Below are 93,351 nucleotides of genomic sequence, written 5' to 3'. Positions count from 1 at the left end.
ACTGTAAATCCGCTCCTTCGGGTTCGGCAGTTCGAATCTGCCCCCCTCCACCATTTACATAGGGGCATAGTTTAAAGGTAGAACTGAGGTCTCCAAAACCTCCAGTGTGGGTTCGATTCCTACTGCCCCTGCCAAATATATATACACAACATGGCGGTTGTGGCGAAGTGGTTAACGCACCGGATTGTGGCTCCGGCATTCGTGGGTTCGATTCCCATCAGTCGCCCCATTTTTATTTTAAAAATTACAAATAATCTAATTGATACTTACATATAATTAAGTAAGAGATCGATGGGCTATAGCCAAGCGGTAAGGCAACGGACTTTGACTCCGTCATGCGCTGGTTCGAATCCAGCTAGCCCAGCCATTTTTGCGGAAGTAGTTCAGTGGTAGAATACAACCTTGCCAAGGTTGGGGTCGCGGGTTCGAATCCCGTCTTCCGCTCCATTTTAACTTCATATGGCGGCATAGCCAAGTGGTAAGGCAGAGGTCTGCAAAACCTTTACCACCGGTTCAAATCCGGTTGCCGCCTTTCTTATTGTGCCGATGTGGCGGAATTGGCAGACGCGCACGACTCAAAATCGTGTTCCTTCGGGAGTGTCGGTTCGACCCCGACCATCGGTATCACGAACGGCGTAACATCAAGACTCTATACTAATTGTATAGAGTCTTTTTGTGTTTTCATTACACGACAAAATAAGCACTAATGGTGCGTAGGAGGTAGTGTGCGGTGAGTAAGCGACGAACTTTAGATACAGTTGGAAGAAACTATGAAGTACTAAAAGGATAAAACTGAACGTTCGGTTTTATCCTTTTATAGAATTTCAGTAGAATATTACATATACAAGAATTTTTTCCAGCACTCTAGAGAGAATTTCTCCACCCAGGTGACATGAAGTTAAATCCGACACCACCAGTAGATATTAGTACATTATCAACGGTTAAGTTTGTAATTTCTAAAAACCTCTTTTCAAACTCTTCTCTGTTGTACTTGTACATAGTTGAGTGGCACGCCCACATTTGCGTTGAAGTACTCAACCAGTCCCCTAATTCCTTTAATTCAGGAAACAACTCAAATCGAATTGGTTCATCTAATTTCATGAATCTCACTTGATAGATAGTTGGGTTTAGCTTCTCTCCTATTCCTTTAAGACCATGTGCTTTTTTCTCATTTGAATGTGTCATAATTCTCCCCCATCTTTTCTTCAAATTTTTTCCTATTTTAATTATACAACAATAGAAAGTAATTATGGGAATCGGTATCGGCGATGTAAAAAACTCTAACAGAAATGTTAGAGTTTTTTTGTTAAATTATGCTATGTGATTCTAAAATTCGTAATAAACTTAGGAATTCATGTATAATATAACTTGTCGAAAGAACAAAATGATAGTGATTTATATTATGTCTGTAATATGAATCAAAAATGAACTTTTTATATTTCTTTTAAAAATGTGTTGAATACACATTATATTTTATATTAATATTTTTATGTAGATTTAAAACGGGAAAGAGAGTGGAAAGTATGGGCCGTAAATGGAACAATATTAAAGATAAAAAAGCATCAAAGGATGCGAATACAAGCCGTATATACGCGAAGTTTGGACGTGAAATTTATGTGGCAGCAAAACAAGGCGAGCCAGATCCAGAATCAAATCAAACACTAAGAGTCGTATTAGAGCGTGCGAAAACATACAACGTGCCAAGAACAATTATTGATCGTGCGATTGAAAAGGCAAAAGGTGGTTCAGAAGAAAATTATGACGAGCTTCGTTACGAAGGCTTTGGACCAAATGGATCTATGGTTATTGTAGATACACTTACAAATAACGTAAACCGTACTGCAGCAGATGTACGAGCTGCATTTAGCAAAAATAGTGGTAACATGGGCGTAAACGGTTCTGTAGCTTATATGTTTGACGCGACAGCTGTTATTGGTCTTGAAGGTAAAACATCAGATGAAGTTCTTGAAATTTTAATGGAAGCAGATGTAGATGCACGTGACATTCTAGAAGAAGAAGAGTCTGTTATCGTTTATGCTGAACCTGATCAATTCCATTCCGTACAATCTGCACTTAAAGATGCTGGTGTTGCAGAATTTACAGTTGCAGAATTAACAATGCTTGCACAAAATGATGTAGAACTTCCTGAAGATGCTCAAGCACAATTTGAAAAAATGGTTGATGCATTAGAAGATTTAGAAGATGTACAGCAAGTTTACCACAACGTAGACTTAGGAGAATAATAAGACAGAAGATCCTTTCGTTTAACGAATAGGGTCTTTTTTTGTGAAGTTAATTAAGATGATGAATTATTAAAGGTGTTTTGTTGTAGGTAGGGAATATGGTTATAGATTGTACATGAATTAATTGTATTTCTAGGAGGCATTTTTATGGAGCATAAAACACCGAAACATATTGTTGCCGTATCAGGTTATTTAGCAAATGAAAAGAATGAAGTACTTTTAACAAAAGTGCACTGGCGAGCGGATACGTGGGAAATGCCTGGAGGACAGGTAGAAGAAGGAGAAGCCCTCGATCAAGCTGTTTGTAGAGAGATAATGGAGGAAACGGGCTTAACGGTGAAGCCAATTGGAATTACAGGAGTGTATTATAACGCTTCTATGCATATTTTAGCTGTTGTCTTTAAAGTAGCATATGTTAGTGGCGAAATAAAAATTCAACCTGAAGAAATAAAAGAAGCCAAATTTGTTGCTATAAACGAAGAGAACATTGATGAGTATATAACGCGTCCGCATATGAAATCAAGGACACTTGATGCGATGAAGGCAACGCAGTTCATTCCATACGAAACATGGGAAGTGCAGCCATATAATCTTATAGGAAGGTTGTAACGTTTAGGTTAGTTATTTGAGGACACCTCAAATCGCTAACCTTTTCTTTATGTATACTGTTTCAGAAAAAGGTCACAATAATAAAGCGTAGGCTATTAATGAGTGGGAGAAGTTTTACTGTCAGCCAATAGTGAGATAGTATGAAAGCTAGTATTGATTTAAAGAACGTTTGTTCTGCATAATAGTGATATATCGTATATACTTAGATTGCTAGATGTTTAAAAGTATAAATTTATAAATGATATAATAAAAGAATAAAGTTAAATTAAGCTTTTTTTATGGAGATAGTTATGGTGGTCTTAATTCTTTTTCTGTTACTAATTATTAAGGGGAGTCCTACTGCCTGCCTATAAACAATGTATATTCAACATTTCATATGAATAGTAGATAAAAAAGGACTGTGATACAATACATTTTTACACCTTACAATGTTGTAAGGTACGTGTAAGAGAAATCGATGGGATATTCTTTTACAACAATGTATTCTTAAGTTAAGAGTTATATATGCTGTGTGGAAAAGAGGTGTTCGAGATGAAAGAACGAGTATTATCTAGAGTGAACTATCATCAAAAAGTTGCATTAAATCCATTAACTAAATTTCTTTATAAAGCCATTATATTATTATTATTGTTAAGTTTTGCATTATTATTCGTTGGAAATGTAATGATTGAGCGAAGTGATATTAGTAAATTACATGTACCTGCTAATTTAGAGGTGCCAGAATCATTAACACACGCATTTATTGCGACGGAAGATAAAAGATTTTATCATCATAACGGTTTAGACTATATAGCGATTATCAGGGCGTCTATTGAGAATATAAAAGCTGGTGGTGTTGTGCAAGGAGGAAGCACGATTACACAGCAGTTATCTAAAAATGCTTTCCTATCTAATGAACGTACGTTTTCCCGTAAGTGGAAAGAAATTTTTTATACGAAAAAGATTGAACGTACATTCACAAAGGATGAGATATTAAAATTGTATGTAAGTAATATTTACTACGGAGAAGGCGCATGGGGGATTGAAAAAGCAGCAAACCTTTACTTCGGTAAAAAAGTGGATCAATTAACACTGGCTGAAAGTGCAATGATGGCTGCTGTAGTAAAAGCACCGGCTTATTACTCACCTGCACAAAATTATGATAAAGCAGTTGAGAGACGGAATGTAGTTTTAAGGTTAATGGAGAAAGAAGGCTATATAAATCATGATGAATATGTGCAAGCAGTTAGCGAGAAACTAGTAATTCGTCATGATATAAAAACAGAGCAATCCATGTTAAAAAATGCCCGTGAAAAAGCAGTAAGTTAAAAGAAGTTCCTATATAGGAGCTTCTTTTTTTGAATAATTTGTGACAAAAGACGACACAATATTGTCACAAATGTTGTATTTTTGTAATTTATGTGAGCGTGTTCATTGCGTGACCGATATAAGTGTTGATATTATGTGTATTGTGTACAATGCTGTATACAGAATATGAATTTAAAGAGGAATGTATATGAAATCAAATAAACTCATGGTTCTTGGTGTAGTTTTTTCTATCGCAGTATTGATTGTAATCGGAACAATTGCGTATAGCATCATAAATGACAAAAAAGATAAAGGGAATGAGATGTTTGCTTATTCTACGCAACAATCTTTAGGGAAAGATGATGCTCCAGTTAAGGTAGTTGAATTTGGAGACTTCAAATGTCCTGCTTGTCGTACTTGGGATGTAACAGTATTACCACGATTAAAAGAAGAATATATTGATAAAGGTAAAGTGCAGTTATATTTTATTAACTTCCCATTTATCGGAAAAGACTCTGATTTAGGTGCAGCTGCTGGTGAAGCGATTTATAAACAAGATCAAGATTCATTCTGGATTTTCTATGATGAGATTTATCAAAATCAAAAGAAAGATACGGAAGAATGGATTACAGAAGAATTACTTCTTAATATTGTGAAAGAAAAGCTTCCGAAAATTAATGTAGAACAGTTTAAAAAAGATTTACACAGTAAAGAAATGAAAGACAAAGTACGTAAAGATTCAGATCGTGCTCAAAAATTAAAAGTTCAAGGTGCTCCTTCAGTATATATAAATGGAAATCTTGCAAATCCTGATTTCGATAGTATGAAGAAGGCAATTGATAAAGAATTGAAAAAGTGATGAGTTATCTCATCACTTTTTCGACTTTTTTCGATAAAATTCTTGCTTCGTATTTTTTTACATGCTATACTACTTTACATAAGTTATTTTAATATCTTATATTTATTTCATATTTGCGGGTGTAGTTTAGTGGTAAAACAAGAGCCTTCCAAGCTCTGGTCGAGAGTTCGATTCTCTTCACCCGCTCCAAATTTTATTTAATGTTTTTCTAATAAATTGTGATCAACGCAGTGTTTCGTTTCTAAGATAAACGAGGCATTGCGTTTTTTAATGTTTGAAAAGCGTAATTGTATGCGAAAATAGAAGTAAAGAATAGTATTCCAAAAGTGAATTACTAACCAATATAGTCGTTACATAAGGGATAGATTCATCGGAGGAGGCGATAAAGAATGGATTTTGAACAATTAAAGCAAGAAGTAATTGCGTATAGTAAAACGATTGGTATAGATAAAATAGGGTTTGCTAGTGCATCACCATTTGAGGAATTAAAGCAACGATTAATCCAGCAGCAACAATTAAATTATCAGTCTGGATTCGAAGAGCCTGATATAGAGAAGAGAACGAATCCACAGCTTTTACTACCTGGTGCAAAATCAATCATTGCGATTGCTTTAGCGTACCCTTCAAAATTAAAAAATGCACCATTAAGTAAGCGTGGAGAACGCCGCGGGATTTTTTGTCGTGCTTCGTGGGGACAAGATTATCATCTCGTTTTACGAGATCGTTTGCAAAAATTAGAGGCATATTTAATCGAGAAACTTCCGGATATAGAAGTGAAATCAATGGTCGATACAGGTGAACTAAGTGATCGAGCTGTATCAGAACGTGCCGGTATTGGATGGAGTGGTAAGAACTGCGCTATTATTACGCCGGAATTTGGTTCGTATGTATACTTAGGAGAAATGATTACGAACGTCCCATTCCCTCCGGATCAGCCAATAGAAGATCAATGTGGAAGTTGTACGAAGTGTATTGATATTTGTCCTACAGGTGCTTTAGTACAGGGTGGACAGTTAGACTCGAAGAAATGTATCGCATTTTTAACACAGACAAAAGGGTTTCTGCCTGAAGAATATCGCGATAAAATAGGAAACCGTATATATGGATGTGATACGTGTCAGACTGTTTGTCCAAAAAATAAAGGAATGGATTTCCACAACCATCCTGAGATGGAGCCTGACCCTGAGTTAGTTAAACCGTTATTAACACCACTTTTAACAATTAGTAATCGTGATTTTAAAGAGAAGTATGGAATTATGTCTGGTTCATGGAGAGGTAAAAAACCATTGCAACGAAATGCTATTTTAGCACTTGCGCATTTTAAAGAAACAGCAGCAATTCCTGATTTAATCGCTGTTATGAAAGATGACCCAAGGCCAGTACTTCGCGGAACAGCAGCATGGGCACTTGGGAAAATTGGCGGAGATGGAATAGGCGAAGCAATTGAAAAAGCGATGGAACGTGAGAAAGATGAAGAGGTTCTTCATGAAATGAATCGTGGACTTGAATTGTTAGCACAGAAAAAAGAGTAGATAATATCTCCCTTTTTCATATTGTAATATGGGAGGGAGACGAAATGGTTGTAAAAGCGAATATTGAAAAGCAAGTACAACAGTTTTTAGCATATATCACAGAGAAACGAACTGACGTGGATGGTATTGCTGAAGATTTATTACGACTGGTACAGAGAAAGAAACAATTGTTTCAAAAACGTAGTGCAGATATAGTGAAAGCAACTGCCGATATTTCTTTCATTAGACAATTAAATAGTAGTGAGCATCAAGAAATTGATTATCAAGTACACTTTAAATATTTAATTAAGCATAAAGAATTATTTTATATCGAAGAGGAACAATTAAAACGACGAGTTTGTCTGAAAAATAGTCGTGTAATAGATGATTATGCTCTTGAGGTGTCAGAAGAAATAGGGATAGGTGAAAAGTTAGAACGAGAAGTCACGAAAGAAAAATACGGTTCATATCAATATAATCGTTTAGAGGCAGTGAAATATGCAGAGCGTTGGTGGGATGATCGCAATCCTGTATATCGTAATTTCCCTGATAATTGTACAAATTTCATTTCACAATGTCTGCACACTGGAGAAGTGCCAATGAACGGACATCCTAATATTCGTAAAGGGTGGTGGCAAAGGGGAAACCAATGGAGTTGGAGCTGGGCTGTAGCACACTCTTTTTATTGGTATTTGTCAGGTGCTACAACAGGGCTTCGGGCAGAAGCGGTAGAAAAGCCAGAAGACCTAATCCTTGGCGATGTAATTGCGTATGATTTTGAGGATGATGGTAGGTGGAATCATACGACAATTGTAGTAGCAAAGGACGCAGATGGTATGCCGCTTGTAAATGCACATTCAGCGAATAGCCGTCGGCGTTATTGGAATTATGAAGACTCTAGTAAATATACACCGCAAATGAAATATAAATTCTTTCATATTATTAATGGGTAGAGATTTTTCGTTCAAGTGGTATAATACGTAGTAGACAAAAAATAGAGGTGAATATCGCGTGGGAGTACATGTTGTTTTATATCAACCAGAAATTCCAGCAAATACAGGAAATATTGCACGTACATGTGCAGCAACTGGAACAGAATTACATTTGATTAGACCGCTTGGATTTTCAACGGATGACAAAATGTTAAAGCGTGCAGGATTAGATTATTGGCAGCACGTAAAAGTTACGTATTATGATTCAATCGAAGAATTTTATGAGAAAAATAAAGATGGTGAATTCTTCTATTTAACAAAGTATGGCGAGAAAGCTCATACAGCATTTGATTATAGCAAACGTGAGAAGGATTACTATTTCGTGTTTGGAAGAGAAACAAATGGATTACCAGCTAATGTAATCGAAGAAAACTTCGATCATTGTTTACGTATTCCAATGACGGATAAAGTACGTTCATTAAATTTATCTAATACAGCAGCAATTTTAATTTATGAAGCGTTCCGTCAACAAAATTATCCAGGATTAGATTTAGAAATCGTTTATTAAAAGTCGCCATTTGGCGACTTTTTTATTTATTTTAGAAAATATGTAATCATACATTTTAAAAAAGGTACATATTCATATAGAATGAGGTATATGAATAAAAATAGATAAGACGGGTTGAGATAAATATGAAGGAACAATATAACAATCAAAATACCTATTTAAGTATGATAGATATGGATTTAGTAAAACAGGGACTGCTACATGCTATTCAAGATTTAGTTTTTATTGTGAAAGTTATTGATGATGAAACTTTTAAATATATTTATGTGAATAAAATAGGAATGGATTATGCCAGGCTAAGAACAGAATGTTATGGAAAAACTTTTGCAGAAGTATTACCAGAAGATACGGCAAGGGTATTACAAAGGCAATATGCAAAAGTAATGAGAGAAGCGAGAGCAAATACATTTTGTGATGTAATTAGTTTACCAACTGGTAATATACATTATGAATCTTTACTTAATCCAGTATGTGATGTAAATGGAATATGTCAGTTTATTATTTGTATTACTAGGGATATTACAGCACAGGTTAAGGAAAAAGTGGAAATAGAAGAAAAACAAATGTTATTTAAGTCATTACTAGAATATAATAATGACTCCATTGTATCTGTAAATTCTATTGGGAGAATTACATATGCAAATCCAGCAACATATGAAATATTTGGATATCGATATGAAGAACTAAGTAATCAATTTGTTTTTCAGTTTATAAATAAGGAATATGAACAGGCTTTTCAAACTATATTTAAGGGGGCTTTACAGGGAAGAGCACAACAAATTGTTGCAAAGAAATATATTCATAAAGAAGGATATGAACTTTATATTTCAGTTAGGACAATCCCCATTATTGTGAATAGTGAAATCGTCGGGGTGTACATAGTTACGAGGGATGTTACAAGGCAAGTATTAAATGAGATGAAAACAGAATATTTGGCTTACTTCGATCAGTTAACAGGGTTAATGAATAGAATATCATGTACAAATAAACTAAATGAATTTTTAGCTGAGAATAAAAAATTCGCATTGGTTTTTATAGATTTGGATGAATTTCACTTTATTAATGATACATTTGGTCATAAAGAAGGAGATCAAGTCTTAAAAAAAGTTACTGAATGCTTACGAGACGTAAAAATAGAAGATATGCATTTATTTAGAGAACATGATGATCAATTTGTTATGTTAATAGAAAATATAACGAGAGAATGCGTAGAGGAAGTTGCACAAACAATACTAAAAAAAATTAGTGGGCATTTTGTACTAGAAGAAGAGGATGTTTATTTGAGTGCATCAATTGGGATTGTAATGGCCCCAGAAGATGGAATGGATGAAAAAATACTTTTCCAAAGAGTCGACGCAGCTTTGGAAAAAGCCAAAGAAAAAGGAAAAGGGTATTATCATTTTTATTGTAGTGGATTAGATTGTGAACGTGAACAAAGGTTTATAATAGAAAATCAGTTACATCGTGCTATAGAAAAAGATGAATTTTTCCTATATTATCAACCTCAAATTAATATTGAAACGGGAAAGATAGCCAGTATGGAAGCTTTAATAAGGTGGGAGAATAAGGAGCTAGGATTGGTCTCGCCAAATCAATTTATCCCGCTTGCTGAAAGAACAGGATTTATTATTAAACTTGATGAATGGGTAGTACATCAAGTGTGTGAACAAATACGTGAATGGTTAAATAAAGGGTATGAAGTTGTACCAATTGCAGTTAATATTTCAGCTAGACATTTTCGTTCTATTACATTGATAGAGATGATTACACGCGCTTTAAACAAGTACAATGTCCCCCCTCATTTATTAGCAATAGAAGTTACAGAAGGGGCTCTTATACATAAAGATGTATCGAAAAGAGTGCTATTGCAGTTAAAAGAACAAAATTTAAAAATTCATTTAGATGACTTTGGAACGGGATATTCATCTTTAAGTTATTTAAAAACATATCCGATTGATACGTTAAAAATTGATCGTTCTTTTATGGAAGGTATATATATAGATGAAAGAGATACGAATATTACGGCTGCAATTATTCATTTAGCATATACTCTAGGATTAAATGTAATTGCAGAAGGAGTAGAAAAAGCGGAACAAATACAATTTTTAAAGGAAAAGAATGTGAAACTCGTACAAGGCTATTTTTATAATCGGCCTTTATCGATATACGATGTGGAAAATATTTATTTTAAATAGTTTATAAAAACAAGAAAAAAAGTGATGTGCTAAAAAGCACATCACTTTTTATGTGTACCTGGCTTATCGTTATAACCAGATGTGAAAATAGCTGTAAGAAATGTGAGTGATACACCTAAAATTAATAATAACTTCATACTAATTTCCTCCTTACTTTTTCGGTTTACGAATCTTATTTGTGAATCGAAATGTATGTAAGGTTCCTAGAAGAAAAGAATTTATTTACAATGAATAGTAGCGTGAAAACGTTAATACCCTTATTATACAGAATTTTCTTTGAATTTTGGAGAGAATTTTATAGAGCTATTATATATTTCGTTTTGATTTAAAGAATGTTTAAGGACATCCTAGCATACCTTTTATAATAATCCGATTGAACAAGGAGATGGGGGAGGAGCTATAATGGATATTCTAAAAAAGATTGAACAGCATCGAGCAGCAGAAGAACGTTTACAATGGGAAGGTACGTTTGCGGAGTATTTGGAGCTTGTGAAAGAAAGACCATGGGTGGCTCAAACAGCACACTCTCGCATTTACAATATGATAAAAGATGCCGGAATTGAAGAAGTTGATGGTAGAAGAAAATATAATTTCTTTAGTAATCAGCTGTTTGGATTAGAGGATGCGTTAGAACGCCTTGTAGAAGAATATTTTCATCCATCTGCAAAACGATTAGATGTTAGAAAACGTATTTTATTATTAATGGGTCCTGTTAGTGGTGGTAAATCAACTTTAGTTACGATGTTGAAACGAGGATTAGAAACATATTCACGTACAGATCGAGGAGCTATTTTCGCGATTAAAGGCTGCCCAATGCATGAAGATCCATTGCATTTAATTCCGCACCATTTACGTGATGACTTCTTTGATGAGTATGGAGTAAGAATTGAAGGGAATTTATCACCATTAAATGTGATGCGTTTAGAACAAGAATATGGATCAAGAATTGAGGATGTAGTTGTAGAGCGTATTTTCTTCTCTGAAGATCGCCGTACAGGGATTGGTACATTTAGTCCGTCTGATCCAAAATCACAAGATATTGCCGATTTAACAGGTAGTCTAGACTTTTCTACGATTGCAGAATATGGTTCAGAATCAGATCCTCGTGCGTACCGATTTGATGGAGAATTAAATAAGGCGAACCGAGGTATGATGGAGTTCCAGGAAATGTTAAAGTGTGATGAGAAGTTTTTATGGCACTTATTATCACTTACACAAGAGGGGAATTTCAAAGCAGGTAGATTTGCGCTTATTTCAGCAGATGAATTAATTGTAGCGCATACGAATGAAACAGAGTATCGCTCCTTTATAGCAAATAAGAAAAATGAAGCATTGCACTCAAGAATTATTGTAATGCCAGTTCCTTATAACTTACGAGTTAGTGAAGAAGAACATATTTATGAAAAAATGATTCGTGAAAGTGACGTGTCCAATGTTCACATTGCACCGCATACACTTCGAGTTGCAGCGATGTTTACCATTTTAACTCGTTTAAAAGATCCGAAGCGTCCGGATATTGATTTAATTAAAAAGATGCGTTTATATGATGGAGAAACGGTAGAAGGTTATAATGCGATTGATGTAGAAGAATTGCAACGTGAATATCAGGATGAAGGTATGAAAGGTATTGATCCTCGTTATGTTATTAACCGAATTTCTTCTACAATTATTCGAAAAGAGGTACCATCTATTAATGCACTAGATGTACTTAGATCGCTAAAAGACGGGTTGGATCAACATCCATCAATTAGTAATGAAGATCGAGAGCGTTATATGAATTTCATCTCATTAGCGAGAAAAGAATACGATGAAATTGCTAAGAAAGAAGTACAAAAAGCGTTTGTTTATTCATACGAAGAATCAGCTAAGACACTCATGGATAACTACTTAGATAACGTTGAAGCGTATTGTAATAAATCAAAATTACGTGATCCGTTAACGGGAGAAGAAATGAGCCCAGATGAAAAACTTATGCGTTCGATTGAAGAGCAAATTGGAATTTCAGAAAATGCTAAGAAAGCATTCCGTGAAGAAATTTTAATTCGAATTTCTGCTTATGCCCGTAAAGGAAAGCGCTTTGATTATAATTCACATGAACGTCTTCGTGAAGCGATTCAGAAAAAACTATTTGCTGATTTAAAAGATATAGTGAAAATTACAACATCAACGAAAACACCAGATGAAAATCAGCTTAAGAAAATCAATGATGTTGTTGCACGCTTAATTGATGAGCATGGATATAATTCTTCATCTGCGAATGAATTGTTACGTTATGTAGGTAGTTTGTTAAATCGATAGTTTGATAACAAAACGCTGTCTCTTGTTCTTGGGACGGCGTTTTGTTATCTATTGATACTTGTAAAAAGTGTCATAGCTTGTCCAAATATAATAAATTAAGATGCGATTTTATGAATTTATTGTCAATTATTTTTCCAATATGCATATGATAGAGTAACCAACCATTCATACGAAAAAAGCCAACACAATACAATATGTTGCAATACGAAAATGTGTGCAACAATGCATTGTGTTTCTTTCTTATCAACGGCTAAATGTTTCTTTCTATTATGTGAGTGGCAAAATTTTGTTTAGGATGCTCAGAGTATTGTATGAAAAACGCTATATATGTTTATGGGATGATTTTCAATGGGCAGTTACCTTTCAAATATTCTAGCTTGGCATATTACAGAACAAAATTTATAGATTGCTGTTCATAGAGGAAGACAATTACAGTAAGGAGGGAAAGGAATGGGCGAAGAAAACCAACCAAATTATACGATTTCACAAGAAAACTGGTCCCTCCATCGCAAAGGATATGACGACCAACAACGCCATCAAGAAAAAGTGCAGGAGGCAATCAAAAATAATTTACCAGACCTTGTAACAGAAGAAAGTATAGTTATGTCTAATGGCAAGGATGTTGTGAAAATACCGATTCGTTCTTTAGATGAATATAAGATTAGATACAATTATGATAAAAATAAACATGTTGGGCAAGGAAACGGTGACAGTAAAGTTGGTGATGTCGTTGCGAGGGATGGATCAGGTGGTCAAAAGCAAAAAGGACCAGGAAAAGGGCAAGGGGCAGGAGATTCAGCTGGGGAAGATTATTATGAAGCGGAAGTCTCAATTTTAGAATTAGAGCAAGCGTTTTTCAAAGAATTAGAGCTGCCGAATTTAAAGAGGAAAGAAATGGATGAAAACAGGATTGAGCACATTGAATTTAATGACATTAGAAAAACAGGATTATGGGGAAACATTGATAAGAAACGAACGATGATATCTGCATATAAACGAAATGCAATGGGCGGCAAAGCATCCTTCCACCCGATTCACCAAGAAGATTTAAAGTTCCGTACTTGGAATGAGGTGTTAAAGCCAGATTCGAAAGCCGTTGTATTAGCGATGATGGATACGAGTGGATCGATGGGAATATGGGAGAAGTATATGGCACGTAGCTTCTTCTTTTGGATGACAAGATTTTTGCGCACAAAGTATGAAACGGTAGATATTGAGTTTATTGCCCATCATACAGAGGCAAAAGTAGTTACAGAAGAAGAGTTCTTCTCAAAAGGAGAAAGTGGCGGAACGATCTGTTCTTCCGTATACAAAAAAGCACTTGAGCTAATCGATAATAAATATTCACCAGACCGCTATAATATTTATCCATTCCATTTTTCAGACGGTGATAATTTAACTTCGGATAATGCTAGATGTGTAAAGCTTGTTGAAGAGCTGATGAAAAAATGTAATATGTTTGGGTATGGGGAAGTGAATCAATACAACCGCCACAGTACGCTGATGTCAGCCTATAAAAATATTAAAGATGAGAATTTCAGATATTATATTTTAAAGCAAAAAGCAGATGTATTCCATGCGATGAAAAGCTTCTTTAAAGAAGAATCAGGTGAAAAGATGGCATAATCCCTTTTAAAGGGATTATTTTTTTGTAAACTTTTTATTTTTTTAGTTGATAATGATAATGAAAATCATTATCATTTATTCGAGAAATGATTATATTTGGATTTATAGATTTTGGAGGAGATGTAAAGTTGAAAAAAACTAAAAGAAAACATATCAATGCAATGCTAGTGGCGGCAGCCTTAGCGCTACCGTTTGCTGTGTATTCAACACCTGCTTTAGCAGCGGTAGCAATTGAGGCTAATAAAACGGGGTATGCTTTAGAAGATGGTACATATGATGCTGTTATTAAAGCGTATAAAGATAAAACGAATGAAGAGTCTATGGCAGCTGTCTATATAAAGGATCCTAAGTTAACGATTGAGAATGGAAAGAAAATTGTAACGGCAACGTTAAGTGATAGTGATTTCTTCAAATACTTGAAAACAGAAGATATTCATACTCCTGGTGTGTTTCATGATGTAAAAGTAATATCAGAAGATAAAAAGAAAAATGGAACGAAAGTGATTCAGTTTGAAGTAGGGGAATTAGGAAAGAGGTATAATATGCAAATGCATATTTATATTCCGACAATGGCCTATGATAATAAGTATCAAGTGCAATTTGAAGTAAATACATTGAATTTAGAAAACAATGTTCCAGAAGAACAAAAGGAAAATAAAGAGGATAAAGTGGATCAACAAGATGAAAGTGGAAATGTAATAGTAGATAAGCAATTACAAATGCATATTAATAAATATAACTTGAATAGAGAGAATCTAAATACGCCAATAACTAAGGAAGATTTATTAAAAGTTAAATCTTTAATAGTTGTTGAGGCAAAAAGTAAAGGGATAAAAGACGTAAGCGGTCTAGAATATATGACGAACTTAGAAAACTTAACGTTGGAAGAAGTTAAGTTAGACAATATGCAGTTTATCTCGAAGTTGAGACAGTTGAAATCAGTAAATATAACTTATAGTGAACTTCAAAATATTGAACCTTTGGCTGAGTTAGAGAATATTGAGAATTTAAGTTTAAGAAACAATAAAATTTCAGATGTAAGCCCATTGAGTCAAATGAAGAAGATTAAAATATTAGATTTAAATAGTAATGATATAAAAGATATAACACCATTGTTTACAGTAACTTCTTTAAGGACTCTAACTTTGGCAAATAATCAAATTAGTAATGCTAATCTTGCTGGGATTGAGCAATTGAAAAATGTGAAAAATTTATCTTTAAGTAACAATGGACTTACTAATATCGAGCATATTACCTCAATGAAAAAGTTAGTGGAGTTAGACCTTTCTAAAAATGAATTAAAAAACATCGAACCTTTATTAAGATTATCTACTGTACAATCACTTAATTTAGAGGAAAACTATATTTCAGATATAACGCCACTTAGCCAATTAACAGGTTTATATGATTTAAAGCTGGGTTCGAATGAAATTCGTGATGTTAGACCTGTTCAAGAATTAGGAAAAAGAATGTATATCGATATTCAAAGACAAAAAATCTTTTTAGATGAAGCAGGCGTGGATGAAGAAATAAAAATTCCAATATACAATCTTAAAGGAGAAACACTTCAAAATATTAATGTGAAAAGTGAAGAGGCTACTCTGAATAACGGGTTTATAAAATGGAATAGTCCTGGAGAAAAAATATATGAATTCAAACTAGATACGAATTCTGCTGAAAGTAAAATAAGATTTAATGGGACGGTTATACAAAGTATAGTTGAAAAACAAACAGAAAGTAAAAATGTAATTCTTGATGGAAATTTACAACAGCATATTAATAAAAAGAATTTTGGTAGAGAGAATCTAAATGCCCCTATAACAAAAGAAGATTTATTACAGATTAAAACTTTAGAGATACTTAAAGAAAAAGGAAAAGAGATAAAAGATCTAACTGGTTTAGAATACATGACGAACTTAGAAAACCTCACTTTAGAAGGAGTAGGGTTGAAAAATATTGAGTTCATTTCAAACTTGAAACAATTGAAAGAGGTGAATGTATCTCATAATAAAATTGAAGATATAACGCCGTTATCTTCACTGGAAAATTTACAGTGGTTAAACCTTGGGGATAATCATATTAAAGATGTATCAGTTCTTGGTTCAATGTTAGACCTACTCAGTTTAAAATTAGCTGGAAATGAGATTCGTGATGTAAGGCCGTTAATACAATTAGGTCAATGGTTTTCAATTGATGTTGGAAGACAAAAAATCATTTTAAATGAAGCAAAAGTAAATGAAGAAATTCAAGTTCCCGTATATGATTTAGAAGGAGAAACTATTGAGAATATTAAACTAACAAGTGAGGGTGGAACGTTTAATAACGGAGTAATGAAATGGAGTACTCCAGGTGAAAAGGTATATAAATTTGATTTAGATTCGGATGAAACTAGTATAAGTTTTAACGGAACAGTAATCCAGAATATAGTTGAAAAAGAAGAAGTGAAAGAACCGGAAAAAGAAGAAGTAAAAGAAGAAGTAAAAGAACCAACAACGGAAGTTGAAGAAGCAAAAGAAGAAGTGAAAGAAGAAGTGAAAGAAGAAGTGAAAGAACCGATAAAAGAAGTTGAAGGATCAAAAGAAGAAGTAAAAGAACCGACAACAGAAGTTGAAGGACCAAAAGAAGAAGTGAAAGAGCAAACAAAAGAAAATGAAGGACCAAAAGAAGAAGTAAAAGAACCGACAACAGAAGTTGAAGGACCAAAAGAAGAAGTGAAAGAGCAAACGAAAGAAGTTGAAGGTACAAAAGAAGAGGTAAAAGAATCAGCAATTGGATTGGATCAAGAGCCAAAAGGGGAGAATCAAGTTGGTCCAGTGAAAGTGGTAGGACAAGAGAGTGCGAAAGAAAAAGATTCAAATAAACAACATGCTAATAAGCAAGAGGAGGATCAGAAGTCTTTAGCAGCAACTGGTGGTCAAGCTAATACATCGACGTTACTTTCTGGATTAGCTCTTGTTCTTTCAGCATTAAGTATGTTTGTATTTAGAAAGAGATTATTTAAGAAATAAAAACGTTTTATCTATTTATTATAAAAAATAATTATAAAAGTTTTTGAGAAGACCTTATCATAGCAATTTCATGTTGAAATATGCTTATGATAAGGTCTTTTTGAATAGGAGAAGGATATTAATATGAGGATGTTTCGAGTGCTTAAATAATGGAGCAATTGTAGCAAAAATTGTAAGCCCTTTTCGTTCACTATATGTTCAAAATGCAGGAAGAAATAATATGAAATATTGCATTTTATATTGTTGTATCCAAATTTTATGTTAAATTCTTGAATGGAATATTTAATTAGGGGGACAATGGTATGAACAAAAAATCAAAGATTAATAAAGTTATGCTTAGTATTAGTACAATGGCTCTATCGTTAGGAGCACTTCAAACTCATGCATCAGCGGAAGAAAAAGTTCCGTATAATGTGTTGAAAACGAAACCGGTTGGAATTGAAAAACCAGTAGATGAAGTTGGGCATATTTCGAAAGTTGATGAAACATTATCGTTTCAAGAACGTTTAAAAGTAGGAGACTTTTCACAGCGACCAGCATCTATTATGAAGAGTTCAGAAGTAAAGCAAGTTAAAGAAAGCTATTCAATGGCTGATTTAAACAAAATGAATAATCAAGAATTAGTTGAAACGCTAGGAAGTATTAAATGGAATCAAATTGCAGACTTATTCCAGTTTAATAAAGATGCAAAGGCTTTTTATAAAGACAAAGGGAAAATGCAAGCAGTTATAGACGAATTAGCTCATAGAGGTAGTACATTTACAAAAGAGGATTCAAAAGGAATTCAAACGTTTACTGAAGTGTTACGTTCAGCTTTTTATATTGCATTTTACAATAGTGAATTAGGCGGATTAAATGAGAGAAGTTTCCAGGACAAATGTTTACCTGCTCTAAAAGCAATTGCAACAAATCCAAACTTTAAGCTCGGTACATATGAGCAAGATTCAGTCGTATCTGCATATGGTAAATTAATTAGTAATGCTTCAAGTGATGTTGAAACGGTTCAATATGCGGCTAATATTTTAAAACAATATAATGATAACTTTCATACATATGTAGACGATCGTATGAAAGGACAAGCTGTATACGATATGATGCAAGGTATTGATTATGATATGCAATCTTATTTATTTGAAACTCGTAAAGAGGCAAAAGATACAATGTGGTATGGGAAAGTAGATGGGTTTATTAATGAAATAAATCGTATTGCTCTTTTAAATCAAGTAACACCAGAAAATAAGTGGCTCGTTAATAATGGAATTTATTTTGCTAGTCGTTTAGGTAAGTTTCATAGTAATCCAAATAAAGGATTAGAGGTTGTTACACAGGCAATGCATATGTACCCGCGTTTAAGTGAGCCGTATTTTGTTGCAGTAGAACAAATTACAACAAACTATAATGGGAAAGATTATAGCGGGAATACGGTAGATTTAGAGAAGATACGTAAAGAAGGAAAAGAGCAATACTTACCAAAAACGTATACATTCGATGATGGATCTATTGTATTTAAAACTGGGGATAAAGTGTCAGAAGAGAAAATTAAGAGATTATATTGGGCTGCGAAGGAAGTAAAAGCGCAATATCACCGTGTGATCGGAAATGACAAAGCTTTAGAACAAGGTAATGCAGACGACGTATTAACGATAGTAATCTATAATACTCCAGACGAATACCAGTTAAATAGACAATTGTATGGATATGAAACAAACAACGGTGGAATTTATATTGAAGAGACAGGGACATTCTTTACATATGAGCGTACGCCAGAGCAAAGTATTTATAGTTTAGAAGAGTTATTCCGTCATGAGTTTACTCATTATCTTCAAGGGAGATATGAAGTTCCTGGTTTATTTGGAAGAGGAGATATGTATCAAAATGAAAGATTAACTTGGTTCCAAGAAGGGAATGCAGAATTTTTCGCAGGATCTACTCGTACAAATAATGTAGTACCGAGAAAGAGCATAATTAGCGGATTATCATCTGATCCTGCAAGCCGTTATACAGCAGAGCGTACACTATTTGCTAAATATGGTTCTTGGGATTTCTATAACTACTCGTTCGCATTGCAGTCTTACTTATATACGCATCAATTTGAAACGTTTGATAAAATTCAAGATTTAATTCGTGCGAATGATGTGGGGAATTATGATACGTATCGTGAGACTTTAAGTAAAGATTCTAAGTTAAATAAAGAGTATCAAGAGTATATGCAGCAGTTAATTGATAATCAAGATAAGTATAATGTACCGGAAGTAGCAGATGATTATTTAGCTGAACATGCACCAAAAGTATTAACAGAAGTGAAGAAAGAAATTAGTGATACGTTGTCTATGAAAGATACAAAAATGACAAAGCATACATCTCAATTCTTTAATACATTTACATTAGAAGGCACGTTCACAGGTAGTGTAACAAAAGGTGAGTCAGCAGACTGGAAAGCAATGAGTAAAAGAGTAAATGAGACTTTAGAACAATTGACGCAAAAAGAATGGAGTGGCTACAAAACGGTTACAGCGTACTTCGTTAATTATCGTGTGAATAGTTCAAATGAATTTGAATATGATGTAGTCTTCCATGGTATCGCAAAAGATGACGGAGAAAATAAAGCTCCGACGGTTAATGTAAACGGGCCTTATAATGGGGGTGTAAAAGAAGGGATTCAATTCAAAAGTGATGGATCAAACGACGAAGATGGAAAAATCGTTTCTTATTTATGGGATTTTGGAGACGGCAGAACAAGTAAAGAAGTTAATCCAGTACATGCATATGAAAGAGAAGGAACTTATAAAGTAGCGTTAAGAGTAAAAGATGATGAAGGAAAAGAGAGTAGAAGCGAAACAACTGTTACAATTAAAGATGGAAGTGTAACAGAATCAGAACCAAATAATCGTCCAGAAGAAGCGAATCATATCGGGCTAAACACTACTATAAAAGGTAGCCTTATCGGCGTGGATCACACTGATACTTATACATTTAATGTAGCATCAGCGAAAGATATCGATATTTCTGTTCTAAATGAATATGGAATCGGGATGACATGGGTACTTCACCATGAATCAGATATGCAAAATTTCGCAGCTTACGGTCAAGCTAATGGAAATCATATAGAAGCAAAATTTAATGCAAAACCAGGTAAGTATTACTTGTACGTATATAAATATGATAATGGCGATGGAACGTATGCATTATCAGTAAAATAAGTGCTTTTCCAATGTATGTTTAACTTTACTTTTTGTGGAAAATAGTATATTATATAGATATACAATATATCGGTTATTTACTAGGAGGAGCCTGTCACAATGGGTTTCTCCTGTTCTTTTTTAGAGACCTGTCTTACAGGTTTTTCTTTAAAAAGTAAATAACTGAAAATTAAGATTAATAATCTTTGAAAGAGGTGGGGCATACACATAACAAAAAAGGGATTGTTTAAGAAAGGGGGATAAAAATGATCTTGTTCGGTTATCCACTTGAAACAATTTATTTATACGGATTTATAATTGCGACTATACTTACTGTTATTTATATCTTTTTTGGAGATATTTTTGAATCAATATTTAGTTTTGGAGGCGGATCTGTATCCGTTGTAACGTTGCTACTTAGTTTTTTCGCCATGTTATGTGGACTTAGTTATATAGGGGAATATTTATACTCCTATAATAGTCTCGTTATTTTCGGGGCCTCATTTGCTATATCTTTTATCGGTGTTTTCATAATGAAAATACTAATTTTAAAACCAATTGCAGAAGCAGAACAAAATACTGTCCAACGCATGGATGAATTTATCGGATGCAAGGGAGAAGTCATTACTACAATCCCTAGAGAAGGGTTTGGTGAAGTATTAATCTCCTCCCAATTTGGAAGTAATGCAATACCAGCTAGAGCAATTGGAAAAAAAGATATTTCACAAGGAACTGAGGTCATTATCGAGGGAGTTCAAGATGGTGTTTTACTTGTAAAAAACATCGCTTATTCTTTAAAGAAACCAAAATTATAAGGGGGAATTTACATGACGATTCCATTAATTATCGGTGGAGTTTTACTCGCAATTTTACTTCTACTCATTTTAGTATTCATTACAAAGTATCGTACAGTTGGTCCAGATGAAGCGTTAATTGTAACAGGGAACTGGCTTGGCGGTGGAAAGAATGTCGTTACCACTGATGATGGAAAGAAGATTAAGATTATCCGCGGGGGCGGTACATTCGTAGTTCCAATTATGCAAAGAGCAGAGCCTTTAAGCCTATTAAACTACAAATTAGAAGTTGGTACACGTGATACGTATACGAAACAGGGTGTACCGATTACAGTAAATGGTGTTTCTATTATTAAAGTAGGATCCACAATTGAAGAAGTTTCTACAGCAGCTGAACAATATTTAGGAAAAGAAACAGAAGAGTTAAAAATAGAAGCAAAAGAAGTTTTAGAAGGGCATCTACGTGCTATTTTATCTTCTATGACAGTAGAGGATGCTTATAGTAATAGAGAGCAATTTGCTCAAAAGGTACATGAAGTAGCTTCAACTGATTTGAAAAAGATGGGACTTCGCATCGTTTCCTTTACAATTAAGGAAATAATGGATAAGAACGGTTACTTAGATGCACTTGGTCAGCCACAAATTGCAATGGTTAAACGTGATGCAACAGTTGCGAATGCAGAGCGTGAAAAAGAAGCACGTATTGAAAAAGCTCGTGCAGAGAAAGAAGCGAAAGAAGCAGAGTATCAGCGTGATGCACAAATCGCTGAAGCTGAAAAACATAAAGAATTAAAAGTACAATCTTATAAACGAGAACAAGAACAAGCTCGCGCAGATGCGGATCTTTCTTACGAGTTACAACAAGCGAAAGCGCAACAAGGTGTTACAGAAGAGCAAATGCGCGTTAAAATCATTGAGCGTGAAAAGCAAATTGAGTTAGAAGAAAAAGAGATTGCGCGTCGTGAAAAGCAGTATGACGCAGAAGTAAAGAAAAAAGCAGATGCAGATCGCTATGCTGTTGAGCAATCAGCTGAAGCTGAAAAAGTAAAACAAATTAAAAAGGCAGATGCGGATCAATATAAGATTGAAGCTGAAGCAAGAGCACGTGCAGAAGAAGTACGTGTAGAAGGTTTAGCAAAAGCAGAAATTGAAAAAGCGCAAGGTCAAGCGAAAGCGGAAGTACAAAAAGCGCAAGGTACAGCGGAAGCAGATGTTATTAGGTTAAAAGGTTTAGCAGAAGCAGAAGCGAAACAAAAAATTGCAGAGGCGTTTGAATTATATGGTCAAGCGGCAATTATGGATATGGTTCTTAAAATGCTTCCAAGTTACGCGAAAGAAATTGCAAGTCCACTTAGCAATATTGATAAAATTACAGTTGTTGATACAGGCGGCGGTGGTAAGAATAGCGGTGCCGGGAAGGTTGCAGGCTATGCGACTGATTTAATGGCAACAATGCAAGAAACGTTAAAAGCTTCTTCTGGCATTGATTTAAAAGAATTACTAGAAGGATTCGCTGGAAAAGGTGCCGTGCAACAACTATCAAATGATAAACCTGTAGTATCAGTAGTAGAAGATGAGAAGAAAGAAATAAAAAAAGATAAAGAATAGCAAGATGAAAAGAATCTCTAGTAAATGGCAGAAGAACTACAAGTAATGATTGGTAAATTTAAAGTGTAATAACAAATATTAAGAAACGAGGTAGTAATTTTACTTCGTTTCTTTTTTTATGAAGATAAAGATAAAGAAATATATAGTAACCGTGTTATGATTAAAGGTGATAATAAAAAACTGTATTTTCTTTAAATTCTATCTTTAATCATGTTAGGGGAATGGTTTTGAAATTAAAAAAATTAAAGCTGCAACCGAGAATTACATTAACTATTAGCACACTTATTCTTGTTGTACTGCTGTTAACAAGTTATTTATTTTACTATATATTATCTGAAACAGTAGAGGAGCAAATTGGAAAAAGAGCGTTGCATGTTGCGAAAACAGTTGCTGCTATACCAGAAATTAGGAAAGCTTTTCAAAAGGAAAATCCAGCTTCTATTATTCAGCCAATTGCAGAGAAAATTCGAATCGAAACAGATGCCGACTTTATTGTAGTTGGAAATAAAGATGGTATTCGTTACGCACATCCTATGCTTGATAAAATAGGAGAGAGAATGGTTGGCGGAGATAACAAAGGGGTTCTATTAGAGGGGAAGTCTTACGTTTCGGAAGCAACGGGATCATTAGGGCCTTCATTACGAGGAAAAGTCCCAATTCGTAATCAGGATAATGAAATTATTGGCGTAGTTTCTGTTGGATTTTCAATGGATGATATTCATGGAGCGATAGAAGTATATGGAAAGCGTGTGTTTTGGATTACAATAATAGGTCTGTTAATTGGGATAATTGGCTCTATATATTTAGCAAGAAGTATAAAACGAATGATGTTTGGAATGGAGCCAGAGGAAATATCATCTTTATATGAGGAGCATAGTACAGTTATTCAATCTGTACGCGAAGGGATTGTAGTAATCGATAAAAATGGAATGGTTAGTTTAGTAAATCAAGCAGCAAATGAGATTCTTTCTTTAGATAAACGACAAAATATAATGGGCGAATTTATTTTAAATGTTATTCCTAACTCATCGATACTGGACGTACTTCAAACTGGCGAAGAACAATTTGACCGTCAATTAAATATAAAGGGACAGGATGTTATTGCCAATCGCCTACCTATTAAAGTTAATAATAAAGTAACTGGTGTAGTATCCAGCTTGCGCTTGAAATCTGAGATGGATCAATTAACAGCGGAATTATCTCAAACACGGCAGTATACAGAGGCATTGAGGGCGCAAACGCACGAATATAACAATTTATTGTATACGCTTTCAGGACTTATTCAATTAGAGTCTTATGAAGATGCTTTAGAGCTTATTCATAAGGAAACGGCAGTATATCAAGATTTCGTTCAATTTATTATGAAGAGAATTCAAAATCCATGGCTAGGTGGAATTTTAATTGGATTTTACAATAGGGCACGAGAATTGAAGATTGATTTTGTGTTAGATCGAGAAAGTAGTTTAGAGAAGCTAAGTCCGCATATTGATAGTAATTACGTTGTTTCTATTTTAGGGAATTTGATCACGAATGCATTTGAAGCAATTGAAAGAAATCAAGATCATGATAAGAAAGTAAGAATGTTTGTAACAGACATTGGGGAAGAAATATTAATTGAAGTAGAAGATTCAGGACAAGGTGTTCATGATGAAATAATTACAAGTATATTCTATAAAGGTTTTTCGACGAAAGTGGGCGAAAAACGTGGATATGGATTAGCAAAAGTAAAAGAGTTAGTAGAAGATTTAAACGGGAGTATTGCGATTGAAAAAGGGGATTTAGGTGGTGCTTTATTTATCATTGCATTACCGAAAGAGAGAGGCGAATTGTAATGAATGAGGGGATTGAAGTATTGATTGTAGAAGATGATATTCGGATTGCAGAGATTCATCGGCGTTTTACTGAAAAAATTGATGGGTTTAAAGTGATTGGGACGGCAACGACTGGGGAACAAGCGAAGGAATGGTTAGAATTTGTGAAGCCACAGCTCGTTTTATTAGATGTATATTTACCTGATATGCAAGGGACTGAACTCGTCACATATATTAGGCATAATTTACATGATACAGATATTATTATGATTACAGCCGCATCAGAAACAGATGTAGTGCGGCATGCTTTACGAGGTGGGGTAACAGATTATATCGTAAAGCCGCTTACATTCGATCGATTTAAAACAAGTTTAGAAAATTATCAAAAAAAGATTACGCAATTAAAGAAAAGCGCTCAATTATCACCGGAACAAATTGAACATCTATGGTCTCAAAGAGGTGTGCAGGCAAATCATATAGAATACGCCCCGAAAGGGATAGATCCATTAACGCTAGCAAAAATAAAAAAGCATATGCTGACTGTTAATGAAGATGGAATTACTGCAGAGATGTTAAGTTCAATGGTAGGTGTTAGCCGATCAACAGCGAGGCGCTATTTAGAGTATTTAATTTCTGGAAAGAAAGTGCATGCAGAGCTTATATATGGAAGTGTGGGGAGGCCAGAAAGAAGGTATTTCCGTGTTTCTTCATAGTATGTTTCCATAAAAAAACAGTAGAGGATTACATTTCTCTACTGTTTTTTTGAATCTCATCTTATATTGGAATAATCCCAATTACAATTCCAGTAATCAACATAACCATTGTCGTTCCAACAGCCCAAAGTAAAGTAAAGCGTTGGTGTTCACCAAAATCAACTTTGGCCATTCCGACTAATAAATAAGTGGAAGCGACGAGAGGGCTTAGTAAGTGAACAGGTTGCCCGAGTAATGAAGCGCGTCCCATTTCAGCTGCACTAATTCCGTAAGCAGCGGCAGCTTTTGTTAAAATGGGTAGTACACCGAAGTAAAAAGCATCATTGGACATGAAAAATGTGAACGGCATACTAAGAAGAGCTGTAATAATTGGTAGTTGTGGTCCAAGTGCATCTGGTATAAGAGTCACTACACTTTGAGCCATTGCATCTACCATTTTTGTCCCTGATAGAATACCAGTGAAAATTCCAGCGGCAAATACGAGAGAAACAACCGCTAATACGTTTCCAGCGTGAGAGGCAATACGTTCTTTTTGTTGTTCTAAGCTTGGATAATTAATCATCACCGCAATAGCAAAAGCGACTGTAAATAAAACAGGTAACGGCATAACTTCTAGTATGAGACAGACGAGTAGGGCAACAGTTAATAAAAAGTTAATCCATAGCAGTTTCGGGCGTTTATGTATTTCAGCTTCGACTGTCGCAGCTTGCTCATCCATTGTTTGCATGTGTTTTAAATATTGAACATCCATAATTCCTAAACGTTTTCTTTCTTTTTTTCCAAGATAGTAGGCAACGAAAACTACCCAAATTGCACCAGCAATCATTCCTGGTATAAGTGGTGTGAAGAGCTCTGATGCATCAAGTCCAAGAGCACTCATAACCCGAGCGGTTGGTCCACCCCAAGGTGTAAGATTTGTAACACCTGCCCCTAACATAACAACCCCAGCTAATATAAGTGGATTCATCCCAAGACGTTTATATAGTGGATACATTGCGGAAACTGTAATCATATATGTTGTTGTTCCGTCACCATCTAATGAAACGATAATAGTAAGAATAGCTGTACCAACAACAATTTTTAAAGGATCTCCTTTTACAAATTTTAATATTTTACTAATGACAGGATCGAATAAACCGCTATCAATCATAATTCCGAAATATAAAATGGCGAACATAAGCATAATGCCAGTAGGTGCTAGCTTTTGAATTCCTTCTAACATCATAGGGCCCATATTGGCATAAAAGCCACCAATTAATGCGAAAATAATTGGAACTAATATTAATGCTACTAGTGCAGACATACGTTTCGTCATAATCAAAAACATAAAGACAAATACCATTGTAAATCCGAGTAATGCTAACATGTAATCTCCCCCTCAAAAAATGATTACGCTTTCAAAATAAAATAAAAATTCAGATAAAAGGTTTTTTGTTTATAATAAAAGTTTCAATCTGAATGGTAAATAATTTGAAAAATAACATCATTAGAAGCATAATCTTTATTTTGATCATTTTGTTCACAGGGTAATTTTGAATTTTTAAAAAGATAAATGCCTTCGTACAAGAATGGTAGAATAAGATGGAAATAGCGAAGCGTGAAGTAGGGAGTAGATTTTGAATGCAAACAAGAATAGAAGAAATTTATAGTTCGTGTAAAGGAAAAGTAGAGGAGATTTTTATTAATGAATCCTCTTACGTATATGAATGGGAAAAGTTAATGATGATCCGAAAAAACGACGGTGAGATTGAAAAAATTGCAGTAGGGATCAGTGGGAATATAAGATTAGTAAATGTAGAAGTTGGACAAAACATTGATACGGACACATTATTAGTTAAGTTAGAAGATGATTTATTAATTACTGGTTGTGAATGATGAGAGATGTGTGGAAGTAACTGCACATCTCTTTTTTGTTCCATATATTACAAAAAGAACATTGTTTTTTCACAAATCTCACACAACCTTTTGGTATTCTTTTCGTGGAGTATACGGTTTCTAGGGAGGAATATTGATGAAGGTAAAATATGTCGCACTTGTTATATGTTTATGTTTCATATTTACGATAGTAGGATGTGGGAAAAAAGAACTAACAGCTGTTGCGATTAATGAGAAAAATGATAAGTGTGATATTTGTCAAATAGGGGTAATGGATAATCAATTCGCAACAGAAATTATTTTAGAAAATGGAAAAGCATTAAAGTTTGATGATATTGGCTGCATGTATAAATGGATGGAGATCAATTCAGGTGAAAAGACGAAAGAAAAATTTGTTCGAGATTATGATTCGAAAGATTGGGTTTCGTTAGAAGATGCCACTTACGTATATGATAAAACAATAACGACACCGATGGCTTATAATGTCATTTCATTTAAAAATAAAAAAGATGCAGAGAGCTTTGTATCTAACTATAAGGGGAAAGTTCTTTCGTATAAAGAGCTATCAGAGCATAAATGGGAAATGAATAAAGAGATGATGGGAAAACCGAAAACAGGGAATCACGGTGGGCATCATTAATAATAGAAAAAGACAACTATATAGTTGTCTTTTTCTATTATTACTCAGGTGCAAATATAGAAAAGGTGTAAAATTTTTAGAAGAACGGTTACAATGGAATATAGTAACCTAAAGCAATCATTTACCCCGCATTAACGGGCAGTAAAACTCCCACCTCAAAATGCGGTTGGAGCGAAGAAGTTAGGTGGGAGATCAACTGCCCGTAAATGCCCGATTGGTTCAACTAATAATCAGTGGGGGATGAACAACCCCCACTGATTAAAGTTTCACTTTATGTACTTTTTAGAAATGTATACAAATGCGGTAAAAACGTGCTAAACTAATTGCTTCATAATGTTAATGATGAGGCCATCAGGCGTATTATTCCAATAGGTTGAGAAACATCGATATAAGTTTAGGATAATCCGATTAAAGAAGGAATCTAAAGGGCTTATGGATAAATGTATTCAAGAAGAATTATTGTATGTGATGGAGGAATGGTTAAGAAAACATTATCTTTCATAGGAGCTGTAGTTGTGAGAAAACAAAAAATTTTATTATGTATGTTATTAGGACTTTTAATGACGGTAGTGGCTTGCGATAAGCAAGAGGAGCCAGAATCAAAACCGGTTCATGTGAAAAACGAAAAGAAAAAAGAAAAGCATAAAGAACAGGAAGAATCTAAAGAAGAAAAAAGTATAAATTTAATGGACAAACAGTTGCTACTTTCTGCGACGCTTGGAGACACAGAAACAGCTATGAAGCTGATCCAAGATGGAGCGAATATCAATGTAGAAGGTGACAACGGAGAAACGCCTGTCCTTGCAGCGACGTATCAAAATCATGTAGAGACAGTTAAAGCATTAATTGGTGCAGGTGCTAATATTGAAATTAAAGATGAGAAACAAAGCAATCCACTTCTTTATGCAAGTAGAGAAGGATATACGGATATTTTAAAAGTATTAATTAATGCAGGAGTTAATACGAAAGAAACGACTAAGTCAGGTGGAACAGCACTTATTTCTGCATCTGAGCGTGGCCATGTAGAGGTTGTTAAAGAATTATTAGAGCATACAGATATTGATGTGAATTATAAGAATGAACGTGGTGGAACAGCTTTATTAGAAGCAATTGTATTAGGAAATGGTAGTGAAAGTCATAAGAAAGTAATTCAAATGCTTATTGACCACGGGGCAGATGTAAATATGGCCAATAAGGAAAATATTACGCCGCTGCAATATGCTGAAAAAAGAGGTTTTAAAGATATTGCGAATATGTTGAGGATAGCTGGAGCGAATGAAGTAGTACAGCCGCAACCACAACTGGCGGAATAAAAAGCTGAAGAAATAAAAAGTACGAAATAATCCCATTTAGATAGACAGAATGAAGAAATCAGTTAGTATATGATGGATTCAGTAATGTGTATTTGAATGGGATTTTTGTTTTGAAAAAATTATTTAAAAAGAGGAATGGATAAGGAATTCTTATGTGCGTATTCTATAAAGCTTTGCTAGATGGAATTTATATACATAGTAACTAAGGAGGCTACAAATGAAATTTTCAGAACTTGAGTTAATAGCAATTCAGGCAGAGGTTTTATTTGTTCATAATCAAGTAGGAAGAATAAAGAGTGTAAATGAAAATGGAAATCTGAAAGCGCCGCGTTTTTTTCTTGGCCGAACCCGTGAAGGGAATATAACGAGATATCATTATAACCTGGATAGTGAAATGATAAGTAAGATTGAGAAATTAATTCGAGAACGCTCAAATCACATAGAGATAGCAAAAATCATTAAAGTATTAAATGAAGAGAGAACGGTGGAGAATATTTGGATGGGTCCTGCTTTCATGTTCCCTAATAATTTACATAAGCCAACTAGAACAATACAAATAACAGAGAAAAATAAAGAGCTTTTGCGAGAAAATTTTTCTAATCTAATAGAACAGATGGAATGGAAGAAACCTTATTTTACAATTGTAAAAAATGAAAAGGTAGTTTCTATATGTTGCAGTGCCAGAAGTACGCTCGTAGCTGCTGAGGCAAGTGTGGAAACTTTAGCGGAGTTTCAAGGGAATGGATATGGTACTGATGTCGTTACAGCCTGGGCAATATCAATACAAGAGGAAAAGCGCATTCCGCTTTATAGTACTTCTTGGGATAATTTTGCTTCGCAAGCAGTGGCAAGAAAACTAAAACTCATTAATTATGGAATGAATTTACATATTGATTGAATTTTAAACATCGTTGTGTTCTGTTGGTTTATATTTATATATCTGGATTATTGTAAATCATGATGTGGTGAATATTAACATTCGGTTAACACCTAATTAACAATCTATCAAAACTGACTTAATAAATGCGTAATATAGTAAAGGTAACAAAATAACTAGGGTAGAGAACATTTGAGAACACCCGCTTACATATAACGTGCCGCTTTCTTAAGTGTGCTCTATTCCCTAGAGTTCAAATAAGGAGAAAGGTGTTCTATGTAAGTAGGTGTTTTTAGTTTGGATAAAAATAGAAAAGCTAGGTGAAATAAATGTTTAAAGAGCCTTATATAGCGATGATAAAGGATTGGAAAGGGTACAAAACATACAAAAAATTACCGAAAACAGTTTTTCTTATGACGGGTTCAATGCTGGAGTTACCAGAGCGTGTATACGAATTACAGAAACATGGACATGATGTATTTCTTCATTGTGATTTTATACAAGGTTTAAATACGAATACAGAGGAAGCTCTTTTGTATATTCAAGATGTTATCGGAGCACAAGGCATTATTTCAACAAAAGGTTCGACAATTCGAAATGCCAATAAAATTGGATTAAAAACGATTCAACGTATTTTTATTGTCGATACTTTATCTCTTACAAAATCAATTGAAAATTGTAAAACGACTAAACCGAATGCAGTAGAGATTATGCCTGGTATTATGCCTTCAATTATTAAGCAGCTAGCAGCGGAAATAGAATTTCCCATTATTGCAGGCGGATTGATTCAAACGCGGGAAGATGCGGAAATTGCCATTCGTGCAGGAGCAAGTGCGATTTCAACGAGTCATTATGAAGTATGGATACAAGAAGAAAAAAGGAGTGCAACCTTGTGATCGAATTGAAAGATGTTTCAAAGGTATATAAAAATGCGGAAGAGACAGCGGTTAAAGACGTATCAGTTCATATTAAGAAGGGAGAATTTTTTGTTTTAGTTGGACCTTCGGGATGTGGAAAAAGTACATTACTACGAATGATCGCTGGCTTAGAAGAAATCTCTTCGGGAGATTTAATGATTAATGAACGTGTTGCAAATGATTTAGAGCCGAAAGACCGTAATCTATCAATGGTATTTCAAAATTATGCATTATATCCACACCTAACTGTAGAAGAAAATATTTTATTTGGACTTAAGGTAAGGAAAGTACAAAAAGAAGAGCGACAAAAACGATTAATGGAAGCCATTGAAATGGTAGGACTGAAAGAGTATGTGAAAATGAAACCGGGCCAATTATCAGGCGGGCAAAGACAGCGTGTTGCGCTTGCCAGGGCGATCGTGAGTCAAGCACCGATTTGTTTAATGGATGAACCACTTTCGAATTTAGATGCGAAATTACGTGCTCAAATGAGGATTGAAATTAGAGAAATCCAGCAACGACTAGGAATTACGATGATTTACGTTACTCACGATCAAATAGAAGCGATGACTATGGGAGATCGTATCATGGTCTTAAATAAAGGAAGTATACAACAAGTTGGAACACCTCTTGATATATACAACGAACCAGCAAACGAATTTGTTGCAAGTTTTATAGGTTCTCCTTCTATGAATATAAATGATGGAAAAGTGGATAAAGAAAAAGGCGTATTACATATAGGGCAATTGCAAATTCCATTATCTATTGGACAGTTAAAGCAATTACCAGAAGGAACAATTCGAATCGGCATGCGGCCTGAGCATATTGCATTGTCTGAGGAAGGACAAGAAGTTACGCTGCAATCTGTAGAAGTATTAGGAAATGAATCTATATTAAACTTTGCGGTAAATGGAACAACTTGGAGTGCGAAAGTCATCGGACAGTTACTCCTGAACAAAGGTGACAAAGTAAAATTATTATTCTCGCAAGAAAAACTATGCTTCTTTCACCAAAATACGAATGAACGATTAAAAGTGGTGGCTGAAGAAGAGTTGAAAGTGGTGGCGAAATAATGATTGAAGTAGGTAAGTTACCAGTTCAAACAACAGTGTCAAAAAAGAAGAGTTTATGGGGCAGAACGAAAGATTTAAGAATAGGATTATTGTTTTTGGCACCATCTATTTTGTTATTTTCAATTTTTCTTTTCTATCCATTGTTTAGGACGATCTACTATAGCTTTTATTTAACAGATATACACGGAGAAGCTAATCTTTTCGTTGGTTTAGAAAATTATCAATATTTATTTTCTGATCCTGCTTTCTACAAAAGTATAAAGTCAACTTTATTGTTTGTTTTATATACAGTGCCTACTAGCATTGTATTCGCCTTATTTCTTGCATTACTTGCAAATGAAAAAGTAAGAGGTATTGGATTGTTCCGAGTTCTCTTTTCTTCAACGATGGGAATATCAGTAGCTGCTAGTGCAGTGATTTGGCTATTCTTATTTCATCCAAGTGTAGGGTTATTTAATAATATCTTAGCCTCTATGAATCTTCCTGCAATCGCATGGTTAACGAGTCCAGAATGGGCACTGTTTTCTGTATCGGTTACAACGGTTTGGGTGAATACGGGATTTGCATTTTTAGTTATATTAGGTGGTTTACAAAATATTGATACGTCTTTATATGAGAGTGCATCTATAGATGGTGCCAGTTATTTGTATAAGCTTCGCCGCGTCACATTACCGATGCTATCACCAACTTTATTTTTTATCGTGACAGTAACGTTAATTAGTGCATTCCAAAGCTTTGGACAAATTGATATTTTAACGCACGGTGGACCGAATGATGCAACGAATTTAATTGTGTACTCGATTTATAAAGAGGCATTTGTAAATCATCAATTTGGAACAGCAAGTGCACAAGCGATGGTATTATTTATTTTCATTTTTATTGCTACATTGATTCAATTTAAGTTTGCTGAGAGAAAGGTGCATTATAAATGATCGTTAAACAGTGGAAACAAAATTTCCTATTATACATGCTGCTCATTATTAGTGCAGTAATGGTGTTTTTTCCTGTACTGTATGCGTTTTTAATAAGCTTTATGACACCAGACGATATTCAAATGAGAAGGTTATTTCCAACTCAATTTACTTTTGATAATTTCATTAATATTTTTCAAAAAGTACCTCTTTTTACATACTTATATAACAGTTTAATTGTATCGACAGTTGTTATGCTTGGACAACTTATCGTATCCAGTTTAGCAGCTTATGCTTTTGTTTTTCTTCAGTTTAAAGGTAAAAACGTAATTTTCTTCTTGTTTATTTCAACAATGCTTATTCCGTGGGAAGCAACGATGGTACCGAACTTTTTAACGATTCAAAACTTCGGATGGATTAATAGTTTTGCTGGGATGACGGTGCCGTTTTTTGCAACAGCTTTCGGTATTTTCTTACTACGTCAACATTTTATGACACTTCCGAATGAACTGAAAGAAGCTGCTTTTATTGAAGGGATTGGAAATGTAAGGTTTTTATTCAGTGTTGTAATTCCGTATTGTAAAACGAGTTTTATTACGCTTGGAGTATATAGCTTTTTAACAACGTGGAATATGTATTTGTGGCCGCTCTTAGTAACCACTGATGAAAAAGTAAGAACGGTTCAAATTGGTGTAAAGCAGCTTCAATCTCAAGAAGTTGCAACTGATTGGGGCAGTGTAATGGCCGGTGTTACGGTTATCGTCATTCCAACGTTGATTTTACTATTTTTAGGGCAAAAGCAATTACAAAAAGGATTAACAAAAGGTGCAATTAAATAAGCATACATAGGAAAAGGTGGGATTGAGATGAGTTTATTGAAAAAAAGTGCTGCTCTTTTAATGGCAGCCACAATGGCATTAACCGGCGCAGCTTGTTCAAATAGTAAAACAGAGGGGAAACCTGAAGCACAGGCAAAAGTAGCTCCAGTTGAAAAGAATGGTGATAAAACTGTAATTCGTTTCTGGCATGCAATGGGTGGAAAAACACAAGGTGTACTAGATGGGCTTGTTGCAGACTATAATAAGTCGCAGAATAAATATGAGATAAAGGCAGAGTTCCAAGGAACATACGAAGAGTCTTTAACGAAATTTAAAACGATGTCTGCAACGAAAGAAGCGCCAGCTCTTGTTCAATCGAGTGAAATTACAACGAAGTATATGATTGATAGCAAAAAAATTACGTCTATCGATAGCTGGATTAAAAAAGATAAGTACGATACATCAAAATTAGAAAAAGCAATTACGAACTATTATTCAGTTGATGGAAAAATGTATTCTATGCCGTTTAATTCATCTACACCAGTATTAATTTATAATAAAGATGCTTTTGCGAAGGCTGGATTAGATCCAGAGAAAGCTCCACAAACATATGCTGAGTTAAAAGAAGCGGCGAAAAAGTTAACGATTAAAGAAGGCGGAAATGTAAAGCAGTATGGATTTTCAATGCTGAATTATGGTTGGTTCTTTGAAGAGTTGTTAGCGACACAAGGTGCTTTATATGTAGATAATGAAAATGGTCGTAAAGATGCTGCACAGAAAGCAGTATTTAACGGTAAAGAAGGTCAAAAAGTATTTGGGATGTTAGATGAATTAAATAAAGCTGGTGCGCTTGGAAAGTATGGAGCAAGTTGGGATGATATTCGTGCCGCGTTCCAGTCTGGACAAGTTGCTATGTACTTAGATTCTTCGGCTGGTGTTCGTGATTTAATTGATGCATCTAAGTTTAATGTAGGCGTTTCGTATATTCCGTATCCAGAAGATTCGAAACAAAATGGTGTTGTTATTGGCGGTGCATCATTATGGATGACGAATATGGTTTCAGAAGAAACGCAACAAGGTGCTTGGGACTTTATGAAATATTTAACGAAGCCAGATGTACAAGCAAAATGGCATACAGCAACAGGATATTTCTCAATTAATCCAGATGCGTATAATGAGCCGTTAGTAAAAGATCAATACGAAAAATATCCACAGCTAAAAGTAACAGTAGAACAATTGCAAGCGACGAAGCAATCTCCAGCAACTCAAGGGGCATTAATTAGTGTATTCCCAGAATCAAGAGATGCAGTTGTAAAAGCATTAGAAGCAATGTATGACGGAAAGAATAGTAAAGAAGCTTTAGATGAAGCCGCAAAAGCAACAGATAGAGCAATTAGTATTTCAGCTCGTACGAGTCAAAAATAAGAGAAAGCCGCATCCTTTTTCAGGATGTGGCTTTCTTTATTGGGAGATAAGGGATCAAAAAAATGATGAAGTCTTATCTCTTTTATATGAGTAAAGGGTCTAGAATGAATTTTGTCCTTTTCATTATTTGTTTAACTCCATTGCAACCTGTTTCCCATTTACAAAAACCTCTGCCACCGCTACTACAACTTCCATCACTTTTTTCATATCTCATCTCTCCTTGTTTTTTGTTTCATTTCTTACTTTTAGTATAAGGAAATACAGTAATTGCAACTATCGAATTGGATGACAAGAGACTTACATTGTTGTAAGGATAATAGTTTTAGTTTGTAATAAATGTGATTCAGAAGTTTCTGTCGTTTTGAATTATAATTAGAAAGAGAATGGTTTAGAAAGAAGGGGATAATATGAAAAGAATTCTTGTTATTAGTGATATTCATGGAGAAATAGAAAAGTTCGAACAATTATTGGAAGAAGCTCACTACGATGCAAAACAGGATCAACTAATTTTGTTGGGGGATTATGTAGATCGTGGCCCGAATGCAAGTGCTGTCATTGAAAAGGTAAAAGAGTTAAAAGAAGAGGGAGCCTTCGTTTTAAAGGGAAATCATGAAGATATGATGATTAAGGCGTTAACGACAGATGAGGAACGTTCATGGAACCATTGGGTAAAAAGGAATGGTGGAGATAAAACGTTATATAGCTATGGATTTTTAGAAGAAGACATTGCGGTTAATGAGCAAAACTTCCAAAAACCGATTTTACAATCTCATATATTAGAGGAACATGTAATGTTTATTCAAGGATTAGATCATTACATTGAAACAGAAGAGTATATCTTTGTACATGCTGGTGTTGAGCCAATGAAACAAGTTTCTGAATCTGAATGATATACGTTAATGTGGATCCGTAATGAGTTTCATAGTGGATATAGTGGCAAAAAGTTTGTTGTATTTGGTCATACGGAAACAAAAACGCTTCATGGTAGTGAGAATTGTGGAGTATATTTTGGGAGTAATCGTATTATAGGAATTGATGGCGGTGCGGTTTATGGTGGTCAGTTAAATTGTTTAGAATTGCCGAGTAAAAAGGTGTATGTAGTAAAAAATTGAAAGGGATAAAGGAAATCTTATTTCTTTCAATTTTTTATTAAGCAAAATTTAAGGGAGAGCTTTTATAATAAATCTTCCAAATTTTATATCGAGAAAAACGTTAAAATGTAATTATAAATAGAATTGAACTATATGGTGGAAGGTGAGAATATGCGCTTACTTGTAGTAGAAGATAATGCTTCTTTATTGGAGTCTATCGTACAAATTTTACGCGATGAATTTGAAGTGGACACGGCAATCAATGGGGAAGATGGCTTGTTTTTGGCATTACAAAATATATATGATGCAATACTACTTGATGTCATGATGCCAGAAATGGATGGATTTGCAGTTATTCAAAAAATACGAGATGAGAAGATTGAAACGCCAGTTTTATTTTTAACAGCAAAAGATTCTTTGGAGGATCGAGTAAAAGGGTTAGATTTTGGCGGAGATGATTATCTCGTTAAGCCATTTCAAGCGCCGGAATTAAAAGCGAGAATTCGTGCTTTATTACGACGAAGTGGTAGTTTAACAACAAAGCAGACAATTTGTTATAAAGGGATCGAACTGTTTGGAAAAGATAAAGATGCACAAGTAGATGGACAAGCAATTAAGCTGACTTTAAAACAGTATGAACTTCTAGAGTACCTCATTCAAAATAGCGGTAAGATTTTAATGCGTGAACAAATTTTTGATCGTGTTTGGGGATTTGATTCGGATACAACAGTAGCCATAGTAGAAGTGTATGTTCATCATTTACGTAAAAAATTAGAACCATTCGGTTATCAGAAAGATATTCAAACTGTTCGTGGTATTGGATATATATTAAAAGAACAATGAAAAAGGGAAGTATGTTTCAAAAAACACGCATTCGTTTGACTATAGTAAATTCATTAGTTTTCATCGTATTAATTGGGGTATTAGGCAGTATAATTTATTTATACACATATAATCGAATTTATGGTGCAGTAGATAAATCATTTGAAAAAATAATTGAATATAAAGATGGGGTTAAATCTAAGAATCCTCCAAAGGGAGGCATGAAAAATATTCAAATTGGGGATCCAAGAGTCATGAAGTTGTTCTGGAAGGGAAATACAATCTCAATGGATGAGAAAAATCCTAGATTTTTCTCTATTTTTACAGAGAATATTCCAGCTTTTGCGCCAAAGAAATTAGGAGTTCTTCAGGATATAGAAGTAAAGGGGCATTATTTCAGAACATTAGCGTTTCAGGATGACGGACAAATTGTGCAAATCGTACGCGATACAACAGCCGAAAAAGAAATGATAAATACTTTATTTTTAATTCTCGTTATAGGTTGCAGCATAGGAAGTCTATGTGCAATAGGAATCGGCTTTTTCCTAGCGGGTAGAGCACTCATACCGATTCAAAATTCATGGGAGAAACAGCAGCAGTTCGTTTCGGATGCATCGCATGAATTAAGAACACCCCTTGCGGTTATTCAATCAAAAACAGATGTGTTATTCCAGTCACCATCTGCAACGATAGAAGAAAAGGCGATGGATATTTCTACAATTTCAAAGGAATGTAGACGGCTATCAAAACTAGTTAGCAATTTATTATTGTTAGCACGTTCGGATTCTAATCAAATCGAGATGGATAAGAAAATATTTGAAGTGGATAAATTGTTAGAAGAAATAGTAGATCCATATAAAGAGATTGCTTCTTATCAAGAAAAAGAGATGATATTAAAAGTAGAACGTGATATATCGTTTATTGGCGATAGAGAGAGAATTCATCAATTGATGGTCATATTGCTAGATAATGCAATGAAGTATACGAATGAAGGTGGACATATTCAAATTACTTGTATACAAACGAGTAGTTCGATTCGCATACAAGTGAAGGATAACGGGATAGGAGTTAAAGAAGTGGATATTCCAAAGTTATTTGATCGTTTTTATCAAGGGGATAAAGCAAGAAGTCCATCAGAAGGAGCAGGGTTAGGTCTTTCAATCGCTAATTGGATTGTAGAAAAGCATTATGGAAAAATATCGATAGAGAGCAAATGGGGAGAAGGAACTTGTTTTGAAGTGATTTTTCCAAAAAATCAAAGATTATAAGTGAGAAGACGACCTTGTAAAAACAAGGTCGTCTTTTTTTTAAGGGAAAGTTAAGAAACAACTTGTATCATGTATTACATCATGGAAACTTGTAATAGAAAGAGATGTTGGAGTAGATATTTTTGGATGAATTAGATGAATCATACTGTTATTTTTAACGGTGATGAAGTTGATGTATAGTATTAAAAAAATTATGGGAAAGCTGGAAAAAGAAAGTGTGAGAGGGAGGAAGAAGTCTTGAAAAAGAAAATGATGACGGTATTCACTATTGGAGTAATGAGTGTAAGTATATTAGGGGGGGCCTCTCCTTCTGGAACACCAAAAGGAAAGATCGATTACACGCAGCGTAGTAAAGAACAATTAAATGATGGGAAAATACATGCAATGCATACAGAAGAAAAAGCGGAAAAATTAGGAATTGAAACGGATGGGAAAGAACAAATTACGTTAGAAAAGGAAATTCATGAAACGGAAGTAGGAAGAGAAGCAGAAAAATTAGGTATCTCGGTAGAAGGAAAAGATGTTGGAATTCTTTCAGAAGAAATTTATGAAACAAAAGTGAGGCAAGAAGCGTTAAAACTAGGAATATCTATAGAGAATACGTCGATTGTAAGTTTAATTGATCAAATTAATAAGATTAAAATTAATAATGAAGCAGAAAAGCTTGGTGTTTCAATTGAAGGAAAAGAAGTAGAAGAAATTGAGGAAGAAATCTATGGAACGAAAGTTAGAGAAGAGGCAGAAAAGCTAGGTATTGCTCAACAAGGAAAAGAGATGGAAGAGTTAGCGCAAGAAGTGTACGAACAAAAAGTGCAGGAAGAAGCAAAAAAATATCATATTGATTTATATGGCAAAGATATATATCAAGTATTAAGAGAAATCAATGAGCAAAAGGTAATAGAAATAGCAGATGAGCTGGATATGGATAGAGCGAATTTGAATATTCAAGATTTGGCGGAGAAGATAAATCTTGAACAACCTGAAAAGGGAAAAGAGCTTAAGTTTGTTCCTATGCTTCAAACAGATGCTGATGCGTTTTATTCGTATTTAACGAATTAAAAAGGGCGTGAGGGTGATACGAAAATGGAAGTGGTATATATGTATGGCCGTACTTTGTATAGGGATATGGGGTGCATATACAAATGGAATTACAAAGTATGTGGAGAAAGTAAAGGGGTTACTATTTTCAAGTATACAAAGTCAAAAACGAACAGAGTTTAGTAATAACGATGAAAAAGTCATGTTATCAAATGTGCCTTTAATTCAACAATTACCAGAGTTAGATAGAGGCTGCGAAGTAACAAGTTTAGCGATGATGTTACAATATGCGGGTGTTTCTGTAGATAAGATGAAATTAGCGAGTGACATCAAAAAGGTAAATTTTTTAGACGATGGTGTAAGAGGAAATCCGAATGAAGGATTTGTGGGGAACATTTATACGTTTTCTGAATCGGGATATGGTGTATATCATGGACCACTTTTTCAATTAGCGAAAAAATATTTACCGAATGAAGCTGTGGACTTAACAGGGAAGAGTATTGAAGAACTTTATAAGAGTGTAAGTAATGGGCAACCGGTAGTAATGATTACGAATGCAACATATGCACCACTAGATGAGGATGAATTCACTATATGGGAAACAAATGGTGGAGATGTTTCTATTACGTATAATGAACATTGTGTTGTTCTTGTTGGATATGATAAAGAGTCTGTATATATTCAAGATCCACTTAATGAAAGCCCGAATATCAGTGTATCGAGAGAAGAATTTGAAAAGGCGTGGGTACAAATGGGGAGCCAAGCGATTAGTTATGTCAAAAGCTCAAAATAAATTAGGGGGAAAAGGGGGATGGACTTAGGAATAACGGGTGACGAAATTAAGTTAGTGAGTTATACAGATGAGTGGAAAAAAGAATTTTCTAAAGTGAAACATGAAATACAAGAAAGTATGCATATAGAGGCGAATCGTATTGAGCACATTGGCAGTACGGCTATTGAAGGTATGGTATCCAAGCCAATTATAGACATATTAGTAGCTGTAGATGATTTAAATGCAGTAGGGAAATCTATTATAGATGGTTTTAAATCTATAGGATTTTTACGATTAAAGGTGGAACGACCTGGTGAAATTATCTTTGCAAAGTTTACTGATCCTTCTTTTCAAAAACGTACACATTATATTCATTTAGTAGAGTATGAAAAGGGGATTTGGAATAATTTAATCTTCTTCAGAGATTATTTGAATGCCAATGAGGAAGCGAAAGTGGAGTACAAAAATTTTAAATTAGATTATGCTAAGAAGCATTCGGTCGGGATAAAGAAGTATACGGATCATAAAGAAAGTTTTGTGAAAGGTGTTTTTAAGAAGCGAAAGTGATATGAAACAAGAGAACTTCTATATGGGGTTCTCTTATTTTGTAAGTTAATCTTTTTAAAAATAACTAAATATGCAAAAATGCATAATTGAGCAAAATAATACATGTTATTATTATGTATTGTTTTCTAAGTTGTTGAAATAACGAAGAGTGCAGCGGCTGTAGAAAAATAAGTTAATTTGATGGAAGAAGAAAAGAACTATAAGAAATGACTAGTACATTTAAAGTATAATAACAACAAATAAGTAAGGTGAAAATAATATCACCTTACTTATTTTTCTATTCAGTAATTAGGGGAGTCATTAACGGGATGAAAAAAAGAAAAAGACTATGGAATTTATGGAAAACGATTACATTGTTAGTTTGTACAGTTGTAATTTTTTCTTTACTTGTGACAGATATATTAATTAGTCATAATGTAGAACGGACAACGGAGGAAAGCCAAGCAGAGAAAGCGAAAACAATTGCACACATTGTGGCGAATGATTCAGTTGTAATCAATGGTTTGATTGGGAAAGCAGATACTTCAGCAATCCAAACGTATACAAATAGGATATTAAAAAATACAGGTGTTCAATTTATTGTAGTTATGGATATGGATGGAATAAGAAAATCGCATCCAAACCCTCAAAAAATAGGTCATCATTTTATTGGGGGAGATGAAGGACCTGTATTGAAAGGGAAGGAACATGTATCGCTAGCAGAAGGAACTTTAGGTATTTCAATGCGAGTATTTGTACCAATACTTTCTGAAACAGGTGAACAAATTGGAGCGGTGGCTGTCGGTATTTCAGCAGATAATGTAAAAGAAAGGGTTAAGGAAAGTAGACATATTATTTATATTGGTGTCGGAGTTGGAGTACTAGTCGGAATTATAGGAGCAATATTGCTAGCTAGACATATAAAGAAAAGCTTATTCGGTCTTGAGCCGCACAGGATAGCGAAAATTCTTGAGGAAAGAAATACGATGTTGCAATCTGTAAAGGAAGGCATTATCGCTGTAGATAAAGAGGCGAGAGTAACGTTGATTAATAATGAAGCGAAACGGCTATTTAAAAAAAGTGGACTTGAAGAAGACTTTATTGGTAAAGATGTTGAATTGTATATGCCGAATTCACGTATAAAAGAAGTGTTGCAAACAGGAGAGGTACAATTAAACGAAGAACAAAAAATTTATGGGATTACGATTGTTACTAATCGTGTTCCTTTATATGTAAAAGGAGAAATAGTTGGTGCAATTGCAACATTTCGTGATAAAACAGAAATTAGAAAATTAGCAGAAGAATTAACTGGTATTAGGCTATATGCGGAAGCATTACGGGCTCAATCTCATGAATTTATGAATAAAATGCATGTCGTATTAGGGTTAACACATATGAAGCAGTATGAAGAATTGCAGAAATATGTAAGTAGTATGGTATCAGAGCATCAATATGAAATTGGGGGGATTATGAAAAAAATTCAAAGCCCAGTATTTGCTGGATTTTTACTAGGTAAACTTAGTTATGCTAGAGAGAAAAATATAAAGTTAATTATAAAAAAAGATTCTTATTTACCAGAAATATATGATGAGCGTATCATTCATGAACTGATCACCATTGTCGGAAATTTAATTAATAACGCATTAGATGCAGTGACGAACTGTGAGAAGAAACAGGTTGAAGTTGGAATACAATATGGGGATACATTAATTATTACAGTACAAGATACAGGGAAAGGCATAAAAGAAGATGAAATTGATGCATTATTTATAAAAGGTTATTCCACAAAGGGTGATAATCGGGGGTATGGTTTGCATCTTGTAAAGGAAAGCATACAGCGAATAAATGGGGAAATTTATGTTCATTCATTGTTAGGAACGGGAACGACAATAACGATTGAAATACCTAAAAGTAGGGATGAGAGATAAGATGATCAAAGTTTTGATTGTAGAAGATGATCCGATGGTTGCGATGTTAAATACGCATTATTTAGAGCAAGTGGGAGGGTTTGAACTTGTCCATGCAGTTAACTCAGTTAAAGAAGCGATAGAAGTATTAGAGAAGTCACGAGTAGACTTCATATTACTTGATATTTTTATGCCTGAGGAGACTGGATTTGAGCTGTTAATGTATATTCGAAATCAAGAAAAAGAAATTGATATTATGATGATTTCAGCTGTGCATGATATGGGAAGTATCAAAAAAGCATTACAATATGGAGTTGTAGACTATCTAATTAAACCATTTACATTTGAACGCTTTAAGGAAGCATTAACTGTGTATCGAGAAAAATTTACTTTCATGAAAGAACAACAAAAAATTAGTCAATCGGAATTAGATTCACTAATTTTACAAAAAGAAAAAAGAGAGTCCTTTGACTATAAAGAGCTTCCGAAAGGATTAACAAAGCAAACATTGCAACTCATTTGGCAGAAAATCGAATCGCTTAATGGACAAGCATTTACAACTGATGAAATGGCGCAATTAGTAGGGGTTTCGAGAGTTTCTATTCGAAAGTATGTAATGTTTTTGACTGAAGTCGGAGTATTAGAGAATGAAATGGTGTATCAAAGTGTGGGAAGACCGGTGAGTAAATTAAGGTGTATTGACCGGAATAAAATAGATTTTTACGTATAAGCGACTTATTATAAGTTGCTTATACTTTTTTTAATTACAAAAATAGTTACAAAACTTTCAAAAACTATTTTTACTGTTGAAAGCGTTTTAATATTGTAATTAAGAAAACAAGGGGGTGCCATATGGGGATTCAAAAGAATGTGGAAGCGGTATCATTTTCTGAGGAGAATGGGGTACAAAGAGAATCGTTCGCTTCTAAAATTATGAATGTAAAAATCGGTGTAATACCTTTACCGTTATATGTAGTATTGGCTGCTATTATTTATGGGGCATCTGTATATAATAAATTGCCAGCAGATATGATTGGTGGATTTGCAGTTATTATGATCATCGGGATTTTCTTAGGTGACATTGGGATGAGAATTCCAATTCTAAAAAACATCGGTGGTCCAGCAATTCTTTCATTATTTATTCCATCGTTACTTGTATTTTTTAACTGGATGAATCCAGCTTCAATGGAAGCTGCGACTATGTTAATGAAAAAATCGAACTTTTTATATTTATATATTTCTTGTTTAGTAGTAGGAAGTATTTTAGGAATGAACCGTAAAGTATTAGTACAAGGTTTCGTTCGCATGTTTATTCCTTTAGTAGTAGGAACGTTAGCTTCTATCGCAGTAGGCTTATTAGTAGGTTCACTATTTGGATTTGAAATGAAGCAGACATTTTTCTTTATCATCGTGCCAATTGTGAGTGGTGGTATTGGGGAAGGGATTTTACCGTTATCACTAGCTTACGGTGATATTTTAAATGAATCATCAGCAACATTTGTATCACAGCTTATTCCAGCAGCTATTATCGGAAATATGTTTGCAATTGTGAGCGCAGGCTATATGAAGCGTTTAGGTGAGAAGAGACCTGAGCTTAGTGGGAATGGTGTATTAGTAAAAACAGATAATCAAGCAGAGTTATTAAAAGAGCAAAATACAGAAAAACCAATTGATTTCTCATTAATGGGAGCCGGGTTATTGATTGCATGTACATTCTTTATTTTCGGAGGATTTGCTTCTAAGTTTATCGGTATTCCAGGAGCAATCATTATGATTTTTTCAGCAGCACTTGTGAAATACTTTAAATTAATGCCAGCAAAAATGGAGCAAGGTGCATTCCATTTATATAAATTTATTTCAAAGAATTTAACTTGGCCGCTAATGGTCGGTTTAGGATTGCTATATATTCCGTTAAAAGACGTAGCAGCAGTTCTTTCCGTAGGATATGTTGTTGTTTGTGCATCAGTTGTTCTTACAATGGTAGCATCAGGTTTTCTTATAGGTAAAGTGATGAAAATGTATCCAGTTGAATCAGCAATTGTAACTGGATGTCATAGTGGTTTAGGTGGAACTGGAGATGTTGCTATTTTATCAGCTTCAAATCGTATGGAATTAATGCCGTTTGCGCAAATTTCAACGCGTTTAGGTGGAGCAGCAGTGGTCGTAACAGCAACAATTTTATTAAAAATGTTTTCATGATCAAAACAAGCTAGCTATATTCATATAGCTAGCTTGTCAAATTAAGGGGAGATTATAAGTATGTTAGAAAATCAGATTAATGAAAGATCATTGTTATTGCATAAAGAGTTAGTAGGAAAAATTGAGATTACAAGTAAAGTAGAAGTGAATTCAGCGGATGATTTAAGTCTGACTTATACACCAGGGGTAGCTGAGTCGTGTAAAGCAATTGCGGCAGATGAAGAAACAGCGTATGACTATACAGCAAGAGGGAACATGGTGGCAGTTGTTTCAGATGGAACAGCAGTACTTGGTTTAGGAAATATTGGACCGAAAGCGGCTATGCCTGTTATGGAAGGGAAAAGTATTTTATTTAAGAAGTTTGCGAATGTAGATGCTTTCCCGCTATGTTTAGGTACGACTGATGTGGATGAAATCGTTACCCTTGTGAAAAATCTAGAGCCTACATTTGCAGGTATTAATTTAGAGGATATTGCAGCACCACGCTGTTTTGAAATTGAAAAACGATTAAAAGAAGAAACGAATATTCCTGTATTTCATGATGATCAGCATGGGACGGCTATTGTTGTTTTAGCAGCTGTTATTAATGCATTAAAAGTTGTAAGTAAACAAATGGACGATGTGAAAATTGTTATTAACGGTGCGGGTTCGGCAGGAATTGCAATTGGAAAATTATTATTAAAAGCTGGCGCAAAACACATTACGTTAGTTAGTTTAGAAGGTATTGTTTGTGAAGGTGAAACATGGATGAACGAAGCGCAAATCGAAGTTTCAAAGAAGACAAATCGAGAATATGTACGTGGAACATTAAAGGAAGCGATTCATCAAGCTGATATTTTCATCGGTGTATCTGCTCCAAACGTATTAACGAAAGAACTTATACAGACGATGAACGAGAAACCAATTGTGTTTGCAATGGCGAATCCAATCCCAGAAATATTCCCAGAGGACGCATTAGAAGCTGGGGCAGCTGTAGTAGGAACTGGACGTTCTGATTATTCGAATCAAGTAAATAATGTATTGGCGTTCCCTGGAATATTCCGTGGTGCGTTAGATGTTCGTGCGACTGATATTACAGAAGAGATGAAATTAGCAGCAGCATATGGGATCGCTAACATAATTACGGACGAAGAACGTAATGCGAATTATGTAATTCCAAATCCATTAGATAAAAGAGTTGTTCCAAGTGTTGCAGAAGCAGTAGCAAAAGCAGCCATTGATTCAGGAGTGGCGCAAATTACGAAAATGCCAAGTTATAAATAGTCAAAAGCAGCGCCTTAAAAAGGCACTGCTTTTTTTTTGAGATAAGAAATCAAAACAATGAAGAAGTATAAATTTATTCAAGCCCCTTTCATTATTTATTTAATTCCATTGCAACTTGTTTACCATTTACTAAAACCTCAGTTACTGCCACGATCACTTCTATCATTTTTTTCATCTCTCCTCTCTCCTCGCTTCATCTCTTACTTTAAGTATAAGAGAAGAGAGATGATCCAACTATCGAAGTACGTGACGTAGAAATTACATTGTTGTAAGGGAGTGTTTCAGTTTTGTCACTTTATTCGGCGTTGATTACAAACTGATTATAATATTTTTCATTCACATATATATTTAATACCCATAATCCAGAGGAAGGTAGTGACATTACGAGAGGGAGTTCCTTTATAGTTGTATCGACTGTATTTGAAGTAGTCCAAGTTTGTTTGGAAGTTTCTTTTTGAAAGAGTACTGGTGTTGGAGTTGTAGTTCCTTGTTTTAACGCGATAATAGATAGTTTTCCAGTTGGCATTTCAGGATCTAGGAAGAACCACATTATTTCATTTTGTTCATTTGCGATAATAGAGCTATCAGCCATTGCAATTTTTCCTTCAATGCCTTTTAAGGGCATCTTCCCCTCTGTAAAGGAAGGTGCTTCTTCCCAATTTACATCTTTTAAAACACTAAGATGAAAAAAGGAAGGTGCGTTAATTTGAGAGGATGACGTTTCTAGTATTTCTTTTTTAGGTACATTTGAATCTGGTTGCACTTGTGCGCAGCCAGTAATGAGGAAGGAGAAAAGTAGCATAGTTCCGATTTTTTTCATGTTGCCACACTCCTAATTTTTATTGTTAGTGTAATTGTATTTGCTAGCAGGCGGGACAATTCCTTTAAATCATCAAAAGAGGTAGTAAGTTTTGTACGACCTCTTTTGACATTTTCTATCCCGCATTAACTGCCCGTAAACGCCCGATTGGTGCGGGCTAATAATCAGTGGGGATGAACAAAACCCCACTGATTAAAGTTTCACTTTATATTTGTTCAGTTGAAAAGGTTGGTTCTCTCTCTTTTTGAGGCATTGTTAAGAAAATAACAGAAAGAACGATACATACTCCGCCTAATAATTGATATGATCCAAAAGATTCATTAAGCCAAGCGATTGAAACGATGGCAGCTACAAGTGGTTCAATGCTAGATAAAATACTTGTTTCGGTTGCTGCTAAATATTTAAGACTACCGATATAAAGAAGGAAAGAAAGAGTGCCGCTTATAATGATAAGAATAAGCATAGAAAAAGTTTGAAGTGTGAAAGTTTGCGAAATCTGATTCCATCCAAAAGAACGATTACAAATAAGCAGTGCAATCCCTCCAATTAACATCCCCCAGCCAATTACTATAGTTGTTCCACATTCTTTAATAAGAGAAGCCGGATGAAGGGTATAAAACGCAAAACCAATCGCTGTTAATAGGCCAAAAGTAATAGCAGCTTTAGATAAAACAATATTTTCAATTGAACCGTTTGTAATAATAAAGTATGTCCCTGTTAGAGCAGTGATAATTGCGATTATTTGCATAGAAGCAGGGAATTTCTTTTGCTCAAGCGCAACGTAAATTGTAATAAGAACAGGACCTAGAAATTGAAATAGTGTTGCTGTGACAGCGTTACTAATATGAACTGTTTCGATAAAAGCGTACTGCGCACCAAGCATGCCAAGAATAGAGAAAATTATAAGCTGTATAAAATGTTTAGGGTGTTTCCAAATGTGAAATATGTTTTGTTTTTTAATAAGCAAGAAAGATAAAATGAATATTCCAGCGAGCAACAGGCGAATTGTTAAAAAATCAAGTGATGATACGTTAGTATGTTGAAATAGCCACTGAATCATGGGACCAGATAATCCCCATAGGGTGGCTCCTGTAATAATCATCATAAGTCCAATGCGTCTACCATTTTTCATTATCATGCATCTCCTCTCTAGTATTTGATTATTAATGCGTTACATGATAAAAGGAATTATATAGAACTTCTGGTACTGTAAAAAGTATCAGTTATTTGTTTTTGAGAGGGGTCAGTTATTGTGTTAGAATTAACGCCTAATTTGAATGCAAATAGTAAGACGGCACTGTATGTACAATTGTATGAGTATATAAAAAAAGAGATTAAAGATGGAACGATTTCGGCTTTTACGAAATTACCGGCTAAGAGGAAGCTAGCAACATATTTACAAGTGAGTAAAAATACAGTTGAAGCTGCTTATGAGCAACTTCTTGCGGAAGGATATATTGAGTCGATTTCTAGAAAAGGGTATTTTGCATGTGAAATCGAGCAAATGATTCATGTGGAAGGCAGCGAAGAGGTGATAGGAGAAGCGCCTTTTCAAGATAAGGAGTATAAATTTGATTTCACTCAAACGGGTGTGGATACTAATACTTTTCCGTTCCATGTATATCGAAAAATTACGAACGAGGTATGGCAAGTTGAAAATAAAGATTTACTTTTTCTTGGACATCCGCAAGGGGAGGTAAGTTTACGAGAAGCAATCGCGAGCTATTTGTATGAATCTAGAGGTGTACGATGCGTAGCTAGTCAAATTGTAATAGGAGCGGGTACGCAAATATTAGTAAAAATGTTATTTCAGATGTTAAAGGGAAGTCGTTATGCAGTTGAGAATCCTGGGTACCATCGGAAAATGGTTGTTTTTGAGCAAGGGGAACAAAATGTCCAAATGTTATCTTTAGATCGAGATGGAATTTGTATGTCACAGTTAACTGATAGCCATGCAAATGTTGTATTTGTTACACCTTCGCATCAGTTTCCTTGCGGGATGATTATGCCAATTACGAGAAGAATGCAGCTTTTACAATGGGCGCAAAAAGAAGAAGGAAGATATATTATTGAAGATGATTATGATAGTGAATTCCGATATTCAGGAAAGCCGATTCCGGCGCTGCAAGGGTTAGATAGAGATGGGAAAGTAATTTATATGGGTACGCTGTCTAAAGCGCTATTGCCATCATTACGGATGAGTTATATGGTGTTGCCAAAACCGCTCATTAAGCAGTATCAGGAGCAATATTTATTTTATACACAAAGCGTTTCAAGAATGGATCAAGAGATCATTAAGAAATTTATAAATGATGGGCATTGGGAAAAACATATTCATAAAATGCGCGTTGTGTACCGAAAGAAGAGGGACCGCCTTGTTTCGGTAATAGAAAAATATTTTTCTAATGGGGTTGAGGTAATAGGAGAGGACTCTGGCCTACATATTTTATTAAAAGTGCATAATGGGATGGAAGAGAAAGAGTTAGTGGAAGCTGCAGCTGAAAGGAGTATTAAAGTATATCCTGTTTCGATGTATTATAAGGAAGGGACTTCTCCCGAAAATACAGTATTGCTTGGATTTGCGACTCTATTAGAGGAAGAAATTGAAGAGGCCATTCAATTATTATATACAGCATGGTTTACAAGGAAATAAAAAAACATCCTCATAAATGGAGGATGTTTTTTATTATTTTTCTTCATCAAGGAAAAGAACCATATGCTCTTCATCCCAATATTGTCCGTTATATTTTAATGAACGTTCCTGCACACCAAATGTTTTAAAGCCTAATGACTCATAAAGTTTTTTTGCACCATCGTTGCCAACAACCACATCAAGCATAACTTGCTCTACTTCTAGAGATTTAGCAAGTTCAAGACATTCCTTAATAAGTGCTTTTCCTGCTCCAAGTCCGCGTGCTTTTGGAGACACGTATACTGAACCAATTTTCGCTTTATGTTCTTGTTTTACATATGGTTTCGTTTCCAGTGTTGCAACTCCGATTAATTCTCCATCTTTAAATGCACCTAGTGTATAGTTCTCATCTTGTGCTAATTTTTGGGCTTTATATTCAATAGCACACTCTTTATTAATAATATCTTCATAAGAAGAGCTGAAAGCTTCCGGGTTTTGTTTTAATCCTTCTACTCGAAGTTCTAAGTAAATTTCTGCTTCGTCTTTTGTTAATACATGGATATCCAATTATATCACCCTCCAAATCTTTTACAGTTGTACCTATATTTTATATTGAAATAAAAATAATTTCAAAAGCTTAGCTTATATGAGCTGGTTTTATAAATAAAATAGCACCAGTAGTGCTGACTACCACTGGTGATTTCCCGCATATATTATTCAAAGGGTAATTCAATTATAAATTCTGTTCCGACTTCTAATTCGCTTTTTACTTCGATAGAACCATTATGAAGTTCTACAATTTCCTTTGCAACAGCCAGTCCGATACCTTTTCCACCTGTAGCTCGTGTTCTGGATTTATCGACACGGTAAAAGCGATCAAAAACATGTGGGATATCTTCTTTTGGAATTCCTTCACCTTCATCTTGTACACTTATTGTAAAAGTATTCGTACTCGATAGTACACGTATTGTTATAGAAGTGTTTTCTGATGAATGTTGATAAGCGTTGTGTAATAAATTTAACATCACTTGTTCCATACGCCTTTCATCTATACAAACTTCTAAATCATTTTTACAGTATACATGAATTTCTATTTGTTTGTTTGTTAATGTTGTTTTTGTTTTTTCAACCATTCGTTCTAAAAATGGTCTAAGGGGCATTTTTTGTTTTTTAATAACGAATTGATGTTGCTCTAATTGTGCAAGCATAAATAAATCTTGTACGAGATCGGTTACACTATCCGTTTCGTCTTCAATGATTTGTAAGTATTCTTCGCGTTCTTCTTTCGTTAGAGAATCTCTTTTTGCTACTTTTGCATAACCTTTCATATAGGTTAATGGGGTTAGTAATTCATGCGCTACACTAGCGAGAAATTCGTTTCGTTCTTTTTTCATATACGTAAGTTCACTAGATAAATCTTCAATCGTTTTTGCTAAGCTTCCAAGTTCATCATTTCGTTTAATTCCTAATTGAATCGGCTTATTTAATTTTGACATTTTTTCTGTCGCCCGCTTCATTTTTATAAGCGGTTCTGTAATAACACGAGAAAAAACAAAGACAGAAATAGTAGTTAAAATAATTGTCAAAACACTAATGATAAAAAATTGATTCATGAGTTTAAGTAACATATTTTCTAAGAAAGATGTCTTTAATAACATATATAACTTACCTTGGAATCCTTGAATTTCCAGCGGGCTTACCGTTGAGATGAATTTTGATTTTTTCCAGTTTTTTTCAACGATTAATCCACCTTCTGGGATAGTCTCTGTTTTACAAGTAAGTTGTTTTTGCATTTCTTTCGTTACGGGTTCTGAGGTAGAAATAATTTTGCCGTTATTGTCTGTTATAATGATAGCTATATCAGAGTTAGCAATTAATTCTGATTCAACTAAGTGTTCAGCCTCAGTGTTGATATCAAACTCGGGGTACACAGCACGTTTAGGCCGTTTACTGTGTTCAGCGCTTTCTGTGAGTTTCTTTTCTTTAGAATATGCACCCCACTTCGCGCGGTTTTTAATCATTTTACTATAGCGATTTCCTTTCTCTAAAAGAGCAAGAGTTTCCTCTTCAATACGTATGTTTGAAAGGTTCTTATAAAAAGATACGAAAGCAATTGTTTCAATACATAAAGCTAATATTAAAAAGTATGTCCCAACTTTAAGGGAAAGTTTGCTCATTTTCTCACCATACCTTATTTCATATAAAGGGCCAGTGGTCAACTATTGTCCACTGACCCAATTAATTATTCACTTTTCCATTTATATCCGACTTTATAGACAGTTTCTAAGTAATCTTCAACTGGAAATCCTTTTTTGCGTAACTTATCCCGTATATTACGAATATGTGAATCGATAGTTCTGTATTCGATGTCTGTTTGATAGCCCCAAATCTTCTCGATTAAATCGTCTCGGCTGTAGGCACGGTTTGTATTTTGTAAAAATAGTCCGAGCAACGAAAACTCAATAGGAGTTAGTGAGATTTTTTCATTATAAACTGTAACAGTATGTTTCGTTTTATCCCACTCAATACCATTGAAGCTAACAAAGCCATCTTTCTTTGTGCGGCGTAATATAGCCTCGATTCGCGCGACTAATACATGTTCATCGAATGGTTTTGTAATATAGTCATCTGCTCCCATTGTTAGGCCTTTGACCATATCGTAGTTTTGGTTGCGAGCTGTTAGCATAATAATTGGAACGTTGGAAATTTGACGGATTTGATAGCAAGTATCCCACCCATCCATATTCGGCATCATAACATCTAATAAAATAATATCGAAGTCCTTCTGTTCGATTAATTCTAGCGCTTCAAGGCCAGAAGTAGCTTTCATACAAAAATAGCCGCGAGGGCTTAAGAACAGATCTAATAATCGTAACATACGTTCTTCATCGTCTACTAATAAAATTTTCACCATAATCTTGTGCACCCCAAACTATTCATTCTACTTGTATAGTTTACATGAAAATAATAAAAAACTCTTTTTATGTGATTGAATGGATGGCTGATTTTTTCAATCAGGGCAATTGACATAAAAAATGCACTAGTTTTGCACAACTATTTTTTATAATAGAAAACGTAGCGACACAAATACCCTATGTTGCGACATAACGTCATGTCATTTTATTTATAAAATGACAATTCCATTCTATTGTGTATGTGAGATAGAGAGGGTTTTCGTATTCACCTCGCATCGGATAAGAAAAATTTCCTATCTCACACTTTTTTTAAAAGGGGATTGTACACATGAATAAAAAAGTAGAGCATTTACAAAAAGAAAAGCAAGATCGTAATGCGGTTGTAATGTGTGTTGCGGTATCTATGCTTATTATGATAAGTTGTGTAAATAAATTTTTCGGGATTTTATAATAGAAAAAAAGCTTATTGCCTCTTAAGAAGCAATAAGCTTTTTTTATGTATTCTATATAATAAACCAAGGTAAAATTGCTAATCCAGAAGTTACAATTGCTGTGGCACATATTAAAAAGATAGCTCGTTTATTTTGTCTCATGTCACATTCTCCTCTACATATCAATTGCATGCTATACGTTCATGTAATAATCAGTGGGAGATGGATACTCCTTGCTGAGTAAAGTTTCACTTTATATTTTTAGTATAACGAATGGAAAGGATTGGAACGATCGATAAAGGTGACATGAAGATTACATTGTTGTAATGAAAAAAGCATCTTAATTAATAAGAAGATGCTTTTGAAAAATTATATTAAAATGTTAATTATTTAAGAATAAAACCATATGCTCTTCGTCCCAATATTGACCGTTATGCTTTAAGGAACGCTCTTGCACACCGTAAGTTTGGAAGCCGAGGGACTCATATAATTTTTTTGCAGCAGTGTTATCAGCAACAACATCAAGCATGAGCTGTTCTACATGTAATTTATCGGCATTTTCAATAATCGCTTTAATTAAAGCTCGTCCTGCACCGAGGCCGCGCGCTTTTGGAGAAACAAAAACGGAGCCGATTTTTGCCTTATGTTCTTGCTTAATAAATGGCTTTGTTTCTAAAGTAGCAATGCCAACTAAATCATTATCTTTGAAGACACCTAGAGTATACTTATCAGGATTGCTTAATCGCTTTGCCATGGCAGCGACAGGGTTTTCATGTTTAAGAACATCTTCATAAGAAGAGCTAAAAGCCTCAGGGTTTTTCGTTAAACCTTCCATACAAACTTTCAAATAAATTTCTGCGTCCTCTGTTGTTAATAAGCGAATTTCCATAGTTGTAACCTCCTAGATTGATTCAAATTTAATTCATTAACTTTGTAAGATTAAGTTTAGTTAAATGTATTCTGTGACTATTCTTTCTTAATTTGTAAAAGAATGAAAAGATTATGCTACAATGTTTTGTTTTAATTATGTAATGAAATTATATATTAACTTTATTAACTATTCAAGTGTTATATATATTACATTTTTATAACTAAAAAATACCTCCTCAATTGAGAAGGTATTTTTTAGTTATTCGATTGATAACCATCGATTCGTTCTGGATGTGTATAAATATTGCAAGATTCATTTCGAATGAATCCTACTACGGTAATGCCTAAATCGTGAGCGAGTTGCAATGCTAGCTTAGTTGGAGCTGATTTAGATAGGACGATTTCGCAACCGATTTTTGAAACCTTTAACAAAATTTCAGATGAGATTCGCCCGCTAAACGCGATGATTTTCCCTTGAACAGATATATTGTTCCGTAAACAATGACCGTATATTTTATCTAGTGCATTATGTCTTCCGATATCCATTCTTGATATGAGAATATTTTTTCGATCGCATAACGCGGTATTGTGCACACCACCTGTTTGGCGAAATGTAGTTGAAGATTGTTGTAAAGTATTCATTAAGTAAAAACATTCTTCAGGAGTAACTTTCACGTGTATATCATGTAAATCTTTTGCTTTTGCTGCATCGTTAACGAAAATAAAACCTTGTCTACCTTTTCCGCAGCAAGAAGTGATGTATCGCTTATTATATAAAGTTTGATAGAGCGGATTTACTTTTGATGATGTTACATGTACAATTCCGTTATCTTTTTGCACCCATAGTTCTTCAACATCTTTATAGGAAGAAATAATCCCCTCAGAAATTAAAAAACCAATTACCATATCTTCAATGTAATTTGGTGTGCATACAACTGTTACATATTCCTCACCGTTTAATTTAATAGTAATAGGAGATTCTGTAACAATCTCATCCAGTTGTTTTGAAAATGTACCAGATTGATAGCGTACAATTGTATAAGTCTCTTGCGTAGGCCCCATATTAAATTCCCCTTTTATATGTATTTCTCTCCCATATTTATCATAAAACAATGGGGAAATAAAAACATCTATTAGCAAGGAAATCACAGATTATTTTGGTTATTATTGTATATGTACGATATAATAGAACTGTAGAATAGTGATATTTTCAAGCTTTCGTAGTTATACCTTATAACATCTAGAATCGACTTCATAAGAAAAGTATTCGGGCAGAGCGTTTCAAAAATATGTACAGTAATGCGATTTTGAAAACGGATTCATAATTGTGTTGTACAGTTGGTTGTAAGGAGAGGGGAAACTATGGCAGAACAGACAGTCCGTGTAACCGTGGATGGTAAAGAATTTTCCACATCGGGTGAAAAGACGATACTACAATTATTTAACGAGAGTAATTTGGAACATCCTCAAATTTGTCATGTACCAGAAGTAGATCCAATTCAAACTTGTGATACGTGTATTGTAGAAGTAAATGGGAAGTTATTACGTGCTTGTTCAACGAAATTAGAGCACGGTATGCATATCGAAAGACAGTCCCAGCGTGCTAAAGAGGCGCAGACTGAAGCAATGGATCGAATATTAGAGAATCATTTATTGTATTGTACAGTATGTGATAACAATAATGGTAACTGTAAAGTCCATAATACAGTACATATGATGGAGATTGAAGAACAGAAATATCCGTACGAACCGAAAGTAAGTGCATGCGAAGTGGATACATCGCATCCATTCTATCGATACGATCCGAATCAATGCATTGCTTGTGGACAGTGTGTAGAAGTATGCCAAAATTTACAAGTGAATGAAACGTTATCAATCGATTGGAGTTTAGACCGTCCACGTGTTATTTGGGACAATGGTGTAAGTATAAATGACTCATCTTGTGTGAGTTGTGGGCAATGTGTAACAGTATGTCCGTGTAATGCGTTAATGGAAAAAACAATGCTGGGTGAAGCAGGATTTATGACAGGATTAAAACCAGATGTGTTGGATCCAATGATTGATTTTGTAAAAGATGTGGAACCTGGATATAGCAGTATTTTAGCGGTTTCAGAAGTAGAGGCTGCGATGCGTAAGACGAAAGTTAATAAAACAAAAACAGTTTGTACATTTTGTGGTGTAGGTTGTTCATTTGAAGTATGGACGAAAGATCGTCAAATTTTAAAAGTACAACCTGTTTCAGATGCACCGGTTAATGGTATCTCTACATGTGTAAAAGGTAAATTTGGTTGGGATTTTGTAAACAGTGAAGAGCGTATTACAAAACCGTTAATTCGCCAAGGGGATATGTTTGTTGAGGCTTCATGGGAAGAGGCTCTTGAAGTTGTTGCATCTAATATGCAACATATTAAGTCAGAATACGGTAGCGATGCATTTGGTTTTATTTCTTCTTCTAAAGTAACAAATGAAGAAAACTACCTTATGCAAAAACTAGCCCGTCAAATATATGGAACGAATAACGTAGATAACTGTTCGCGTTATTGCCAATCGCCAGCGACAGACGGTTTATTTAAAACTGTCGGTATGGGTGGGGATGCTGGAACAGTGAAAGATATTGCTGAAGCAGGTCTTGTTATTATTGTTGGTGCAAATCCAACAGAAGGTCATCCTGTACTTGCAACTAGAGTAAAGCGTGCTCATAAATTGCACGAGCAAAAATTGATTGTAGCAGACCTTCGTAAACATGAAATGGCAGAGCGTGCGGATATATTTGTTCATCCAAGTCAAGGAACAGATTATGTATGGCTTGCTGGTATTACGAAATATATTATTGATCAAGATTGGCATGATAAAAAGTTCATAGCTGAAAATGTAAAGAATTTTGATGAATATAGCAAAATGCTAGAAAAGTATACGCTTGATTATACTGAGAAAATTACAGGGATTTCTAAAGATAATCTTAAAGAGATGGCTCGTATGGTATATGAAGCAGATGGTACTTGTGTACTTTGGGGAATGGGTGTAACGCAAAATACAGGAGGAAGTACAACGTCAGCTGCAATTTCAAATTTACTGCTTGTTACGGGTAACTATCGTCGTCCTGGTGCAGGTGCGTATCCGTTACGCGGACATAATAACGTACAAGGTGCTTGTGATATGGCAACATTACCGAACTGGCTTCCAGGTTATCAAGCAGTTTCAGATGATGTGCATCGTGCGAAATTTGAAAAAGCATACGGTACTACCATTCCGAAAGAACCGGGACTAAATAATATCGCAATGTTACTAGCAGCGGAAGAAGGAAAACTGCGTGGTATGTATGTTATGGGAGAAGAAATGGCTTTAGTAGATTCAAATGCCAACCATGTACAACATATTTTAGCGAATTTAGATTTCCTCGTTGTTCAAGATATGTTTTTATCGAAAACAGCTCGTTTTGCCGATGTTATTTTACCGGCAGCACCAAGCTTAGAAAAAGAAGGAACATTTACAAATACAGAACGCCGTATTCAAAGATTGTATGAAGTATTGAAGCCACTTGGTGATTCTAAGCCAGATTGGTGGATTTTACAAAAAGTAGCTCGTGCACTGGGCGGGGACTGGAATTATGGAAGTCCAAGTGAAATTATGGACGAAATCGCATCACTTGCACCGTTATACTCTCAAGCAACATACGACCGTCTAGAAGGTTGGAATAGTTTATGCTGGGGTAGCCATGATGGTAGCGATACACCATTATTATATGTAGATGGATTTAACTTCCCGGATAAGCTAGCTCGTTTATCATTAGATGAATGGGTACCACCAGTAGTAGCACCAGATGAGTATGATTTACTATTAAATAATGGCCGTATGCTAGAGCATTTCCATGAAGGAAATATGACGAATAAGTCAGCTGGCATTTTATCTAAAGTGTCTGAAGTATTTGTTGAAATTTCACCTGAACTTGCTAAAGAACGTAATGTGAAAGATGGTGGTCTTGTAGAATTAGCATCACCATTTGGAAAGATTAAAGTACAAGCGCTTGTTACAGATCGTGTAACCGGAAATGAGTTATATTTGCCGATGCATGCGACAGTAAATGAAGAGGCAATTAATATTTTAACAGGAACAGCGACAGACATTTATACGTGTACACCAGCTTATAAACAAACAATGGTGAAACTGCGCGTATTACGTGAAAAAGGAAATCGTCCGTTACCATCCTCAAACCCGAGAGATAAAAAACGTCATCCGCAAAATGGTGTTGAAATCGAGCAAAAGTGGCAAAGAAAACAATACGTATCACTTGTGGACCAGAATTAGGGGGCGGAGATCATGGCAAAAGAGATTACTTTAATTAAAAAGAAGGTTGTAACAGAAGAAGAAAAGAAACAGCAAGTAACAGATGAACTGTTAAATGAGCTAGCTGAAAATAGAGAAGCAGTAGAAGAGACGATGCAGCTATTAGGGCAGTTACAAAAAGCTGGAATTTTAGATGCAGCAATTAGTTTACTTGCTGCAAAAGAAGATGTTTCCCAAATAGCTGTTGAACAATTAAATCGTGAACCAGTAAAGAATGCATTAAACAATATGATGGGGGCAGGAGAGGCATTATCTTCAGTGGACCCAGAAATAACGAAACAAATAACATCTAGTTTAGTCACTGGATTACAATTTGCAACGGATGAGCTGAAAAATGGAAAGAAAACAAAAGTGATGGATTTCTTTAAAGTGTTAAAAGATCCAGATATCAATAGAGCAATTACATTCGGTTTTAGCTTCTTAAAAGCATTTGGTCAAGGGTTAGAGAAAAAATAGAGTAAATGAAAAAGTGATGGCAAGTAGCCATCACTTTTTCATTATATGTATAAGAGTGTTCATGTTAAGCGGAATATATTATTATTAAAAAGATGGGTTGGAAATGGAAATATGGAATCCATCTCAAATATCGTTTTAGAATGTGGAGGAATATATGCAACACCGTAAAAGACTATCTATACCAGGGGTAATGGGACATTCCTTTCAAACAGTTAGATTTGCTTTTTGGAATGTATTAACCTTTCAACTTGCTTATAAATTATTAGCAGCGATTGTATTTGTCCCGCTATTTGGGATCATTTTTAATAAGTTATTGTATTTTGGTGGTTATGCAAATGCGACGAATGATGAATTATTAGCGTTTTTAAAGACACCATACGGCATTTTCGCAATCGTAATTTTATCATTGTTAGCACTGTTTCTTATCTTTACGGAATTTGCGGTGCTTATTATCATTTCGTACTTCGCTCATAAAAGAAAAAAGGTGAAATTACGTCCGATTTTATATAAAACCGTAACGTATTTACCTACTCTTTTCACATATTGCTTACCAGGATTTATTTTATATGCTGTCGTATTGTTACCTCTTTTAAATATTGGATATGAAACGGCATTAATTCCGCAAATTCAAATTCCTAACTTTATTACAGGAGAACTGTTTAAGACAACGATGGGACAAGTTGGTTATTACACGTTCTTTGCTGTAGTTGCGTATTTGAACCTTCGCTGGATTTTTGTTCTACCTATTGTTGTTTTAGAGCAAAAGCCGTTTCGCACAGCAGCACGTAAAAGTGCAACGTTAGTAAAAGAAAGTTTTTTTAAAGTACTATTCTTTTTAGTTGGATTTTTTATTTCAATAGGGATTGTGTACGGTGTATTTTTTGGAATGTATTTATTGTGTCTATGGGGCATGTATGAATTTACAAATCCACAGGGAACATTTGCATTATTAGCGGAATCAACAATGTCTGTATTTTTAACGAGTACATTGTATTTATTTAGTTTTATCGTGACGCCATTTTATATTATGGCAATAACACGATTGTATTTACAAAAGGTTCCGGTTGAAGATGTTTTATTAGAAGAAGGATTAGATTATTCGAAAACAAAAGCAGATAAATGTTTCTTCCAAAAACATCGTTGGAAATTTATTGGTGTATATATTGTAGGAATTATTACTGCCGGAATGGTCGTTGCCTTCATTGTAACGTTTATTTCAAATTCATATAAAGAACCAATTATTATGGCTCATCGTGGTTATATTTCAAAAGGTGTAGAGAATACGAAAGAAGCTGTGCAGGGGGCTATTGATGCCAAAGCAGACTACGCTGAAATTGATGTACTGCAAACAAAAGACGGTGAACTAGCAGTTATACATGATTTGAAACTAAAACGTCTTGCGAATGCTAATGTTCATGTGTCAGATTTAACGATGGAGGAGTTAAGACAGCTTACCCTTAGTCAAGATGGTTTTTCAGGACAAATAAGTACACTTGATGAGATCATTAAGCTGGCAAAAGGAAAAATCAAACTTAATATTGAAGTGAAGCTTCATGGTGGCGAAAAAGATTTCGTAAATAAAGTATTAAAAGCGATTAAAGATAATGAATTTGAGAAGCAATGTGTCATTCAAACGTTACACTATCCGCTTATTAAAGAGTTTAAACGTGCAAATCCAAATATAAAAGTAGGATATATACTGTATGCGAGTAGAGCTAACTTAAAGAATGTGAAGGCTGATTTTTATGTAGCAGAAGAATATATGTTAAATAAGAAATTAGTAAAAGAAGCAAGGAAGTTAAACAAGCAAATTTACGTATGGACGGTAAATGATATGGAAAGTTTAAAGGGATATTATAAGTTAAACGTAGATGGTATCATTACCGATTATCCTGAAGATGCACGTGAAACAATTAAGATGTTAAAAGAGCAAGAAGATCGTGAAAGTGATATGTTTGATAAAATTGGTGAGACGACAGAAGATCTATTTTCAAAGTTATTTATGATCTATCCAGCTGCTGGCTAAATGCTAGTAGCTGTTTTTTTTTATGAAAAGAATATATTTCTAAAGTATTGTACAAAGTAATAAGTGTATATGTATACGTAACTACTTAGTTTTTTGCATTGTTACATTATTGTCAAATAATAAATAATTACTATGCGTTTTGAATAGATATAATGTAAATAGAGTGATAGATAATGCGATGGTACGAATAACCCAATAGAATCAATGTTTAGTATATTTACACTATTCTAAATATATAAACTTTAAAAAAATAGTATGTTAGCGTTTTCATAATTTTTAAGTTATGCTAGAATAAGGACATAAGTTATTAATTATTACAAAAAGAAAAAAGAATTCCTTTTTTCTGTTAATTATAAGGGGGCATTTCATTATGCGTATTGGGGTACCAGCAGAAATTAAAAACAACGAAAACCGTGTGGCAATGACACCAGCAGGTGTTGTACATTTAATTCGTAACAATCACGAAGTATTCATTCAAAAGGGTGCAGGTTTAGGATCTGGTTTCACAGATGCTCAGTATGTTGAAGCGGGAGCAAAAATTGTTGATACAGCTGAAGAAGCTTGGAACATGGAAATGGTTATGAAAGTTAAGGAACCAGTTGAAAGCGAATACAAACACTTCAGCGAAGGTTTAATCTTATTCACATACTTACACTTAGCTCCAGAACCAGAATTAACAAAAGCGTTAATCGAGAAGAAAGTTGTTGCTATCGCATATGAAACAGTACAATTAGAAAACCGTTCATTACCATTACTTGCACCTATGAGTGAAGTAGCTGGTCGTATGGCTGCACAAATCGGTGCGCAATTCCTTGAGAAAAACAAAGGCGGTAAAGGTATCTTACTTGCAGGTGTTCCAGGAGTTAAACGTGGTAAAGTAACAATTATCGGTGGTGGACAAGCTGGTACAAATGCTGCTAAAATTGCAGTTGGACTAGGTGCGGATGTAACAATCATCGACTTAAGTGCAGAACGTCTTCGTCAATTAGATGACATTTTCGGAAACCAAGTAAAAACTTTAATGTCTAATCCTTACAATATTGCAGAAGCTGTAAAAGAGTCTGATCTTGTAATCGGTGCAGTATTAATCCCAGGTGCAAAAGCGCCAAAACTTGTAACAGAAGAAATGATTCAATCAATGGAACCAGGTTCTGTCGTTGTAGATATCGCGATTGACCAAGGTGGTATTTTCGAAACAACTGACCGTATTACAACTCATGATAACCCAACTTATGAAAAACACGGCGTTGTTCACTATGCAGTTGCAAACATGCCAGGTGCGGTTCCACGTACATCAACTCTTGCATTAACAAACGTAACAGTACCATATGCAGTACAAATCGCTAACAAAGGCTACAAAGCTGCTTGCCTAGGCAACACTGCATTATTAAAAGGTATTAATACATTAGAAGGCTATGTAACATTCGAAGCAGTTGCAGAAGCTCACGGTGTAGAGTACAAAGGTGCTAAAGAATTATTAGAAGCAGAAACAGTATCTTGCTAATAGAAGCATTATACAAAACAAAATCGAACAATATATAAAACAACATGATAAGAGCTAAGAGATAATACCTCTTAGCTCTTCTTGGTAAAAGGGGGCATTCATCGTGGCCAACCTATTTAAAAAGAAATCCGTTACGCAATTGTTAGGGGAAAGTAAAAGTAAAACTTTAACGAAAACGCTAGGGGCATTCGACCTAACAATGCTAGGGATTGGTGCGATAATTGGTACAGGAGTTCTAGTATTAACGGGATTAGTAGCAGCAAGAGATGCTGGTCCAGCAGTTATTTTTTCATTCATGATTGCAGCAATTGTTTGTGGATTTGCAGCTTTATGTTATGCAGAGGTTGCATCTACACTTCCTGTTTCAGGTAGTGTGTACACATATTCATATGCAACAATTGGTGAGTTTGTTGCCCATTTAATGGGATGGACATTGTTATCCGTATATGTCGTAACAACTGCCGCAGTAGCTGGCGGATGGACAGGTTATTTCAATAATTTAATGAGCGGATTGGGACTTGAAATTCCTAAAGCGTTGTTAACGATTCCATCGCAAGGTGGTATGGTAAACTTACCCGCAATTATCGTTACGTTGGTGATAACTTGGTTATTATCACGAGGTACAAAAGAAAGTAAGCGTGTGAATAACATAATGGTATTAATTAAAATTGGTATTGTTGTTTTATTCATTGCAGTTGGTGTATTCTACGTGAAACCAGAAAACTGGATACCATTTGCACCGTACGGCATAAGTGGAGTCTTCGCCGGAGGAGCAGCAGTATTCTTTGCTTTCTTAGGATTTGATGCATTAGCAACTTCTGCTGAAGAAGTAAAAAATCCACAACGTGATCTACCGATTGGTATTATTGCTTCGTTAGTTATTTGTACAATCATTTATGTTGTAGTTTGTCTCGTTATGACAGGTATGGTTTCTTATAAGGAATTAGATGTACCTGAAGCTATGGCATATGTGTTAGAAGTTGTAGGACAAGATAAAGTGGCTGGTGTAATCGCTATTGGAGCTGTAATCGGTATTATGGCTGTAATCTTCGCTTACATCTATGCGACAACACGTGTATTCTTCGCAATGAGCCGTGACGGTTTATTGCCAAAATCTTTTGCGAAAATTAACAAGAAGACTGAAGCGCCAACATTTTCAGTTTGGTTAACAGGAATTGGTAGTGCTTTAATTGCTGGATTTATCGATTTAAAAGAATTGTCGAATTTAGCGAATATTGGAGCGTTATTAACATTCGCCATGGTGGGTGTAACTGTTATCATTCTTCGTAAAACGCATCCGAAATTACAACGTGGATTTATGGTACCGCTTGTACCGATCTTACCAATTATTTCAGTTGCATGTTGTCTATTTTTAATGGTAAATTTACCATTAAAAACATGGATATACTTCGGTGTTTGGTTAGCAATCGGAGTAGTTGTATACTTTGTATATTCGAAAAAACACAGTCATTTAAAAGAAGATGGAAGTTCGCAGGATAGTTTAGAAAAAGCTAATTAAAAGCTAATTAAAAGGGATATAAGATAGTAAGCCTTGTGCGTCTAGGGAACGCGCAAGGCTTTTTTCTTTTGGAAAAATAAAGGAGAACAATATTGTGTTGTCGAATTTTTATGTCGGAATATAGGAAGGGGTGGAAACGTGAAGACGAAAGTTGTCGTTGGAGCAGAGGGATATAATAATAACCCAGGTTGGTTACATACAAATGAGGATGAATTAAATTTATTAAGAAGAGAAATGTGGCTTGAAAAGTTTAATCCAAATTCGTTATCAATCATTTTAGCAGAACATGTATGGGAACATTTATCATATGAAGAAGGTATTGAAGCAGCCAAAGTTTGTTATGAGTTTTTAGAAGATAGTGGATATATTCGCTGTGCAGTGCCGGATGCATTTTTCCCAAATGAAGAATATCAGCGTGGTGTGCAAGTGGGAGGACCTGGCCCGTTAGATCATCCAGCTGCAAGCCATAAAATTGTACATAACTACAAAACGATTATATCTATGTTTGAAGCAGCAGGTTTTCAAGTAAAGCTTTTAGAATACTGTGATGAGAATGGCCAGTTTCATTATAGTGATTGGGAAGAGAACGGTGGATTTATTTATCGATCGAAACGTTTTGATCATAGAAATCAAGATGGTAAATTAGGATTCGCTTCGTTAATTGTGGATGCGGTAAAAGTTAATAAATAAGAAGGGATGCACGATAGTTTTCGTGCATCCTTTTTGTATGAAGAGCATGATAGATGCGGAGAATATTTATATGTTTATTTTGAAATGTGAACGAAATGTTCGAAAAAATGTATGAGAATTCATTGACACATATGAATGGACGCTCATATAATGAAAGTATAAGATATATGAATAGTTGTTCATATGTTCAAATAAAGAGGTGAGCTGTGATGGCTGAAAATAAAGTAGAAACGCAACAGGAAGCATGTTCTCAAACGATAATTCACGAGGAAATCGTGGATCAAGTAAAACAAACAATTCCGACTGATGAAAGTTTAAGTAAAGTAGCAGAATTATTTAAAGTATTAGGTGACCGTACACGTACGAGAATATTACATGCATTATTTGAAGCTGAAATGTGTGTTTGTGATTTAGCTTATTTATTAGGGATGACGCAATCTTCAATCTCACATCAGCTTCGTGTATTAAAGCAAGCAAAGCTTGTAAAGAACCGAAAAGAAGGAAAGGTAGTTTATTATTCCTTAGCTGATCAACACGTAATTCATATCTTCGAGCAAGCGTTTGAACACGTGAACGAGGAAGAATAAAAACGCGAGGAGGGAGAACGATGGCAGAGGCATTAGTGAAAAAGAAACTTATGCTAGAAGGCTTAGATTGTGCGAATTGTGCAATGAAAATTGAAAAGGGTGTTGGGAATATAGAGGGAGTAACGTCTTGTTCTGTAAACTTTGCAACTAAGACGATGCTTTTAGAAACACCACAAAATAAAGAAAATCAAGTTGTTACGGAAGCGAAGCAGCTCGTTACAAAATTAGAGCCGCATATTAAGGTGCAAGAAGAGAAAAAAACAAAAGCGGCGAAAGAAGTATTTATATTAGAAGGTTTAGACTGTGCGAACTGTGCAATGAAGATTGAAAATAAGGTAAAGGAAATGCCAACAGTTTCAGAAGCAACTGTTGATTTCGTATCAAAGAAATTAAGAGTAGAAGTTGCGAATAAAAGAGAACTTGAATCGACTGTGCAAGATATAAAAAATGTCGTTCAAAAGTTAGAGCCAGATGTAAAAGTTGTTCGTGAAGAGGAAAAAGGACACGACCACGGCCATGATCATGGTGATGGAAATGTGAAAAAAATGATAGGAAGGTTAGTAGTCGGTGGAATTTTGACAGGAATTGCTGCATTAGCCGGATTACCGCAAATGATAACAATTCCATTATTCGTTCTTGCTTATTTATTAATAGGTGGAGATATCGTTTGGAGAGCGGTAAGAAACATAACTCGCGGCCAAGTATTCGATGAAAACTTTTTAATGGCAATTGCAACTTTAGGAGCTTTCGCGATTCAACAATATCCAGAAGCAGTTGCAGTAATGTTATTCTACCAAGTAGGAGAATTGTTCCAAAGTATTGCTGTAAATCGCTCTCGAAAATCAATTACTTCATTAATGGACATTCGTCCTGATTATGCGAATGTGAAAGTTGGAAATGAAACGAAACAAGTATCACCAGAAGATGTGCAAATTGGTGAGTATATTATCGTGAAACCAGGTGAAAAAGTACCGTTAGACGGGAAAGTAGTTGAGGGAACATCAATGATGGATACTTCAGCGTTAACAGGTGAATCTGTACCGCGTGAAGTAGAAGTTGGTAATGACGTATTAAGTGGTTTTGTAAACCAAAATGGTGTATTAACAATTGAAGTTACAAAAGAATTTGGTGAATCTACTGTATCAAAAATCTTAGATTTAGTACAAAATGCAAGTAGTAAAAAAGCGCCAACAGAAAACTTTATTACGAAGTTTGCGCGTTATTATACTCCAGTCGTAGTTATTACAGCGGCGATTATGGCATTTATTCCACCACTTATTTTAGAGGGTGCAACATTCTCCGATTGGATTTATAGAGCTTTAGTGTTCTTAGTAATCTCTTGTCCATGTGCACTCGTTGTATCGATTCCTCTTGGGTTCTTTGGAGGTATTGGTGGGGCATCTAAAAGTGGTATTTTAGTAAAAGGAAGTAACTATTTAGAAGCATTGAATGATGTGAAATATATCGTTTTTGATAAAACAGGAACATTAACAAAAGGTGTCTTTAAAGTTACGAAGATGGAGCCTAGTGAAGGTACTACAGCTGAAGAGCTATTAGAATATGCAGCATTTGCAGAAGTATATTCAAATCATCCAATTGCACAATCTATTCGAAATGCATATGGAAAATCAATCGATGAAAATAGTATTGAAGACTATAGTGAAATTTCAGGTCATGGTACGGTTGTAAAGGTACAAGGAAAAGAGATTTTCGCAGGTAATGCTAAATTAATGAGAAAAGAAAACATTACATTTAAGCAACCAAATACAGTAGGTACACTAGTTCATGTCGCTGTAGATGGTAAATATGCAGGTTATATTGTTATCTCTGATGAGGTAAAAGAGGATTCAAAACAAGCAATTCAAAAGTTAAAAGAACTAGGTATTAAGAAGACAGTCATGTTAACTGGTGATGCAAAATCAGTTGGTGAAGCTGTTGGTAAAGAATTAGGTTTAGATGAAGTGCATGCCGAATTATTACCACACCAAAAAGTAGAAGAAATCGAAAAAATTGATGCAGCAAAACACGGTAAAGAAAAGATTGCTTTCGTCGGTGATGGTATTAACGATACACCAGTACTAGCGAGAGCGGACGTTGGTATTGCGATGGGCGGTTTAGGATCAGATGCAGCAATTGAAGCTGCTGACATCGTCATTATGACTGATGAACCTTCAAAAATCGCGACAGCTATAAAAATTGCAAAACGTACACGTAGTATTGTATGGCAAAATATTATATTTGCATTAGGTGTAAAAGGGCTAGTTTTATTACTTGGTGCCTTTGGTATTGCAACAATGTGGGAAGCGGTCTTCTCAGATGTTGGTGTTACGCTACTTGCAGTATTAAATGCAATGCGTGTACTACGAGTAAAAGATTTATAAAAAAGAGGACGCAACCTGCGTCCTCTTTTTTATTGGTTATTTTGTTGAAATTGACTCAAGAAAATAATATCAAATATTATTTTGTTTTAAAATAATGTAATATATAAATTTACAAAAATATAACATTCTTCTTATTATTTTAATATATTTTTTACAAATATACATATAGTATTGAAAAATGGAGAAGTGGGGGAGGGACAAAACCCCACTGATTAAAGCTTCACTTTATTTTTGTATGTTTTTTTCAACCTGTTCTCGAACAGTTTGAATATACTTCATTTTATGATCCCAACATTCTTGGCTTAAATCGACAGGGTACTCTTCAGGGTTTAAAGTTCGCATATACTCTTCCCAAAATAGTGAGAGGCTGCGTTCATTATACTTTTGAATATCTAATATATTAGGTAATTCATACGCTCTTTTACCGTTAATGAAAATATCTTGATGCAGTTCGCGTGCTTCAAAGTTTGTTACGAATTTACTTATATAGGTATGAACTGGATGAAACATTTTTAAACGCTCTTCTTTTCCGGGTTCTTCTGACTCTAAAGCAATATAATCGCCCTCTGCATGATCGTTAACTCGGTTAATAATACGATAAATTCGTTTAAGTCCTGGGGTTGTAATTTTTTCAGGATTAGATGAAATCTTAATCGTATCATTTAATTTTCCGTCAGTGTCTTCAATAGCGACTAGTTTGTAAACAGCCCCTAATGCGGGCTGCTCAAAGGATGTAATCAGCTTTGTTCCAACACCCCATACATCAATTTTTGCCCCTTGAGATTTCAAGTGCATAATCGTATATTCATCTAAATCGCTAGAAGCGATAATTTTTGTGTTTGTAAATCCAGCTGCATCAAGTTGCTTTCTGGCTTCCTTTGATAAATATGCCATATCACCACTATCAAGGCGAATGCCATAAAAATCGATACGATCCCCGAACTCTTTTGCAACACGAATCGCATTTGGAACACCAGATTTTAATGTGTCGTATGTATCGACAAGAAATACACATTTTTTATGTGTTTCAGCATATTTTTTAAATGCAACATATTCATCGCGATATGCTTGAACGAAAGAATGGGCATGTGTGCCAGCTACAGGGATGCCAAAGCGTTTCCCTGCACGAACGTTACTTGTAGATGAAAAACCACCAATAAAGGCAGCGCGTGTTCCCCAAAGGGCAGCATCAAACTCATGAGCGCGTCTTGTACCGAACTCTAAAAGCTCATCATTATTTGCAGCGTGCTTCATACGTGCAGCTTTTGTAGCAATTAATGTTTGGTAATTTACAATATTTAAGAGGGCGGTTTCAATTATTTGTGCCTCACCGAGTGGTGCATCAACCCGTAATAAAGGCTCGTTATTAAAAACAACTTCACCTTCTTGCATACTACGAATCGTTCCAGTAAATTTCATGTTTTGTAAATAATGAAGGAAGTCTTCTTCAAATTGCAGCTCTGCTAAATAAGCGATGTCACTTTCGGTAAAACTGAAGTTTTCTATGTACTCTACAATTTTCTCAAGACCTGCAAAAACAGCATAGCCATTTTCAAATGGAAGCTTTCGAAAGTATAAATCAAAAACAGAACGGCGATTATGAATACCATCTTTCCAATATGTATAAGCCATGTTGATTTGATATAAATCTGTATGTAAGGCGTAACTATCGTCTTTATAATGATTCATTGCGAAAACACCTCCGTAATTTGGTTATAGTATACCAATTTTTCCCCTTGCGTAGCAAAGAAGTAATAGGGATTGAAGTCAAGAGAGAAAAAAATGAAATAATGCATATTTTTTAGAAAATTTACATTTATCAATTTATATTTCTCTAGATTTTATGTATTATTAGAGTAATGGGGGTAATGAGAATGGAGGAGGACAATGCAACAAACATTAGAAAAAATAGGCAAGCAAGTTTTTTATAAACGGCTACAGCAAAAAATGACACAAGAAGAATTATGTCAGGGCATTTGTTCTGTCTCATACTTAAGTAAGATCGAAAATGGAAAGATTGAAGCATCGGAAGAAATTCTACAATTGCTCTGCACAAGACTAGAAATTGCTGTGACGGATTTGAGAGATGTAGAAGAAGATGTGAAGGTGAAGTTGGATGAATGGCTGAATGCACTAGTTCATTTGGACAAGCAACAAGTAGAACGCATATACCAAGAGTTGCAAGGTGAAATAAAGCATGTTTTGGATTTTGAAATTATAAATTATTATAAACTGCTGTATACACGTTATTTAATTATGAAAAGGGATTTTTCTGCTGTTGAAGAAGAGTTGGATAGATTGAAAAAAGTGTACAAGAAGTACTCACCTTTTCAGAAGATGTTGTATACGTATAGTAAAGCTCTATTACTTAGTTTGCAATATAAGCATAAAGAAAGTTTGAAGTATTTAATTGAGACAGAAGAAATGGCTAAGGAGCAAGGGTATTATGAAACGGGGATATATTATAACTTGAGCCTAGCGTATAGTCATCTAAATATACCACATTTAGCTATGCATTTTGCCCATATTGCTATGGAAGGATTCCGTAATGAATATAAATTCCGTTATGTAATAAATTGCCAAACAATTATTGCTTTAAGTTATGTAGAAAAAGCGCAATATGAAGAAGCTTTAAAGATTTATGAGAGTATATTAAGAGAAGTAGATTCTTTTGCGGAAAAAGACATGATTAAAGCTATGACTTTAAATAATATGGGAGAATTATACCATTATAAAAATGAGCATGATAAATCTAAAAACTATTTTCTTCAAAGTTTCGAATTGCAGAAGACTGTCGATATGAATTATATTGAAACAATTTATGGATTGGCTAAACAATGCATTCATCTTAAACGTTATGAAGAAGCACAGGAATGGATAGAAAAAGGAATTGATTGCTCACGTAGTGATGAAAAATATAATAAGATGATTTATTCGTTCTGTATATTTAAGTATAAATATTTTGGAGAATCTCAAGAGTTTAAGAGGTTTTTAGAGAATGAGGCTATTCCATTCTTTAAAAGTGTAGGTAGTATGAAAGAACTGAAAAATGCTTATTTAGAATTAGCAATGTATTTTGAGAATGAATTTAAGTATGAAGAAAGTAATAAATATTATAAAGAAGCTATTAAAGTTTTGGAGGAAAAGGAGGAATTGAATTGAAAAAGCGTATATATGGTGTGGTAGGAATTGGTTTAGTGGCAATTTTGTCTGTAGGGGTTAACTATTCGAATCCGGATATATATGGAGTAAAATCCCTGAAAGAAGGATCGGTAAATTACTCCAATCCAGATATATATGGATTGAAGTCTTTACAAGAAGGAAGTATACAATATTCGAATCCTGATATTTATGGTTTTAATTTTTCGGAAAAAAGAGATATAAATTATTCTAATCCAGATATTTATGGTTAAGAAGATATTGAAAAACCCCTTTCCATTTGGAAAGGGGTTTTTCAATATTTGTTCCTCAAAATTCTACAACACTTGAGAAAGAAATTAATTGAATTTTTAGTATATTAATAGTGAAAACATAATGCTAATATGAAACTACTCTTTTCAAAAATTTTTTATTAGGGGGAAGGTTATATGAAAAGAAAGAGTTTAGCGTTAGTGTTAGCGACAGGAATGGCAGTTACTACGTTCGGAGGGACAGGCTCTGCGTTTGCGGATTCTAAAAATGTGCTCTCTACGAAGAAGTACAATGAGACGGTACAGTCACCTGAGTTTATTTCTGGTGATCTAACTGGAGCAACTGGTAAGAAAGCGGAATCTGTTGTGTTTGATTACTTAAACGCGGCAAAAGGTGATTATAAGTTAGGGGAAAAGAGTGCGCAAGATTCTTTCAAAGTGAAACAAGTGAAAAAAGACGCTGTGACTGATTCAACAGTAGTACGTATGCAACAAGTTTACGAGGGAGTACCTGTATGGGGATCTACTCAAGTAGCTCACGTAAGTAAAGATGGCTCTTTAAAGGTATTGTCTGGAACAGTTGCGCCTGATTTAGACAAGAAGGAAAAGTTGAAAAATAAAAATAAGATTGAAGGCGCAAAAGCAATTGAAATCGCGCAACAAGATTTAGGAGTAACACCTAAATATGAGGTGGAACCAAAAGCGGACTTATATGTATATCAAAATGGTGAAGAAACGACATATGCATACGTTGTGAATTTAAACTTCTTAGAGCCAAATCCAGGAAACTATTATTATTTCATTGAAGCAGAAAGCGGTAAAGTATTAAATAAATATAATAAAATTGATCATGTAACAAATGATGATAAGTCACCAGTTAAACAAGATGCTCCTAAACAGGATGCGAAAGCGGTTGTAAAACCTGTAACAGGAACGAATAAGGTGGGAACTGGTAAAGGTGTATTAGGAGATACAAAATCGCTTAATACAACGTTATCTGGATCGTCTTACTATTTACAGGATAATACACGTGGAGCAACGATTTTTACATATGATGCGAAAAATCGTTCGACGTTACCAGGAACATTATGGGCAGATGCAGATAATGCTTTCAATGCGGCATATGATGCAGCAGCAGTAGATGCTCATTACTATGCAGGTAAAACATATGATTATTATAAAGCTACATTTAACAGAAACTCTATTAATGATGCAGGAGCACCATTAAAATCAACAGTTCATTACGGAAGTAAGTATAATAACGCGTTCTGGAATGGCTCTCAAATGGTATACGGAGATGGTGATGGTGTAACATTTACTTCGTTATCTGGCGGTATTGATGTAATTGGTCACGAATTAACACATGCTGTTACGGAGAACAGTTCAGATTTAATTTATCAAAATGAATCAGGAGCGCTAAATGAAGCAATTTCTGATATCTTTGGTACTTTAGTAGAATTCTATGATAACCGTAACCCGGATTGGGAGATTGGTGAAGATATTTATACACCTGGTAAAGCGGGAGATGCACTTCGTTCTATGAGTGATCCAGCGAAATATGGTGACCCAGACCACTATTCTAAGCGTTACACTGGTTCAAGTGATAACGGTGGTGTTCATACAAATAGCGGTATTATTAACAAACAAGCGTATTTATTAGCAAATGGTGGTACGCATTCTGGTGTAACTGTAACTGGTATTGGTAAAGATAAGTTAGGTGCAATTTATTACCGTGCAAACACACAATATTTCACGCAATCTACTACATTTAGCCAAGCTCGTGCTGGTGCAGTACAAGCTGCAGCTGATTTATATGGTGCGACTTCTGCGGAAGTAGCAGCAGTGAAGCAATCCTTTAGTGCTGTTGGTGTAAACTAAGGCTTTAAAGGATAGTTATTAATAAAATACCTCAAAAATAAAGAAGGAGCCTATGCTCCTTCTTTATTTTTTCTCCATTTTTTCCACAAATAAAATAATCCAACACAACCTGCGATTGTAATAATCCATTTCGCTTCATTTGTTCCGTTAATGACATGATATGCAGAATATACTTCAATCAATAAAGCCGGTATTTTCCCTATTGTGCTGGCAATACTGAAAGAGAGTAATGACATTTTGCCTAGAGCTGCAAATAAAGTCACGATACTGGACGGAATGAAAGGAATAAAACGAAAAGATAGGACGAGTAGAAAGGCTTCTCTGCCTTTTACATAAAGAAGACGCTCTACCTTTGGGTACTTATTTACTTTATCGTGAGTGAACTTTTGAAGGCCTATACGATAAATATAAAACGAGATAATAGCCCCTAATGCCTCACCTGCGATCGAAATAATGGTTCCGTTTGTTACACCAAAGAGCTGTATGTTAATAGCGGTCAAAAAAATACTAGGGATAAAACCTAAAAGACTGATGATGATGTTGATTAAGATACTAAGTGGAATTGCGATTGAATAATAGTCTGTTAAGAAGTTTTGAATTGTTTCAGCCATTCTTTAAAATCCTTTATCTTTTTTTGCATTACACCATATTTCTATTGTGTAGGCAAGTGCAAATTTACATAATGTAGGGAAATGTTGATAAAACACCATTTATATACCGTATATGGGTATTGGGTATATAAAGGTAGGGGTATATTTTTATGGTTTAAAAAATTCCGAATAAACCCTTTGATTAAAGGGTTTATTCGGAATTTTGAGTGGTGAGTTAAGTCGGGAAATAATTAAGAAAACATAGGGGTATATTTCGAATAGGGTCAAAAATAGTGGTTTAATGAAACTAGGGTGGTAATATGGCAAAGTTGATGAGGAATTTAAAAAATGTATATGTTTTTTCGTTGTGAAATTGACTTTTAGTGAGGTTACGATAATAATCATGGAAGAGGTGATATGATGAAACGAATAAGTAGTCTTTTCTTGAGTGGTTTATTGGCACTAATGCTGATCTTAAGTGGATGTGCAGGAAAAGAACAAAAAACAGAGAAACAAACAGGGAATCAATCGACATCAGTAGAAAAAATTAGTGATAATATTTTAGATGAAATGGAAGGGCCACCTAAAAATGGTCATACGATTGAAAGACATGTAGGCAAATCAGAAGAGGATTTGAAGAATCGTTTGAAGACAGATAAAGTATCAGCGGCAAGTACATACTATGATAAGGAAACAGCCACGAAAGCTGTAAAAGATAGTTTGAAGCAACATGATAAGGAAATTCAAGATTGGTTAAAAAATTCTAAAGAGGCTCGTCTCGTATTAAATACAACTCATTCATTCCCCGTTGGAAAAACGGTAATAAAGAAAAATATGAATGTAAAAGACAAGTTAGTAAAAACTGTTACTGTTTTAGCGAGAGATAAGTCAGGAGATTTAGGATATAAGATTATTACTTCTTATCCATCTGACAAATAAGAAGGGGGAGTACATATGTATACGACATTACAATACTTTCTTAAATCATACTGTACGTTAAGTATTCATGAGGATGAAATAATAAGCGTGATGGAAGAGTTTATAGAGCAAGAAGATGAAGAAATTATTTTGAAATTACGCGATGAATTAGTAAATATGAAGAGAAAGAACGTGTGGGAAGAAGCGTGCGTATTAGCTGCAAAGCAAGGAAATCGTATATGGTCTTTAGAAGAAACGAAAGATCATCTTGAAACTTTTTTACTATTACTGCAAAAGAAAAAGGCGTGAGTAGATCACGCCTTTTTCTTTATGCTTTTTGAAATTTATCCGTTTGATATTATCTTATTGTTTTGGAGCGCTTTTATATACGCTTTTTGAAATTTGTCCATTTGAGATTACTTCACCGTTTTGTGTTACTTTTTTATACGTTACCGCTGTTATTTTGTCATTAGCTCTACTAATTACTTGAGAAGAAACTTCAACATTTTTACCAGTATTTGTGCCGAAAATACGAGTAGTAATACTACCTCCATTTGAAAATGCTTGAATATAAATATGATTGCCTGTATTGTTTTTAAATTTTAAATCCGGACCATAATCTGCCACTGCTGCATCTTGCCCAAGTGGTAAATAATTTACGGGCATGGAATGATTGCTTCGAGAAACAATTCCTAAATCTGCCCTTAAAGCGGCGCTATATAAAGTACTACTAACTTGGCAAACACCTCCACCTGCACTTTGTATAACTTTACCTTCTGAAAATACTGCTGCGGATTTATAACCATGTGCAGCATCAGTTACGCCAACACGGCCATTAAAACTAAACGTTTCATCAGGTGCTACAATAACTCCACTTAAAGTATTAGCTGACTTATTTACGTTATAAGACTGATTTCCATTACGGCCAGCCATTGGAGTAGAGTATTCAGCAATCACTTCTTTAATCCCCATTTGTTGTACATCTTCTGTAGAACGTTCAGGTTTTATTAGTGTAACTGGTAATGCAACATCTGATGTGCCAGCAGTAATAGCTGCGCTTGTTAAATCGGTTAATTTTCCTTTATCAATTTTTTCCCCATTTTGACTTTCGCTAATATTTACTGTAGAACCTTCAACACTTAATTCGGCGTTAACAGGATTTTTTAATGTTTCATTATATTTATCCTTTATAAAGGTTTCATAAGTTGTTGTATTTAATTGTGGTTTTAATTTATAGTTACGTTTTAATTCACCGTTTTCAGCTTGCTTACGCATGTTGTAACGATTCATTACGTTCCCTTCTTGTTCTTTGAAGATATTGTCGACAATATCCTTCTCTTTATAATCTACTCCTAAATCTTTCCACGTATAATTTTGTTTTTCATTTTGGAATACGTAGTTAAGAGACTTTTGATTGAATTCATTCACCTTTTGATTAACAATGGCTTGAATATCTGCTTTATTTTTTCCCTCAAGAGAAATACCTTCAAATGTAGTGTTTGGTAATGCAGTTGTATTTAGTTGATTATTTAATTTGGATACATATTGATATCCACCAACACCACCAACACAAAGTAATATGCCACCAGCGATAGCGGAACCGATCAGTATTTTGCGTAGCTTCATTTATTTCCCCCCCAGAAAAATTTGTATAAATATATGTATTACATTTTTTGTATAAAAATGATGAAAATAACATTATGTAGGTACTAGTATACTATTATTTTCACTATGTGTGTAATGTTTTTATAAAAAATGTTACACTGCTGTAATAATTGTCTCTTTTTGTCACAATATGTACGAGAAATATGTTGAAAATTATAATAAAAAGGCTGCTTAGAAAAATCTAGCAGCCTTTTTATTATAATTTTTTATGCTCATTTTTATTCGTAACACCGAGATGTTCTTGAAGTGTTGTCGATATATCATTAACACTTTTTTCGTTTGGAACGTAATAATAAATACCACCTATATATTTATCAGTACCTTCCACTTGCAATTTATCCATTTTTAAATTTGAATCCATTGAACTTTTTGCAATAGCCATCATATCATCAAAAGTTAAATTTGTTTTTAAATCTTTATCGACAGCATCTAATAGGCTTCCGATTTTATTAATGGAATTGAGAGATAGGGCTTTTTCAGCAATAGCCTCTAAAACAAGTTGTTGTCGTTGACCACGCATATAATCACTATCAATATGACGAGTTCTAGCTAGTGCAAGTGCTTCTTCTCCATTTAAATGTTGACGTCCTTTTTCTAGATGAATTGCATTTGCTTCGTCTTTACTATTTTGTTCTGTAAACTCAACCGGAACATCGACAGTAATACCACCAAGGGAATCAACGATTTTGATAAAGGATTTAAAGTTAAATTTTACATAGTAGTCAACTGGAACGTCTAAAAATTTCTCTACTGTATCAATCGTGCTATCTACACCACCGAATACGTGCGCATGTGTAATTTTATCGTATTTATCACGTGATTTAATGTAGACGCGTGAATCACGTGGAATGCTGACAAGTTTAACGGATTTATCGTTTTTATTAATTGTTGCAAGTAATAACGCATCCGTACGAGTCGCTTTTCCATAACCTTTTTCCCTAATATCACTTTCATCAACGCCCATAATAAGGACAGAAATATTATCAGTCATAGGTTTAACAGCTTTTTCACGTTTGCTAGATTTATCTCCTCGGCCGAGTTCAGAATAGGCGTTGCTTAAGACGGATTTTGCTTTACTGTATATATGGAAGGAGTAACCTCCCGCTCCCATTGCTACAATAAGTAAGGGAATAAGAATGAACCAAAGTAGGCGCTTTTTCTTTGAACGTCCTTTTTTGGCTCGAGTTTCTTTGTTAATGTCGGATTTCATCATTTTTTCTCCTTTAAAACAATCAAAGTGTATACATCTAGAAGCGTATTAAAACACATAAAAAATATTGTACGCTAAATAAAAGGTATTGTACATGTATAAAAAATAGATGTCTTGATTATTTATAAGACATCTATTCGTTATTGTATACAAAAGACAGGGATAAGAAAATGATAAAATTTTACCTAATTACAGCATAATACTTACAATAATCGCAGATAAAATACTAACAAGAGTAGCGCCGTATAGTAATTTTAGGCCGAAGCGAGCAACAACATTTCCTTGTTCTTCGTTTAACCCTTTTACTGCACCGGAAATAATTCCAATGGAAGAAAAGTTGGCAAAAGAAACGAGGAAGACAGAAATAATACCAACTGTACGGATAGAGAGAGTGCTGGAAATTTTACTAAGATCCATCATTGCTACAAATTCATTTGTTACAAGCTTTGTTGCCATAATGCTACCTGCTGTGACAATTTCAGAACTTGGTACGCCGATAAGAAATGCAATAGGGGCGAATACATAGCCTATTAGTTGTTGGAAAGTAATGCCGAATATAATGAGGAATAGGTCATTAATGCAACTCATTAATGCGACGAATCCAATGAGCATAGCGCCGACGACAATTGCTACACGAAAACCATCAAGAATGTATTCTCCAAGCATTTCAAAGAAACTTTGTTTTTCCCCTTTTATTACCAAAATGTCTTCATCATCGTTAACGTCGTAAGGGTTAATAATGAGTACGATAATAAAACCACTAAATAAATTGAGAACGAGTGCGGTTACTACATATTTTGGTTCAATCATTGTCATATAGGCACCGACAATGGACATAGATACTGTTGACATAGCAGAGGCGCAAAGTGTATATAGTCGATGTTTTGGAATTTGGGCTAATTGTTTTTTAACCGTAATAAAAACTTCTGATTGGCCGACAATAGCGGAAGCGATGGCGTTGTAAGATTCTAATTTCCCAAGACCGTTTATTTTACTAAGAAAGAAACCAATCCAGCGAATAAAGAATGGTAGTATTTTGAAATGTTGTAATATACCAATTAAGACGGAGATAAAGACAATCGGTAATAATACGTTAAGGAAAAATGGCATTTCCCCTTTATTTGCAAGACCGCCAAATACAAAGTTTATACCACTGGCAGCATACTCAAGTAGCCTCGTAAACAGGCTGGAAATTACCGTAATAAGTATGAGACCGATTTCTGTATTTAATAATAAATAGGTTAAAATTAATTGTATAATAAGCATGATAAAAATTGGTTTGAATTTAATATGTTTTTTATTGTTGCTAGCAATGTAGGCAAGGAAAAAAACAACGATTAGTCCAACGAAAAAAGTGATAAATTTCATAATAAGCCCCCTAAAAGAGATATTCTGCTATATATGTTTTTCATTTAAAAGGAGAATATGCATGTTTGATAAAGAGAGGAATAGAGGAATCATGAATATATGTAGAGTACATCACGTTGCAATTATTTGTTCAAATTATGAAGTGTCAAAGGATTTTTATACACGAATATTAGGTTTCAAAGTGATGAATGAAGTATACAGAAAGGAACGAAATTCTTATAAGTTAGATTTATGTGTAGGGGAAGAGTATCAAATTGAATTATTTTCATTTCCAAGTCCGCCTGAGCGCCCAAGTTTTCCAGAAGCAGCCGGACTTAGACATTTAGCATTTGCTGTTACAAATATAGAAGAAGCTGTAAAGCATTTAAAACAATGCGGTGTGGAGACTGAAGCGATACGTATTGATGAAATTACGGATAAAAAATTTGTCTTTTTCCAAGATCCTGATGGCTTGCCTTTAGAATTGTATGAGGCTTGAAATTGGTGAATTTTATATAGGGTTGCTTTCAAATAAATGAAGAAACTAAAGTGAAACTTCTTTTTAAAAGGAGGTGTAACTTTAGCTAAGAAAGCTAAAGGACATATGTGGATATTTTAAAATTATTGATGGTAGTTCTTCTTATTGGTTTAACAGCATTTTTTGTGGCTGTTGAGTTTGCAATTATTAAGGTACGTAGCAGTCGTATTGATCAACTCGTTAGTGAAAAACGACGAGGAGCATTGGCAGCAAAAAAAGTAACTTCGAATTTAGATGAGTATTTATCAGCATGTCAGTTAGGTATTACAATCACTGCTTTAGGGCTTGGGTGGTTGGGCGAGCCGACTATAAAACATTTACTCGAGCCGTTGTTTTTAAAACTACACCTATCTCCTGCAATTGCAAGTACAGTTTCATTTATTATTGCCTTTGCAGTGATTACGTTTTTACATGTTGTCATTGGTGAACTTGCTCCGAAGACGTTGGCTATACAAAGAGCAGAGCAAGTTAGCTTATTATTATCGAAGCCAATTATTTACTTTTACCGAGTAATGTATCCCTTTATTTGGGCTTTAAATGGTTCTGCAAGGCTTGTAACAGGGTTATTCGGATTACATCCAGCTTCTGAACATGAAGTAGCTCATTCGGAGGAAGAATTACGATTAATCTTATCTGAGAGTTATGAGAGCGGAGAGATTAATCAAAGGGAATTTAAATATGTAAATAATATTTTTGAATTCGATAATAGAGTCGCAAAGGAAATTATGGTGCCTCGTACGGAAGTTGTAGGTTTATATGAGGACGAACCATTTGAAACACATATTAAAATAATCGCACAAGAAAAATATACGAGGTATCCTGTATTTGGTGAAGATAAAGATGAAATTAGTGGGATGGTTAATGTAAAGGATTTATTTATTCGTTATATGGATGATAATCGAGATGAGGAGTGCTCGATTACACCGTATACAAGGCCAGTTATTGAAGTGTTAGAAAATATTCCTATACATGATTTACTATTGCAAATGCAAAGAAAGCGAATTCCATTAGCAGTATTATATGATGAATATGGCGGTACAGCAGGGATTGTTACACTAGAAGATATTTTAGAAGAAATTGTTGGAGAAATCCGAGATGAATACGATGAAGATGAACACCTGCCTATAGAGCATATAAGTGAAGGTTATAAAATCGTAGAGGGAAAAGTGCTTATTAGTGAAGTAAATGATTTATTGGGCATACACTTAATCGCTGATGATGTAGATACAATCGGTGGCTGGATTATGGTACAAAAACAAATCGTTGCTGAGGGAGACATTATTGAGAAACACGGCTTTTCTTTTAAAGTTCTTGAAAAGGATGTGCATCAAATTAAGCGAGTTGAAATAAAGGCAGTAGAAGAATGATTGGATTTTCTATTATATAAACTTTAATAAAAAGGATATATAGAAAAATAAATGTTTGCGCTTTCAAAAGCGGTGCTTTATAGTGAAGGTGGATACTGAAGAATTCTTTTTAATGATACTCGTATTTTATAGGGCGAATTCTTTGGATAAGGATTTAGAATGAAAAGTATAGGTGATGAAAAATGATAGCAACGAAGGATATACGTATAGAAAAAGATTTTTTAGGTGAAAAGGAAGTACCGAGTGTAGCTTATTATGGTGTACAAACATTACGTGCCGTAGAAAACTTTCCGATTACAGGATATCGCATTCATCCGTCACTCATTACGGCAATGGCAATTGTAAAAAAAGCGGCAGCGCTTGCGAATATAGATACAGGTTACTTGGCTAAAGATATCGGACAAGAAATTGTAGAAGCTGCACAAGAGATTATGGATGGAAAGTTCCATGATCAATTTATCGTAGACCCAATTCAGGGCGGAGCAGGGACTTCAATTAATATGAATACTAATGAAGTAATTGCTAATAGAGCGTTAGAACGTATGGGGTACGAAAAAGGTGAATATGCGAAAGTTAGCCCAAATACTCACGTGAATATGGCGCAATCAACAAATGATGCGTTCCCAACTGGGATTCATATTGCAACTCTTATGATGCTAGAAGAACTTCTTGTTACAATGGAAGAACTTCACTCTGCTTTTCATGATAAAGCAAAAGAGTTTGATCACGTTATTAAAATGGGGCGTACACATTTGCAAGATGCAGTTCCAATTCGCCTTGGACAAGAATTTGAAGCATATAGCAGAGTGCTAGAGCGTGATATAAAAAGAATTAAACAGTCTCGTCAACATCTATACGAAGTTAATATGGGGGCGACAGCTGTCGGTACGGGATTAAATGCAAACCCTACTTATATAGAACAAGTTGTGAAGCATTTACGAACTTTTAGTGGTTTCCCTCTTGTTGGTGCAGAGCACTTAGTTGATGCGACGCAAAACACAGATGCATATACAGAAGTATCTGCAGCATTAAAAGTATGTATGATGAATATGTCTAAAATTGCAAATGACCTTCGTATTATGGCGTCTGGTCCACGTGTTGGGTTAGCAGAAATTCAATTACCAGCTCGTCAACCAGGTTCATCTATTATGCCGGGTAAAGTAAATCCAGTTATGGCAGAAGTAATTAACCAAGTCGCTTTCCAAGTAATCGGAAATGACCATACAATTTGCTTAGCGTCAGAAGCTGGGCAATTGGAGTTAAATGTAATGGAGCCTGTATTAGTATTTAATTTAATTCAATCCATCAGTATTATGAACAATGGATTCCGTGTATTCCGTGAATATTGTATTAAAGGAATTACAGCGAATGAAGAACTGCTGAAGCAATATGTTGAGAAAAGTGTTGGAATTATTACAGCGGTGAACCCTCATATTGGTTATGAAGCAGCATCTCGCATTGCACGTGAAGCAATTGAAACAGGAAAATCTGTTAGGGAGCTATGCTTAGAACATGGTGTACTTACAGCAGAAGAGCTTGATATTATTTTGGATCCATACGAAATGACACATCCCGAAATTGCTGGTGCTTCTTTATTAAAGGATAAAGTGAAACTTTAATCAGTGGGGGGTAATCCCCCACTGATTATTAGTTGAACCAATCGGGCTTTTACGGGCAGTTGATCTCCCACCTAACTCCCTCGCATTCGCCGAATTTTGGGGTGGGAGTTTTACTGCCCGTTAATGCGGGATAAAAAAATGTAATGTAAAAAGCACCGATCCATTTGGATCGGTGCTTTTTTTTAGAAGATATTAAATACAGCGTTTAATTGAAGTAAGCTAATAACAGCTAAGAAGATTAAACTGTATTTCATTGCTGTTTTAAATAAGGCAGATTCTTGACCAACTAGTCCAACTGCTGCACAAGCAACTGCTACTGATTGTGGTGAAACCATTTTCGCCATTGTACCACCTACTACGTTTAATGCAACGAGTGTAGAAGGAACAATGTTTAATTGGTCTGCAGTTACTGCTTGAAGTGGTGCGAATAATGAACCACTTGATACTACTGATCCTGTAATGAATACGCCAATCCATCCTAAGATTGGAGAAAGAACTGGGAATGCATTACCAGTAGAAGAGAATGCAAGTCCAAGTGTAGATGACATACCAGAGTAGTTCTCTACGTAAGCTAAAGCGATAACGCTACAAATTGTATATACTGGAGCTTTTAGTTCTTTAATTGTTTCAACCATTAGTTCTTTAATCATTTTACCTTTTACGCGGTAAACGATAAGTGAAACGATAATTGCTAATACAATCGCAGTAGTTGTAGAAGAGAATACATCGAATTTGAAAATAGCTGCGAAAGGTGTATCAGCTTTTGTAATTGGTGTAGTTTTCATAACCATATTATGAAGACCAGGGAACTGAATGTTAAATACTAAGTTTGCTAACGCGCCATCCGGAGCAAATAAAGCTTTAATTGGTTTTAAATTAAAGATTGTTACGAATGCAGTTAAGAATACGAATGGAGACCAAGCATATAAAATTTGATTGAATGTATGAGATTCTTTTTCTTCTTGTTTTTCTTCTTTAGCAGAAGATTTTGGCTGCCAAACACGTAAGAATAATGCAAGAGAGATCATACTTACAACGGCTGCGAAAATATTAGTAAGTTCTGCACCTAAGAAGTAAGTTACAAGGAACTGAGTAATTGCGAAAGAAAAACCACTTACAAGAATACCTTGCCAAGTTTCTTTAATACCTTTAATTCCATCGACCATTGAAACAAGTAAGAAAGGTAAAATAATGCTAATGAAAGGTAAAATAAGAACAGTTTGACGACCAATAGTTAATGCGTCAAGTTCAGTTAATTGTGCTGGTACTGTAACTGGAATCCCCATAGCACCCATAGCGCCACCAGCGATGTTAGCTACTAAACAAATACCTGCTGCTTTTAATGGATTGAAGCCCATACCTACAAGTAGTGCAGCTGTAATAGCAACTGGAACACCTAGACCAGCTGCGCCTTCTAAGAAAGCACCGAAAGAATAAGCGATTAATAACACTTGTAAACGTTGATCATTTGTAATGCTTGAAATACTATCACGAATTATGTTGAATTGCTCTGTTTTAACAGTTAATTTGTAAAGGAAAATTGCTGCGATAACGATAGTACAAATTGGATAAAATCCAGATAGAATACCGAATCCGGCAGATGCTACAGCTACTGTTGCTGGCATTTTATAAACGAATATAGCAAGAATAATAGCGACAATCACACTGTAAAGACCAGCGATGTAACTTTTCATTTTGAGTCCCATTAAACAAATGATGAAGCAGAAAATTGGAAGTGCTGCGATTAGTGCAGATAACCAAATGTTGTTTAATGGGTCATAAATTTGTGTCCAAGTACTCATAATAATGACAACTCCTATCTATTTTATGTGAAGAAATTCACATTATTTGTGAAACTATTCACAATCAACTTACATGCTTAGTATATTCTCCTTCAACACTATTGTCAACGTGAAAAAGTATAATTATTCCATAATAGTATTAAAAGTAACATTTTGTTCATAAAGTAGACAAAAAGCGTAATCAAATTGATTTGAATACGCTTTTATAAATTATTTACATATTCTTTCATTTTTTCATATGTCATTGGTCCTACATGCTTATATTGAATGACACCGTTTGAATCGATGACAAAAGATGTTGGAATACTGATAATTTGATATGCGGCACTTGCCTGTCCTTTCTGATCTAATAGGACGGGGAAGGTATATTTGTTTTCTTCAAGAAATTGTTTTACATTGTCCGGGTCTTTTTCAGTAGCTGTCGCATTTACAGCGACAATTTCAATCCCCATATCTTTAGTATCGTGATAAAACTTTTCCATATCAGGCATTTCTATTTTGCATGGACCACACCAGCTTGCCCAAAAATTCAATATTACTTTTTTTCCTTTATAGTCTGTAAGACGAACTTCTTGACCAGTGGTTGTTTCCAGAAGGAAATCGAGGGCAACATTGCCAACTTCAGTTCCAATAGGGATGTTTGATTTTGGAGCTATATCTTCTTTTTTGTCTAATAGGAAGTGATTGATAATAGTCCAGCCAACCGCAATGCTAAGTAACGCAATAATAAACCCTTTTTTAATACTACATCCTCCTCCTTACTTAAATTTCCTTTTTTATCGTAACAAATTGGTTAAATATGGTCAAATTACTTTACGATAGGTTATCAATTATGGACGATATTTTACAATACCATTACTGTACATTTCAGTAAGGTGAAAATATAACAAAAAGCCTGATAAATCAACATTTGTAAGCAAAGTATTGCTATCCCTTTGTTTTGCTTTTTCTTTATATCATATAGTATAATATTCAAAATCAGCAGGGATTTTTTCCTGAACTGTGTGCTGATAAAAGGAGGAAAAATTTTTCAGCATTATAGGTTGATAAAGTTATGTCGTAACAGGAAATATAAGAACAGATATATAAATAAATAATAAAGAAAATAAAAACGAAAATGAGGGGAACTTTATGAACCAAAACCAATTTGACTGTCGTATTTCAGAAGAAGACGTACAGATGTTAAGAGCATTAGCTCATCCACTTCGTCTACGTCTAGTAATGGAACTAATGCAGCGTGGAACATGTAATGTAACACAATTACAAGAGGTATTAGAAATACCACAATCAACTGTTTCACAGCATTTAACGAAATTAAAGCAAAATAAAGTAGTACGCTTTGAGAGACGCGGGTTAGAAGTGTATTATCAAATTCATAACGATAAAGTAAGTGAAGTAGTAAAAACATTATTTTCTTAATTTTTTAATATTATGAAAAAAAGACGTATGAAATATACGTCTTTTTTTATTTGGAAAGGATGTAATAATAGGAAGAATTGAGAACGTATAGAGTAGTGCGTCAGAAAGAAACAAACTATTGAAGTGCTAAATTGATGGAATATATTCTGAAGGGATATGAAAAGATAGAAAGGAGTGTAGTAAGCAAAAGGAGGGATAGTAGTATGGATGTGACACGTGTGAAACAAATCTTATCTTCTTCAAGTAGAATTGACGTTACATATGAAGGCGTACCAGTATGGATTGAGAGCTGTGATGAGCAGAGCGGAGTTGCTCAAGTATATGATGTATCTAATCCTGGAGAAAGCGTTCACGTGGATGTGACGGCTTTAGAAGAGAGGTAATAGAAAAGACGCTTCTAATTTTAGAAGCGTCTTTTTTGTGTTATTCCATCATACTTGCAACTTTTTTAGAGCAGAGAAGAAGTACAACTCCTAGGACGATAACGATAATACCGATACTTGCAAATACTTCAAGATAACCTAATGATTGTGTAAAGGAAGCAAGTTTACCAGCTAACCAGTTAGCCATACCTGAACCAGCTAGCCATACACCCATTAGTAATGATGCTAATTTAACAGGTGCAATTGCACTTACCATTGATAGACCGATTGGTGATAAGAATAGTTCGCCAATTGTATGGAACATATAAGTGATAACGATGAATAATAAGTTTGCTTTAACAGTTATATCAGCTTCAGTACTTCCAGTTTTTAGAACCGCTAATGTTAAAACAAGGTAACCTATACCTAGTAAAATCATACCAAATGCCATTTTTGTTGGTACTTTTAAATCGCCACGCTTTGATTTAGAAAGTTTTAACCATAGCATAGATACGAATGGTGCAAGTAGTACGATGAATGCTGGATTAACGGATTGGAACCAAGATGTTGGAACTTCCCATCCGAAAATTGTACGATCAACAAATTTATCTGTATAAAGTGTTAAAGAACTACCAGCTTGTTCAAATCCTGCCCAGAAGAATACCACGAAACAAGTTAAAATTACAATTGCCCAAGTGCGATTTTTTTCTTGTTTTGTTAAAGGTTTCTTTTCGGTTGTAGGTTGATTTTTTGTTTTTTTACCAACAACTGTTGTTCCTGCTGTACCAAGGTAGCGAGGAGCTAATAAGTTGAAAACAATTTGTCCAATAATCATACCGATACAAGCTGCTAAGAATCCGTATTTATATCCCATAACCATAACGCCATCAACGCTTGTTTTAAAGAAATCTTCTGCTAAAAATCCACAAATAAGTGGAGCGAAGAAAGCACCTACGTTAATACCCATATAGAAGATAGTAAATGCACTGTCACGACGTGAATCATTTTCGTCATACAATTCACCTAACAGTGTAGAAATATTTGGTTTGAAGAATCCATTACCAATAACTAATAGTACTAATCCAAGGAATAGTCCTGTTTTTGTATTCATGGAGAATAGTACAAAGTTACCAATCGCCATAATAATTCCGCCGAGAGTAATGGCATGACGTCTCGTAATATAATGATCAGTTAGCCATCCGCCTATAATTGGCATGAAATATACTGCCGCTGTAAAAGTACCATATAATTGCACTGCGACTGCCTTATCAAATCCTAATCCGCCACTAACGGCAGCAGTTGTTAAATAAAGAACTAAAAGGCCACGCATTCCATAATAACTAAATCTTTCCCACATTTCTGTTAAGAACAACAAATATAATCCTGGTGGATGTTTTTTTGGTGATTGTTGTTCTCCAGCTTTGTCTAATTTTAAAGCTGCATCCATTTTTGTTTCCCCCTAATCCTGTATAACGGATATTTATGTAATTATTTTAATTCACAAAATATTTAGAAGTCAATAGAATTATATGGAAATAGAAAGAAAATTTCTAGAAAAGTTCTATTTTTCTTCAACCGTTACTGTATTTTGCCCTGAAAACGAGATGATAAGCGTTTTCAAATGTAATAATTGAATTCTAAAAGAAAATAAAATAGTGATTAATCAGAAAATTTAGATTAAAACATTTATTCTGATATAGAGAAAATATATTCTATTTACTTTTATAATATAACATATTGGGAATAAAAATACAAAATGAAATAATGTGACACTTCAGTGAAATGAAAAAACCAGCTCCGTAGAAGGGAGCTGGCTAGAGGTGTATTATTTAACAAAGCGTTTTTCAATGTCATCTAGTAGTAGGTTAGCAGCCATTACACCGCCTGCTGTATTCCAAATAACATCGTCAACTTTGTATGCTTTTTCATTCTTTACTGCATTTAAGTTTTTAAATAGAGGATCATTGATATATTCTTTTTCTAGTTCAGAGCCTTTTTTCTCGTTGCCTTTATCGAATGTGAAGTAGAATAATACATCACCATCCATTGCAGAAATACGCTCTTTAGATACATTGCGTTCTGCGAAATCATCTTTGTTTTGATCTCCAGGACGTTTAAATCCAAGTTCTTTTAAAATAACACCAGAGAATGTATCGCCATGATAAATACGAACATCACCAGGCATAAAGCGTACCATAGAAATTTCTTGATTTACTGTATCACCAAGTTTGCCTTTTAAATCTTCCATACGTTTTCCGTAATCAGCTAAAACTTTTTGACCTTCTTTTTCTTTATTTAAAGCTTTTGCATAAAATTTGAAGTTATCTTTCCATTCACCACGTAATGTTTCCGAGAAAACAGTAGGTGCAATAGCTTTTAATTGCTCATACACTTTTTCGTGGCGCATTTTGTTACCGATAATTAAGTCTGGTTTTAAAGAAGCGATAGTTTCAACGTTAACTTGTCCTTCATCGCCAACAACTTTTACATCTTTCATTTTATCCTTAATATGCGGATACCATGGGTCACCCGTCCAAGACTTTACAGCCCCAACTGGTTTTACACCTAATTCGAGTAAAGCTTCAGTTCCTTCATTAGTTAAAATAACTACACGTTTTGGATTGGCAGGAACTTCTGTTTTACCCATTGCGTGCTCAACCGTAATCATTTCTTTTTTATTATCTTCTTTTGTTGATTCTTCTTTGTTATTTGATTTTCCACAAGCACTTAAAAGAAGTGAAAAAGCTAGTAAAAATACAAATACTGTAAACGATTTCTTTTGCATGAAATTCATTATGTACCCCCTACATGTTGAGAATATTTTTCAATAGCAAGCATGATGTTAAGCCTTTATCTTTGGATTGTCAATATATATTACTGAAAATAGTTCTCATTATCGTTGACAATGAGAATTAAGTTGAAATACACTTACAACGTATCATTATACATTGAAGGGGAAACGCTGCATGTTATTAAAAACAAATCAAGCAAAATGGATTGGATTACTTGTTGGAATCATTGCAGTCGTTATTTGTATTTGGGGAAGCATTATTTTCGGATATACAAATACGAGCTGGAAATTAGCTTTAGATGCTTTTTTCCATTTTAATGGTTCAAATGAGCATATTATTATTCAAAATGTGCGTCTACCAAGGGCGTTAATTGCAGCAAGTGTTGGTGCTAGTTTAGCCATTGCAGGTTGTTTAATGCAAACTTTAACAAAGAATCCGCTTGCTTCTCCAGATTTTATTGGATTAAATTCAGGCGCTGCGTTCTTTATAGTTGTAGCAATTGTACTCTTTTCCGTGACATCATTATCAGCTTTCACATGGATTGCCTTTTTAGGAGCGGCAGTTGCAGCAGTACTTGTATTTGCCTCTAGTTCTTTAGGAAAAGAAGGGACAACGCCACTTAAGTTAACGTTAGCAGGGGTCGCAATTAGTGCGTTATTTTCATCATTAACACAAGGATTACTTGTGTTAAATGAAAAAGCGCTTGAAGAGGTATTATTTTGGCTTGCCGGATCTGTGCAAGGAAGAAAGTTAGAAATTTTACAATCTGTATTCCCATATTTATTAATAGGCTGGATTGCATCTCTTATGATGGCAGGGAAAGTAAATACATTAATGATGGGGGAAGACGTTGCGAAAGGGCTTGGACAACGAACAATTTTAATGAAATCATTCGTACTACTCATTATTGTATTGCTGTCTGGTGGTTCAGTTGCGGTCGCTGGTCCAATTGGATTTATTGGTATTGTTACTCCGTATTTTGCCAGATTCCTTGTTGGAGTAGATCACAGGTGGAGAGTACCGTATAGCGGCTTGTTAGGTGCAATACTATTACTCTTAGCTGATATAGCAGCTAGATATGTCATTATGCCACAAGAAGTACCAGTAGGGGTTATGACAGCATTTATCGGGGCCCCATTCTTTATTTATATTGCACGTAAGAGAGGGCTTAGCAAATGAAGAAGTATATTCCGTTTCGTATAGGAAAAGGTGGGCTCTCGTTTTTAATGTATAAACGAGCTGTTCTAGTCTTACTTAGTTTACTAGTTGTTTTAATAGGATTATTCTTTGCGAGTGCAGGTATGGGAGATATGAAAATTGCTCCTTATGATGTATGGCAAGCGATTACGGGAAATGGCGATGCGATGTCAAATATGGTTGTAAATAAATTTCGTATGCCACGTATTTTAATTGCCATCCTTGTAGGAATCGCACTTGCTGTAGCGGGCTGTATTTTACAAGGGCTTGTTCGAAATCCGCTGGCTTCTCCTGATATCATCGGGATTACGGGCGGGGCAAGTGTTGCAGTTGTACTATTTTTAGCTATATTTAGTGATAAAAATAATGCGCTAACAGTAAGCATTCATTATATGCCATTAGCAGCTTTTGCTGGTGCAACGATTGTAGCGTTATTTGTATATTTATTTGCATGGAGAAATGACGGGTTATCACCGATTAGTCTTGTTTTAATTGGTGTTGGATTCTGGGCGTTAACGAAAGCGGCAACTACTTTATTTATGTTGTTAGCACCAATTTATCAAGCGAGTCAAGCAAATGTATGGATTACAGGTACTGTTTACGGCTCTTCGTGGCAAAACGTTATGGTACTTGCGCCGTGGGTTCTTATTTTAACGGTAATATCATTTATAGCGGCTAGACATTTAAATGCTCAAGAGCTAGGGGATGATATTGCGGTAGGACTGGGTGTTCCTTTAACGAAGTCACGCGTATTTATGTTACTACTTAGTACAGCTTTAATTGGTGGCGCGGTTGCCTTTGCAGGAGGAATTGGATTTGTCGGTTTAATGGCACCTCATATTTCACGAAGACTAGTTGGTTCTTTATATGGTGCATTACTCCCAGTTGCGGCTATTGTCGGTGCAATTTTAGTACTTGCTGCAGATTTAATTGGGCGTACAGTTTTCACGCCACTCGAAATTCCAGCAGGGGTATTTACATCAGCAATTGGTGCACCTTATTTTATTTATTTACTTTATAAAAGTCGGAATTCATAAAGGGAGATGAATATGCAAAAAGCATTGGAGACGAATCGCTTAACGTTGTCTTACGGTGAAACAATCATTATTGATGAGCTGAATTTAGAAATTCCAAAAGGGAAAATTACAATCTTCATCGGTTCTAACGGTTGTGGGAAATCAACTTTATTACGTTCACTAGCTAGATTATTAAAGCCAGCATCCGGTGATATTTTATTAGATAATCAAGCGATTCAAAGTATGCAAACGAAGCAAATTGCTCGCCAAATGGCAATTTTACCGCAAGGACCACAAGCTCCAGAAGGACTTACAGTATTGCAACTTGTAAAGCAAGGACGTTATCCATATCAAACATGGCTGAAGCAATGGTCCGAAAAAGACGAGGAAATGGTACAAAAAGCGCTTGCTGCAACGGGTATGACAGAATTTGCTGAGCGTGATGTTCATGCCCTTTCAGGTGGACAACGTCAACGTGCTTGGATTGCAATGACCCTTGCACAAGATACAGATATTATTTTGCTTGATGAGCCGACTACATATTTAGATATGACTCACCAAATTGAAGTGTTAGATTTATTATTCGAATTAAATGAAACAGAGCAAAGAACGATTGTTATGGTATTGCACGATTTAAATTTGGCATGTCGTTATGCAGACAACATTGTAGCTATTCAAGATAAACAAATATATGCGCAAGGTAAACCAGAAGAAGTTATTGACCAGAAGTTAGTTCGGGATGTATTCCGTATGGAGTGTCAAATAAGCGCTGATCCGTTATTTGGGACACCGCTCTGTATCCCACATGGAAGAGGAAGACGTGTACGTAAAGAGGCTGTTCAGGCGATGAGATAACGAAAAAAGACGATGAGGATTCATCGTCTTTTTTATTTTTGGCAAGAAAATAATAGAAAGAGGGGAATACGTAAACGTCGTTCATATTCTTCTTCATCCTGAAAACAGTTTCGATTTGGTGTAGCTTCTTTTAAGTTTGTAATCGTAAATCCGGCTTGTTGTAATAATGTAAAATATTCTTCCGTAGTCCGATGATATTTAGTAACCTCTTGATCAATCCACGGCTCAACTCGTTTCCCCGTTTTGAAATAATCATCGACGAGCCAGCTAGTTCTTTTACCACTTGTTTGTAAGCTTTCAAACGAAGAGGTAATAACGGGATGTTGAACGCTAAAGGTGAAGGTTCCGTTTGTTTTTAAAGTTTGAAACACATTTTGAAAAATGATATCAAGGTGTTCAATATAATGTAAGGCGAGTCTAGATGTTACTAAATCAAAAGTAGAAGGAGGGTATGTGTAGTCTTTGAGGTTTAAAAAATGAACGGTGCCATTTTTATGTTCTAGTTGTTTTTTAGCTTTTTCATACATAAGATCGGAGCCTTCAATGCCAGTGTAAGAGTGGCAGTCATTTTCTAATAATTCCACACCAAATTTAGCGTCACCACAACCTAAATCGAGAACATTCTTTCCTTGCACATTACCAATGAGCTGAAAGAATACCGGCTTTTCAATCGATTCATTCGGGCTATTTTCGCGGTATCTTCGTTTCATATATTGCTCAAAAAATGCTTCGTTATTATATACATCAGATTCTGTAAACGCCATGTTTGAAGCCTCCCTAAATATTTTTTTCATTCTATCAAATATGAAAAGTAAATAATAGATTTCTTGTAATGAATCGTATATAATCTAAAATTGTAAGCGGTTTCTTTAAACTATTTTTCTATAATAAATTCTGAAAACGTGTTAAGCTAGTAGAGGGATTATTAGAACTATTAAGATAATAATCCGCTTACATGAACGATAGGAGGCTTCACGATGTCTAGTAAAACACTTGCAAACTTTTTAGAAGAAAATTTAGAGGATTTAAAATCAAAGGGGCTTTATAACGTAATTGATCCGCTTGAAAGTCCAAATGGACCGATTATTACAATTGGCGGAAAAGAATATATTAACTTATCTTCAAACAACTATCTTGGATTAGCGACTGATAATCGTTTACAAGAAGCAGCAATTGGTGCGATTCATAAGTACGGTGTTGGAGCAGGAGCTGTTCGTACAATTAACGGTACTTTAGATTTGCATATTAAATTAGAAGAAACAATTGCAAAGTTTAAACATACAGAAGCAGCAATTGCTTACCAATCAGGATTTAATTGTAATATGGCAGCGATTTCAGCTGTTATGGATAAAAATGATGCGATTCTTTCAGATGAATTAAACCATGCATCTATTATTGATGGTAGTCGTCTATCAAGAGCGAAAATCATCGTTTATAAACATTCTGATATGGAAGATTTACGTAAAAAAGCAATCGAGGCAAAAGAATCAGGTCTTTACAATAAATTAATGGTTATTACAGACGGTGTTTTCTCAATGGATGGGGATATTGCAAAATTACCAGAGATTGTTGAAATTGCAGAAGAGCTGGATTTAATGACATATGTAGATGATGCACACGGTTCAGGTGTACTTGGCAAAGGTGCAGGTACTGTAAAACATTTCGGTCTTTCTGATAAAGTTGATTTCCAAATCGGTACATTATCAAAAGCAATTGGGGTAATTGGTGGATATGTAGCTGGGAAACAAAACTTAATCGACTGGTTAAAAGTTCGTTCACGTCCATTCTTATTCTCAACAGCTTTAACACCAGCTGATGCAGCTGCTTGTATGCGATCAATTGAAATTTTAATGGAAAGCACAGAGTTACACGATCGTTTATGGGAAAATGGTCGCTATTTAAAACAAGGGTTAAAAGAACTTGGCTTTAACATTGGAGAAAGTGAGACACCAATTACGCCTTGTATTATTGGTGATGAAGTATTAACACAAGAATTTAGTAAACGTCTAAATGAAGAAGGCGTATACGCAAAATCTATCGTATTCCCAACTGTAGCAAAAGGAATGGGGCGCGTTCGTAATATGCCTACAGCAGCTCATACGAAAGAAATGTTAGATGAAGCAATTCGTAAGTATGAAAAAGTAGGGAAAGAAATGGGCATCATTTAAGTAAAGACATCTTTTGAATAGCTTGCA

Annotated in this window: 77 protein-coding genes, 7 tRNA genes and 1 pseudogene; 66 read left to right on the top strand and 19 right to left on the bottom strand. The window is 34.8% G+C overall.

Annotation, left to right across the window (positions count from 1 at the left end; all coding sequences use genetic code 11):
• Window positions 1-60 precede the first annotated feature (60 nt).
• From MRBLBA3_RS06725 to MRBLBA3_RS06700, 6 genes are all read left to right on the top strand, one after another.
• Window positions 61-134, top strand: a tRNA-Trp gene (locus tag MRBLBA3_RS06725).
• Window positions 135-153: 19 nt separating this feature from the next.
• Window positions 154-229 (top strand) — tRNA-His (locus MRBLBA3_RS06720).
• Window positions 230-292: 63 nt separating this feature from the next.
• Window positions 293-367: transfer RNA gene (locus MRBLBA3_RS06715), tRNA-Gln, on the top strand.
• A 5-nt stretch (window positions 368-372) separates the two neighbouring features.
• A tRNA-Gly gene (locus tag MRBLBA3_RS06710) sits at window positions 373-447 on the top strand.
• A gap of 14 nt (window positions 448-461) precedes the next feature.
• A tRNA-Cys gene (locus MRBLBA3_RS06705) sits at window positions 462-532 on the top strand.
• A gap of 10 nt (window positions 533-542) precedes the next feature.
• Window positions 543-624, top strand: a tRNA-Leu gene (locus tag MRBLBA3_RS06700).
• A 240-nt stretch (window positions 625-864) separates the two neighbouring features.
• Here the strand turns inward: MRBLBA3_RS06700 and MRBLBA3_RS06695 are convergent.
• The gene (locus tag MRBLBA3_RS06695) at window positions 865-1,185 is read right to left on the bottom strand and encodes a DUF3884 family protein (RefSeq protein WP_363380345.1); all 321 of its coding nucleotides are present in this window, start codon (window positions 1,183-1,185) and stop codon (window positions 865-867) included.
• Between the two features lie 338 nt (window positions 1,186-1,523).
• On the opposite strand from MRBLBA3_RS06695, the gene MRBLBA3_RS06690 reads away from it, so the two are divergent.
• The 17 genes from MRBLBA3_RS06690 (at window position 1,524) to MRBLBA3_RS06610 (ending at window position 25,241) form a co-directional block, all read left to right on the top strand.
• Window positions 1,524-2,243 (top strand): YebC/PmpR family DNA-binding transcriptional regulator, encoded by a 720-nt coding sequence (locus MRBLBA3_RS06690; RefSeq protein ID WP_363380342.1) that lies wholly within the window; start codon window positions 1,524-1,526, stop codon window positions 2,241-2,243.
• A 147-nt stretch (window positions 2,244-2,390) separates the two neighbouring features.
• Window positions 2,391-2,852 (top strand): NUDIX hydrolase, encoded by a 462-nt coding sequence (locus MRBLBA3_RS06685; protein WP_363380339.1) that lies wholly within the window; start codon window positions 2,391-2,393, stop codon window positions 2,850-2,852.
• 531 nt (window positions 2,853-3,383) lie between these two features.
• Entirely contained in the window at window positions 3,384-4,160 is a 777-nt protein-coding gene (locus MRBLBA3_RS06680; RefSeq protein WP_098501677.1) for a transglycosylase domain-containing protein, read from the top strand.
• 187 nt (window positions 4,161-4,347) lie between these two features.
• A complete protein-coding gene (locus MRBLBA3_RS06675) occupies window positions 4,348-4,998 on the top strand; it encodes a DsbA family protein (RefSeq protein ID WP_000841326.1) in 651 nt (216 codons plus the stop codon).
• Window positions 4,999-5,113: 115 nt separating this feature from the next.
• Window positions 5,114-5,187 (top strand) — tRNA-Gly (locus MRBLBA3_RS06670).
• A 200-nt stretch (window positions 5,188-5,387) separates the two neighbouring features.
• The gene (queG, locus tag MRBLBA3_RS06665) at window positions 5,388-6,530 is read left to right on the top strand and encodes a tRNA epoxyqueuosine(34) reductase QueG (RefSeq protein ID WP_363380335.1); all 1,143 of its coding nucleotides are present in this window, start codon (window positions 5,388-5,390) and stop codon (window positions 6,528-6,530) included.
• A 44-nt stretch (window positions 6,531-6,574) separates the two neighbouring features.
• A complete protein-coding gene (locus MRBLBA3_RS06660) occupies window positions 6,575-7,462 on the top strand; it encodes an amidase domain-containing protein (RefSeq protein WP_363380332.1) in 888 nt (295 codons plus the stop codon).
• Window positions 7,463-7,520: 58 nt separating this feature from the next.
• Window positions 7,521-8,009 (top strand): tRNA (uridine(34)/cytosine(34)/5-carboxymethylaminomethyluridine(34)-2'-O)-methyltransferase TrmL, encoded by a 489-nt coding sequence (trmL, locus tag MRBLBA3_RS06655; RefSeq protein WP_000538149.1) that lies wholly within the window; start codon window positions 7,521-7,523, stop codon window positions 8,007-8,009.
• A gap of 125 nt (window positions 8,010-8,134) precedes the next feature.
• Complete coding sequence (locus MRBLBA3_RS06650; RefSeq protein WP_363380329.1) at window positions 8,135-10,204, top strand: sensor domain-containing protein; 2,070 nt, start codon at window positions 8,135-8,137, stop codon at window positions 10,202-10,204.
• Between the two features lie 402 nt (window positions 10,205-10,606).
• On the top strand, window positions 10,607-12,502 hold the full coding sequence (locus MRBLBA3_RS06645; RefSeq protein ID WP_000353273.1) for a PrkA family serine protein kinase: 1,896 nt from the start codon (window positions 10,607-10,609) through the stop codon (window positions 12,500-12,502).
• Window positions 12,503-12,952: 450 nt separating this feature from the next.
• Window positions 12,953-14,128 carry a sporulation protein YhbH gene (yhbH, locus tag MRBLBA3_RS06640; RefSeq protein ID WP_000503521.1) on the top strand — a complete coding sequence of 392 codons (1,176 nt, stop codon included), beginning with the start codon at window positions 12,953-12,955 and terminating at the stop codon, window positions 14,126-14,128.
• A 128-nt stretch (window positions 14,129-14,256) separates the two neighbouring features.
• Window positions 14,257-17,136: a leucine-rich repeat domain-containing protein gene (locus MRBLBA3_RS06635; protein WP_363380326.1), complete on the top strand. Its 2,880-nt coding sequence runs from the start codon at window positions 14,257-14,259 to the stop codon at window positions 17,134-17,136.
• Window positions 17,137-17,438: 302 nt separating this feature from the next.
• Window positions 17,439-20,336, top strand: a complete 2,898-nt coding sequence (colA, locus tag MRBLBA3_RS06630) for a collagenase ColA (protein ID WP_363380323.1) — start codon at window positions 17,439-17,441, stop codon at window positions 20,334-20,336.
• 245 nt (window positions 20,337-20,581) lie between these two features.
• Entirely contained in the window at window positions 20,582-21,130 is a 549-nt protein-coding gene (locus MRBLBA3_RS06625) for an NfeD family protein (protein ID WP_000600033.1), read from the top strand.
• A gap of 12 nt (window positions 21,131-21,142) precedes the next feature.
• Window positions 21,143-22,717: a flotillin family protein gene (locus MRBLBA3_RS06620; protein WP_000155029.1), complete on the top strand. Its 1,575-nt coding sequence runs from the start codon at window positions 21,143-21,145 to the stop codon at window positions 22,715-22,717.
• Between the two features lie 221 nt (window positions 22,718-22,938).
• Complete coding sequence (locus tag MRBLBA3_RS06615; protein WP_363380318.1) at window positions 22,939-24,549, top strand: sensor histidine kinase; 1,611 nt, start codon at window positions 22,939-22,941, stop codon at window positions 24,547-24,549.
• A complete protein-coding gene (locus tag MRBLBA3_RS06610) occupies window positions 24,549-25,241 on the top strand; it encodes a response regulator (protein WP_001002006.1) in 693 nt (230 codons plus the stop codon). The genes MRBLBA3_RS06615 and MRBLBA3_RS06610 overlap by 1 nt, the downstream gene beginning before the upstream one ends.
• 61 nt (window positions 25,242-25,302) lie before the next feature.
• On the opposite strand, the gene MRBLBA3_RS06605 is transcribed toward MRBLBA3_RS06610, so the two are convergent.
• Window positions 25,303-26,607: a CitMHS family transporter gene (locus MRBLBA3_RS06605; RefSeq protein ID WP_000880480.1), complete on the bottom strand. Its 1,305-nt coding sequence runs from the start codon at window positions 26,605-26,607 to the stop codon at window positions 25,303-25,305.
• A 254-nt stretch (window positions 26,608-26,861) separates the two neighbouring features.
• On the opposite strand from MRBLBA3_RS06605, the gene MRBLBA3_RS06600 reads away from it, so the two are divergent.
• The 19 genes and pseudogenes from MRBLBA3_RS06600 (at window position 26,862) to MRBLBA3_RS06510 (ending at window position 45,996) form a co-directional block, all read left to right on the top strand.
• Window positions 26,862-27,116 (top strand): hypothetical protein, encoded by a 255-nt coding sequence (locus MRBLBA3_RS06600; protein WP_044738682.1) that lies wholly within the window; start codon window positions 26,862-26,864, stop codon window positions 27,114-27,116.
• Between the two features lie 136 nt (window positions 27,117-27,252).
• Window positions 27,253-27,756 (top strand): nitrous oxide reductase accessory protein NosL, encoded by a 504-nt coding sequence (locus tag MRBLBA3_RS06595; RefSeq protein WP_044738681.1) that lies wholly within the window; start codon window positions 27,253-27,255, stop codon window positions 27,754-27,756.
• Between the two features lie 440 nt (window positions 27,757-28,196).
• Complete coding sequence (locus MRBLBA3_RS06590; protein WP_000287320.1) at window positions 28,197-29,069, top strand: ankyrin repeat domain-containing protein; 873 nt, start codon at window positions 28,197-28,199, stop codon at window positions 29,067-29,069.
• A 217-nt stretch (window positions 29,070-29,286) separates the two neighbouring features.
• Entirely contained in the window at window positions 29,287-29,967 is a 681-nt protein-coding gene (locus MRBLBA3_RS06585; protein WP_363380313.1) for a GNAT family N-acetyltransferase, read from the top strand.
• A gap of 308 nt (window positions 29,968-30,275) precedes the next feature.
• Window positions 30,276-30,842 (top strand): glycerol-3-phosphate responsive antiterminator, encoded by a 567-nt coding sequence (locus MRBLBA3_RS06580; RefSeq protein ID WP_000472006.1) that lies wholly within the window; start codon window positions 30,276-30,278, stop codon window positions 30,840-30,842.
• Window positions 30,839-31,936, top strand: a complete 1,098-nt coding sequence (locus MRBLBA3_RS06575; RefSeq protein ID WP_141535475.1) for an ABC transporter ATP-binding protein — start codon at window positions 30,839-30,841, stop codon at window positions 31,934-31,936. The genes MRBLBA3_RS06580 and MRBLBA3_RS06575 overlap by 4 nt, the downstream gene beginning before the upstream one ends.
• On the top strand, window positions 31,936-32,868 hold the full coding sequence (locus MRBLBA3_RS06570) for a carbohydrate ABC transporter permease (protein ID WP_363380308.1): 933 nt from the start codon (window positions 31,936-31,938) through the stop codon (window positions 32,866-32,868). Before MRBLBA3_RS06575 ends, MRBLBA3_RS06570 begins: the two co-directional genes overlap by 1 nt.
• Complete coding sequence (locus MRBLBA3_RS06565) at window positions 32,865-33,686, top strand: carbohydrate ABC transporter permease (protein WP_000635950.1); 822 nt, start codon at window positions 32,865-32,867, stop codon at window positions 33,684-33,686. The genes MRBLBA3_RS06570 and MRBLBA3_RS06565 overlap by 4 nt, the downstream gene beginning before the upstream one ends.
• A 27-nt stretch (window positions 33,687-33,713) precedes the next feature.
• Entirely contained in the window at window positions 33,714-35,090 is a 1,377-nt protein-coding gene (locus MRBLBA3_RS06560; RefSeq protein WP_363380305.1) for an ABC transporter substrate-binding protein, read from the top strand.
• Between the two features lie 407 nt (window positions 35,091-35,497).
• Window positions 35,498-36,202 (top strand): annotated as a pseudogene (locus MRBLBA3_RS06555) (metallophosphoesterase family protein).
• Window positions 36,203-36,352: 150 nt separating this feature from the next.
• On the top strand, window positions 36,353-37,024 hold the full coding sequence (locus tag MRBLBA3_RS06550) for a response regulator transcription factor (protein ID WP_363380303.1): 672 nt from the start codon (window positions 36,353-36,355) through the stop codon (window positions 37,022-37,024).
• 11 nt (window positions 37,025-37,035) lie between these two features.
• Window positions 37,036-38,271, top strand: coding sequence for a sensor histidine kinase (locus tag MRBLBA3_RS06545; protein ID WP_363380301.1), 1,236 nt, complete (start codon window positions 37,036-37,038; stop codon window positions 38,269-38,271).
• Window positions 38,272-38,508: 237 nt separating this feature from the next.
• On the top strand, window positions 38,509-39,330 hold the full coding sequence (locus MRBLBA3_RS06540) for a transporter (protein WP_363380298.1): 822 nt from the start codon (window positions 38,509-38,511) through the stop codon (window positions 39,328-39,330).
• A gap of 43 nt (window positions 39,331-39,373) precedes the next feature.
• Complete coding sequence (locus tag MRBLBA3_RS06535; RefSeq protein ID WP_141528908.1) at window positions 39,374-40,102, top strand: C39 family peptidase; 729 nt, start codon at window positions 39,374-39,376, stop codon at window positions 40,100-40,102.
• 18 nt (window positions 40,103-40,120) lie between these two features.
• Complete coding sequence (locus MRBLBA3_RS06530; protein WP_363380294.1) at window positions 40,121-40,648, top strand: GrpB family protein; 528 nt, start codon at window positions 40,121-40,123, stop codon at window positions 40,646-40,648.
• A gap of 308 nt (window positions 40,649-40,956) precedes the next feature.
• Window positions 40,957-42,555: a sensor histidine kinase gene (locus tag MRBLBA3_RS06525; protein ID WP_000746427.1), complete on the top strand. Its 1,599-nt coding sequence runs from the start codon at window positions 40,957-40,959 to the stop codon at window positions 42,553-42,555.
• A 1-nt stretch (window position 42,556) separates the two neighbouring features.
• Window positions 42,557-43,264, top strand: a complete 708-nt coding sequence (locus tag MRBLBA3_RS06520) for a response regulator (RefSeq protein WP_000598654.1) — start codon at window positions 42,557-42,559, stop codon at window positions 43,262-43,264.
• A 122-nt stretch (window positions 43,265-43,386) separates the two neighbouring features.
• Window positions 43,387-44,733, top strand: a complete 1,347-nt coding sequence (locus MRBLBA3_RS06515; protein WP_097811484.1) for a 2-hydroxycarboxylate transporter family protein — start codon at window positions 43,387-43,389, stop codon at window positions 44,731-44,733.
• A 60-nt stretch (window positions 44,734-44,793) separates the two neighbouring features.
• On the top strand, window positions 44,794-45,996 hold the full coding sequence (locus MRBLBA3_RS06510) for an NAD(P)-dependent malic enzyme (protein WP_000892411.1): 1,203 nt from the start codon (window positions 44,794-44,796) through the stop codon (window positions 45,994-45,996).
• A gap of 295 nt (window positions 45,997-46,291) precedes the next feature.
• Here MRBLBA3_RS06510 and MRBLBA3_RS06505 read toward each other — a convergent pair whose 3' ends face one another.
• Both MRBLBA3_RS06505 and MRBLBA3_RS06500 read right to left on the bottom strand, forming a co-directional pair.
• Window positions 46,292-46,816, bottom strand: coding sequence for a DUF4871 domain-containing protein (locus tag MRBLBA3_RS06505; protein ID WP_000719660.1), 525 nt, complete (start codon window positions 46,814-46,816; stop codon window positions 46,292-46,294).
• A 205-nt stretch (window positions 46,817-47,021) separates the two neighbouring features.
• On the bottom strand, window positions 47,022-47,948 hold the full coding sequence (locus tag MRBLBA3_RS06500; RefSeq protein ID WP_097811301.1) for a DMT family transporter: 927 nt from the start codon (window positions 47,946-47,948) through the stop codon (window positions 47,022-47,024).
• 120 nt (window positions 47,949-48,068) lie between these two features.
• Between MRBLBA3_RS06500 and MRBLBA3_RS06495 the strand changes: the two genes are divergently transcribed.
• Window positions 48,069-49,469: a PLP-dependent aminotransferase family protein gene (locus MRBLBA3_RS06495; RefSeq protein ID WP_000891864.1), complete on the top strand. Its 1,401-nt coding sequence runs from the start codon at window positions 48,069-48,071 to the stop codon at window positions 49,467-49,469.
• 33 nt (window positions 49,470-49,502) lie between these two features.
• On the opposite strand, the gene MRBLBA3_RS06490 is transcribed toward MRBLBA3_RS06495, so the two are convergent.
• The 3 genes from MRBLBA3_RS06490 to MRBLBA3_RS06480 all read right to left on the bottom strand — a co-directional run bounded on the left by MRBLBA3_RS06490 (window position 49,503) and on the right by MRBLBA3_RS06480 (window position 52,362).
• Window positions 49,503-50,015: a GNAT family N-acetyltransferase gene (locus MRBLBA3_RS06490; RefSeq protein WP_000351210.1), complete on the bottom strand. Its 513-nt coding sequence runs from the start codon at window positions 50,013-50,015 to the stop codon at window positions 49,503-49,505.
• A 146-nt stretch (window positions 50,016-50,161) separates the two neighbouring features.
• Window positions 50,162-51,625, bottom strand: a complete 1,464-nt coding sequence (locus tag MRBLBA3_RS06485) for a HAMP domain-containing sensor histidine kinase (RefSeq protein ID WP_000041033.1) — start codon at window positions 51,623-51,625, stop codon at window positions 50,162-50,164.
• 65 nt (window positions 51,626-51,690) lie between these two features.
• Window positions 51,691-52,362, bottom strand: coding sequence for a response regulator transcription factor (locus MRBLBA3_RS06480; RefSeq protein WP_000238947.1), 672 nt, complete (start codon window positions 52,360-52,362; stop codon window positions 51,691-51,693).
• A gap of 329 nt (window positions 52,363-52,691) precedes the next feature.
• Here MRBLBA3_RS06480 and MRBLBA3_RS06475 point away from each other — a divergent pair, with 329 nt between their 5' ends.
• On the top strand, window positions 52,692-52,814 hold the full coding sequence (locus tag MRBLBA3_RS06475) for a hypothetical protein (RefSeq protein ID WP_001036874.1): 123 nt from the start codon (window positions 52,692-52,694) through the stop codon (window positions 52,812-52,814).
• A gap of 362 nt (window positions 52,815-53,176) precedes the next feature.
• Here MRBLBA3_RS06475 and MRBLBA3_RS06470 read toward each other — a convergent pair whose 3' ends face one another.
• Together MRBLBA3_RS06470 and fdhD are read right to left on the bottom strand one after the other, a co-directional pair.
• Window positions 53,177-53,683: a GNAT family N-acetyltransferase gene (locus MRBLBA3_RS06470; protein ID WP_000405886.1), complete on the bottom strand. Its 507-nt coding sequence runs from the start codon at window positions 53,681-53,683 to the stop codon at window positions 53,177-53,179.
• 236 nt (window positions 53,684-53,919) lie between these two features.
• Window positions 53,920-54,726: a formate dehydrogenase accessory sulfurtransferase FdhD gene (gene fdhD, locus MRBLBA3_RS06465; protein WP_000529232.1), complete on the bottom strand. Its 807-nt coding sequence runs from the start codon at window positions 54,724-54,726 to the stop codon at window positions 53,920-53,922.
• Window positions 54,727-55,026: 300 nt separating this feature from the next.
• On the opposite strand from fdhD, the gene fdhF reads away from it, so the two are divergent.
• The 8 genes from fdhF to MRBLBA3_RS06425 all read left to right on the top strand — a co-directional run bounded on the left by fdhF (window position 55,027) and on the right by MRBLBA3_RS06425 (window position 67,171).
• Window positions 55,027-57,969 carry a formate dehydrogenase subunit alpha gene (gene fdhF / locus MRBLBA3_RS06460; RefSeq protein ID WP_000840689.1) on the top strand — a complete coding sequence of 981 codons (2,943 nt, stop codon included), beginning with the start codon at window positions 55,027-55,029 and terminating at the stop codon, window positions 57,967-57,969.
• Between the two features lie 12 nt (window positions 57,970-57,981).
• Window positions 57,982-58,464: a DUF1641 domain-containing protein gene (locus MRBLBA3_RS06455; RefSeq protein ID WP_001040517.1), complete on the top strand. Its 483-nt coding sequence runs from the start codon at window positions 57,982-57,984 to the stop codon at window positions 58,462-58,464.
• Window positions 58,465-58,618: 154 nt separating this feature from the next.
• The gene (locus MRBLBA3_RS06450; protein WP_363380285.1) at window positions 58,619-60,490 is read left to right on the top strand and encodes a glycerophosphodiester phosphodiesterase; all 1,872 of its coding nucleotides are present in this window, start codon (window positions 58,619-58,621) and stop codon (window positions 60,488-60,490) included.
• 370 nt (window positions 60,491-60,860) lie between these two features.
• The gene (gene ald / locus MRBLBA3_RS06445) at window positions 60,861-61,994 is read left to right on the top strand and encodes an alanine dehydrogenase (RefSeq protein WP_340506832.1); all 1,134 of its coding nucleotides are present in this window, start codon (window positions 60,861-60,863) and stop codon (window positions 61,992-61,994) included.
• Between the two features lie 103 nt (window positions 61,995-62,097).
• Complete coding sequence (locus MRBLBA3_RS06440; RefSeq protein WP_001284894.1) at window positions 62,098-63,513, top strand: amino acid permease; 1,416 nt, start codon at window positions 62,098-62,100, stop codon at window positions 63,511-63,513.
• Window positions 63,514-63,651: 138 nt separating this feature from the next.
• The gene (locus tag MRBLBA3_RS06435) at window positions 63,652-64,203 is read left to right on the top strand and encodes a class I SAM-dependent methyltransferase (protein WP_000853267.1); all 552 of its coding nucleotides are present in this window, start codon (window positions 63,652-63,654) and stop codon (window positions 64,201-64,203) included.
• A 209-nt stretch (window positions 64,204-64,412) separates the two neighbouring features.
• On the top strand, window positions 64,413-64,790 hold the full coding sequence (locus MRBLBA3_RS06430) for an ArsR/SmtB family transcription factor (RefSeq protein ID WP_000829683.1): 378 nt from the start codon (window positions 64,413-64,415) through the stop codon (window positions 64,788-64,790).
• Between the two features lie 20 nt (window positions 64,791-64,810).
• On the top strand, window positions 64,811-67,171 hold the full coding sequence (locus MRBLBA3_RS06425; RefSeq protein ID WP_363380281.1) for a heavy metal translocating P-type ATPase: 2,361 nt from the start codon (window positions 64,811-64,813) through the stop codon (window positions 67,169-67,171).
• A 225-nt stretch (window positions 67,172-67,396) separates the two neighbouring features.
• Here MRBLBA3_RS06425 and MRBLBA3_RS06420 read toward each other — a convergent pair whose 3' ends face one another.
• A complete protein-coding gene (locus MRBLBA3_RS06420) occupies window positions 67,397-68,860 on the bottom strand; it encodes a nicotinate phosphoribosyltransferase (protein ID WP_001017142.1) in 1,464 nt (487 codons plus the stop codon).
• A gap of 198 nt (window positions 68,861-69,058) precedes the next feature.
• Here MRBLBA3_RS06420 and MRBLBA3_RS06415 point away from each other — a divergent pair, with 198 nt between their 5' ends.
• From MRBLBA3_RS06415 to MRBLBA3_RS06405, 3 genes are all read left to right on the top strand, one after another.
• On the top strand, window positions 69,059-70,333 hold the full coding sequence (locus MRBLBA3_RS06415) for a tetratricopeptide repeat protein (protein WP_001187966.1): 1,275 nt from the start codon (window positions 69,059-69,061) through the stop codon (window positions 70,331-70,333).
• Window positions 70,330-70,584 carry a Phr family secreted Rap phosphatase inhibitor gene (locus tag MRBLBA3_RS06410; RefSeq protein ID WP_000746249.1) on the top strand — a complete coding sequence of 85 codons (255 nt, stop codon included), beginning with the start codon at window positions 70,330-70,332 and terminating at the stop codon, window positions 70,582-70,584. Before MRBLBA3_RS06415 ends, MRBLBA3_RS06410 begins: the two co-directional genes overlap by 4 nt.
• A gap of 174 nt (window positions 70,585-70,758) precedes the next feature.
• Window positions 70,759-72,459: a M4 family metallopeptidase gene (locus MRBLBA3_RS06405; protein WP_000824158.1), complete on the top strand. Its 1,701-nt coding sequence runs from the start codon at window positions 70,759-70,761 to the stop codon at window positions 72,457-72,459.
• A 50-nt stretch (window positions 72,460-72,509) separates the two neighbouring features.
• On the opposite strand, the gene MRBLBA3_RS06400 is transcribed toward MRBLBA3_RS06405, so the two are convergent.
• Window positions 72,510-73,070 (bottom strand): TVP38/TMEM64 family protein, encoded by a 561-nt coding sequence (locus MRBLBA3_RS06400; RefSeq protein ID WP_000852192.1) that lies wholly within the window; start codon window positions 73,068-73,070, stop codon window positions 72,510-72,512.
• A 399-nt stretch (window positions 73,071-73,469) separates the two neighbouring features.
• On the opposite strand from MRBLBA3_RS06400, the gene MRBLBA3_RS06395 reads away from it, so the two are divergent.
• On the top strand, window positions 73,470-73,988 hold the full coding sequence (locus MRBLBA3_RS06395) for an RNase A-like domain-containing lipoprotein (RefSeq protein WP_000822704.1): 519 nt from the start codon (window positions 73,470-73,472) through the stop codon (window positions 73,986-73,988).
• A 15-nt stretch (window positions 73,989-74,003) separates the two neighbouring features.
• Complete coding sequence (locus MRBLBA3_RS06390; RefSeq protein WP_000288791.1) at window positions 74,004-74,276, top strand: hypothetical protein; 273 nt, start codon at window positions 74,004-74,006, stop codon at window positions 74,274-74,276.
• A 54-nt stretch (window positions 74,277-74,330) separates the two neighbouring features.
• Here MRBLBA3_RS06390 and MRBLBA3_RS06385 read toward each other — a convergent pair whose 3' ends face one another.
• The 3 genes from MRBLBA3_RS06385 to MRBLBA3_RS06375 all read right to left on the bottom strand — a co-directional run bounded on the left by MRBLBA3_RS06385 (window position 74,331) and on the right by MRBLBA3_RS06375 (window position 78,210).
• Window positions 74,331-75,593, bottom strand: a complete 1,263-nt coding sequence (locus MRBLBA3_RS06385; RefSeq protein ID WP_000776677.1) for a VanW family protein — start codon at window positions 75,591-75,593, stop codon at window positions 74,331-74,333.
• A 235-nt stretch (window positions 75,594-75,828) separates the two neighbouring features.
• Window positions 75,829-76,845: an LCP family protein gene (locus MRBLBA3_RS06380; protein ID WP_002100332.1), complete on the bottom strand. Its 1,017-nt coding sequence runs from the start codon at window positions 76,843-76,845 to the stop codon at window positions 75,829-75,831.
• A 186-nt stretch (window positions 76,846-77,031) separates the two neighbouring features.
• Window positions 77,032-78,210 carry a NupC/NupG family nucleoside CNT transporter gene (locus tag MRBLBA3_RS06375; protein ID WP_000668860.1) on the bottom strand — a complete coding sequence of 393 codons (1,179 nt, stop codon included), beginning with the start codon at window positions 78,208-78,210 and terminating at the stop codon, window positions 77,032-77,034.
• A 91-nt stretch (window positions 78,211-78,301) separates the two neighbouring features.
• Between MRBLBA3_RS06375 and MRBLBA3_RS06370 the strand changes: the two genes are divergently transcribed.
• The 3 genes from MRBLBA3_RS06370 (at window position 78,302) to aspA (ending at window position 81,713) form a co-directional block, all read left to right on the top strand.
• Entirely contained in the window at window positions 78,302-78,688 is a 387-nt protein-coding gene (locus MRBLBA3_RS06370; RefSeq protein WP_033658280.1) for a VOC family protein, read from the top strand.
• A gap of 107 nt (window positions 78,689-78,795) precedes the next feature.
• Window positions 78,796-80,094: a hemolysin family protein gene (locus tag MRBLBA3_RS06365; RefSeq protein ID WP_363380273.1), complete on the top strand. Its 1,299-nt coding sequence runs from the start codon at window positions 78,796-78,798 to the stop codon at window positions 80,092-80,094.
• Between the two features lie 182 nt (window positions 80,095-80,276).
• A complete protein-coding gene (aspA, locus tag MRBLBA3_RS06360; RefSeq protein WP_000562160.1) occupies window positions 80,277-81,713 on the top strand; it encodes an aspartate ammonia-lyase in 1,437 nt (478 codons plus the stop codon).
• A gap of 182 nt (window positions 81,714-81,895) precedes the next feature.
• Here the strand turns inward: aspA and MRBLBA3_RS06355 are convergent, their stop codons facing one another.
• The gene (locus tag MRBLBA3_RS06355) at window positions 81,896-83,515 is read right to left on the bottom strand and encodes a lactate permease LctP family transporter (protein ID WP_000109106.1); all 1,620 of its coding nucleotides are present in this window, start codon (window positions 83,513-83,515) and stop codon (window positions 81,896-81,898) included.
• A gap of 203 nt (window positions 83,516-83,718) precedes the next feature.
• The gene (locus MRBLBA3_RS06350) at window positions 83,719-84,108 is read right to left on the bottom strand and encodes a TlpA disulfide reductase family protein (RefSeq protein WP_232290574.1); all 390 of its coding nucleotides are present in this window, start codon (window positions 84,106-84,108) and stop codon (window positions 83,719-83,721) included.
• A 538-nt stretch (window positions 84,109-84,646) separates the two neighbouring features.
• On the opposite strand from MRBLBA3_RS06350, the gene MRBLBA3_RS06345 reads away from it, so the two are divergent.
• Both MRBLBA3_RS06345 and MRBLBA3_RS06340 read left to right on the top strand, forming a co-directional pair.
• Window positions 84,647-84,934, top strand: a complete 288-nt coding sequence (locus tag MRBLBA3_RS06345) for an ArsR/SmtB family transcription factor (protein WP_001075217.1) — start codon at window positions 84,647-84,649, stop codon at window positions 84,932-84,934.
• Between the two features lie 203 nt (window positions 84,935-85,137).
• Window positions 85,138-85,317 (top strand): acid-soluble spore protein H, encoded by a 180-nt coding sequence (locus MRBLBA3_RS06340; protein ID WP_000383601.1) that lies wholly within the window; start codon window positions 85,138-85,140, stop codon window positions 85,315-85,317.
• A gap of 40 nt (window positions 85,318-85,357) precedes the next feature.
• Here the strand turns inward: MRBLBA3_RS06340 and MRBLBA3_RS06335 are convergent, their stop codons facing one another.
• Entirely contained in the window at window positions 85,358-86,743 is a 1,386-nt protein-coding gene (locus MRBLBA3_RS06335; protein WP_000338330.1) for a peptide MFS transporter, read from the bottom strand.
• 378 nt (window positions 86,744-87,121) lie between these two features.
• Window positions 87,122-88,090 (bottom strand): ABC transporter substrate-binding protein, encoded by a 969-nt coding sequence (locus MRBLBA3_RS06330; RefSeq protein ID WP_001010245.1) that lies wholly within the window; start codon window positions 88,088-88,090, stop codon window positions 87,122-87,124.
• 172 nt (window positions 88,091-88,262) lie between these two features.
• Here MRBLBA3_RS06330 and MRBLBA3_RS06325 point away from each other — a divergent pair, with 172 nt between their 5' ends.
• From MRBLBA3_RS06325 to MRBLBA3_RS06315, 3 genes are read left to right on the top strand one after another with little or no spacing between them, the layout of a single operon-like run.
• Window positions 88,263-89,267, top strand: a complete 1,005-nt coding sequence (locus MRBLBA3_RS06325) for a FecCD family ABC transporter permease (protein WP_000925212.1) — start codon at window positions 88,263-88,265, stop codon at window positions 89,265-89,267.
• On the top strand, window positions 89,264-90,322 hold the full coding sequence (locus MRBLBA3_RS06320; RefSeq protein ID WP_000760069.1) for a FecCD family ABC transporter permease: 1,059 nt from the start codon (window positions 89,264-89,266) through the stop codon (window positions 90,320-90,322). Before MRBLBA3_RS06325 ends, MRBLBA3_RS06320 begins: the two co-directional genes overlap by 4 nt.
• 12 nt (window positions 90,323-90,334) lie before the next feature.
• On the top strand, window positions 90,335-91,156 hold the full coding sequence (locus MRBLBA3_RS06315; protein ID WP_363380266.1) for an ABC transporter ATP-binding protein: 822 nt from the start codon (window positions 90,335-90,337) through the stop codon (window positions 91,154-91,156).
• A gap of 32 nt (window positions 91,157-91,188) precedes the next feature.
• On the opposite strand, the gene MRBLBA3_RS06310 is transcribed toward MRBLBA3_RS06315, so the two are convergent.
• Window positions 91,189-91,920, bottom strand: coding sequence for a class I SAM-dependent DNA methyltransferase (locus tag MRBLBA3_RS06310; RefSeq protein WP_000885940.1), 732 nt, complete (start codon window positions 91,918-91,920; stop codon window positions 91,189-91,191).
• Between the two features lie 213 nt (window positions 91,921-92,133).
• On the opposite strand from MRBLBA3_RS06310, the gene MRBLBA3_RS06305 reads away from it, so the two are divergent.
• The gene (locus MRBLBA3_RS06305) at window positions 92,134-93,324 is read left to right on the top strand and encodes a glycine C-acetyltransferase (protein ID WP_000095918.1); all 1,191 of its coding nucleotides are present in this window, start codon (window positions 92,134-92,136) and stop codon (window positions 93,322-93,324) included.
• The last annotated feature ends 27 nt before the right edge of the window (window positions 93,325-93,351 follow it).

The organism is Bacillus sp. LBA3-1-1.1 (assembly GCF_040676495.1).
Classification (GTDB): Bacteria; Bacillota; Bacilli; order Bacillales; family Bacillaceae_G; genus Bacillus_A; species Bacillus_A nitratireducens.
The sequence above is the reverse complement of the archived record's forward strand: the minus strand, read 5'-3'. Positions and strand labels throughout refer to the sequence as shown.

Excerpts from the sequence above, each read along its gene's own strand:
- MRBLBA3_RS06335 (WP_000338330.1), bottom strand. The coding sequence starts at position 86,743 with ATGGATGCAGCTTTAAAATTAGACAAAGCTGGAGAACAACAATCACCA.
- MRBLBA3_RS06600 (WP_044738682.1), top strand. The coding sequence starts at position 26,862 with ATGCAAACAAGAATAGAAGAAATTTATAGTTCGTGTAAAGGAAAAGTA.
- MRBLBA3_RS06430 (WP_000829683.1), top strand. The coding sequence starts at position 64,413 with ATGGCTGAAAATAAAGTAGAAACGCAACAGGAAGCATGTTCTCAAACG.
- MRBLBA3_RS06615 (WP_363380318.1), top strand. The coding sequence starts at position 22,939 with ATGGTTTTGAAATTAAAAAAATTAAAGCTGCAACCGAGAATTACATTA.
- MRBLBA3_RS06610 (WP_001002006.1), top strand. The coding sequence starts at position 24,549 with ATGAATGAGGGGATTGAAGTATTGATTGTAGAAGATGATATTCGGATT.
- MRBLBA3_RS06595 (WP_044738681.1), top strand. The coding sequence starts at position 27,253 with ATGAAGGTAAAATATGTCGCACTTGTTATATGTTTATGTTTCATATTT.
- MRBLBA3_RS06535 (WP_141528908.1), top strand. The coding sequence starts at position 39,374 with ATGGCCGTACTTTGTATAGGGATATGGGGTGCATATACAAATGGAATT.
- MRBLBA3_RS06400 (WP_000852192.1), bottom strand. The coding sequence starts at position 73,070 with ATGGCTGAAACAATTCAAAACTTCTTAACAGACTATTATTCAATCGCA.
- MRBLBA3_RS06380 (WP_002100332.1), bottom strand. The coding sequence starts at position 76,845 with ATGATGAAATCCGACATTAACAAAGAAACTCGAGCCAAAAAAGGACGT.
- MRBLBA3_RS06455 (WP_001040517.1), top strand. The coding sequence starts at position 57,982 with ATGGCAAAAGAGATTACTTTAATTAAAAAGAAGGTTGTAACAGAAGAA.
- MRBLBA3_RS06450 (WP_363380285.1), top strand. The coding sequence starts at position 58,619 with ATGCAACACCGTAAAAGACTATCTATACCAGGGGTAATGGGACATTCC.
- MRBLBA3_RS06385 (WP_000776677.1), bottom strand. The coding sequence starts at position 75,593 with ATGAAGCTACGCAAAATACTGATCGGTTCCGCTATCGCTGGTGGCATA.
- MRBLBA3_RS06340 (WP_000383601.1), top strand. The coding sequence starts at position 85,138 with ATGGATGTGACACGTGTGAAACAAATCTTATCTTCTTCAAGTAGAATT.
- MRBLBA3_RS06625 (WP_000600033.1), top strand. The coding sequence starts at position 20,582 with ATGATCTTGTTCGGTTATCCACTTGAAACAATTTATTTATACGGATTT.
- MRBLBA3_RS06690 (WP_363380342.1), top strand. The coding sequence starts at position 1,524 with ATGGGCCGTAAATGGAACAATATTAAAGATAAAAAAGCATCAAAGGAT.
- MRBLBA3_RS06585 (WP_363380313.1), top strand. The coding sequence starts at position 29,287 with ATGAAATTTTCAGAACTTGAGTTAATAGCAATTCAGGCAGAGGTTTTA.
- MRBLBA3_RS06480 (WP_000238947.1), bottom strand. The coding sequence starts at position 52,362 with ATGGTGAAAATTTTATTAGTAGACGATGAAGAACGTATGTTACGATTA.
- MRBLBA3_RS06680 (WP_098501677.1), top strand. The coding sequence starts at position 3,384 with ATGAAAGAACGAGTATTATCTAGAGTGAACTATCATCAAAAAGTTGCA.
- MRBLBA3_RS06525 (WP_000746427.1), top strand. The coding sequence starts at position 40,957 with ATGAAAAAAAGAAAAAGACTATGGAATTTATGGAAAACGATTACATTG.
- MRBLBA3_RS06550 (WP_363380303.1), top strand. The coding sequence starts at position 36,353 with ATGCGCTTACTTGTAGTAGAAGATAATGCTTCTTTATTGGAGTCTATC.
- MRBLBA3_RS06375 (WP_000668860.1), bottom strand. The coding sequence starts at position 78,210 with ATGAAATTTATCACTTTTTTCGTTGGACTAATCGTTGTTTTTTTCCTT.
- MRBLBA3_RS06545 (WP_363380301.1), top strand. The coding sequence starts at position 37,036 with ATGTTTCAAAAAACACGCATTCGTTTGACTATAGTAAATTCATTAGTT.
- MRBLBA3_RS06425 (WP_363380281.1), top strand. The coding sequence starts at position 64,811 with ATGGCAGAGGCATTAGTGAAAAAGAAACTTATGCTAGAAGGCTTAGAT.
- colA (WP_363380323.1), top strand. The coding sequence starts at position 17,439 with ATGAACAAAAAATCAAAGATTAATAAAGTTATGCTTAGTATTAGTACA.
- MRBLBA3_RS06420 (WP_001017142.1), bottom strand. The coding sequence starts at position 68,860 with ATGAATCATTATAAAGACGATAGTTACGCCTTACATACAGATTTATAT.
- MRBLBA3_RS06415 (WP_001187966.1), top strand. The coding sequence starts at position 69,059 with ATGCAACAAACATTAGAAAAAATAGGCAAGCAAGTTTTTTATAAACGG.
- MRBLBA3_RS06510 (WP_000892411.1), top strand. The coding sequence starts at position 44,794 with ATGTTAGAAAATCAGATTAATGAAAGATCATTGTTATTGCATAAAGAG.
- MRBLBA3_RS06520 (WP_000598654.1), top strand. The coding sequence starts at position 42,557 with ATGATCAAAGTTTTGATTGTAGAAGATGATCCGATGGTTGCGATGTTA.
- MRBLBA3_RS06570 (WP_363380308.1), top strand. The coding sequence starts at position 31,936 with ATGATTGAAGTAGGTAAGTTACCAGTTCAAACAACAGTGTCAAAAAAG.
- MRBLBA3_RS06590 (WP_000287320.1), top strand. The coding sequence starts at position 28,197 with ATGTATTCAAGAAGAATTATTGTATGTGATGGAGGAATGGTTAAGAAA.
- MRBLBA3_RS06660 (WP_363380332.1), top strand. The coding sequence starts at position 6,575 with ATGGTTGTAAAAGCGAATATTGAAAAGCAAGTACAACAGTTTTTAGCA.
- yhbH (WP_000503521.1), top strand. The coding sequence starts at position 12,953 with ATGGGCGAAGAAAACCAACCAAATTATACGATTTCACAAGAAAACTGG.
- queG (WP_363380335.1), top strand. The coding sequence starts at position 5,388 with ATGGATTTTGAACAATTAAAGCAAGAAGTAATTGCGTATAGTAAAACG.
- MRBLBA3_RS06620 (WP_000155029.1), top strand. The coding sequence starts at position 21,143 with ATGACGATTCCATTAATTATCGGTGGAGTTTTACTCGCAATTTTACTT.
- MRBLBA3_RS06320 (WP_000760069.1), top strand. The coding sequence starts at position 89,264 with ATGAAGAAGTATATTCCGTTTCGTATAGGAAAAGGTGGGCTCTCGTTT.
- MRBLBA3_RS06675 (WP_000841326.1), top strand. The coding sequence starts at position 4,348 with ATGAAATCAAATAAACTCATGGTTCTTGGTGTAGTTTTTTCTATCGCA.
- MRBLBA3_RS06505 (WP_000719660.1), bottom strand. The coding sequence starts at position 46,816 with ATGAAAAAAATCGGAACTATGCTACTTTTCTCCTTCCTCATTACTGGC.
- MRBLBA3_RS06605 (WP_000880480.1), bottom strand. The coding sequence starts at position 26,607 with ATGTTAGCATTACTCGGATTTACAATGGTATTTGTCTTTATGTTTTTG.
- MRBLBA3_RS06470 (WP_000405886.1), bottom strand. The coding sequence starts at position 53,683 with ATGGAAATTCGCTTATTAACAACAGAGGACGCAGAAATTTATTTGAAA.
- MRBLBA3_RS06645 (WP_000353273.1), top strand. The coding sequence starts at position 10,607 with ATGGATATTCTAAAAAAGATTGAACAGCATCGAGCAGCAGAAGAACGT.
- MRBLBA3_RS06390 (WP_000288791.1), top strand. The coding sequence starts at position 74,004 with ATGTATACGACATTACAATACTTTCTTAAATCATACTGTACGTTAAGT.
- MRBLBA3_RS06310 (WP_000885940.1), bottom strand. The coding sequence starts at position 91,920 with ATGGCGTTTACAGAATCTGATGTATATAATAACGAAGCATTTTTTGAG.
- MRBLBA3_RS06345 (WP_001075217.1), top strand. The coding sequence starts at position 84,647 with ATGAACCAAAACCAATTTGACTGTCGTATTTCAGAAGAAGACGTACAG.
- MRBLBA3_RS06325 (WP_000925212.1), top strand. The coding sequence starts at position 88,263 with ATGTTATTAAAAACAAATCAAGCAAAATGGATTGGATTACTTGTTGGA.
- fdhD (WP_000529232.1), bottom strand. The coding sequence starts at position 54,726 with ATGGGGCCTACGCAAGAGACTTATACAATTGTACGCTATCAATCTGGT.
- MRBLBA3_RS06330 (WP_001010245.1), bottom strand. The coding sequence starts at position 88,090 with ATGAATTTCATGCAAAAGAAATCGTTTACAGTATTTGTATTTTTACTA.
- MRBLBA3_RS06685 (WP_363380339.1), top strand. The coding sequence starts at position 2,391 with ATGGAGCATAAAACACCGAAACATATTGTTGCCGTATCAGGTTATTTA.
- MRBLBA3_RS06355 (WP_000109106.1), bottom strand. The coding sequence starts at position 83,515 with ATGAGTACTTGGACACAAATTTATGACCCATTAAACAACATTTGGTTA.
- MRBLBA3_RS06405 (WP_000824158.1), top strand. The coding sequence starts at position 70,759 with ATGAAAAGAAAGAGTTTAGCGTTAGTGTTAGCGACAGGAATGGCAGTT.
- MRBLBA3_RS06560 (WP_363380305.1), top strand. The coding sequence starts at position 33,714 with ATGAGTTTATTGAAAAAAAGTGCTGCTCTTTTAATGGCAGCCACAATG.
- MRBLBA3_RS06650 (WP_363380329.1), top strand. The coding sequence starts at position 8,135 with ATGAAGGAACAATATAACAATCAAAATACCTATTTAAGTATGATAGAT.
- MRBLBA3_RS06695 (WP_363380345.1), bottom strand. The coding sequence starts at position 1,185 with ATGACACATTCAAATGAGAAAAAAGCACATGGTCTTAAAGGAATAGGA.
- MRBLBA3_RS06305 (WP_000095918.1), top strand. The coding sequence starts at position 92,134 with ATGTCTAGTAAAACACTTGCAAACTTTTTAGAAGAAAATTTAGAGGAT.
- aspA (WP_000562160.1), top strand. The coding sequence starts at position 80,277 with ATGATAGCAACGAAGGATATACGTATAGAAAAAGATTTTTTAGGTGAA.
- ald (WP_340506832.1), top strand. The coding sequence starts at position 60,861 with ATGCGTATTGGGGTACCAGCAGAAATTAAAAACAACGAAAACCGTGTG.
- MRBLBA3_RS06485 (WP_000041033.1), bottom strand. The coding sequence starts at position 51,625 with ATGAGCAAACTTTCCCTTAAAGTTGGGACATACTTTTTAATATTAGCT.
- MRBLBA3_RS06475 (WP_001036874.1), top strand. The coding sequence starts at position 52,692 with ATGAATAAAAAAGTAGAGCATTTACAAAAAGAAAAGCAAGATCGTAAT.
- MRBLBA3_RS06395 (WP_000822704.1), top strand. The coding sequence starts at position 73,470 with ATGAAACGAATAAGTAGTCTTTTCTTGAGTGGTTTATTGGCACTAATG.
- MRBLBA3_RS06515 (WP_097811484.1), top strand. The coding sequence starts at position 43,387 with ATGGGGATTCAAAAGAATGTGGAAGCGGTATCATTTTCTGAGGAGAAT.
- MRBLBA3_RS06315 (WP_363380266.1), top strand. The coding sequence starts at position 90,335 with ATGCAAAAAGCATTGGAGACGAATCGCTTAACGTTGTCTTACGGTGAA.
- fdhF (WP_000840689.1), top strand. The coding sequence starts at position 55,027 with ATGGCAGAACAGACAGTCCGTGTAACCGTGGATGGTAAAGAATTTTCC.
- MRBLBA3_RS06500 (WP_097811301.1), bottom strand. The coding sequence starts at position 47,948 with ATGAAAAATGGTAGACGCATTGGACTTATGATGATTATTACAGGAGCC.
- MRBLBA3_RS06370 (WP_033658280.1), top strand. The coding sequence starts at position 78,302 with ATGAATATATGTAGAGTACATCACGTTGCAATTATTTGTTCAAATTAT.
- MRBLBA3_RS06565 (WP_000635950.1), top strand. The coding sequence starts at position 32,865 with ATGATCGTTAAACAGTGGAAACAAAATTTCCTATTATACATGCTGCTC.
- MRBLBA3_RS06530 (WP_363380294.1), top strand. The coding sequence starts at position 40,121 with ATGGACTTAGGAATAACGGGTGACGAAATTAAGTTAGTGAGTTATACA.
- MRBLBA3_RS06580 (WP_000472006.1), top strand. The coding sequence starts at position 30,276 with ATGTTTAAAGAGCCTTATATAGCGATGATAAAGGATTGGAAAGGGTAC.